We start from the raw sequence: 98342 nt of genomic DNA, 5'->3' as shown, positions 1-98342 counted from the left end.
TCGAGCGGCACGCCCTTGCGCTCCTTGAGCAGCAGCGTAGCGATCAGCGAGAGCACAACGGTCGGTAGCGTCGACATCTCGATCAGCAAGGCGTGGACGTCGCGCGCCTTCGACATCACCACGAAGGACCTCGGCGACAACGCGCAGCCGACGCAGCAGTTCTTCGGCATCCACACGACGAACGGCGGCAAGGTCGCGATCTTCGCCGGCGGCATCCCGCTCTCGCGGGACGGCGTCGTCGTCGGTGCGGTCGGCGTGAGCGGCGGATCCGGCGAGCAGGACCACTCGGTCGCCGAGGCGGGCGCCGAGGCCTTCTAGCGAGCGGCGGCAAAGAGGGAGGGAGGAGGAGCTCGCGCTCCCCCTCCCTCCCTTCACGTTGTCAGCGCTTCGCCGAAACCTCGACAGGTGCCGACACGTCGGCGCTGTAGTTCTCCCAGGCACCCGAGTGCTCGGACTCGATGTCGAGCGGCACGCCCTTGCGCTCCTTGAGCAGCAGCGTAGCGATCAGCGAGAGCACAACGGTCGCGAGAAGGTAGAAGACGATCGCCCACGTCGTGCCCGTGGACTGCAGGAGAGCCTGCGCGATCGTCGGCGCGAACGCACCGCCGATGATGGCGCCGATCGCGTAAGCGATCGAAACACCAGAGAACCGGACCGAAGCGGGGAACGACTCCGCGTACCACGTGGCCTGGCCACCGTACGTCAGTCCAAGACCCGCACCGAGGATGATCGTCCCGAGCGCCACGCCCCAAACGCCTTGCTCCACGAGCACGAAGAGCGGGACGATGCCGATCGCCAGGACGATCCAGCCCAGCACGAAGGTCCGCTTGCGCCCGAATCGGTCAGACAGCGCACCCGCTGCGAAGGTGAAGACCAGCCACGAGAGCGAACCTGCGAACGTAGCAAGCTGGACGCCGACGGGGTCGAAGCCGAGGCCAGGAGGCGTGCCATCGGTGGGCCGCGATGCGAGCCCTTGCACGTAACCACCGGTCGTCATGTAGCCGGTCGCGTTGTTGGCCATGAAGACGAATGCGCAGAGCACGACGACGAGGCCGTACTTCTTGAAGACCTGGACGATCGGCGCCGACTCCTGCTGCGCCGTCTGCTTGATCTCCTCGAAGACCGGCGACTCGTCGACGGAGCGGCGGACGACATAGCCGACCACGACGAGCAGGATGGAGACGAAGAAGGGGATGCGCCAGCCGACCTCGAGGAACGCGTCGCCGGGGAACGCCGCGCGGATGCCGGCGAGCACGCCGGTGGCGAGCAGCATGCCGAGGGGCACACCGGCCTGCACGAAGGAGCCGTAGAGGCCGCGACGGTGCACTGGCGCGTGCTCGACCGCCATAAGAACGGCGCCGCCCCACTCGCCACCCGCAGAGATGCCCTGCAGGATGCGAAGAGTGATGAGCAGGATCGGGGCGATCCAACCTGCCTGGTCGAAGGTCGGCAGCGCGCCGACGAGCGTCGTCGCGACTCCCATGAGGAGCAGCGTGAGCACGAGCATGGGACGACGGCCGACCTTGTCGCCGAAGTGGCCGGCCAGGAAGGCACCGAGCGGGCGGAAGAGGAACGAGATGCCGATCGTGATGAGCGACAGGATCTGCATCATGCCCTCGCCGGCGGGCTGGAAGAACAGCTGGGCGAAGACGAGGTTCGCCATGAAGGCGTAGATGAAGAAGTCGTACCACTCGATGGTGGTGCCGACGACGACGGCTCCGAGGACCTTGTTGCGCTCTCGGGCGGTTTGCGGGGCACGAGTCGTGCTGTGGGACACGCTGACTCCTTTGTCAGGGGCGGCCGGACCGGCGGTCGGGCTCGGGACTGAATGGAACATATACGATTTCGTGCACGACGGCAAGGGCATCGAGAACACCGTTCGTCGCGGATCTCCCCGGCGGCCTCACTCCTCCTTGCAGATCGGATTCGGAATCGTATACGATGCCCGCATGGATGCATCGTCGCACCGCATTGCGGGCACTCCCCCGGCCGCTGACTCCGCATGGCAGCTCATCGGCGCGAAGCCGGCCAAGGTCTTCGCGATGCACATCGGCTACGCCGCTCGCGCCGCGCAGAAGGGCCGCACGCCCGAGGCGCCCGGCTTCTTCCTCAAGCCCCCCACGTCGCTCTCGACCGGCGGCGAGGTGGAGCTGCCGGCTGGCACGGAGATCTTCGGCTTCGAGGGCGAGATCGCGATCATCATCGGCAGCCACGCGCGACGCGTCGACGAGGCGGATGCCTGGGCGCACGTCGCCGCCGTCACCGCCTCCAACGACCTCGGCGTCTTCGACCTCCGCTGGGTCGACAAGGGCGCCAACCTGCGCTCGAAGGGCGGCGACGGCATGACGCCGATCGGGCCGGCCCTGCTGCCCGCCGACCGCCTCGACCCCGCGGCGATCGAGGTGCGCACCTGGCTCGACGGCGAGCTCGTGCAGGCCGACTCCACCGCGACGCTGCTCTTCCCGCTCCCGCAGATCGTGAGCGACCTGTCGCAGCTCATCACGCTCGAGCCCGGCGACGTCATCCTCACCGGCACGCCCGCGAACGCCTCGACCTTCGCCCCCGGGCAGACCGTCGAGGTCGAGGTGACCGCGACCGCCATCGACGGCGAGCAGCTCTCGAGCGGCCGCCTCGCCACCACGCTGCGGGTCGGCGACCACGAGCTGCCCGCCTACTCGGCGCAGCCGAAGCCGACGCCCGACCAGTGGGCCGACGCATCCGGCCGCCCGCTCTCAGACTTCGAGCAGCCCGCGACGCCGGTGCTCGACGACGAGCTCCGCGCCAAGCTGTCGACCGTCGCGCTCGCGACCCTCTCATCGGGCTTGCGCAAGCGCGGCCTCAACAACGTCTCGATCGACGGCCTGCGCTCGACCCAGCCCGGCAAGCGCATCGTCGGCACCGCCCGCACGCTGCGGTACGTGCCCAACCGCGAGGACCTCTTCAAGCGCCACGCGGGCGGCTACAACGCTCAGAAGCAGCTGTTCGACTCGCTGCAGCCGGGTGAGGTCGTCGTCATCGAGGCCCGCGGCGACAACCGCTCTGGCACCCTCGGCGACATCCTCGCGCTGCGCGCGCGTCACCTCGGCGCCGCTGGCCTCGTCACCGACGGCGGCGTGCGCGACCTCGATGTCGTCACCGAGATCGGCGTGCCGACCTACCACGGCGGAGGCCACCCCGCCGTGCTCGGCCGTCTCCACGTGCCGTGGTCGCACGACGAGACGATCGCGTGCGGCGGCGCCACGGTGCAGCCCGGCGACATCATCGTCGGCGACGGCGACGGCGTGCTCGTCATCCCGCCCGCCATCGCGCTCGAGCTCGTCGACGAGGCGATCGTGCAGGAGCGCGAGGAGGAGTTCATCGCGGCCCAGGTCGACGCCGGGCACCCGGTCGAGGGGCTGTTCCCGATGAACGCCGAGTGGCGCGCGAAGTACGAGGCGACCCTCGAGGATGCGAGCCGCGCATGAGCGCCAGGCGCGCGCGGGCCGCGGCGGTCGCGGAGTCGGGCGGCACGGTCACGCCGTCGAAGTCGCAGCGCGCCTACGACCTGCTCCACGACCGGATCGTCGACGGCACCTACTCCCCCGGCTACCGGCTCGTGCTCGACGCGATCGGCCGTGAGCTCGACATGAGCGTCGTGCCGGTGCGCGAGGCGATCCGTCGGCTCGAGGCCGAGGGGATGGTCACGTTCGAGCGCAACATCGGCGCGCGCGTCGCCGAGATCGACGAGCTCGAGTACCACGACACGATGGAGACGCTCTCGTTCGTCGAGGGCGCCGCCGTCATGCTCGCCGCGGGGCTCTACTCGAAGTCGGACCTCGACGAGGCGCGCGCCATCAACGCGCAGATGCGCGAGACGCTCGCCGCCTTCGACCCCGTGCGGTTCACCGCGCTCAACGAGGCCTTCCACCGGCGGCTGACCGACGTGTGCCACAACGAGGTGCTCGGCGACGTCATCGACAACGGCTGGAAGCGGCTCTCGCGGCTGCGCCAGTCGACCTTCTCGTTCGTGCCCAGCCGCGCCGTCTCGTCGGTCGACGAGCACGAGGCGATCCTCGACCTCATCGAGGAGGGCGCCGACCCCCGCCGGATCGAGCTCGCCGTGCGCGCGCACCGGCTCGCGACCCCCGACGCGTACCTGCACCGCAACCGCCCGACCACTTCCTGAACCTCCTCGCACCGACCCGCCGTCGAGCGCGGGACGAACCGACAGAAACGGAGCCATCATGGCCACCCAGCCCGCAGGCATCCCCGACCTGATCCCCCACTACATCGACGGCGAGCGCGTCGCCTCCGTCGACGGCGACACCTTCGGCGTGCTGAACCCCGTCACGAACGAGGACTACACGCGCGCCGCCTCGGGCAAGCAGGCCGACATCGACCTCGCCGTCGCCGCGGCGACGCGCGCCTTCCACGAGGGCCCCTGGCCGCGCATGAAGAACCGCGAGCGCGCGCGCATCCTCAGCCGCATCGCCGACATCGTCGAGTCGCGCGACCAGGAGCTCGCGCAGTTCGAGTCGTGGGACTCGGGCCTCCCCATCACGCAGGCGAAGGGGCAGGCGCAGCGCGCCGCCGAGAACTTCCGCTTCTTCGCCGACCTCATCGTCGCGGGCCGCGACGACACCTACAAGGTGCCCGGCACGCAGGTGAACTACGTCAACCGCAAGCCCAAGGGCGTCGCGGGCCTCATCACGCCCTGGAACACGCCGTTCATGCTCGAGTCGTGGAAGCTGGGCCCCGCGCTCGCCTCCGGCTGCACCGTCGTGCTGAAGCCTGCCGAGTTCACCCCGCTGTCGGCGTCGCTCTGGGCCGGCATCTTCGAGGAGGCCGAGCTGCCGCGCGGCGTCTTCAACCTCGTCAACGGCTTCGGCGAGACCGCGGGCGACGCGCTCGTGAAGCACCCCGACGTGCCGCTCATCTCGTTCACGGGCGAGAGCAGCACCGGCAAGCTCATCTTCGGCAACTCGGCGCCGCACCTCAAGGCACTCTCGATGGAGCTGGGCGGCAAGAGCCCCGCCGTCGTCTTCGCCGACGCCGACCTCGACGCCGCGATCGACTCGACGCTCTTCGGCGTCTTCTCGCTCAACGGCGAGCGCTGCACCGCAGGCAGCCGCATCCTCGTCGAGCGCTCCGTCTACGACGAGTTCGTCGAGCGCTACGCCGAGCGCGCGCAGCGCATCGTGGTCGGCGACCCCGCCGACCCCAAGACCGAGGTGGGCGCGCTCGTGCACCCCGAGCACTTCGACAAGGTGATGTCGTACGTCCAGATCGGCAAGGGCGAGGGCCGCCTGCTCGCCGGCGGCGGCCGGCCGGAGGGGTTCCCCGAGGGCAACTACGTGGCGCCCACGGTCTTCGCCGACGTCGCCCCGGATGCCCGCATCTTCCAGGAGGAGATCTTCGGCCCGGTCGTCTCGATCACGCCGTTCGACTCCGACGAGGAGGCGCTCGAGCTCGCGAACAACACGAAGTACGGGCTCGCCGCCTACATCTGGACGAACAACCTCAAGCGCGCGCACCTGTTCTCGCAGAACGTCGAGGCGGGCATGGTGTGGCTCAACAGCCACAACGTGCGCGACCTTCGCAGCCCGTTCGGCGGCGTGAAGGCGTCGGGCCTCGGCCACGAGGGCGGCTACCGCTCGCTCGACTTCTACAGCGACCAGCAGGCCGTGCACATCACGCTCGGCGACGTCCACACCACCCGCTTCGGCGCATCCGCCGACCACTGAGCTTCGAAGGAGCAGCATCATCATGAACGAGATCCCCAAGCCCAGCGTGCCCGCCCCCGACATCATCCGCTGCGCGGCGATGGACCTGGTCGTCACCGACCTGGCGGCGAGCCGCGCGTTCTACGTCGACGTGCTCGGCCTGCACGTGACCGAGGAGGACGACGAGGCGATCTACCTTCGGTCGTTCGAGGAGTTCATCCACCACAACCTCGTGCTGCGCAAGGGCCCGGTCGCCGCCGTCGCCGCGTTCGCCTACCGCGTGCGCACCCCCGAGGACGTCGACCGCGCCGAGGCCTACTACCAGGAGCTCGGCTGCCGCACCGAGCGTCGCGCCGACGGCTTCCAGAAGGGCTTCGGCGACAGCGTGCGCGTCGAGGACCCGCTGGGCTTCCCGTACGAGTTCTTCTACGCGACCGAGCACGCCGAGCGCCTGCACCAGCGCTACGACCTCATCTCGGCCGGCGAGCTCGTGCGCCTCGACCACTTCAACCAGGTCACCCCTGACGTGCCTCGCGGCCGCAAGTACCTCGAGGACCTGGGCTTCCGCGTCACCGAGGACATCCAGGACGACCAGGGCGTCACCTACGCCGCGTGGATGCAGCGCAAGGGCACCGTGCACGACACGGCGCTCACGGGCGGCAACGGCCCGCGCATGCACCACATCGCCTTCTCGACGCACGAGAAGCACAACATCATCCAGATCTGCGACAAGCTCGGCGCGCTCCGGATGTCGGACCACATCGAGCGCGGCCCGGGCCGCCACGGCGTCTCGAACGCGTTCTACCTCTACATCACCGACCCCGACGGGCACCGCGTCGAGATCTACACGCAGGACTACTGGACCGGCGACCCCGACAACCCCGTCATCACCTGGGACGTGCACGACAACCAGCGTCGCGACTGGTGGGGCAACCCCGTCGTGCCCTCCTGGTACACCGAGGCATCCCCGGTGCTCGACCTCGACGGCAACCTCGTCGAGGTCGTCGAGCGCACCGACTCGAGCGAGATGGAGGTGACGATCGGCGCCGACGGCTTCTCGTACACCCGCCCGGGCGACGACGACGGCACCTACCGGGGCGAGGCGTCGAAGGGCTTCAAGATCGGCAACCAGCTGTGACGACGGGAGCCGTCGCGCTCGGGTCGGGCGGACCCGGGCGCGGCCTCGACGACGCGACGGTGATGGCGATCGCCGACGAGCTCGCCGAGGCGACCCGCAGCCGCGGCACGATCGAGCGGATCTCCACCCGCTACCCGGCGGCGACGATCGAGGACTCCTACGCGGTGCAGCGCATCTGGCGCACGCGCCGCGAGGAGGCCGGCGCGCGGCTCGTGGGCCGCAAGATCGGGCTCACGAGCAAGGCCATGCAGTTCGCGACCGGCATCAGCGAGCCCGACTACGGCGTGATCTTCGCCGACCAGGCGCACCCGTCGGGCGCGGTCGTCGAGCACGCGCAGTGGTCGAACGTGCGCGTCGAGGTCGAGCTCGCGTTCGTGCTGCGCTCCCCGCTCGAGGGCGAGGGCCTCACCGTCGAGCAGGTGCTCGAGGCGACCGAGGTCGTGGTTCCGGCGCTCGAGATCCTCGACTCGCACATCCAGCTCGAGGGCCGCACGATCGTCGACACGATCAGCGACAACGCCGCCCTCGGCGCGATCGTCGTCGGCGACGTCGAGGTCGGTCCGTTCGACCGCAACCTCGCGTGGGTCGGCGCGCACTGCCTCGTGAACGGCGAGATCATCGAGACGGGCGTCTCGGGCGGCGTGCTCGGCCACCCCGCGAACGGCGTCGCCTGGCTCGCCGGCAAGCTCGCGCAGCACGGCGACCGGCTCGAGGCGGGCGAGCTCATCCTCGCCGGCTCGTTCACGCGGCCCGTGTGGGTGCAGCCCGGCGACGTCGTCACGGCGCACTTCCAGGACATGGGCTCGGTCGAGGTGACCTTCCGATGAGCACCTTCCGCGACGTCCTCTCCTCCGCCGAGGCTCCGCTCGTGGGCCTGTGGAACGCATCCGGCAGCGCCCTCGCGGCCGAGATCATGGCGGGCTCCGGCGCCGACCTGCTGCTCGTCGACGGCGAGCACGGGCCGATCTCGATCTCGGAGATGCTGCCGATCCTGCAGGCCGCCGCCGCCTACCCGGTGACGACGATCGTGCGGGTGCCGTGGAACGATCCGGTGATCATCAAGCAGGCGCTCGACCTCGGCGCCGTCAACGTGCTCGTGCCCATGGTGTCGACGGCGGCGGATGCGGCGGCCGCCGTGCGCGCAGCCCGGTACCCGGGCGCGGCCGGCGAGCGCGAGGGCGCGCGCGGCATCGGCTCGGCGCTCGCTCGCTCGTCGCGCTGGGGCCGGATCGCGGGCTACGTGCCCGACGCGGATGCGCACGTGTCGGTCACCGTGCAGATCGAGACCGCCGAGGGGGTCGCGAACGCGGCCGAGATCGCGGCGGTCGACGGGGTCGACGCGGTCTTCATCGGCCCGGCCGACCTCGCGGGCTCGATGGGCTTCCCCGGTCGCGCCTCGGCGCCCGAGGTCGTCGCCGCCGTCGACGCGGCGATCGACGCGGTGCGCTCGGCCGGCACGCCCGTGGGCGTGAACACGTTCGTCGAGGCCGACGCCGACCGCTGCATCGCCCGCGGCGCGGCGTTCGTGTTCGTCGGGGCTGATGTGACGCTCATGGCTCGCGGCTCGGAGGCCGCAGTCGCGCGGCTCAAGCAGTCGAGCTCGGAGACCGACGAGTACTGACCCCGCGTCGAACGCCGAACTTCCCGAGACTCCGGGTTCGAGTCGAGAACCCGGAGTTCGGGGAAGTTCGGCTTCACGAGCGGTCATCCCTTGTGGTCGTTGGCTAATTTGATTAGCCTAAGCGCATGACCACCTCTATCCTCGAGCTCGACGGTGTCGCGCTCGCGTACGACCTCGCCGGCCCGGTCGACGGCCCGCTCGTCGTGCTCCTGCCCGGCATGGGCGACCTCCGCAGCGCCTACCGCCACGTCGTCCCGCTGCTCGTCGCGGCGGGCCTCCGCGTCGCGACGCTCGACCTGCCGGGCCACGGCGACTCCGGCATCTCCCCCGTCCCGGTCGGGCAGGCGCAGATCGCGCGGGCCGCGGTCGCGCTCGTCGAGCGGCTCGGCGGCCCGGCCGTCGTCGTCGGGCACTCGTTCACGCCCGACTCCGCGCTGCTCACGACGCAGCTGGCCCCTGACGCGATCGTCGGCGCGGTCGCGATCGCGCCGTGGGCGACGACGCCGACGCCGTCGCGCCTGATGGCGGCCATCACGCGCCTCGTGACGCGCACGCCGATGCTGTGGTCGCTCTTCTACCGGTCGCTGCACAAGGCGCCGCCCGTCGACCTCGCTGCACATCGACGGCGCATCGTCGCGTCGCTGCGCCGGCCGCACGGCACCGACGCCTTGGTCGCGATGGGGACGGGAAGGACGAAGGATGCGATCGGTGCGCGCGCCACGCAGGTCGCTCCCGTGGCGGTCGTCATGGGCGCTGCCGATCCCGACTTCACCGACCCTGCCGCCGAAGCCCGCGACTACGCCGACGCCACGCGAGGCGAGGTCGTCATGGTGCCGGGAGCCGGGCACTATCCGCACGCCGAGCGTCCGGGCGAGACGGCCGCCGCCATCCTCGCGCTGGCCCGCCGCGTCGGCTGGCAGGTCGGCGCGCGTGCCTAGGGCGGGCCTCTCCCCCGAGGCGCTCGTCGACATCGCGCTCGCCGAGCTCGACGCCACGGGCGGCGCGCCGCTGTCGATCGGCACGGTCGCCGCCCGGGCGGGCGTCAAGCCGCCGTCGATCTACAAGCACGTCGCCGGGCTCGCCGAGCTCGAGGCCCTCGTCGGCGCGCGCATCTACGACGACCTCGGGGAGGCCGTCGCCGCGGCGGTCGACGGGCGGCAGGGGGCGGATGCGGCGCGCGCGTTCCTGCACGCGTACCGGTCGTTCGCGGTGCGCCACCCCGGCCGCTACCGAGCGCTCCCCCCGCGGCCGGTCGGTCACCCCGCGCTCGCCGCGGCCGGCGCGCGCGTGATGGCGATCGCCGAGCGCGCCGTGGCGGACCGCGGCGGCGACGATGCGATCCACGCGCTGCGCGGGCTGCGCGCCGCCGCCCACGGCTTCGCGACGCTCGAGGCCGCCGGCGGCTTCGGCCTCCCGGCCGACGTCGACGCATCCTTCGACCGACTCGTGGAGCAGCTCGTCCGGCTCTGAGGTCTCGCCGCGCGCGAAGGGGCCGCCGCCCGACGGCGACGACCCCTCCTCGATGGCGATCAGCGCATGTAGGGATTGACGTCCTTGGGGTTGATCAGATCGGGCGAGGTGAACCCGGTGAGGTCGTACTCCGACATGAACGACTCCGCGAAGGCGCGGTTCTCGTCGAGCCTGCCGTCGTGCTTCGCCACGTCCAGGATGTCGAGATAGGACTTCTCCGGCTGGCCCCAGTAGTTGAGTTCGTAGAGCTCATGCCTCGAGCCGAACTCCGAGCCGACCGAGTCCCACAGCGCCTTCATGATCTTCGAGCGATCCTGCGCCGTGTTGCCGTTCGAACCTCGCATGAATCGGGCGAGGTGCGGCTCCACGTCCGGCGTGAGGAAGTCGACCGCGTTCGAGTTGAGGTAGATCAGCCCCGACGCCACGATCGTCTCGATGATCTGCTTCATGCGCGTGTAGTTGCCCGGCGACAGCGCCGCGAAGGCGAAAGCATAGTCCTGGTTGGGCTGCACGGAGTCGCCGAAACCGGGCTGCGCCGCCTCGATCATGCCGTCCCGGAGGCCCGCGACGGTGTGGCGGAAGGCGATGATCTCGCCCAGCTGGGCCTGCACGCCGCGGAACTCCCCCGAGCCCGTGACGTCGAGCGCGCGGGAGACCAGGCCGATGATGAAGTCGAGCTTCACGCTCAGGCGGGTCGACGACTGCAGTGCCGCTCGCGTCATCCAAGCAGCCTCGTTGTTGAAGTGCTGCACCTTCTGCGCGTCGTAGATGAGCACGTTCTCCCAGGGGATGAGCGCCTCGTCGAACACCAGGATGGCGTCGTTCTCGTCGAATCGGCTCGAGAGCGGGTAGTCGAACGGGCTCGCGGCGCGCGCTGCCGCCTCCTCGTAGGAGGCACGCGAGTACAGGCGCACGCCCGGTCCGCCGATGTCGGCCATGAACGTGAGCGCGAACTCCTTCTGGCCGAGCGCTGCGCCGAAGTGCGAGACGAAGACCTTCTGCGTCAGGGCGGCACCCGTCGCCACGACCTTCGCGCCCGACACGATGAGGCCGCTGTCGGTCTCGCGCTCGACGTGGACGAACACGTCGCGCACCTCCTCGACGCCCTTCGCGCGGTCGACGGGCGGGTGCACGATGGCGTGGCCGACGTGGGAGACGAGCTCCTGGGCGTCGTCGTAGATGCGCTGCGCGTTGCTGGAGAACTCGCCGAAGAATGCGGGGTCGGCGCCGACGGTCGACAGCAGCGAGGCCTTGTAGTCGGGCGTCCTGCCCATCCAGCCGAAGGTGAGGCGCTGCCAGGCCTCGATCGCCCGTGTGGCTGCGCGCAGATCGTCCTTCGACCGCTGCACGCGGAAGAACGCGTGCGTGGAGCCGCCCGAACCGGTGTCGGTCTCGACGACCGTGTCGCCGTTGCGCGCTGGGTCGTTGATCTGGTCGAACAGTCGCGCGATGCTCCGGGCGGAATTCCGGTAAGCCGGGTGCTCGGTCACGTCGGTGATCCGCTCGCCGTGGATCCATACCTCGCGGTCATCGCGGAGGCTGGCGAGGTACTCGTCGCCGGTCTGCGGTCGGGTACGGCGGGTGGTGTCGGTCATCGCGCGTCTTCCTGGTTGATGGCGGGCTGGTCGACCGACGCTCGGTCGACCGTGGTCACCGGGGAGGTGATGCTGGTCTGCTCGTGCATGTGCTCGTAGCGCTCGGGGTGGCGGCGTCGCGAGATGAGTGCGACGACGATGCCGATCACGAAGAGGAGGAACGGTACCGCTTGGAGCGCGATGTTGACGAGCGGGTCGCCGGAGGCGGACAGCGCTCCGAAGTTCATGAGCGCCGTCACGACGATGAAGAGGAAGGCGACCCCGGAGAGCAGTGGCGAGAGGGTCCCCGACCACCGGCCCTCGCGCAGCTCCGGGTGCTTGCGGAAGAAGGTGAAGATCGCGGCCGCGGTCAGCAGGAGCAGGAGCAGGATCGCGAACGTGCCGATCGCGATGCACCACTGCATGACGGTGAAGATGTCGGTGGGTGCGACGAGCACCGCGACGAACAGCAGGGCCGAGATGATGCTCGCTGTGAACGAGGCGACGAAGGGCGAGCGGTGCTTCGGGTGCACGGCGGAGAGCGGCTTCGGCAGCACCGTGTGGCCGAGCGAGTGCAGATACCGGGCGGCGATGTTGTGGTACGACAGCACGCACGCGAACATCGAGGTGACAGCGAGCACCGACACGATGTGCGTGAAGACCGGTCCGATGAAGGTGTCCGAAGCGATGAACAGCAGCGCGGTCGGGTCGTCGAGGCTCGCGATCGTATCCATGACGGCGGGTCCGCCGAAGCCCTGGAAGAGCGCCCAGGTGGCGAACACGTAGAAGACGAGGGCGCTGCCGATGGAGACGTAGATGGCGCGTGGGATCGTGCGGCGCGGGTCGCGCGCCTCGTCGCGGAAGATCGCCGTCGCCTCGAATCCGAGACCGACGCTGAGGCCGAACATGATCGCGAGCGGGAGCGAGCCGCCCGTCACAACTTCGGGGGCGAAGATCGACGTGAACGAGATGCCCTCGACGCCGCCGCCCTGGAGGAGGATCGCGAAGTCGATGACCAGCACCGCGAGCACCTCGAGGATGAGCGCCACCGCGAGCACCTTCGCACTCAGGTCGATGTTGAAGTACCCGAGGAAGGCGACGAGGGCGAGCGAGATGACGGTCCAACCCCACCACTCGAGATTGAACGGACTGTCGAAGCCGGCGAGCATGCCGTTCGTCGTGACGCCCAGCAGTGCGAACACGAAGGCCTGGAACAGGAGGTACCCGAAGAGCGCCATGAATCCCGCTCCGACGCCTGCCGGCCGGCCGAAGGCGGCCATCACATAGGAGTAGAAGGCGCCGGCCTTCTCGATGCGCATGCTCATCGAAGCGTACCCGGCGGCGAAGACCAGCAGGATCAGCGGCCCCACGAAGTACGCGAAGGAGATGCCCGCGCCGTTCGACGCGAGCATGTTCAGCGGCGTCGAGACGATGATCGTCAAGGGCGCTGCCGCGGCGACCACCATGAAGACGATGGACATGACGCCGAGCTTGCCTTCGAGGCGCTGCGGTGTCGGGCTGCTCGATGTCGCCATCGAGGGTGCAGTGGTGCTCATGGTGCTCCCGTGGTCTCGCCGCTCCGATGCGGCTGCCCCTGCGCCGGCGCAGGTGCGCACGGCGATGCTTTCATTATGCTGATACGAACGTAGTACTACAAGAGACGGCTCAAAGTTCGTCTCTTGAGAGCTGGAGCGCCTTGAACTCGCCGCCGGCCGGGTCGACGACGACGCCCCAGATGCCGAAGCTGAGCTCGTTGTCGCGCGTGTTGATCCGGCCGCCGCTCACCGCTGCGGCCTCCACTGCCGCACCCTGGTCGACGACGTTGAACCACGGCAGCCAGTGCGGCGGAAGGAACGCTCGCGCTTCCGGCGCCACCTCATAGGCTCCGCGCAGCACGTTGCCCGCGGCATCGCGCACGAAGTGGATCCCGTGGTCGAGTGCCTCCACGGCCGCCCCGGGGAAGAGCGCGAGCTGGAACTCGATCTGCGCTGCCAGGTCGTGGTTGGTCGGGTCGACCATCGAGAGGTGGCCCAGCGCACCAGAGGGGACGGTGCCGCTGCCGGCCGGCAGCTCAGCGATGCCGAAGACCGCACCGAAAGGATCGTGGAGCAAGACCGCATCGCCCGGCACTGCGAGGCGCACTCCCTCCTCCATGACGGTCGCACCCGCCTCCACCGCGCGCTGCACATCGGCGGCGAGGTCACCAGCGCCGAGGAAGGCGATCCATCCTGCCGCATCGGGTGCGAGGTCTTCGACGAGCTGGAGGCCCGCGACGACCTCACCATCGGCGGCCCTGAAGCGGCCACGATCGCCTTCGAGCTCGAGCTCCCAGTCGAGCACGGCGCGGTAGAACGCTGCCAGCCCGGAGTCGGAGGCGACGCGCAGCTCCTGCCATACGGTGGTGCCGATCGGATAGTGCTTGCTCATGGGATGCTCCTCAGTCCTTGGGTGCGAGGCGCTCGACCTCGTCGGGGTGGTCGGCCTCGAACATCGCGCGACCGGCGAGGTGGTACCCCGCGGTCGGTGCGGCGAAGAACTCGAGCTGGTCCGTCCTGGAGACGGTGGTCCAGATGTCGCGGAAGTAGCGCTGCAGGGCCTGCCCGTCCGCGGAGAAGCCAGTGCCCGCGGTGCGGATGAGCTGCTGGAGCATCTCCCACACCAGGTCCTCGGCGACGAGGTGCGCGTTGTTGATTCGCATCGCGCTCGCGTCGTCGAACGGCGTGCCGTCGACGACGAGCCTGCGCGCGTGCTCCTCGTAGAGGCGGCCCTGCTCGATGAGCACACCGAAGGCCGCATCGACCTTCGCGATCGCGAGGCCGAGGACGCGGCGCCAATCGTCGTTGTCGACGCGCTTCGAGCCGGCCGGGTCGTAGGGCGCTCGGCTGATCCGGATCGCTCGTTCGTACTCGTCGATCGCGGCGTATCCCAGACCGACCGCCACCGCCGCGACCTCGCCTTCGGCGAAGCCGAAGAAGACGCCCGAGTAGAGGGGGTTGCCGTGCAGCTCGTAGCCGATCGTGGGCTCGTCGACACGCGACGCCCAGGTCTCGGCGACGACGCGCTCGGCGGGCACGAAGACGTCCTGCATCGTGATGCCGTTCGAGCCCGACCCCCGCATGCCGATCACCCGACCCCAGTCGTCCAGCACCTCGAAGTCGGCGCGGTCGACCACGACCCACGCGCGGTGCTCCGGCTCGTCGTCCGTGGCCGGCACGACGACCGTCGGGAAGAAGTGCGTCGAGTACGGGGCCCCGGAGCAGTATCGCCAGGTGCCGGTGAGTCGATAGCCGCCCTCGACGGGCACGAGCTTCGAGCCCGCGATCTGGCCGGATGCCGGGGCGATCATGTAGCCGTTGGCGCCGAACACCTCGTTCTGCACGGCCTCCGGCCAGTAGGAGGCGAGCGTCAGGGAGTGCGCGGACGACAGCGACAGGCACCATGCGGTGGAGGGGCAACCGCGCGCGACCTCCGCGATCACCGCGAGAAAGCCGGGAATCCCGAGCTCGAGCCCGCCGTGCGTGAGCGGCAGCAGCATGCGGTAGAAGCCGTGCTCGATGAAGTGCTCGTGCACGTCCTCCGCGTACTGACCATCGGCCTCCGTCTTCCCCTGACGCTCGCGCAGCGTCGGTCGGATCTCGCGAGCGGCTTCGAGCAGGCGTTGGAGCTCACGGCGCACGCGCTCGTCCGACTGCGCGACGACACCCAGCGAATAGGGGCCCGCGAGTCCAGGCTCGATGCGGGTGGGCTCAGTCTCGTGCGTCATGCTCGGCCCGGTGGTCACGACGCTCGTGGGCGTCGCCTTGACCTTGACTCTCGACATCGTCGTCCTCTTCTTCTTCTCGTGCTCGGGTGCTGCTACTGCCAGATCGAGCGGAGGCTCTCGCGCTCGGCGTCGATGGTCTCCTGATCGAACCGGAAGTACGAGCGCGGAGGCAGCATTCCCCAGACGCTCGAGGAGTGGCGGTCGTCGGGGAACTCGCGAGGCTCGTGGAACTCGTCGAGCTGTTCCATGTCGCAGTACAGCTCGACGAAGCACTCGGCCTCAGGGATGCGCACATAGCCTGCCGTGTTGCCGCCGATCCCGTGACGCACCGGACCCCAGGGGAACCAGCGACCGTGCTGGGACAGGTGGTCGAACTTGTCGCGGATCTGACCCCACTCCCCCAGGTCGAAGGCGAGGTGGTGCGGATGTGCCGTGCCGGTGTTCACGAATGCGTTCACATGGTGGTCCGCACCGATGCGCATGAAGGCACCCGCATCGGTGCCGAGGCGGTCCGCGAGCTGCTGTCCCACGACGTTCGTGTAGAAGTCGACCATCGAGTCGACGTCCTCGACGAGGTAGTTGACGTGGCCGAGCCGACGCATCGCACCGGCCTTCACCTCGCTCGAGAGCCGCGACGAGATGGGGAAGGCATTCTGCCCAGTGCGCGGGCGGAACGGCACGAACTTCACACCGTTCCCCTCCGGGTCGACGAACGAGACCGACTCGTCGTCGCGAGAGAAGTCGACGCCGACGGCCTTCAGGTGCGTCGTCGCATCCTCGAGCGAGTACTCCGGGTGCAGCTGGTACGCGGCGTGGGTGAGCCCCGGCGCGTTCGCCTGCTGGAGCACGACGGAGTACTCCTCGTAGTTGCACGCGAGGTAGGCGCGACCGTCCTCGCGGCGCCGCTCGAGCATCGAGAACTCGACCTGCCAGCTGTCGGACGCCGTGTCGACGTCCTCGACCGCAAGGACGACGTGGTCGATGTCAACGATCCTGATCATGCGATGCCCCTCCCGCCGCCGGCTTCTTCACCGACGTTTCTTTTGCTGAACACTCATAGTACTATAGTTAACGGCAAGCGCAACTGCGCACACCAGGATCGCGAGCGCGGCCGGAAGGAGCTCCGATGACACGGGACCAGTCCAAGAGCAGGACGGATGCCGGAGCGAGGACGCGCGTCGTGCGCGTCGTGCACCCGGATCTGTTCGGTAGGCAGCGGGCGAAGCAGATCCCCGTCGCGCTCGCCGAGCGAGCCGACACGATCGCCTATTCCAAGATGAGCCTGGCCGAGGACCTCATGGGTGTGCCCGTGGACGAGACTGCGTTCCCCGCAGTCGCGGGGCACCCCGACCTCGACGCGCGACTCGAGCCGACGACCTCGGTGACGCCCCCGTGGGAGCCCGACGCGAGCTGGATGATGAGCTCGCTCGAGGAGCACGGGTCGCCGTCGCCGCTCTGCGTTCGGTCCGCGCTCCGGAACGCCCGCGACCGGCTCGCGCAGCGAGGGTGGCACGCAGTGGCGGCGGGCGAACCGGAGTTCTACCTGTTCGAGCGGGGCGAGCAGCCGCACCCCTACGGCGGCACGGGCGTGTCGTACACCATGGACCGGCTCGCCGATCCCGACGGAGCGGCTGGACGCATCCATCGCGCGCTCATCGACTTCGGCATCGGCGTCACGGCCATCAACCGCGAGTTCTCTCGCGGGCAGTTCGAGGTCAACTTGCACCACGCGGAGGTCCTCGACGCGGCCGATCGCGTGTTCCTGCTCAAGACCGGGCTCAAGGAGCTCGCCATCATCGAGGGCCTGCGGGCGAGCTTCATGCCGAAGCCCCTGGCCGGCGAGGAAGGCAGCAGCCTGCACGTGCACATGTCGTTCTGGGACGGCGACCGCAACATCTTCGCCGAGGGCGCCGACGGCGTCTCGGACCTCGCCATGTCGGCCATCGCCGGGATCCAGGACCACGCGCCTGCGATCCACGCCTTCGCGGCCCCGACGATCAACTCCTACAAGCGGCTGCGCGGCGAGGGCTTGTCCCCTCGCAGCTCGGGGTGGGCCGCCGACAATCGCTACTCCTATCTGCGGCTGCCGGCGGAGCGCGGTGACGCGACGAGGTTCGAGCTGCGAGCCGGCGACTCGTCCGCGAGCCCGCACCTGCTCATGGCCGCGATGATCCACGCGGCGCTCGATGGCATCGAGCGCGGCTTGACCCCGCACGCCCAGGGCCACCCGCTCCCGCAGTCGCTCACCGCATCGATCGCAGCGCTCGAGCAGGACGCCGTGCTGCGCAACGCGCTCGGCGACGAGCTCGTCGACGTCTATGCCGCCGTCAAGCGGGCCGAGTCAGCCGACTTCGACGCGGCGGTCACCGATTGGGAGTGGCGGCTCTACGCCGACAGCGTCTAGCGGCCAGCACCTGGCAGCGGGCACGACAGAGAGAGGCGAACGATGCGATTTACCATCTGCTTGCGCGTGCAGGGCGAACGGGCCGCGACGGTGCTTGAGGCCGCCCGAGCGGTAGAGGGTGAGGGCTTCGGCGGCATCGCGATGTCCGACGAGCTCATGGACATCGACCTCGGCGGCACCTGGAGCCACGACCCGTGGACGCTGCTCTCGTCGGTCGCGGCCGTGACGAGCGAGGTGCACCTGATGCCGTTCGTGCTCAACGTCGCGAACCGGGATGCCGGGACCACGGCCGTCGCCGCCGCGACGCTCCAGGATGTCTCCGGCGGACGCCTATGGCTCGGCCTCGGCTCCGGCACGAACGCCGGAGAGCAGTTCTCCCGCGACCAGGATGCCTTCGGCCGCACCCCGGCGCCCGCGAAGGAGCGTCGCATCGCCGCGCGCCGACACATCCGCGAGATGCGACGCATCTGGGCCGCCGAGCACTTCCTGCAGCCCGAGCCCGAGATCCCCATCGTATTCGGCGCCTTCGGCCCGATCGGCGCGAAGCTCGCGGGCCAGCATGCCGACGCGATCGCCGCGCCGCTCGACGGCTTCGGTGGCCCCGACGCACCGCGGCTGGAGGACGTCGCCCGGCTCGCGCAGGAGGCGAGGCGGGAGGCCGGTCGACCTGGCCGCGTGCGAGTGGTGGCCCACACCGGGCCCTTCGACGACGCGTCCGACCCGCTCTGGCGCCGCGGCAGCCCTGCGTACGACCGCCTGCTCGCCCTTGGCGTCGAGCACCTGGTGCTGTTCCTCGCGCCCGACGTCGCGCAGGTGCGGGCCGCAGCGCGGCACTTGCCGCTCGAGCTCGGGGCTTGACCGGCGCGATGGTCGCACGACGAAGGGGCGACGCCGCGGCGTCGCCCCTTCGTTGTGCTCAGAGCGCGATGTAGGTGGTCTTCAGCTCGGTGTACTTCTCGAGGGCGTGACGCGACTTGTCCCTGCCGTTGCCCGACTGCTTGAAGCCACCGAACGGCACCGTGAGATCGCCCTCCTCGTAGCAGTTCACCCAGACCGTGCCGGCGCGGATGCGCCGCGACAATCGGTGCGCCCGGGACACGTCCGCCGTCCAGAGACCTGCCGCGAGCCCGTACTTCGAGCGGTTGGCGACAGCGACCGCCTCATCCTCGTCCCCGACCTCGACGATCGCGAGCACCGGTCCGAAGACCTCCTCCTGGGCGAGCCTGGATGAGGGATCGACCCGGTCGAAGACGGTCGGCGCGAAATAGCTGCCAGCGGCGAGGTCGCCTCCGAGATCGACACGGTCGCCTCCCAGCAGCAGCGTCGCTCCGTCCTCGTGGGCATGCCGCACGTGCTGCGCCACCTCGGCGATCCTGCCGCGGCTGGCCAGCGGGCCCATGCGAGTCGCAGGATCGAGCGGATCACCTGGGGCATATGCGCTCGCGCGCTGCCGCAGGCCGTCGCGCACGGCCTCCGCGATCTCGCGATGCACGATGAGCCGCGAGGGCGCGGTGCACATCTGACCGGAGTTGAAGAAGATGCCCCACGCCGCCGTGTCGATGGCGGTCTCGAGGTCGGGGGCGTCGGGCAGGATGATGTTCGGCGACTTGCCGCCGAGCTCGAGCCAGACACGCTTGAGGTTGGACCGCGCGGCGTACTCAAGGTAGGCACGTCCGACGTCGGTCGAGCCGGTGAATGCGATGGAGTCCACGTCGGGATGCGTGCCGAGTCGGCGACCGAGCACGGAGCCGCGCCCTGGCACGACGTTGAGCACGCCGTCGGGAACGCCTGCTTCGCGCGCGAGCTCTGCGATGCGGATCGCAGAGAGCGGTGTCGGGTCTGCCGGGCGGTGCACGACCGTGCAGCCCACGGCGAGCGCCGGCGCGATCTTCCACGCGGCGAGCGTGAGAGGGAAGTTCCACGGCGTGACGACGCCGACGACGCCGACCGGCTCGCGCGTGATGAGCGCGAGCGCATCCTCGCCGACGTCGGACACCTCGTGGAGCTCCTTGTCGGCGAGCTCGGCGTACCAGGAGTAGGTGCTGATGACGGCGCGCAGCTCGATGCCCCAGGCGTCGGCGATGGGCTTGCCCATCTCGATGCTCAGCATGGCCGCGAGCTCGTCGCGGTTCGCCTCGATGAGCTCGACCCAGCGCAGCATGATCCGCTTGCGCTCGGCGGGGCGCATGCGCGGCCACGGCCCCTGGTCGAAGGCGCGACGCGCGGCCGCGACCGCGCGGTCGATGTCTGCCTCGCTCCCCCACGGCACGGCGGCGACGGTGCGGCCGTCGCGAGGAGCGACGAGGTCGACGGTCGCGCCGCCCTCCGCCGCCACATCGGCGCCGTCGATGAGGAGCTGATCCGGCCAGCGGATGGCGTCCGCGAGTGCGGTCCACTCGCTCGCGCTACGGTCAGCTGCGGTCGCCATGCTGGTTCCTCTCTGCATGCTGCCTCGCGGCGTCGACGAAGGCGAGCACGAGCGCATGGCCCTCATGATCGAGCTGCTCCTCCGGATGCCACTGCACGCCCACGCAGAATCCCGTCGGTGTCTCGACGGCCTCGATCACGCCGTCGTCGGCGAACGCCGTCGCGATGAGACCCTCGCCGAGCGCGTCGACGCCCTGGTGGTGGTGCGAGGCGATGTCGAGCTCGGCATGCGGCGCGATCGTCGCGAGCGCCGATCCCGCGACGATCTCGACGCGATGGCTCGTGAACTCTCCGACGCCATCCCGGTGCGGCTGCATGTCGACGCGATCGGCGAGATGCTGCTCGAGCGTGCCGCCGAACGCGACATTGATCACCTGCATGCCGCGGCAGGCGCCAAACACGGGGATGCCGCGTTCCGACGCCCGCTGCGTAAGCGCGATCTCGAGCCGGTCGCGCACGGTCAGCGACGGGTCGTTCGCTGGATGGGGGCGCTGGCCGTAGAGCTCGGCGTCGATGTCACGACCGCCGGCGAGGAAGAGGCCATCGACGCAGTCGAGCAGGCGATCGAGCTCGTCGAGGTGGGACTCCACTGCGGGGATCAGGACCGCTGCGCCCCCCGCCTGCTCGATCGCCCGCACATACGAGTGCGGCAGGCCGTCGGTAGGCACATCGACCCACGCGCCCGACGACTGCGGCTTCCGATCCGCGACGACCGCGATGAACGGCCTCATGAGACGGGCGATTCGTCGGTCCAGTCGGTCGTGCCATAGGTGATGGCGAGCCAGGTCGCTTCATGCCCATCCTCCGCCCCGTGCCAGTGCGCGGTGTCAGGCGGCGTCACGATGTACGTGCCGACGGGCAGCTCGCGATGATCACCATCGCGGTCGCCCGCCCGCCCCGTCCCGGCCACGAGCACGAGCACTTGACCGCCCGGGTGGCTGTGCCACTTCGTGCACGCGCCCGATTCGCTGTGGACGCGCGCGACGTCTGCCTCCCCCTCGCGCCCTGCCTCGCGAAGCATCTCGAGCAGCACGGTGCCGGTGAAGCGCCCGCCGTACGCGTAGTCCTTGTCGCCCTCGGCTGCCACGTGCATCATCGCTCGGCCTCGACGGGGTTCTCGATGGCGCCGACACCCTCGACCTCGACCCGCACGACGTCGCCGGGCACCAGGTAGCGCGGAGGCTTGCGCTCGTCTCCGACACCTCCCGGCGTGCCGGTAGCGATGAGGTCGCCCGGCTCCAGCGTGATGCCGCGCGAGAGGTACTCGATGATCTCCGGGATCGAGAAGATGAGGTGGTCGCTCGTCGACGACTGCATCTGCTCGCCGGAGACGACGGTCCGGACGGCGATCCGGTCGCGGTCGGTGATCGCATCGACGCTCGTGATCACGGGGCCCACGGGGGTGAACGTGTCGAAGGACTTCCCGACGGTGAACTGTCGCATCGGGGTCTCGAGCTGCGCGCGCCGGCCGGAGACGTCGTTCAGCGCGGTGATGCCGCCGACGTGGTCCCACGCGTCCTCGACGCTCACCCGGTACGCGCGCTTCGAGATGACGACCCCGATCTCACCCTCGTAGTCGGTCCGCGTCTCCTCGTGCGGGATGACGATCGGGTCGAAGGGCCCGGTGACCGAGCTCGACCACTTCGCGAAGACGACCGGGACCTCCGGCTTGGCCAGGTTCGTCTCCTCGACATGCCCCATGTAGTTGAGGCCGATCGCGAGGATCTTGCGCGGCAGCACGGGTGCATGCACGTGCACATCCGCGATCGCGAAGCGCTCGCCGTTGGCGTCTCGCACCGCCCGCCAGGCATCGTCAGCTGGGACGAAGCCCTCCGCGGGCGCGTCGAACGCCGCCACGACGCTCTCGCCCTCCACCCGCCCGACGAGGCGGCGACCGTCCGCGGTCGAGAAGTGCATTGCCTGGGTCACGATAGCCTCCAGTGGATCGCGTAGGGGTGTTCTCTTTGAGAGTACACTCGTACTCGTAAAGATGCCAGCCGGTGCGCCGAAGTGGAGACCCTGTGGACTTGAACGAGATCGACCACGTCGGGGCGCTCGCCGAGAACGTGCGGCGCTTGCGGGAAGCGCACGGACTGTCGCTCTCGCAGCTCTCCGAGCGCTCTGGGGTGGCGAAGGCGACGCTCTTCAAGATCGAGCGAGGACGGACGAATCCGACGCTCGAGACGATGGTGGCGGTCGCCGAGACCTTCGACGTGCCCGTCGCGACGCTCATCGCGAGGAAGCCGCGCGCGCTCGTGGAGGTCGTGCGGGCCGGCGAAGGAGAGGACATCTCCGACGCCGCCTCCGACGGACGCGTGCTGCGCAGCCAGGTGATCGGCGCCGGCTCGCTCGAGATCCACGCGCAGCGATTCCATGACGGCGCGTCGGAGACGTCGGCCTCACATGGCTCCGGGGCGCGCGAGCACGTCTTCGTGCGTGCCGGCCGCATCCGCCTCGGCCCGGTCGGCGAGGAGATCGAGGCTGGCCAGGGGGACTACGCCACCTACCCCGCTGATCGCGTGCACCGCTGGGAGGCGATCGGTGGCGACGCGGAGCTGTGGATCGTCCATACGTTCCCCCGCGCCTCCGCCTTCGTCGAGTAGTCAGTCGAGCAGATCGCGGGGATACGCGTCGGGCACCCGGCCACCGATCGCCTCCGAGAGCCCCGCGGCAGCAGCCACCGCTCGCCTGCGGATCTCGCCGAACCGCTCCGGCGTCATCGGCAGGTCGAAACCGGAGATGAAGAGCTCGAGCTCGGTCACGCCCTCGGCGTTGAACACCGGCACCTGGATCGCCTGCACGTGCTCGTGGAGCGTCGCCGGGTCGGCCAGCGAGCGGAAGTCCCGGTCGATCTCCGCCCATAGTCGCGAGTAGTCGGACGGCTTCGAATCGGGGTCGCCGACGATCGTGTCGAACGGGGCCCCGAGGCTGTCTCCCACCGACACGGCATAGCCTCGCTCGCGGACGCGTTCGAGCATCCCTTCCATGAACGGCCGGTCGACGACGCCTAGCAGGTGCCTCGAGCTCTCCTCCCAGACCTTGCGGCGCGCAGCAGAGGACCAGGCCGCGAAGACAGGTGCGATCGGTGCAGCGAACGGGAACGACTGCCCGACGAGCGCCGCCCCTTCCGCACCCCCGACATTCGCGGCCGCGAGCACGACGATGCTGTCCTTGACGACCGTGGCGACGAACGCGAGCACCCCGAGCTCCGCGGCGACCGAATCGACGGCCTGTCGCACCGACTCAGCCTGTCGCAGGCTGCCTGCTACCCCGCGCGGACTGAACTCGAGCGACGGGATGGTGAACGTCCCGTAGCCGCCCTTGAGGAAGATGAGCGGCATCCCCGCGTCACCTTGGCCGACCCCGAAGCCGCGCACGTCTCCGAGCGCGATGTCGTGGTCCCCAGCGCCGATCACGTCGCGGATGCCCGCGTCGAACCAGGCGAGCGCATCGGCCAGGCGCGGGTCGCCGGAAGCCGTCTCGATCCACTCCCCCGTCGTGAAGCGCTCCTCCGGCCCGCGCGCGAAGGCTCGGCAGAGTGCCTCGTGGCCGGCCCCGAGCACGTTGACGCAGAAGGATCCGGAGCGCTGCAGCAAGCCCCACGTGTACGACGACGAGGACGGCATGAAGCTGACGATGGCCGGGTCCTCAGAGACCGCGGCGAACGTGCCGACCACCATGCCGATCGCCTCGCCCGTGTCGGGGTGGCGACCCGTGACGAGCGCGACGCCCGTCGGGTACTCGCCGAGCACCGCACGCCACCACTGCGACTTCTTCGTCTTCGCCGCGAGCGTGTCCTGCTGCGCGGCGATGGCGCCGAGCGCGATCGCGCTGGTGTTCGGAGCGGTCTCATCCTGTGTCGTGGCCACGGTGCCTCCTTCAATCGGATGAAGTCACTATACGCGTACGTTCGTATCAGTATAGGACAACGGCTGCTCGTGTTACGCGCAGCGCAGCCTCCATAGTCGAGCATCCTCCGCGCATCACCGAACCGCGCCGCACGGACGGGACCACTGACGTACGGCGAACGACCGGCCCCCATTCAGCCTTTCCGGGGTACAGTTCTGCGCCAGCAGCACTACCGGCGAGAGGACACCCCGTGTCGAGCAGAGATCCCATCGACGCCACCCTCGACGCAGCGGATGCGCCGGCGCCGGACCATGATGCCAAGCCCGACGATCCGCCAAAGCTCGAGGGCTCGAGCTGGAAGTACGCGTTCAAGCGCGCGCTGAAGGAGTTCGGCACCGACGGCGGCACCGACCTCGCCGCGATGCTGACCTACTACACGGTCCTGTCGCTCGCGCCGGGCCTGCTGGCTGTCTTCTCGATCATCTCGCTCGTGCTGGCCAACAACGCCGAGACGGTGACGACGCTCGTCGACGACCTCGTCCAGAACGTGCCCGGCGACGCGCAGCCGATCGTGGCGAACCTCGTCGAGACCATGACGAGCTCGGCGACCGGCGGTGTCATCGCGCTCATCATCGGTATCGCGACGGCCGTGTGGTCGGCTTCCGCGTACGTCAAGGCGTTCTCGCGCTGCATGAACATCGTCTACGGCATCGAGGAGGGCCGCGGCTTCGTCAAGCAGACCGCGACGATGCTGCTCATCACGGTCGCGCTGCTCGTCGGCGTCGTGCTCATCCTCGTCTCGATCGCGGTCAACGACACGGTCGTGACGGGCGTCCTCGGCCCGATCGCCGAGCCGCTCGGCCTCGGGGGCTTCCTCGCGTTCATGTCACAGACGTTCCTGCCCATCTGGGCGTGGGTGAAGTGGCCGGTCATCCTCGCCATCGTCATCCTCATGGTCGCGCTGCTCTACTACCTCGCGCCGAACCTGCAGCAGCCGAAGTTCACCTGGGTGAGCATCGGCTCGATCGTCGCGATCGTCGGCATCGCGATCGCCGCGGTCGCCCTGTCGATCTACTTCGCCCTCTCCTCCGGCTACAGCGCCTACGGCGCGATCGGTGGCGTCATGGCGCTGCTGTTCGCGCTCTGGATCTTCAACATCGTGCTGCTGCTGGGCGCCGAGGTGGATGCCGAGGTCGAGCGCGCGCGGCAGCTGCAGACGGGCATCGAGGCCGAGTCGATGATCCAGCTGCCGCCGCGCGGCACGAAGAAGGTCGAGAAGAAGGCGGAGGCGCGCGACAAGCTCGAGGCCGAGGGCCGGGAGCTGCGCGAGCTGCACAATGGCCCTGACTCAGAGGGCGATGCCCCTGAGGCTGCCGACGCGGGGCGGGATGACGCGAATCGGGATGACGCGGGGCGAGACCGATCCGGGCGCGACGATGCGGATGCACGGGAGCGCGACCGGAAGCAGACGTCGCGGTCGGCGCGAGCGGTTCGCCAGGCGACCAATCGAGCGGTCGCCGCGCACGGTGCCTCGAGGCCGAAGTCGAAGCGCAAGTTCCTCGGGATCTTCCCGCTGAAGGGCCGCTGACCGCCTGCGCTCAGGGACGGCGCGGCCGCGTCGCCCAGAGAGCCCAGGCGATGAGCACGGGCTGGAAGAAGAGGCGGCCGAAGCGGCGCTCGTCGGTGTCGAGGCCGAAGGCGTCGCGGTGGTTGATCCACTGCGAGATGTTGCCGGGGAACACGGCGGCGAAGAACGCGGCGGCGACCTTCCCGACGAGCGGGCGGATGCCTCGGGGCGCGAGCGCGATCGCGCTGCCGAGCGCGATCTCGACGACGCCCGATGCGAGCACGACGCCGTCCTCGTCGAGCGGCGCGAGCTCGACGACGGTGTCGGGCACCTGTGCGCGGAAGTCCTTGCGGGCGAACGTGAGGTGGCTGACGCCGGCGAAGACGAGCGCGCCCCCGAGCGCGAGCCGGGCAGCGGTGCGCACGGCGCCCATCAGACGACCTGCCCGAGCGCGATGAGGCCGGTCACGACGGCGACGGCCGGGAAGAAGCCCTGCACCACGGCGGCGCGGCCCTTCGTGCGGTCGGAGACGACGAGGTAGAGCGCGGCGGCGAGCATGATGCCGGTCGCCGCCAGCAGCACGGCGATGCCGGCGACGCGGGCGCCCGCGAGGATCGCGAGCACGCCCGCGAGGGCTGCGATGCCGAGCAGCAGATTGTAGACGCCCTGGTTGGCCGCGAGCTGCTTCGACTGCGCGGCCTGCTCGGCGCTCGTGCCGAACACGCGGCGCGTGCCGGGCTCCTCCCATCGGAGCGTCTCGAGCACGAAGATGTAGCCATGCACGGCCGCGGCGAGCGCGGCGGCGATGCAGGCGATGACGGCGAGGTCCATGCGCCGCAGTCTAGGCGCGGGGCCCTGCCGTGCGGCCTAGTAGCGGCGGATGCCGAGCTCGCGCTCCAGCTGCGGCGTGCGGTCGCCCAGCAGCACGAAGGCGAGCAGGCCGACGACCGGGAACGTGAGGATCACGACGGCCCAGATGACCTTCGACACCAGCGCGACGTCCATGCTCATGAGCCTCGAGATCACCCACCAGCAGAAGGCCAGCCAGATCGCGACGGCGACGAGCCCCACCAGCCACCCCGCCATGCCCATGCTGACGTCGCTCATGTTCCGCCTCTCGCCGTGCTGCGCATCCTACGAGTGGGCAGCGTGCCCCGACAGAACCGGAGGGGCTCGGAACCGGAGCGCCGGCGGTCAGCCGTCCTCGCGCTCGGGGTTGTCGAGGCGGAGGACGTTCGACTCCGCGCCGTCCGAGCGGGTCTCCTGATGGATGAAGTCGAGCCTCGAGGGGCAGGTCGTGCACCGCGTCAGGAGTCGCTGAACCGGCGTGCCTACGATGCCCTCATGCACGACGAGCGCGCCTCCGCCACCGACCGCAACGGCTCGACGATCCTCCGGGCGCTCCGGAGCACCACGGGGCGCGAGAGCACCACGTTCGGCTTCTCCATCCTCGTGACCGTCGCCTTCGCCCTGGCGCAGACGGTCGAGGGCGCCCCTGGCGTGCCGGAGATCTTCCTGTACGCGGCCGGCGCGGTGATGTCGTTCACGGTGCTCACGGGGCTCCTGTCCGGCGGGTTCCGGAAGCCGATGCCGCAGCACCGCACCGAGACGCTCGCGCTCGCGACGAGCCTCAACATCGTCTCCGTCGGAGCGGGGCTCGCCTGCGCGCTGCCCGTGCTGCACCTCGCGGACGGCGGCTGGGCATGGGCGCTCGCGCCCTTCGTCGCCACGACGGTCTACCTGGTCATGGAGAGCGTCGAGACGGCGATCGCGGAGCGGCTGCTGCTCCGCCACGGCGAACCTTATGCGGACGAGGTCTCGGCGTGAGCGCGTCCCGCTCGGAAACGACGAAAGCCCCGCTTCCGCGGGGCTCTCACTGCTGGGGTACCTGGACTCGAACCAAGAACAAAGGTACCAGAAACCTCCGTGTTGCCAATTACACCATACCCCAATGGCCGCGCACCGAAGCACTGCGAGCCAAGAGTCGAGCATAACGGAAAGGGCGCCGGGGCGCCAATCGCGGCCTGGCTTGTGCCTCGCATCTGCGGTACGGATGTGCGGCTCGCGGGCAGCTGGACACGCACTTCGGTACCGGCAACCGAGGCGTGGCCTCGCGCGTCAACTTCGCACCATCGCGCGACGCCGCAGAGGGCTAGCGTCACCACCATGGACGTGGACGCTGCGACGCAGACGATGATCGACAACCTGCCGACGAAGACCGGCAGGACCCTGGACGAGTGGTTCGCGGTGCTCGACGCCGCGGGCCTCGAGAAGCACGGGCAGCAGATGGCGCTGCTCAAGGGCGAGCACGGCATGAGCCACGGATTCGCCAACCTCGTCGCGCTCCGGCACCGAGCGCGGGACGCCGGGCCCGTCACGGGCGACGACCTCGTCGACGCGCAGTACGCGGGCGCGAAGGCGGCGCTGCGGCCGATCCTCGACCGGCTCGTGGCCGCCGCGACGTCGTTCGGCGACGACGTGGAGGTGGCGCCGAAGAAGACGGGCGTCTCGTTGCGGCGGCGCAAGCAGTTCGGGCTCGTCGAGGCGGCGAGCGCGAAGCGCGTGCAGCTCGGCCTCAACCTCGCGGATGCGCCGGCGACCGACCGGCTGCGGGCCGCGGGCGGCATGTGCACGCACCGGGTCGACATCGCCTCGGTCGACGAGGTGGACGACGAGCTGCTCGGGTGGCTCCGCGGCGCCTACGAGATGGCCTAGCCGGGACGGTCTCGTCTCGATGCGCGCGGCGGCTTCGCCGCCGAGCTACTCGACGAGCAGATGGGTTCGGCGGCCGCGCCGAGTCGGCGCGCACACCGCGCGGGTCAGCGCTCGCGCGCGATGAGGTCGCGGTTGATCACCGAGGCCGCCACCGTGCCGGCGCCCGCGGCGACGGCGAGCTGCCGGAAGCCCGGTGTGATGTCGCCGGCCGCGTAGATGCCCTGGACGGACGCGCGCTGGCTGCGGTCCACGATCACGAGCCCATCCTCGTCGGTCTCGAGCGCGAGCGCCTCGGCGAAGCCGAGCTGCGGATGCCACCAGGGGCGCACGAACCCGCCCGTGCGCTCGCTCCGCTCACCGTCCTCGAGCACGATCGCGCGCATGCCGTCGCGGTCGCCCTCGATCGCGGCGATGGGCGTGCGCACGAGCGCGACGCCGTGATCGGCGAGCCGGGTCGCGCCCTCGTCGTCGACCGCATCCGAGCCGTTCGTGAAGACGGCGAGGTCGTCGGTGTGGCGGCGGATGACCATGGCGCGGTCGACGAGGTCGGCGGTCTCGCCGATGAGGGCGAGCGCCTGGCCGCGCTTGTCGTAGCCGTCGCAGTCCATGCACGAGTGCAGGCTCGTGCCGTACCAGGGCCGCACGTGCTGCGAGGCCGGCAGCGTCTCGGAGAGGCCCGTCGCGATCAGGACGGCCGCGGCGCGCGTCTCGCTCTCGGCGCGCGAGCCCGGCTGCTCCGCCTGCACCGCGAAGCCCCCGTCGACGACGACGACCTGCTGCACGAGCGCGCGCTCGTGCGTGACCGTCGGGTAGCGCAGCACCTCCTCGCGGCCGAGCGAGCGCATCTCGAGCGGAGAGATGCCGTCGCGCGTGATGTATCCGTGCGACTGCAGGGTCGCGGCGTGCCGGGGACGGTTCGAGTCGAGCAGCTTGACCGTGCGCTGCTGGCGAGCGAGGTTGAGCGAGGCGGCGAGGCCGGCGGGACCGGCGCCGATCACGACGACGTCGACGTCCATCAGACGCTCGCGGCCAGCCGCTCGATGCGGGCGAGCACCGCGTCGCGGCCGAGTAGCTCCATCGACTCGAACAGCGGCGGCGAGACGCGGCGGCCCGTCACGGCCACGCGCAGCGGCGTGAACGCGAAGCGCGGCTTGATGCCGAGCCCGTCGACGAGCACGTCCCGCAGCACCTGCTCGATCGCCGCGGTGTCGAAGGTCTCGAGCTCGGCGAGCGCGCGGCGCGAGGCCTCGAGCACCGCGTGCGCGTCGTCGGTGAGGCCGGCGACCGCATCCGGGTCGTGGCGGATGTCCTCGGTGTCGAGGAAGAGGAAGCCCAGCATGTCCTCGGCCTGGCCGAGCAGCTGCATGCGCTCCTGCACGAGCGGGGCGGCCTGCGCGAGCAGCGCCCGCTCCTCGTCGCTCGGCGCGCCGCCGAAGACCTGCCCGAGGTAGGGCTCGAGGCGGGCCGCGAAGTCGTCGGGCGCGAGCATCCGCACGTGGTCGCCGTTGATGGACTCGGCCTTCTTCGGGTCGAAGCGCGACGGGTTCGGGTTCACGTCGGCGACGTCGAACGCGGCGATGAGCTCGTCGCGCGTGAAGACGTCGCGGTCGTGCGCGATCGACCAGCCGAGCAGCGAGAGGTAGTTGAGCAGCCCCTCGGGGATGAAGCCCGCCTCGCGCAGCAGGAACAGGTTCGACTGCGGGTCGCGCTTCGAGAGCTTGCGGTTGCCCTCCCCCATCACGTACGGCATGTGGCCGAAGCGCGGGATCGCGGTCGCGACGCCGATGTCGGCGAGCGCGCGGTAGAGCGCGATCTGCCGCGGCGTGGACGAGAGCAGGTCCTCGCCGCGCAGCACGTGCGTGACGCCCATGAGCGCGTCGTCGACGGGGTTGACGAACGTGTACAGCGGCGCGCCGTTCGGCCGCACGACGACGAAGTCGGAGAACGAGCCGGCTGGGAAGGTGATCTCGCCGCGCACGAGGTCGTCGAACGAGAGGTCCTCGTCGGGCACGCGCAGCCGGAGGCTCGGCTGACGGCCCTCGGCGCGGAGCGCCTCGCGCTGCTCGGCCGAGAGCTCGCGCTCGAAGTTGTCGTAGCCCTGACGCGGGTCGCGGCCGGCCTCGAGGTTGCGGGCCTCGATCTCCTCGGCGGTCGCGAACGACTCGTAGAGGTGACCGGCCTCGAGCAGCCGCTCGATGAGCTCGGCGTAGATCTCGCCGCGCTGCGACTGCCGGTAGGGCTCGTGTGGACCGCCGGTCTCGACGCCCTCGTCCCAGTCGATGCCGAGCCAGCGCATCGCCTCGAGCAGCTGCTCGTACGACTCCTGGCTGTCGCGCGCGGTGTCGGTGTCCTCGATGCGGAACACCATCTTGCCGCCGTGGTGGCGCGCGAACGCCCAGTTGAACAGCGCCGTGCGGATGAGGCCGACGTGCGGGGTGCCGGTGGGCGACGGGCAGAAGCGGACGACGACGTCGCCGCCCGTGGCGGTCGAGAAGGGAACGCTCATGATGGCTCCATCCTAGGCGTGGGACAATGGGCGGCGATGCCCGCCTCCGATCCCGTCACCGACCTCGTCGCGCTCCTCGAGCGCTCCGTCGTCGCCCCGGGGCGCCCCCGGCGCGAGCTCGTGCGCGAGATCGAGGGCGATCTCCGCGACGCCGTCGCCGCACGCACCGCGACGGGCGAGCCCAGCCGGGCCGCCGCATCCGCCGTGGTCGCGGAGTTCGGCGATCCGGCGTCGATCGGCGCCGAGCTCTCGCGCGAGCTGCTCACCGACGTCGGCCGCCGCTACTCCCCCGTCTCGGCGGTGCTCGTCGGCCTGCTCGTCGTCGCCTGGGTCATCGGCATGACGACGCTCGCCGCGCTGCCGGGCTTCCGCGTGCCGGTCGACGCCGCGTGGATGCTGCCCGTCTCGCGCGCGCTCGACGTCGTCGCGCCGGCCGTGGCCGCCGCAGCCGCGGTGGGAGCGATCGCCATCCGGCGGGCGGGATCGATGCCTGCGCTCGTCGCGGTCGCGAGCATGCAGCTCGTCCTCGCGCTCGCGCTCGTCGGCGGTGCCGTCGCGCTCGCCGTCGCCCTGCCGGTGCCGCCCTCGGGCGCTGCGATCGCGATCGCGCTCGTGGCGAGCACCGTCGTGGTGGGCACGGCGGTCGGTGCGGGCGCTGCGCGGCTGCTGCTGCGCTTCGCCGCGGTGCGGCTCGCCGCTACGCCTGCGCGGGTCCCAGCACGCGCGAGATGACCGAGGCGGTCGCCGCCCAGTCGTCGCGCTCGGTCGCGAGCGCTGCCGTGCCGGCCGTCGTCAGGCGGTAGACGCGCTTCGAGCGCCCGTCGGACGCCCACTCGCCCTCGATGAGGCCTCGGCGCTCGAGCCGCTTGAGCGCCGGGTACACCGTGCCGCTCGGGAAGTCGAGCTCGCCGCCGGACCGCTCGCGGATGCGCTCGATCGCGCCGTACCCGTGCACCGGGCCCGCGGAGAGCACCGACAGCAGCATCGCGTCGACGTGGCCGCGGAGCGCATCGTTGGAAGCCATGCGCCCACTCTAACGGAGCCTGCCTGCATATGCAGGCAGGCTCCACACCGAGGTGCTGCGGTCGGTGGTCAGCGACGGCCCCCGCCGAGCAGGCCGCCGAGGATGTCGCCGAGCGGACCGAGCGGGCCGCTGCCGCCCTGCGTGCCGGCCTGCGTGCCGCCCTGCTGCGCGGAGCCGCCGCCGAGGATGCCGCCGAGCAGGTCGTCGAGGCCGAAGCCGCCCCGCTCGGGCGCCTGCGCCTGCGGCTGACCGCCCGGCTGCCCCTGCGGCACCGGGATCCGCTGCTCCGCGCCGGGCGAACCGGTGCCGAAGGGCGAGTCGCCGCCGGTCCACTGTCCGGCAGGCGTGGCCGGCGCCTGCGCGCCGCCCTGGCCGAGGAAGCGGTTCGCGATCCACGCGATCACGATGGGGGCGACGATCGGCAGGATCTTCTGGATGATGCCGCCGAGCGCCGAGCCGCCGCCGGCCGCGCGGGCGATCTGCTCGGTGTTGTCGCCGAAGACGTTGTGGACGATCTTCTCGCCGTCGGCGGGATCGATCGAGCCCGATAGCCGCTCGTCGAGGCGACCGGCGTGCGCGCCGAGCGCGCCGGCGAGCGATCGCGCGCCTGCCGGGTCGTGCGCGTTCGCCTGCATGCCGCCGACGAGCGCCGGCACGATCGCCTCGATCGCCTGCCTCGCCTCGTCCTCGCCGACACCGGCCTGCTGCGCGATCTGCTGGATCGGCATCTGGCCGAGCAGCTGCTGGATCTCCGACATGACTCCTCCTCGAGTCCCGCGGCGACCCGTGCCGCCGCCCCCGATGCTAAGCCCGCGAACGTCGAACTTCCCCGAACAGCGGGATTCCGAGGCGGAGACCCGAGCTCGGGGAAGCTCGACGGTGGGCGGGCTCGGTCAGACGGCGGTGGCCTGCGCGACGACGGGGTTGCGGAGCGTGCCGACCCCGGGCACCTCGACCTCGACCGTCTGGCCCGCGGCGAGCGGGCCCACGCCCTCGGGCGTGCCCATCAGCACGACGTCGCCGGGCAGCAGGGTCATGGATGCGGTGATCCACTCGAGCACGGTGGGCGCGTCGAAGATCCAGTCGCTCGAGACGCCGTCCTGCCGCACCTCGCCGTCGACGCGGGTGATGAGCCGCAGATCGCTCCAGTCGGGCTCGGTCTCGATCGCGGGGCCGAGCGGGCAGAACGTGTCGAACCCCTTCGCGCGCGCCCACTGGGGCTCGCGCTGCTGCAGGTCGCGGGCCGTCACGTCGTTGGCGACCGTCACGCCGAAGACCGCGTGCAGCGCGTTCGCCTTCGTGAGGCGGCGCGCGACGCGGCCGATGACGATCGCGATCTCGCCCTCGAAGTGCACGTCGCTCGACTCCGGCGGCAGCACGATCGCGTCGCCCGGGCCGATCACCGACGTGTTCGGCTTCAGGAACACGAGCGGCTCGGTCGGCACGTCGTTGCCCATCTCGGCGGCGTGCTTCGCGTAGTTGCGTCCGACGGCGACGACCTTCGACCGGGGGATGACGGGGGCGAGCAGTCGCGCCTCGCCGAGCGGGATGCGCTCCCCCGTCGTGTCGAAGCCGGTGATGATGGGGTCGCCGACCAGCACGACGAGCGCATCGGCGTCGACGACGCCGAAGCCGATCCGGTCACCGTGGGAGAAGCGAGCGACCCGCATCTCAGCGCCCTCCCGTCAGCTGCACCATCCAGCCGTGCGGATCGTCCGCCCGGCCGTACTGGATGTCGGTGAGGGCCGCGCGGAGCGCGAGCGAGACGGGTCCCGCGGGCGCCGCAGGGTCGCCGATGGTCTCCTCGGTGCTGCGCAGCGCCGCGATCGGGGTGATCACCGCAGCGGTGCCGCACGCGAACGCCTCGGTGATCGAGCCGTCGGCGATGCCGTCGCGCCACTCGGCGAGCGTGACCGTGCGGCGCTCGACGGTGTGGCCCGCGTCGGCGGCGAGCTGCAGCAGCGAGTTGCGCGTCACGCCGTCGAGGATCGAGTCCGACTCCGGGGTGACGAGCGTGCCGTCGGCCTTGACGAGCACGACGTTCATGCCGCCGAGCTCCTCGAGGTCGGTGCCCTCCTCGTTGAGGAAGAGCACCTGCGCGCAGCCGTTCGCGACCGCGATCTGGGTGGGCAGCAGGCTCGCGGCGTAGTTGCCGCCGCACTTCGCCGCGCCGGTGCCGCCCTTGCCCGCTCGGCTGTACTCGCGCGACAGCCAGATCGACACGGGCTTGACGCCGCCGGAGAAGTACGGGCCCGCGGGGCTCGCGATGACCATGAAGCGCACCGTCTGCGCCGCGCGGACGCCGAGGAACACCTCGTTCGCGATCATGAACGGGCGCAGGTACAGCGAGTCCTCCCCGCCCTCCGGCACCCAGGCCTCGTCGACCTCGACGAGCCGGCGGATCGCCTCGAGGAAGAGCTCCTCGGGGATCTGCGGCAGCGCGAGGCGCGCGGCGGAGCGCTGCATGCGCTTCGCGTTCTGGTCGGGCCGGAAGGTCCAGACCGAGCCGTCGGTGCGGCGGTAGGCCTTCATGCCCTCGAAGATCTCCTGGCCGTAGTGCAGCACCGCCGAGGCGGGGTCCATCTGCAGCGGGCCGTAGGGCTCGATCCGAGCATCGTGCCAGCCGCCATCGGCGGTCCAGTCGATCGAGACCATGTGGTCGGTGAAGTGCTTGCCGAAGCCGGGCTCGGCGAGCACGCCGGCGCGCACGGCGTCGTCGGCGGGCCGCTCGTTCCGCGTGAGGGTGAACTCGAGTGTCATGCCTGCTCCTTCGAAGTGCTGATGCGGTCGACGATGGCGTCGCCGACCTCGCTCGTGCTGCGCCCGGTGGCGGCGCCGCCGACGCGGGCGTCGAGGTCGGCATCGACGGCGTCGCGGATGCGACGGCCCGCGTCGGGGTGGCCCGAGTGCTCGAGCAGCAGCGCGGCCGACAGGATCGCCGCGGTGGGGTCGGCGATCCCGCGGCCCGCGATGTCGGGCGCGGAGCCGTGCACGGGCTCGAACATGCTGGGGAACTCGCCCGACGGGTTGAGGTTGCCGGAGGCGGCCGTGCCGATGCCGCCGCCGACCGCGCCGGCGAGGTCGGTGAGGATGTCGCCGAAGAGGTTGTCTGTGACGATCACGTCGAACCGGCTCGGCCGCTCGACGAGGAAGATCGTCGCGGCGTCGACGTGGAGGTAGTCGACCGCGACGTCCGGGTGCTCGGTCGCCACCGCATCCACGATCCGCTGCCACAGGCCGCCCGCGTGGACGAGCACGTTCTTCTTGTGCACGAGCGTGAGCCGCCGGTCGCGCCGCTCGGCGAGCTCGAAGGCGAAGCGCACGACGCGCTCGACGCCGAACGCCGTGTTGACGCTCGTCTCGTTCGCGACCTCGTGCGGCGTGCCCGTGCGGAGCGAGCCGCCGTTGCCCACGTAGGGACCCTCGGTGCCCTCGCGCACGACGACGAAGTCGATCGCGCCGGGATCGCGCAGCGGGCTCTCGACGTTGGAGTGCAGGCGCGTCGGCCGCAGGTTGACGTGGTGGTCGAAGGCGAAGCGCAGGCGCAGCAGCAGGCCGCGCTCGATGATGCCGCCCGCGAGCCGGGCGTCGGCCGGATCGCCGCCGACCGCGCCGAGCAGGATCGCGTCGTGCTGCGCGAGTCGCTCGAGGGTCGCGTCGTCGAGCACCTCGCCGGTGGCGAGGTAGTGCGCGGCACCGAGCTCGAACTCCGTCTCGACGAGCTCGACCCCGTCGAGCGCGGCGCGCATGGCCCGCCTCGCTTCGAGGGTGACCTCGGGGCCGATGCCGTCTCCTGCGATCACGGCGAGGCGCAGCTGCTGCACTCTTCCTCCTTGCGGCGCACGGGGTGCGCGTCGTGCGGCACCGCATCCGCGCGGGCCGCGCGCTCAAGCCTAGCCGCGCCGATGTTCGCATCCACGTCCCAGGCGGGACGCAGTACATTCGGGCCACAGGCAGCCTGCCCCCGGGCGGCCGCAACGAACGGAGAGCACCTTGAGCATCGGCTTCGGCATCTTCCTCATGGCCGTCGGCGCGATCATCGCCTGGGCGGTCCCCGCCCTGTGGGAGGTCGAGGGCGCCAACTGGGCGCTGATCGGCTACATCCTGCTCGGCGCCGGCGCGCTCGTCACCCTCATCGGCATCATCCTGGCCTCGCGCTCGGGCCGCACCTCGCAGGTCTCGCGGTCGAGCGTCGACCCGGCCTCGGGCACGCGCGTCGAGCGCACCGAGCGCCGCGACGACGTGCTCTGACGCCGACCCCGCAGCAGCGACGAGGGGGCGCCACCGACCGGTGGCGCCCCTTCGTGCGTCTCGCGCTCCCCCGGCGCGCTCCCTCGCCTCACGCGCGGCGCAGGGCTCGCAGCGCGACGACGACGGCGACGGCCATGAGGGCGGCGCCCGTGAGCGCCGTCGCGAGCGCGCCGGCATCGAAGGCCGCCTTGGCCGCCTCCGCGAGCGCCGCCCCCAGCCCCTCGGGGATGCGGTCGGCGACGTCGAGGGCGCCGGCGAGCGTCTCGCGCGCCGCAGCAGCGTCGGCAGCGCCGACCCCCGCCGGCACCGCGAGCGACGACCGGTAGACCGCGCTCACGACTCCGCCGAGCACCGCGGTGCCGAGCACCGCGCCGAGCTCGTAGGCCGTCTCGGACACCGCGCTCGCCGCGCCGGCGCGCTCGGGCGGTGCGGTGCTGACGACGATCTCGTTCGAGAGCGTCTCGGCTGCGCCGACGCCCGCGCCGAGGAGTCCGTAGGCGACGGCGACGAGCAGCGGCGACAGCTGGTCGCCGGCGAGCGCCACCACGAGGTAGCCCGCCATCGAGCTCGCGAGCCCGAGCGCGACGACGCGGTGCGCGGGCATGTGCCGCACGAGCGCGACGACGCCGAGACCGGTCGCGACCATCGCGATGGTGCCGGGCACGAGCAGCAGCGCCGCGTCGAGCGTCGAGAGCCCCTCGACGAGCTGCAGGTGCTGCGTGAGGAAGAAGAGCGCGCCGACGAGCGCCATCACGCTCAGCAGGTTGATGGCGATCGCACCCGAGAAGGCGGGGATGCGCAGCAGGTCGATGTCGAGCATCGGCGCGGCCGATGCGCGCATCCGCCGCACGAACGCCCAGCCCGCCGCGACTGCGGCGAGCGCGAGGGCGAGGGCGACGAGGTCGAGCCCGTCGACCGCGACGTGCTTGATGCCGGCCGCGAGCGCGCCGAGCGCCACGATCGACAGCACGACGCCGATCGGGTCGAGCCTGCCCGGGTTCGGGTCGCGGCTCTCGCGCACGAGCAGCGGCGCCAGCACGAGCAGCGGCAGCAGCACCGGCACCGCCATGAGGAACACCGAGCCCCACGCGAAGTGCTCGAGCAGCAGTCCACCGACGGTCGGGCCGACGGCGCTGCCGACCGAGAAGGCCGTCGCCCAGACGGCGATCGCGAGCCGCCGGTCGCCGCGGTGCGGGAACGTCGAGCGGATGAGCGACAGCGTCGACGGCATGAGCATCGCGCCGAAGAGGCCGAGCGCGGCGCGCGCGGCGATGAGGGCGGTCGCCGTCGGCGCGAACGCTGCCAGCACCGACACGAGCGCGAAGCCCGTCGCCCCGATGAGCAGCATCCGCCGCCGCCCGAAGCGGTCGCCGAGGCCACCCATCGCGACGAGCAGCCCGGCGAGCACGAGCGAGTAGGCGTCGACGATCCACAGCTGCTGCGCGGCGGTCGGCTCGAGGTCGAGCGCGATCTGCGGCAGCGCGAAGCCGAGCACCGTGTTGTCGATCGCGATGAGCAGCACGGGCAGCATGAGCACCGCGAGCGCGGCCCACTCGCGCCTGCCAGCTCGAGGCTCGCTCGCCTGATCGGCGATCGTCGGCTGCCGGATGTCCATGCCCGTCCTCATCTCGTCCGTCACCGCGCGTGCAGCGACCGGATTACTGTACCGTCTGGACGGTTTGCTGGCAACGGTATGCTCGATCCATGGTCCGCGACGCTCCAGGCACCGTCCGAGCGCAGCTCCTCGACGCGTACGAGACGCTGCTCATCGACGACGGCGAGCGCGCTGCCACCGTGCAGGCCGTCGCCGACCGCGCGGGCGTCTCGAAGGGCGGCCTGCTCTACCACTTCGGCTCGAAGGCCGATCTCGCGGCCGGCCTCATCGAGCGCTTGCGCGAGCTCGGCGCCGCCGACGTCGAGTCGCTGCGCTCTGCCGACGACATCGTCGAGACGTTCCTGCGCACCTCGGTCGCGTCGGGCTCGCCGCTCGACCGCACGATGGTGGCGGTCATCCGGCTCGCCCAGTCCCCCGCCGGCGCGGCGGCGCGCGCGGCGCTGCAGGGCCTCGACGACGACTACGTCGCCGCGATCGCCGAGCGGCTCGGCGACGCGGAGCTCGCCCTCACCGTCGTGCTGCTCGCCGACGGCGTCTACCTCCGCTCCGCGCTCGGCGCGCTCGAGCCCTCCCGCGCCGGCGCCGAGATCGAGCTGCTGGTCGGCGTCGCCCGTCGGCTCGGCGCCTGAGTCGCGTCGCGCATCCGCCGGTCTCGGGGCGGATAGCCTGGGCGAGGATGCAGCGGTGCAGGACCGATGCCGACGAGGGGGTCCGAGCGTGAGCACCGCTGACGACATCACGCGCCGCGAGGCGATCGCGGAGTACCAGGTGGTGGGCCAGCCTCCCGAGCCCGACCTCGAGGGCCTCGTGCACCTCGCCGCCGCCATCTGCGGCGTCGGGACCGCCGTCATCAACATCATCGACGACCGCAGCCAGCACCAGATCGCGGCGGTGGGCTTCGAGCCCTCCGTGTGCGCGCGAGAGGACTCGATGTGCGCCGTCGTCTTCCGCCACCCGGGCCACGTCGTGGTGCGGGACGCGCGCGAGGACGACCGGTTCCGCGACAACCCGTTCGTGACGGGCGAGGTCGCCGACGTGCGCTTCTACGCGTCGAGCCCGCTCATCACGCCGGCGGGCGTGCCGATCGGCACGCTGTGCGTGTTCGACGAGGAGGTCGGTGACCTGAGCGAGCAGGACAGCCGCGCGCTCGCGCTGCTCGCGCGACAGGTGATCGACGTGCTCGAGCTGCGGCGCATCACGCGCGAGCTCGGCCGCTCGAACGAGCAGCTCGCGCACTTCGCCGGCCAGGTGAGCCACGACCTGCGCAACCCGCTCACCGCGCTCGTCGGCTTCATCGAGCTCGCCTCCGACGGCGTCCAGCTCGGCGACGCGCCGCTCGCCTCGAGCGCCCTGGAGCGCGCGGATGCCGCTGCCGGTCGCATGACCTCCCTCGTGTCCGACCTGCTCGACTTCGCGCGGGTGGGCGGCCAGCCGAGCCGCGGCATGGTCGATCTGGATGCGATCGTGGGCGAGGTGCTCGACGACCTCGACACGCCCATCCGCGCCTCGGGCGCTCGCATCGCGGTGGGTGACCTGCCGAGGGTCAGCGGCGATGCGACCCAGCTGCGCGCCCTGCTGCAGAACCTGCTCGCCAACGCGATCAAGTTCAGCGCCGCGGCTGGCGGAGCGCCGACGATCGAGGTGCGCGCCCACGAGCTCACCGGCGGGTGGCGCCTGACGGTCGACGACGACGGACCCGGCGTGCCGGCCGAGCAGCGCGAGCGGGTCTTCGGGCTGCTCGAGCGCGGCGAGGCCGCGGACGTCGAGGGGCTCGGGATCGGGCTGTCGACCTGTCGACGCATCGTGGAGGCGCACGGCGGCCGGATCGGCATGGACGCATCCGCCCTCGGCGGCGCGAGCGCGTGGGTCGTGCTCCCGGCAGGCTGACGCCGGCGCTGCGACGCCTCGTCAGCGCCGGGCGGCGCGAGCGGCGACGTCGATGATCGCGGCGAGCTCGATGGGCTTCGACCACATCGGCCAGTGGCCCGTCGGCAGATCGACGAGCGTGAGCGCGCGGTGCTCGAGCAGGCCCGCGAGGAACGGCGCGCCGCCCTCCGCGTAGGAGCGGTAGTCGGCCGCCGAGAACGCGGTGCAGATGATCGTCGCGGGCACGTCGAGGCGACGGTCGTCTCGGAGCGACGCCGCATCGCGCACCGCCCCGGCGGGCTCGGGCACCGCGCGGCTGCGGAACTCGGCGAGCTGCGCTGGGGTGAGGTCGAGCATCGAGCCCTGCTCGAGCTCGTCGTCCCACTGCGCCTCGAGCGGCAGCGCGTCGCCCTCGAACGACGCATCCATCGCGTAGCCGTCGACCACCGGCGCGGTGTCGACCCACACCGACGCGGCGACGCGATCGACGTCGCGATCGATCGCGATCGTCGCGGGCACGGCCGCGCCGCTGTGCGCGACGAGCACCACCGGGCGATCGCCCTCGAGCGCCGCCTCGATCGCGGCGACGTGGTCCTCGAGCGAGACGTCGCCGGGCGACGCGTGGTCGCCCTCGAGCCCCGGCAGCGTGAGCGCGACGACGTCGTCGCCCTGCGCGCGCAGCAGCGCCGCGACCTCCTCCCACGCCCAGGCGCCGAGCCAGAAGCCGGGGACGAGCACGATGCGGGCCGATGTCGTGGGATCCATGCCCGCGACGCTAGTCGCGGGCTCGGCATCGCGCCAGGTCAGAGCGGGCGGATGCCGATCTGTCGGATCGTCGTCGCCTCGATCGCCGCGCCGACCTGCTCGACGAGCGCATCGGGCGCGACCTGGTCGATCGTGATGATCGACAGCGCGTCGCCGCCGGCGGAGGTGCGGGCGATCTGCATGCCGGCGATGTTGATCTCCGCCTCGCCGAACGCGGCGCCGTAGGCGGCCACGATGCCGGGTCGGTCGACGTACTCCATGACGACGAAGTGGTCGGCCATCGGCACCTCGACCGACTGGCCGTTGACGCCGACGATCTTCTCGACCTGCTTCGGCCCCGTGAGCGTGCCCTCGACGCTCACGCGGCGGCCGTCGCTCGTCGCCGCGACCACCTCGACGACGTTGCGGTACTCGTCGCTGCGCTCGTCGGCGGTGAGCGCGCTCGTCACGCCGCGCGACTCGGCGATCACCGGTGCGTTCACGAACGTCACCTGCTCGCTCACGATCGACGAGAAGAAGCCCTTGAGCGCTGCGAGCCGCAGCACCTTGACGTCGTAGCCGGCGAGCTCGCCGTGCACGGCGACGTCGACGGCCTCGACCGGCCCGGCCGCGAGACCCGCGACGAACTGACCCAGCCGCTCGGCGAGCGGGATGCCGGGGCGCACGTACTCGTCGATGATCCCGCCCGCGACGTTCACCGCATCCGGCACCAGGTCGCCCGAGAGCGCGAGGCGCACCGAGCGGGCGACGGCGACGCCGGCCTTCTCCTGCGCCTCGTCGGTGGAGGCGCCCAGGTGCGGCGTGACCTGGATGTTCGGGGCGGAGGTGAGCGCGTCGTCCTTGGGCGGCTCGGAGACGAAGACATCGATGCCGGCGCCGGCGATGCGGCCGTCGCGGAGCGCCTGCGCGAGCGCCGCCTCGTCGATGATGCCGCCGCGCGATGCGTTGACGATGCGCAGGCTCGGCTTCGCGAGCGCGAACTGGGCCTCGCCGATGAGGCCGACCGTCTCGGGCGTGCGCGGGATGTGGATCGTGATGAAGTCGCTCTCGGCCATGAGCTCGTCGAGCGAGCGGAGCTCGACGCCGAGCTGCGCGGCGCGAGCGGGGCTCACGAACGGGTCGAAGGCGATGAGCTTCGTGCCGAAGGCGGCGAGGCGCTCGGCGACGAGCACGCCGATGCGACCCAGGCCGACGATGCCGACCGTCTTCTCGTAGAGCTCGACGCCCGTGTAGGCGCTCCGCTTCCACTCGCCCCGCTTGAGCGACGCATCCGCCGCCGGGATGTGGCGGGCGAGGCCGAGCAGGTGCGCGATCGCGAGCTCGGCGGCCGAGACGATGTTCGAGGTCGGCGCGTTGACGACCATGACGCCGGCCGCGGTCGCCGCCGGGATCTCGACGTTGTCGAGGCCGACGCCCGCGCGGGCGATGACCTTGAGCTGCGGCGCGTGGCCGATCGCCTCGGCGTCGAGCTGCGTGGCGCTGCGCACGAGCACCGCGGATGCGTCGGCGAGGGCGGCGAAGAGCGCCGGACGGTCGGTGCCGTCGACGTGGCGGATGTCGAAGTCGGGCCCGAGGGCGTCGACGGTCGCGGCCGAGAGCTCCTCGGCGATCAGGACGACGGGCTTGGACATGCGGACTCCTTGCGCGGTGCGGTGGATGGCAGCACCTCGTCGTGCTGGACCCAGCGTACCGAGCGACGCGTGCCGGCCGATGCCCCAGCCGTCACGCGAGGCAGCACGGCAGGATGCAGCCATGCTGATCGTGACGACGAACGAGATCCCCGGCTTCCGCATCCTCGCCGTGCAGGGCGAGGTGATGGGGCTCACGGTGCGCAGCCGCGACGCCGCCTCGAGCTGGGTGGCCGGCTTCCGCGCGATCGGCGGCGGCGAGATCCCTGAGTTCACGCAGATGCTCTACGAGGCGCGCATGCAGGTGATGGGGCGGATGGTCGACGAGGCGCAGCGCCGCGGCGCGAACGCGATCATCGCGATGCGCTTCGACGCGAGCGAGATCGCCACCCAGTGGACGGAGATCTGCGCCTACGGCACGGCGGTCGTCGTCGAGGCGATCCCGGCCGGGCAGGAGGGCGCGACGCCGCAGTCGGCCGATCTGGCGCGGCAGGCCCAGCAGCACGACGGGCGGTTCGCGCCGCCCGCCGACGTGCCGCCCGTGCGGCCCGACGCGCCGATGCCGTTCGGCATGCCGCCCGAGCGCTGACCGCGCGGTCCGCGGGGCGGTGCCGGGTGCGGGAGGATGGAGGCGATGGACGCCTTCGCAATCGCGCAGCTCGTGCTGCGCATCATCCTCGCCGCTGTCTTCATCGGCATGGGCGCTGCCCACTTCGTGCCCCGCGTCAAGCGGACGATGGCCGCGATGATCCCGGCGCCGCTCGCCGGACCGGAGCGCCGCTGGGCGCCGAACCTCGTGGTCGTCTCGGGGATCGCGGAGATCCTCGGCGGGCTCGGGCTGCTCGCCCCCTGGTGGGGCGTGCGCTTCGCCGCCGGGCTCGCGCTCATCGCGCTGCTCATCGCGGTCTTCCCCGCGAACGCGCAGGCCGCGCGCCAGCCGGAGCGGTTCGGTCCGGTCGCGGTGCCGCTCGTGCCGCGCGCGATCGGGCAGGTCGCGCTCGGCGCGCTGCTGCTCGTGAGCGTGATCTAGCGACTTGCTCCCGCATCGCGACCGGACCCCGGTTCGGCAGCCGGACCCCCGATCTCGGGTCCGCGTGCCGAAGCTGGGTCCGCTTCGACGGAGCTCCCCTGCCGCGGGCGGATCAGCCGGCGGGCGCCCCGAAGTAGAGCAGGCTCGCGATCTGCTCGGCGAGCAGGCTCAGCTGCGCGCTCACGGCGAGCGCGGCGAGCAGCACGCCCGCCCTCGCGACCAGGCGCATCCGCCGCCCGACCCAGAGGGCAGCGGCGAAGAGCGCGGCCGGCAGCGCGACCTGCGCGATGAGGAGCCACCACGGGATCGACGCCTCGATGTCGGCACCGATGAAGAGCAGCGGCAGCTGCTGCAGGTTCGTCACGGCCTCGACGGTGTCGTAGCCGAACGCGAGGGCGAAGAGCGCGGCGACGATGAGCGCGTCACCTGGCCGCTCCTCGCGCGGCTGCTTCGCGGCGCTCAGGCCGGCGTCGGCGGTCATGCCACGGCTCCGGCGACGAGCGGCCACGGCGCCGTCACGGCGAGTCCGACGAGCCACAGGGGCGCACGACGACCACGGGGCGCGAGGCGGTCGACGAGCAGCCACCACAGCAGCGGCGCGATGACGGCGAGCAGCTCGCCGAGCTGGTACATCGCGAGCCCGAGCAGGCTGGGCTGCTGCACCGGGTTGGCCACGATCACGACGATCCAGCCGGCCGTCGACGCGAGGGCGAGCGCGAGCACGATCCAGGCGAGCGGCCCGCGTCGGCCTGCCGCTCGCGGTGCGACCTGGTCGGATGCGTCGGGCATCGTCCCGACGCGCCGGTCGTCGGGCGCGTCCCCGACGGCGAGCCCGTCGAGCTCGTCATCGCCCTCCCAGCGGAGGGCATCCTCGTCTCGGCTCACTCGATCGAGCCTAGCCGGGACGGCGATGCGGCGCCCTTGCCGCGCGTCTCAGCGCACGAGCAGCCGCAGGTCGGCCATGCACTCGCGCAGCACGTCCGCCGGCTCGACGACGACCCCCTGCAGCGCGCGCTCGCCCCAGTGCTGCCACGCCGCGCGCCAGGTGGCGACCACGATCTCGGCCACGAGGCGGATGCGTCGCACCGGCCAGTCGGGCAGGCCCGCTCCCAGCCGGTCGCGCAGCGCCGCGACGAGCTGCAGGTCCTGACCGGACGCCGAGGCCTGCAGGTCGGGCTCGGCGGCGAGCAGTCGCGTGATGCGCAGCTGGCCCTCGTGCTGCCCGTCCCCCACCTCGGCCATCGCCGCCATCGCGGCGCGCTCGATCGCCCGCAGCACGTCGCCCGGCTCGTCGCCGTCGAGCTCGAGCGACTCGAAGGCGTGCAGCAGCCGTCGCTGGCCTGGGATGGCGGCCTGCTCCTTGCTCGCGAAGTATCGGAAGAAGGTGCGGTGCGAGATGCCGGCGCGGTTGGAGATCTGCTGCACGGTCGTGGCGCGCAGCCCCTGCTCCTCGAAGAGCGCGAGCGCCGCCTCGTGGATCTCGAGCTGCGTCGTGCGTCGGCGCCGCTCGCGCAGGCCGTCCGGCATCGCGTCGTCCATGCGTCTCCCTCGTGCGCGTCGATTCGAGGCGCTCAGCCTCGAGTCGCACCTCGATGTCATCTTACGCCAACCTGACACTCTGTGCCAAGATAGGACGTTGCCCGAACGCGGAAGAGATGCAGATGACGAACACCCAGCAGCGCGAGCCGATCGCGCTGACCACCGAGCCCGAGCGCTCGACACCGCGACGTGCAGGCATCACGATCGCCATCCTTGCCGTCTCGGCCTTCGTGATGATCCTCAACGAGACCGTGCTCAGCGTGGCGCTGCCGCCGATCATGGCCGACTTCGGCATCGCCGCGGAGCAGGGCCAGTGGCTGACGACCGGCTTCCTGCTCACGATGGCGGTCGTCATCCCGACGACCGGCTTCCTCATCCAGCGCTGCACGACGCGCGCGCTGTTCATCGGGGCGCTCGCCCTCTTCGCGGCGGGCTCGCTGCTCGCCGCGCTCGCACCGGGCTTCGAGGCGCTGCTGCTCGGCCGCATCGTGCAGGCGGGCGGCACCGCCGTCATCCTGCCGCTCCTCATGACCACGACGCTCACCACCGTGCCGGCGCGGCACCGCGGGACGATGCTCGGCCTCACCTCGGTCGTCATCTCGGTCGCGCCTGCGATCGGCCCGACCGTCTCGGGCATCGTCGTCCAGACCTGGAGCTGGCACAGCCTGTTCTGGATGATGGCCGTCATCGCCGTCCTGGCGCTCATCCTCGGCGCCGCCGCAATCCGCACCGGCGGCGAGACGCGCGCCGTGCCGCTCGACGTGTGGTCGGTGCTGCTCTCGCTCCTCGCCTTCGGCGGCATCGTCTTCGCGCTCGCGACGGCGGGCGCGACGCTGCGCGGCGAGTGGAGCGGGCCGATCGCCCTCGGCGTCGGCATCCTCGCGCTCGTCGTGTTCGCGACGCGCCAGGTGCGGCTGCAGCGGCGCAGCGACGGCGCGCTGCTCGACCTGCGACCGTTCCGGAAGCGCGACTTCTCGGTGTCGGTCGTCATCGTGATGGTCGCGATGGCCACGATGCTCGGCACCGTGATCGTGCTGCCCATCCACCTGCAGGGCGCCATGGGCCTCAGCGTGCTCGCGACCGGCCTCGTCATGCTGCCCGGCGGGCTCGCGCAGGGCCTGCTCGCGCCCTTCATCGGCCGCATCAGCGACACGGTCGGGCCACGGCCGCTCGTCATGCCCGGCGCCGTCCTGCTCGCGGGCGGCCAGTGGTGGTCGAGCACCCTCACCGCGACGACCGAGATCGGCATCGTCATCGCGATGAACGTGGTCTTCTGCATCGGCCTCGCGCTGCTCATGACGCCGCTCATGTCGGCAGCGCTCGGCGGCCTCGACCCTCGCTTCTACGGCCACGGCAGCGCGATCATGAACACGCTCCAGCAGCTCGCGGGCGCCGCGGGCACTGCGGTACTCGTCGCCGCGATGGGCATCGGCGTCGCCGCGGCCGCCTCGAGCGGCCTCTCGGCCGCCGACGCGCAGTCGAGCGGCACCCAGCTCGCCTTCACCGTCGGCGGCGCGCTCGGCGTCGTCGCGATCGTCGCCGCGCCGTTCGTGCGGGGCGTCCGGCGCGCGGCCGCCGTGCGTTGACGCGACGCTACCTCGCGATGTCGTCGAGCCAGGTGATCGAGGCGCCGTGCGGGTCGGTGATCGCCACCGGCTCGGCATCGCGGCGCAGCACGAAGTCGCCCGGCTCGGCCCACGGCGCCGGCGGTCCGATCTCGAGCGTCGCGCCCTCGTTCGCGATCCACGTCACCGGCAGCTCGGCCATGAGGTCGGCGAACGTCGCGCGCTCGAACGCGGGCACGTAGGGCAGCACCGCCGAGTGCCACACGACGACGGTCGGCGCGTGCTCGGCGGCCTCCTCGACGAGCGCGCGCGTGTCGGTCGTGAGGTCGCCGTGGCGCACGCGCGCGGGCTCGCGGCGGGCGATCGCGAGCGCGGTGCGCAGCCGGTCGACGCGCGCCCCGTCGACGCCACCCGTCGCATCCGGCCACACGAGCGCCTCGAGCCACGCCCTCGTGTCGGGATCCCCGGGGTCGAGCGGCTGCAGGTCGAGGCCCGCTCGCCACGCGATCGTGGGCGTCCGCTCGGGCAGCGGCGTGGAGGGCGACGCCTGCGTCTCGAGCAGCGGCAGCGCTGCGTCGCCGACGTACTTGCCGGGCCCGAAGCGGTAGCGCCAGCGGTCCGGCGAGAGGCACAGCCCTGCGGATGCCCCCACCTCGACGAGCGCGATCGGCCCGCGCACGTGCGCGATCGCGGGCAGCATCGTGGCCATCCGCCGCGCCTCGTTCGTCTGCGTCATGCGGGCGAGCATCGTGGCGCGGATGCGCTCCCACGCGCCCGCGATCATGTCGCGCACCTCGGTCCACGGCGCGACGGGCACGCCCTCGAAGCGGGCGGCCGCGAACAGCAGGTTGGGCTGGCGCTTGACGGGCTCGAGCTCGGCGATCGCGGCGCACAGCGCCGGATCGCTCGCGACGCCGCGCGCCCACTCCGCGTATCGGGGCGAGCGGTCGTCAGCCTCCGCCGAGGCCCATCGCTCGTACGATCGGGCGACGGATCGGTCGTCGGTCACGTCCTGCACGCCACCAGCCTGCCAGGCCTGTCGGTCGGCCTGCCACGCCCGGTCGGGAGCGCGAGCGGCGCGATCAGCCCTGAGCGGCGAGCTGCTTGAGCGGGCAGGCGGTCGGCCCCTCGAGCCGCGTGCCGTCGGGCGCGAAGCGCGAGCCGTGCGCCGTGCAGTCCCAGCTGCGCTCCTGCGCGTTCCACTGCACGAGGAACCCCGCGTGCGGGCAGCGCGCCGAGACCCGCCGCGTCGTGCCGTCGACCGTCGAGGTCCCGACCGCCCGGAGCCCCGTGCGGCCGAGCGCCCCCTCGCCCTCGGCCGGCTCGGGCGCGGGGCGCAGCGTGCGGGCCAGCGCGACGGCATCGGCCTTCGAGGTCGCCGCGAGCATCCCGCCGAGGCGGCCGACGGCCACGGTCGTGGTCCCGCGGCGGCGGAGCGAGCGCGCCCAGTCGGGTTCGTCGCCACTGATGCGCCCGACCATCGCGACGGCGCTCATCGCGCCGCTCGACATGCCCCACTTGTCGAACCCGGTCGCGAGCAGCACGCGGCCGCGCGAGCCCGGCCGCGCTCCGATCCACGGGAGCCGGTCGGGCGTGCGATAGTCCTGCGCGCTCCACACGTGCGTGCGCTCCGCGTCCGGCCACAGCGCACGCACCCATTCGTCGAGCTCGGCGACGAGCCGGCGCGGGTCGTCGTGCCGGCCGACGGCGTGGCCGGGGCCGCCGGCGATGAGCAGCTCCTCCCCGCCGACGCTCGCGGTGCGCAGCGAGCGGCTCGGCGCGTCGACGCTGGGTGGATCGACGCTGAGCGCCATCACCTCGGGCAGCGGGCCCGCCGTGCGATACGCCGCGGCGTAGGAGCGGTGCGCCGACAGCAGCGCGGAGGTGCCGCGGGCGGGCACGGGCGAGCCGGTCGCGAGCACGACGACGCCCGCCGACCACGAGCCCGCATCCGTCTCGACCTCGACGCGGCGGCCGCGTACGCGCACGTGCTCGACGCTCGCGCGCACGACGGTGCCGCCCTGGGAGCGCAGCTGCGCGGCGAGCTCGGCGAGCATCGCCATCGGGTGCAGCTGCGCCTGGTCGGCGAGCTGGAGCGCCCCGGCCGTCTCGAACGGCAGCGACTCGGCGCCGCCCCGCTCGACCGGCAGGCCGAGCTGCGCCGCCGCGACGAGCTCGTGCTCGAGCGCCTCGGCGCCCTCCGGGCCGTTCGCGTACGAGACCGCGGTGCGCGACTGCAAGGCGTCGGTGCCGGTGAGCATCGCGCGCAGCTGGCGCATGCCCTCGAGCGAGCCCTCGACGTAGGCGCGGGCCGCGTCGCGGCGCGCGAGGCCGAGGATGCGGTGCAGGCGATCGCCCTGCAGCAGGCTGAGCTTCGCAGTCGAGCCGCCGGTCGCTGCCGCGCCGACCTCGCGCGCCTCGAGCACGACGACGCGCGCGCCGCGGCTCGCGAGCATCGCAGCGGTCGTGAGGCCCGTGACGCCCGCGCCGACGACGGCGACGTCGAAGCCGTCGCGCTCCCCGGGAGCGTCGAGGGCGATGGATGGGCCGGCCGCATGCCAGAGAGAGCTCATGTCCCCCACTCAATCCGTCGAGCGGTTCGCACACAAGAGCAGGGGGCCCGTTCGGACCCCCTGCTCAGCGTTCGTGCCGTCGGTCAGCGCTGGGCGCTGCCGTCGACGTAGTCGGCGTCGGGCTGCTCCCACGCGAAGAGGCTGCGCAGCTTCTGGCCGGTCGCCTCGATCGGGTGGCCCTCGGCCTTCGCACGCAGCTCCTTGAACTCGGGGCCGCCGGCGTCCTGGTCGCCGATGAAGCGCTCGGCGAAGGCACCGTTCTGGATGTCCTTCAGCACCGCCTGCATGTTCTCCTTGACGCTCGGGTCGATCACGCGCGGGCCCGAGACGTAGTCGCCGTACTCAGCCGTGTCGGAGACCGACCAGCGCTGCTTCGCGATGCCGCCCTCCCACATGAGGTCGACGATGAGCTTGAGCTCGTGGAGCACCTCGAAGTAGGCGATCTCGGGCTGGTAGCCGGCCTCGGTGAGGGTCTCAAAGCCGTACTGCACGAGCTGCGAGACGCCGCCGCACAGCACCGCCTGCTCGCCGAACAGGTCGGTCTCGGTCTCCTCGGTGAAGGTCGTGGTGATGCCGCCGGCGCGGAGGCCGCCGATCGCCTTCGAGTACGACCACGCCGTCTGCCACGCCGAGCCCGACGCATCCTTCTCGACGGCGACGATCACGGGCACGCCGCGGCCGGCCTGGAACTCGCGGCGCACGGTGTGGCCCGGGCCCTTCGGCGCGACGAGCACGACGTCGACGCCCTCGGGGGCGTCGATGTAGCCGAAGCGGATGTTGAAGCCGTGGCTGAACAGCAGCGTCTTGCCCTCGCCCATCGACGACGCGATCTCGTCGTTGTAGATGTGGCGCTGGTGCTGGTCGGGCGCGAGCAGGACGACGACGTCCGCCCACGCGGCGACCTCGGCGGGCGTGCCCACCTCGAAGCCGGCCTCGGTCGCCTTCGCGCGGCTCTTCGACTCCGGCTGCAGGCCGACGCGGACCTCGACGCCCGAGTCGCGCAGGTTCTGCGCGTGCGCGTGGCCCTGCGAGCCGTAGCCGATGACGGCGACCTTCTTGCCCTGGATGATGCCCAGGTCGGCACCGTCGTCGTAGATGACGTCAGTCATGGAGTCTCCTTGCTCGTGGATCGATGTGTGGGTCAGCGGGCGTCGGACTTGAGGACGCGCTCGCTGATGGACTTGCCGCCGCGCCCGATGGCCAGCAGGCCGGACTGCGCGATCTCCTTGATGCCGTAGGGCTCCAGCAGCCGCAGGAACGCCTGGCACTTCGCGGTGTCGCCGGTCACCTCGATCACGAGCGCGTCGGTCGTGACGTCGACGACGCGGGCGCGGAAGAGGGTCGCGGCCTCGAGGATCTGCGAGCGGGTCGAGTTGTCGACGCGCACCTTCACGAGCAGGTGCTCGCGCTGCACGGACTGGCTCGGCTCGAGCTCGACGATCTTCACGACGTTGATGAGCTTGTTGAGCTGCTTCGTGACCTGCTCGAGCGGCAGGTCCTCGACGTCGACGACGACGGTGATGCGGCTGAGGCCGGGCACCTCCGTCTTGCCGACCGCGAGCGAGTCGATGTTGAAGCCTCGGCGCGCGAAGAGCGCGGCGACGCGGGTCAGCAGGCCGGGCTTGTCCTCGACCAGGAGCGACAGGACGTGCGTGCTCATCACTCCTCCTCCCACACCGGGCTGTGCTCCTTGGCGTACTGCACGAAGGAGTTCGAGACGCCCTGCGGCACCATCGGCCACACCATGGCGTCCTTCGACACGATGAAGTCGATGACGACCGGGCGGTCGTTGGTCTCGAGCGCGAGCTTGATCGCCGGGTCGATCTCCTCGGGCTTCGTGACGCGGATCGCGAGGCAGCCGTACGCCTCGCCGAGCTTCACGAAGTCGGGGATCATCTTCGCGTCGTTGCCGGTCTCGAGGTCGGTGAACGAGTGCCGGCCCTCGTAGAACAGGCTCTGCCACTGCCGCACCATGCCGAGCGACGAGTTGTTGATGATCGCGACCTTGATCGGGATGTCGTTGAGCGTGCAGGTGGCGAGCTCCTGATTGGTCATCTGGAAGCAGCCGTCGCCGTCGATCGCCCACACGACGCGATCGGGCTCCGCGACCTTCGCGCCCATCGCCGCGGGCACGGCGTAGCCCATCGTGCCGGCGCCGCCGGAGTTGAGCCACGAGTTGGGGCGCTCGTACTTGATGAACTGCGCCGCCCACATCTGGTGCTGGCCGACGCCGGAGGCGTAGACGCCCTCCGGCCCGGTGAGCTCGCCGATGCGCTGGATGACGTGCTGGGGCGCGAGCTTGCCGTCGGTGGGCTCCGAGAAGCCGAGCGGGAAGCGCTCCTGCAGGCCGTGCAGCCGCTCCCACCAGTCGGTGAGGTCGGTGCGCTCGGAGGCCGCGAGCTCCTGGAAGGCGATCGAGAGGTCGGCGAGCACGTCGCGCACGTCGCCGACGATCGGCACGTCGGCCGTGCGGATCTTCGAGATCTCGGCGGGGTCGACGTCGACGTGGATGACCTTCGCGCCCGGGGCGAACTCGTTGACCTTGCCGGTCACGCGGTCGTCGAAGCGCGCGCCGAGCGCGAGGATCAGGTCGCACTCCTGGAACGCGAGCACCGCGGGCACCGCGCCGTGCATGCCCGGCATGCCGAGGTGCTGCGGGTGGGAGTCGGGGAAGGCGCCGCGAGCCATGAGCGTCGTGACGATCGGCGCGCCGGTCGCCTCGGCGAACTCGAGCAGCTCGGCAGACGCGTGCGCGCGGATCACGCCGCCGCCGACGTAGAGCAGCGGGCGCTTCGCCTCGGCGAGCATCGCGGCCGCGGCGGCGACCTGCTTGCCGTGCGCCTTCGTGACCGGCCGGTAGCCGGGCAGGTCGAGCGACTCGGGCCAGATGAACGGCGCAGACTCCTGCTGCGCGTCCTTCGTGATGTCGACGAGCACGGGGCCGGGACGTCCGGTGGAGGCGATGTGGAAGGCCGCGCGCAGCACGCCGGGCACGTCCGCGGCGCGGGAGACCTGGAACGAGTGCTTCGTGATCGGCATCACGATGCCGGTGATGTCGGCCTCCTGGAACGCATCCGTGCCGATCAGGTGGCTGAAGACCTGGCCGGTGATCGCGACCATCGGCACGGAGTCCATGTAGGCGTCGGCGATCGCCGTGACGAGGTTCGTCGCGCCCGGGCCGCTCGTGGCGATGCAGACGCCGACGCGATCGGTCGCGGCCGCGTATCCCTCGGCGGCGTGGCCGCCGCCCTGCTCGTGGCGCACGAGGATGTGGCGGATGGCCGACTGCTGCATGAGCTCGTCGTAGAACGGGATGATCGCGCCGCCCGGGATGCCGAAGACGTCCTCGACGCCGAGCATCTCGAGCGACTTCAGAACGGCACCGGAACCCGTCAGGGTCAGCGGTTCGGCGCTGCGCGGAGCGGCAGGCCTGGCGGCGATGGACATGGGTCTCCTGGCTGGTCTCTCGATCGGGCGTGCGTCAGCCCGTGACCGCGCCGGTGGCGGCGGATCGCACGAGGCGTGCGTACTTGGCGAGGACTCCGCGCGTGTAGCGCGGGGGCAGCGGCTCCCAGCCCTCACGCCGGGAGGCGAGCTCTGCCTCGTCGACGATCAGGTCGAGCGAGCGAGCGGCGATGTCGACCCTGATGCGGTCTCCGTCGCGCACGAAGGCGATCGGACCGGAGTCGACCGCTTCAGGAGCGATGTGGCCGATGCACAGGCCGGTTGTGCCGCCTGAGAATCTGCCGTCTGTCAGCAAGAGTACATCCTTGCCGAGGCCCGCTCCCTTGATGGCGGCGGTGATGGCGAGCATCTCGCGCATCCCGGGGCCGCCCTTGGGGCCCTCGTAGCGGATGACGACGACGTCGCCGGCCCGCACCTCGCCGTTCGTGAGCGCGTCCATCGCGGCGCGCTCGCGGTCGAACACGCGGGCGGGGCCCTCGAAGACCTCGGCGTCGAAGCCCGCGGTCTTCACGACCGCACCCTCGGGCGCGAGCGAGCCCTCGAGGATCGTCAGCCCGCCGGTGGCGTGGATGGGGTCGTCGAGCGAGCGCACCACGGTGCCGTCGATCGGGGCCGGGTCGAGCTCGGCGAGGTTCTCGGCGAGGGTGCGACCGGTCACGGTGAGCACGTCGCCGTGCAGCAGGCCCGCGTCGAGCAGCGCCTTCATGACCACGGGCATGCCGCCGACGCGGTCGAAGTCCTGCGCGACGTAGGCGCCGAAGGGCTTGACGTCGGCGAGGTGCGGCGAGCGCTGCCCGATGCGGCGGAAGTCCTCGAGCGTGAGCTCGACCTCGGCCTCGTGCGCGATCGCGAGCAGGTGGAGCACGGCGTTCGTCGAGCCGCCGAGCACCATCGCGACGGTGATGGCGTTCTCGAACGCCTCCTTGGTGAGGATGTCGCGGGCGGTGATGCCCTTCCGCAGCAGCTCGACGACGGCCTCGCCCGAGCGGCGGGCGTAGAAGTCGCGGCGACGGTCGGCCGACAGCGGCGTCGACGAGCCGGGCAGGCTCATCCCGAGCGCCTCCGCGACGCACGCCATGGTGTTGGCGGTGTACATGCCGCCGCACGCGCCCTCGCCGGGCGCGAAGCCGCACTCGATGCGGTGCAGGTCCTCGGCCGAGATCTTGCCCGCCTTGAAGGCGCCGACGGCCTCGAAGGAGTCGATGATCGTCATCGACTGCGGGATCGTGCCGTCCTCGAGCTTGGCGAAGCCGGGGGCGATCGAGCCGGCGTAGACGAACACGCTCGCGAGGTCGAGCCGCGCGGCTGCCATGAGCATGCCGGGCAGCGACTTGTCGCAGCCCGCGAGCAGCACCGTGCCGTCGAGGCGCTCGGCCATGACGACGGTCTCGACGCTGTCGGCGATGACCTCGCGGCTCACGAGCGAGAAGTGCATGCCCTCGTGACCCATCGAGATGCCGTCGGAGACCGAGATGGTGCCGAACTGCAGCGGGTAGCCGCCGCCGGCGTGCACACCCTCCTTCGACGAGCGCGCGAGGCGGTCGAGCGAGAGGTTGCACGGGGTGATCTCGTTCCACGAGCTCGCGATGCCGATCTGCGGCTTCTCCCAGTCGCCGTCGCCCATGCCGACGGCGCGGAGCATGCCCCGGCTCGTGGTGGCCTCGACGCCGTCGGTGACGGCGCGCGAGCGCGGCTTGATGTCGATCTCAGGCATGCTGCGATCCTACGCCGCCGGGACATGTCAGATCGGCTCGCGGTGCCGGAGCGGTGCTCGCGGATGCGCGCCGTCCAGCCCCGAGGGTCTACCGTCGTTCGCATGATCAAGGTCGGCCTGAGCACGATCTCCGTCTTCCCCAAGGGGGTCGAGGACGGCTTCCGGCTCGCCCACGAGGCGGGCTACGACGGCGTGGAGGTGATGGTCACCACCGACTCGAAGACGCGCAGCCCGGAGCGGCTGCTCGAGCTCTCTGAGCGGTACCAGCAGCCGATCATGGCGATCCACGCGCCCGTCGTGCTGCTGACCACCTTCGTCTGGGGCAGGGACCCGTTCGTGAAGCTCGACCGCTCGGCCGCCCTCGCGGTCGCGGTCGGCGCGCCCGCCGTCGTCGTGCATCCGCCCTTCCGCTGGCAGGGCAAGTATGCGCTCGCCTTCGTCGACGCCGTGCGCGAGACCGAGCAGAAGCACGGCGTCGAGGTCGCGGTCGAGAACATGTTCCCGTGGTCGATGGGAGGTACCGACCGGCAGGCGTACCTGCCCGGCATCGACCCGAGCGAGATGGACGTCGATCACGCGACGCTCGACTTCTCGCACTGCGCGCTCGCGAAGCGCGACTCGATGGAGCTCGCGCTCGACCTGGGGCCGCGCCTGCGGCACCTCCACCTCACCGACGGCGTCGCGGGCGACGAGGACAAGGTGTTCGACGAGCACCTCGTGCCCGGCCACGGCAACGAGCCGGTCGCCGAGGTGCTGCAGATGCTCGCCGCGCAGCAGTGGACCGGCCAGGTGGTCGCCGAGATCAAGACGCGGCAGGCGCGCTCCGAGCGCGACCGCCTGCGGCTGCTCGTCGAGACGCTCGAGTTCGCGCGCGAGCACCTGGGCCAGACGGCGCAGGTCGAGTCCGCGCCCGAGCAGCCCCGCTGAAGCGCGGCAGACTCACGTCGTCGCGCGACGCACGACCTGGCTCGGCGGCCGCTGCCACGCGCCGGTGTCGAGCCCGAGCGCGCGGCGAGCGGCCCGACGGCCGAACTCGGCCGCATCGATCCGCAGGCTCGACAGCGGCGGGTTCCAGAGCGCGGCGTGCTCACCCTCGTCGAACCCGACGACGGCGAGATCGTCGGGTGCGCTCAGGCCTGCAGCGTGCATCGCCGCCAGGACGACGAACGCCACGTCGTCGTTGAACGCGGCGATCGCGGTCGCGCGGGGATGCTCGGCGCGCAGCCGAGCGAGCGCGAGCGCGGCTCCGCTCGGCTCGCGCGGGATGATGATCGGGATCGCGGTCGCGCCTGCCCGAGCCGCCGCGGCCTCGAGCTGGCGGCGGCGCAGCGACGAGAGCGGCTCGAAGCTGGGATCGGCGGGCAGCGCGACGGCGATCGAACGGTGCCCGAGCTCGAGGAGGTGGCCCAGTTGCACGGCGGCGTGCGCTTCGAGCCCGTCGACATCGCCGCCGTCGCCCTGCGGCGAGTCGCCCGAGCCGTAGATGCGCACGAGGTCGAGCACGGTCCGAGGCGCGACCGCCTCGAGGAGCTCTCGCTCCGCCTCGACCGTCCCGTAGGTGACGATGAGCGCGTGCCCGTGGCGGCGCAGCTCCTCGTCCATCCCTGCGATGAGGCTCGCCATGCTCGCGGAGCCTCGGAGCGGGCCGGCGCGCAGCAGCACGAGCCTGCTCGAGCCCTCACGCAGCGCCCGCGCGATCCGGTGCGGCGTGTAGCCCAGCTGCGCGACCGCTGACCGGACGCGATGCCGCGTCGCCTCGGGGATGGCCTGACCGGGTGTGTCGTTCAGCACGAAGCTCACCGTGGTCGGCGACACCCCGGCCGCAGCGGCGACATCGCGGATGGTCGCGCGGGAGGAGGTCACGCCTCGAGCGTAGACGCACTAAACGGATTCAGTGACTAGCGTGAGCGGTACGCGTCGACGTCGATGCGCAACTGACGAAGGGAACCCTCCATGAAGTCCGTCACCGTCACCGGTCCCGACCGCATCGAGTGGGTCGAGGTCGACGAGCCCGAGGTGGGCCCCCGCGACGTGCTGCTGCAGATCAAGGCCTGCGGCATCTGCGGCTCCGACGCGATGTACGCGCACATGGGCGGCATCCCGCCGCGGCAGGGAGCGACGCCGCTCGGGCATGAGCCCGCCGCCGAGGTCGTGGCGATGGGTGAGGATGCGGTGGGCGTGGCCATCGGCGACCACGTCGTGATCGACACGATGCGCTTCACGGACGGCCTGCTGGGATCGGGCGGTGCGCAGGGCGCGCTCACGCCGTTCGTCGTCGTCAAGGACAACGAGCCCGGCGTGCAGCTGCGGGTGATCCCCAAGGAGCTGCCGTGGCACGTCGCCGCGCTCAACGAACCGATGGCCGTCGCGCACCACGCCGTCAACCGCTCCGACGCGAAGGCCGGCGACCGTGCCGTCGTCTTCGGCGCCGGCCCCATCGGCCTCGGCGCCACCATCAGCCTGAAGGCGGCCGGCGTCGCGCACGTCGTCGTCGTCGACGTGCAGCCGTCGCGGCTCGAGATCGCGCTCGAGGTGGGAGCCGACGCCGTCATCGACTCCTCGAGCGAGGACGTCTCCGCACGCCTCATCGAGCTGCACGGCAACGCTCCCGAGGCGTTCGGCAACGAGGGCAGGCCCGCCACCGACGTCTTCATCGACGCGGCGGGCGTCGCATCGGTGATCGAGACCGTGCTCGCGACCGCGAAGCATGGCGCCGTCCTGACGATCCCGGCCGTGCACAAGCGGCCCGTCGAGGTCGACTTCGGCGCGATCCTCATGCAGGAGCTCGACATCCGGATGTCGATGGGCTATCCGACCGAGATCTTCGAGGTCACCGACGCGATCATCGCGAACGCCGACAAGTACGCCAAGATCGTCAGCCACACGCTCCCGTTCGATCAGGCGCTCGAGGCGCTCGAGCTCGCCTCGACGCCCGGCGCGGCGAACAAGGTGGTCGTCGTCTTCGAGTGAGCCGCTCGTCGCGTCGCTCAGTCGATGAGCGGCGCGACGAGCGCGACGAGCGCCGGCCGGTCGGGCTTGCGCATCCGGCCGCGGCGGGGCAGGGCGCCGATCGCGACCACGAGGTCGGGCAGCGCGCCGTGGTCGATGAGGCCTGGCAGTGCCGCCGCGACGCGGCGGGCGAGCGGATGCGCGGCGTCGGGCGCGAGGCCCTCCGGCGCCCCGTCGGGCACGACGGCGACCACGAGCCGGTCGTCGCCGATGGCATCCGGCACGCCGACCATCGCGGCGTCGGCCACGCCGGGCAGCGAGGCGATGATCGGCTCGTACAGGCCGACGTAGACGTTCTGCGTGCCGCGCAGCAGCATGTCCTTCTTCCGCCCCAGCAGCGTGAGCCGGTCGCCGCCGTGGTCGCCCGGCGGCGCGGGGTCGATGCGCGCGAGATCGCCCGTGCGCACCTCGGCGAGCTCGGCCGGCAGCTCGTGCAGGTAGGCGCGCGCGAGGCCGTGGCCCGCGAGCACGAGCTCGCCGTCGTCGATGCGCGCGCGCACGCTCGGCACGATGCGGCCGACGACGTCGCCCTCCGACCGGCGCCCGAGCTTCTCCGCGCCGTCGGCGATCGCGACCGGCAGGATCTCGCTCATGCCGTAGACGCAGCGGATGCGCGCGTCGGGGAAGCGCCGCAGCGCGCGCTCGATGAGCGGCGGCAGCACCGGCGCTCCCCCGAGCGCGATGAGCGACAGGCCGCCCGCCGGTGCACCCCGCTCGTCGAGCAGCCGCAGCATCGCGTCGAGCCCCGCCGGCGAGCAGAAGACCGCCTCGGCGCGGTCGAGCAGCGGGAGGTACCGCTCCGGCGCCGCGCCCGGGTCGAGGCCCGCGGGCGGGAGCGTCCAGTGCGCGCCGGCGATGAGCGCGGGGATGCCGATCATGAGCTGGTCGGTGAGCACGGCGAGGCCCGGCTCGAGCCCGAGACCGTCGCGCACGTCGGTGAGCCCTGCCCCGAGCGACGCGAGCGAGTGGACGACCGCCTTCGGCGTGCCCGTCGTGCCCGAGGTGAAGATGAGCAGCGCGTCGGCGGACGGATCGGGCATCGGCAGCGGGCGCGCCGGCGTGCGCGCGAGCCGGTCGAGGCGCAGCGCGCCGCGGGGCGCGCCGGGCAGTCGGCGTCCGGCGACGATGTGCCGCGCATCCGGCAGCAGCGTCGCGTAGGCGGGCAGGTCGATGCCGCGCGAGCGCGCGATGCGGCGCAGCCCCGGCGCCGAGACGAGGTGCAGCACCGACTCGGCCGCCGTCCACTGCGGCGCCGCGAGCGCGAGCCGCGCCGCGAGCAGCTCGGGACCGGCGCCGAGGTCGACGAACGCGATCGATCCGCCGGCCCGGCAGACGGCGAGCGCGAGCAGCACGGCGTCGAGGCTCGGTCGCACCGAGAACGCGACGCGGTCGCCCGGCTGCATGCCGGCATCCGCGAGCCCGGTCGCCACGCGCGCGATGCGCTCGCCGAGCTGCCCGAAGGTGAGCGTGCGGGTGCCGGCGGTGATGGCCGGGCGATCGGCGTGGTCGCGGGTCGCCTCGAGCACCGCCGCGAGCATGCTCACGCGCGGGCCTCGAGCACGCACTCGGCGAGCGCCGGCAGCAGCTGCCCGCGGGCGTCGCGCCGCTCGACGATGCGGATGCGGCGCCCGTCGGCCTCGACGCGGCGGAGCGCCCCGAGCGCGAGTCGCAGCTGCGCCATCGCGAGCGGCGCGCCGATGCAAAAGTGCTCCCCCGCGCCGAACCAGAGCTGCTTGAGGCCCGTCGCGGCCGAGCCCGCGGGGTCGAAGCCGCCGGCCGCGCGATTCGCGGCATAGGTCGCGATGACGATCCGGTCGCCCGCGCGCACCCGCAGCGGGCCGAGCTCGCGGGGCGCGAGGGTCGCACGCAGCATCACCGGCGTCGGCGTCGTCCACCGGAGGCCCTCGGCGATCGCGCGCTCGCACCGCTCGTCGTCGACGAGCTCGCCGAGCGTGCCGCTGTCGACGAGCAGCGCCACGAGCCGCGGCAGCGCCGACACGATCGTCTCGGTGCCGGTGAGCACGAAGGCCCCGACCGCGCCGAGCGCCTCGCGCTCGTCGAGGCCGAGCCCGCGCAGCCTGCCGGGCACGGTCGACTCGTCGCCGCGGTAGGCGGCGGCGGAGTGCTCGGCGAGCTCGTCGAGCGCGGCCCTCGCGCGCCGCACCTGCGGGGGCGTGAAGCGGGGCCGGGAGAGCCGCACCATGCCCGTGATCGCCGTCACCTCGCGGAAGAGCCGGTCGTCGATCGCGCCGCGGTCGAGGCCGACGAGCAGCGCGATCGCCGCACCCGCCGCCTGCCGGACGTGCGCCGCCAGGTCGACCCGCTCCCCTGCGAGCAGCCGGCGCTCGAGCTCGGCGGCGCCATCCCCGAGCGCGGCCTGCACGAGCGGGTCGACGAAGGCCGGCGCGAAGATGGGCGCGAGCCGCCGCCGCAGCGCGCGGTGGTCGTCGCCGTGCATGTTCACGAGCACGCTCTCGCCCAGCACGGGCGTCCAGAGGTCGCTCGACGCGCCGCGCCCTCGCTTCGAGAACGCCTCGCCGTCGAGCAGCACCTGCCGCGCGAGCCCCGCGTCCTTCACGACGACGCCGATGCCCGGCACTCGCCGCACCGGTCCCGGCACCGCTTCGAGCAGCGGGTAGCCGATCGGGTGCACGGCGCGCATGAGCCGCTCGTCGGCGCGCATGGCCAGCGCGAGGCGGCGCCCGCGATCCCGCTCGACGACCGCGGTCACCGGATGTCCACGTGCTCGGGCCGGTAGGCGTGGTCCTTGTACCAGAGCAGCGTGTTGCGCAGCCCCCACGCCTGCACCCGCCGCGACGAGCCGCGCACGACGACGTCGCGGCGGCTCGCGTAGCTGCCGGTGAGGCGCCGCACCGCGTTGACGAGCGCGCGATCCTCGTGCAGCTCCTCGATCGCGGTGCGCGGGAAGCCGCCGCTCGCGACGTACATCGAGGCCGTGATGGCGACGTTGCAGCCGGCCGTCATGACGTAGGGCCCGTGGAACTCGGGGCCGTTGTTCGACGGCCGCACGACGCCGAACGCGGTCGCGAGCGCCACCGCGCCGCGCAGGGCGGCCCGCGTCGCGAGCCCGAGCCCCTCGTCATGCCGCGGCACGAGCAGCCCCGCGACGAGCTCGAGACCGAGGCCGCCGTCGCTGCGCGGCGTGAGGGCGTGGCGGATGCGCGCCGTCCAGTCGAGCCGCGGCAAGCAGTCGGCGTCGGTGCGCGCGAGCATCGTGGCGCCGTCGGCGATTGCGGCGCGCATGCCCGTGTCGGCCGCTGCGCCCGTGCCCTTCTGCGGCTCGTCGACGACCCGCCAGCGCGAGAGCCCCCGCTCGGCCGCGAACCGCTCGATCACCGCGCGGGAGCCGTCCGTCGAGCCGTTGTCGACGAACCAGACGTCGACGTCGCCGTCGCGCTGCGCGGCGAGGTGCTCGAGCGTGGGCCGGATGCCGGTCGCCTCCTGGAAGACGGGCACGATGACGGCGAGTCGCTGCGGCGACGTCGGGCGGCGCGCCTGCTCCGCGCTCACAGCCGGACCACCGCGGCGCCGAGGCTGATGCCGCCCGCGAGGCCGACGAGCAGCACGAGGCTCCCCGGCCCGACGAGACCGGCGTCGAGCGCGTGCCGCAGCTGCACCGGGAGGGTCGCGGAGGCGAGGTTGCCGTGCTGGGCGACGGTCGGCAGGATGCGGTCGACCGCGAGCCCGAGCCGCTCGGCGATGGGCGCGAGGTGCGGTTCGGCGACCTGGTGCATGAGCACGAGGTCGAGGTCGTCGAGCGCGACGCCGCTGCGCGCGAGCAGGTCGGTGATGAGCTCCGGGCCGAGGGCGAGGAACGCCCGCTGCAGCGCGCGGCCGTCGATGTCGAAGTAGGTGGCGTCGAGGTCGCGCGGTCGCATCGAGCCGCCCATCGGCAGCGTGCCGATGCGCCAGTGCCGCGAGGCGGCCGAGAACGCGAGCCCGACGATGCCGCGCGAGCCCGCGCGCTCGGGCACCGCCTCGAGCACGAGCGCGGCCCCCGCGTCGCTCATCGAGTAGCCCGGGAAGGAGCGCACGAACTGGTGCCGATCCGCGACCTTCCAGCGCACCGCGCTCGTCGGCGTCTCCCCGCTCGCGATGAGGACGCGCCGCGCCTGCCCGCTCACGATCAGGCCGTGCGCGACCTGCATGGCGTTGAGCACCGAGTTGCACGCGTTCTTGACGTCGAAGACGGGCACGTCGAGGCCGAGCGCATCCGCGACGATGTGCGAGGTCGCGGGCTCGAGCAGATCCTGGCTCGCGCTCGCGAACAGCAGCAGGTCGACCGGCTCGGGCGAGGCGTCGAGCGCCTGCCGCGCCGCGTGCGCGGCGAGGTCGGATGCCTGCTCGCCCGGCTCGCGCTCGTGCACGCCCTGCACCCCGGTCATCCGCCGGATCAGCCCGAGCGGCAGCGCGACGCCCGGGTTCTCGTCGCGCAGCCGCGCCTCGGTCTCGTCGGTGGTGCGGATCCTCGCCGGCAGGTGCGCGCCGACAGCGGCGATGGCAGAGGTGAGGAGCACGTCGCGAGCGTATCGACGGCGGCGGCCTCTCGTGCTGTGCGCGGCGGGAGGGCCTGCAGGAGCAGGGCCGAGCCCCGCCGTCAGGCGGTCGCGGGAGCGAGCGCCTCGAGCGCGCGGACGCGCTCCCCCGTCGCTCGTCGGCGCGCTCCGCGAAGCGAGAGGAACGCCGCGACCAGGCCGCCGCCGAGCCACAGCACGAGCATGACCGCCGCGCCGCCCGCGCCGCCGGTGCCCGCCGCGATCGCCTGCAGCGCGTCGACCGCGGGCGTCATCGGCAGCACCGGGGCGATCGCATCGAAGCCCGGGCCGAGCACGTCGCGCGGCACGATGCCCCCGGCGGCGACGGCCTGCAGGCCGAGCAGCACGACCGAGACGATCGCGCCGGCGGCGCCCCACCACGAGACGAACGCGACGTGCAGCAGGGTCGCGACGCCGCCGAACAGCAGCGCGATCGCGAGCGTCGCCGGCGCCGAGGCCCACGAGACCCCGCCGATGCCGTGCACGACGAGCGTCGCGAGCGCCGCTTGCGCGATGACGACCCACGACGAGCGGATGAGCATGGTCATGAGCACGCGACCGTCCGACTCCGCCGACGCCGCGATGCGACGAGCGGAGCGGGCGAGCACGAGCACGAGGGCGAGCGCCCCGAGCCACAGGCCGATCGGCACCGCGAGCGCCGCGATGCGCGCCTCGCCGCTCGGGAGCGCGTTCCGCTCCTCGAGGTCGAAGCCGACCGGGTTCGTCGCGACGTCCGAGAGGTTCTCGAGCTCGGCGTCGCTCAGCTGCGGCATCGCCGCGATGCCCTCGCGCAGCCCGTCGCCGAGCTCGCCGCCGCCGTCGCCAAGCTGCGTCGCGCCCGACTGCGCCGATCGCGCACCGGCCGCGAGCTGGACCGCGCCCGACTCGAGCTCGCCGAGACCGTCGCCGAGCGCCGCGGTGCCGTCGGCGAGCTGGCGCGCTCCGGTGACCGAGGCGCCGAAGCCCGCGTCGAGCTGCGCGGCGCCATCGGCGAGCTGCGACGCTCCGCTGCGGATCCCGGGCCCGGCCGCGACGATCTGCGACGCCGCGCCCGAGAGCTGCGAGAGCGGCGCGGTCGCCTGGCCGAGCCCGGCGGTGAGCTGGCCGCCGATGTCCTGCTGCCCGAGCTGGCCGAGCCCGCCCGCGAGCTGGCGCGCCGTCGCGAGCGCGGCCGGATCGTTCGGGTCGGCCTCGAGCAGCTGCACGAGCTGCGCCGCTGCCCCCGCCGATGCGTCGATCGACTGCTCGAGCTGGCCGATGCCGCCCGCGTCGGCCGCGCCCGCGAGCCCCGCATCGAGCTGGGCGACGGCCTGCTGCACGCCGCCGGCGAAGCTGTCGACGCCGCGCGAGTACTGGTCGACACCGTCGCTGAGCGCGCCGGCACCGTCGGCGATCCCGCCGATGCCGGTCGCCGCGGCGCCGAGTCCGTCGGCGAGCTGGTCGGCGCCGGCCGCGAGCTGCGCCGCGCCGTCCTGCGCGCCGCCCGCGCCGTCGGCGAGCTGGTCCACGCCATCGGCGAGCTCGCCGAGGCCGGTCGCGAGCTCCGTACCGCCCGAGCCGAGCGCATCCGCGCCGTCGGCCGCGCTGCCCAGCTGCTCGGCGAGCGTGCCGAACCCGCCGTAGAGCCCCGAGATGAAGCCCGAGGTGACGAGGTCGCCGAAGGACGCGACGATCGACTCCCCGGTCTCGGTCGCGAGACCCGTCGCGAGCCCATCGCTCGACGCGTCGGTGACGATCTCGATGCCCGCCTGCTGGGGGTCGTCGCCCTGCAGGCTCGTGACGCGCCGCGAGAAGTCCTCCGGGATCGTGACCACCGCGTGCACCGTGCCGTCGGCGAGCGCCGCAGCGGCGTCGTCGGCGTTCAGGATGCGGAAGTCGAAGCCGTCGGCATCGTCGGCGACGAGGTCGGTGACGACCTGGCGGCCGGCGAACATCGTCGACTCGGTGCCGTCCTCCGCGGTCGTCGTGAGCAGCTCGTCGAGGTTCACGACCGCTGCGGGCACGTCGCGCTCGCCGTCGGCGGCCGGTCCCATCGACCAGGCGGCGAACGCCGCGATCGCGAAGGGTGTGGCGGCCGCGGCCGTCAGGGCGACGGCCTTCTTGAGGCCCGTAGCGGTGGTCATCGGTCTGCTCCCGTGGTCGCGAGCGCCTCGGTGGGCGCCGCGTCGGTGTCGGTCTGATCGGAGTCGGATGCGGTGGCGCGGTCCTCGACGGCCGCGTCGGCGGGCGCGAGGTCGATCGCCGCGCGCCCGTGGGCCTCGGGCGAGCGCTCGCTCGTGACGATCGTGACGTCGTCGCCCGCGAGCCTCGCCGCGACGCGAGCGACGCCGGCGGGGGCGCCCGCGGCTCCGTCGATCCACAGCAGGCTCGGGCCGCGCTCCATCGCGATCGCGAGCAGCACCGCGGCACGCTCGAGCGGCGCGAGGCGAGCGAGCGGCGCCGAGGCGTCGATCGGCGTGCCGGCCGCGGCGGCCGCCCGCTCGACGAGCGCGGTCGCGCGCCGGTCGAGCACGGGGCCGATCGCGAAGGGCGAGCGGAGCGCGAGGGCGCCGCGCGCGGCGTCGTGCGCCGACTCGCCGTGCCCGCCGACGCCGAGCAGGTCGAGGTCGGCGAGCCCGATGCGCGTGCGCAGCGTGCTGACGTCGCCGGGCAGCGCGGCACCTCCCACGTGCGCGCCCCCGCGAGCGGGGATGTCCCCCAGCAGCGCGTGCACGAGCCGCTGGCGGTCGACGAACGGTGCGTCGAGCCGCACGACCGCGCCGCGCGGCGCGATGACGGTCCACGAGGCGCTGCCGGGCAGGTCGTGATCGATCTCGGGCCGCAAGCGGTCGAGCGCGAGGTGACCGCCGGCATCCGCCGCCCACGCGAGAGCAGCGCGGTGGCGGCCGAGGCTCTCGCCCTCGACGTCCATGTCGGGCAGCGCGCGGTCGAGCCAGCGCGGCAGCCACCACGCCCGCTCCCCCAGCAGCGTCATGACCGCCGGGATGAGCGTCATGCGCACGAGGAACGCGTCGACCGCGACGCCCACGGCCAGGCCGAGCGCGATCGCCTTGATCATCGCCATGCCCTCGGGCACGAAGGCGAAGAAGACGAAGAACATGATGAGCGCCGCCGCGGTGACGACGCGGGCGTTGGCGGCGAAGCCGTGCCGCACCGCGCTCACGGCGCTGTGGCCGTGCGCGTGGGCCTCGCGCATCCCCGAGACGAGGAACACCTGGTAGTCCATCGCAAGGCCGAACAGCACCGCCATGAGCAGCACGGGCATGAACGACAGGATCGGGCCTGCCTCCGCGTGCAGCAGCTCGGCACCCCAGCCCCACTGCATGACGGCGACGACGGTGCCGAAGGCGGCGAGCACCGAGAGCACGAAGCCGATCGCCGCGGTGATGGGCACGAGGATCGAGCGGAAGACGAGCAGCAGCAGCACGATCGCGAGCGTCACGACCACGAGCCCGAACGGGAGCAGCGCATCCTGCAGCCGCTGCGACACGTCGATCTGCACGGCGGTCGCGCCGGTGACCGAGATGGGCGTGTCGTGCGCCGCCTCGATGTCGGGCGCCGCGTCGCGGATGGCGCGCACGAGCTCCGCGGTCGCGTGATCGGTCGGGCCGGTCTCGGCGATCACCTGGATGATCGCGGTGTCCGCGGTCTCGTCGGGGAAGGCGCTGCCGATGCGGTCGACGCCGGGGATCTCCTCGAGGTCGGCCGAGATGTCGTCCAGCACGCCGAGGATGTCGGTCACCTGCGTGATGTCGGCCATCACCACGAGCGGGCCGGTCGTGCCGTCGCCGAAGCCCTCCTGCAGCAGGTCGTAGGCGATGCGCTGCGTCGAACCGCGCGCCTCGCGGCCGTTGTCGGGCAGCGCGAGCTCGAGGCTCGCGGCCGGCACGGCAGCGATGCCGACGACGGCGAGCACGCCGACGATCGCGAGCACGGGCCGCTTCGTGATGCCCGTCACCCACCGCATCCCGAGCGTGGGCGACGCGTCGACGTCGCGCTCCGCGAGCCGGGCGGCGCGGCTGCCGGCCTTGGGCCGCAGCCGCTCGCCGAGCAGCGCCATGATCGCCGGCAGCAGCGTGGCGGCGGCCGCGACGGCGATCGCGACCGACGCGGCGGCGCCGATGCCCATGACGGAGAGGAACGGGATGCCCACGATGAGCAGGCCGACGAGCGCGATGACGACCGTGAGGCCCGCGAAGAGCACAGCCGTGCCCGCGGTGCCGACGGCGAGCGAGCCCGACTCGACGATGCCCATGCCGCGCGCGAGCTGCGTGCGGTGCTTGTGGAGGATGAAGAGCGCGTAGTCGATCCCGACGGCGAGGCCGATCATGAGCGCCATGAGCGGCGCGGAGTTCGACACCGTCATGAGCGCCGATGCGCCGAGCACCCCGCCCATCGTGATGCCGACGCCGATGAGCGCGGTGAGCAGCGGCAGCCCCGCGGCGAGGAACGACCAAAACGTCACGAACAGCACGACGCCGGCGAACAGCACGCCGAGCCCCTCCACCCACGAGATGGGCACGCTCGTGGCCTGGAACACCTGGCCGCCGAACTCGACGGTCAGGCCGTCGGCCCGAGGGGAATCCGCCGTCGCCACGAGGTCGGCGAGCCCAGCGGGCTTCGCGCCGGAGCCCTGCGGCTCGAACTGCACCTGCGTGTAGGCGAAGCGCCCGTCGTCGGAGATCTGCGCGGAGGCGTACTCGCTCCACGGCTCGACGACGCTCGCGACGTCGTCGACGCCAGCGATCTCGGTCGCCTGCTGCTGGATCGCGTCGCGGTGGTCCTCGACGAGCTCGCCCTCGGGCGCCTGGAAGACGATCTGCACCGACGAGCCGGCGACCTGGGGGAAGACGCTCGCGAGGTGGTCGAGCGCCTCCTGCGACTCGGTGCCGGGGATGGCGAACGACTCCTGCATGTTGGGGCCGAGCGCGAAGGCGCCACCGAGCACGCCGCCCAGCAGCGCGGCCCAGGCGACGATGACGAGCCAGGCGCGGCGCATGGATGCGGCGCCGACGCGGGAGAGCCAGGTGGCCATCAGGCGTCCCGACCGGTCGTGGCTGCGGCGGGGACGATGGCGGGCATGCAGAGCTCCAGGAGGGTGTCGATGAGGATCTCGCGCATCTCGGCGGGATCGGGGTGCTCGTGCGAGTCGTCGAGCGCATCGCCGAGGATGAAGGCGACGCCGGCGAGGCCGATCGAGAGGCGCGTGAGCACTCGGGTGGAGGGGGCCTCGAGCACGAGGGTGCGGGCGATCGCGTCGACGATCTCGTTGCCGCGCTGGATGACCGGCACCTGCTGGAGGGCGCCGCGCTGGCTGATGAAGATCGAGACGGCGGCGCTGTGCTGCATGAGCGTGTCGACGAACCCCGTGACGAGCGCCGGGGCGGCCGAGACCTTGTCGTCGCGCAGCTGCGGGAGCGCATCGATGAGGGTCGCGAGCGCGTCGAGGGCGGGCGCCATCGCCGCCTCGAGCAGCGCCTCCTTCGAGTCGAAGTGGTACAGCACCGACGACTTCGAGGTGCCGACGTCGTCGGCGATCTGCTGGATCGATGAGCCCAGGTAGCCGAAGCGGGCGAAGCGCTCGAGCGCCGCCTGGACGAGGGTGTCGCGAGTGGTCACGATCCACCAGCATACTGACCGATCGGTCAGAAGTCGACCGATCGGTCAGGAGGCTGCTCTTCAGCACTCGCCGGTAGGTTGTTCGCGACGAGGAGGCATCATGCGCAAGTACCTGTTCAACCCCGGCGTGCTGGGCTCGATCGCCGGCGCCATCGGCGTGGCGAAGGCGACGAAGCAGGGCCCGAGGGACTGGCGCCTCGGACTGCTCTGGGCCAGCTGGGCGATCGGCGTCGCCCTCGCACTCGGCGCCGTGAACCAGCGCGAGGACGCCATCCGCCAGGACGAGCTCGAGCGCGAGCTGAAGAAGGCGGCGAAGCGCAAGTGACCGACCGCGTCGTCGTCGTCGGCGACGCCCTGGTCGACGAGGTCGACGGCGCGTCGATCGTCGGCGGCGCAGCGCTCAACGTCGCGGTGGGGCTGTCGCGGCTCGGTGTGCCGGCGCAGCTCATCGCGATGGTCGGCGACGACGAGGCCGGCCGGCTCGTGCGCGAGCACTGCGCGGCGCACGGCGTCGAGCTCGTCGCGACCGCAGCACCGCGCGGCACCGCCGTCGCCACCGCCGTTCGCGACGGCGGCACGATGCGCTACGAGTTCAACGCCGCGGGCACGTCGCGCTTCGTCGAGCTGCGCGACCAGCGCGCGGCGCTCGAGTCGGCGCCGCTCGTGCTCGTCTCGTGCCTCGCGCTCGAGCACGAGGCACAGGTCGCGCCGCTCGCGGCCCTCCCCGGCGCTCGCGAGCGCCTCATGCTCGACCCGAACGCCCGACCGGCGTACCTGCGCGAGCCCGGCGCCGTCGCACGCTTCGCGGCGGGGCTCGACCTGCTCGCGTCGAGATCGCTGCTCGTGAAGCTGAGCGACGAGGACGCCGAGCTCGTCTACGGCGAGGACGCGAGTGCGACCGCATCGAGGTGGCTCGGCTCGGGCGCCGGTGCAGTCGCGATCACGCGCGGACCGGACGGCGCGACGCTCGCCACCGCCCAGGGCTGGATCGACGCGTTCGTGCCTGAGCTGCACGAGCCGATCGTCGACACCATCGGCGCGGGCGACAGCGTGCTCGCGTCGCTCGCCGCATCGGTGCTCGCGGGCGAGCACACGGGCGGATGGGCCGCCCCGCTCGAGCGCGCGATGGCCGTCGCTGCCGCCACGACGCGCGTCGCCGGCGGGCTGCTGCAGCTGCCCCGCTGAGGCACTCCCGGGCCGCTCGCGCCACCCGCGGCGGAGTGGCCCGCGGCCGCCCGCCTACCATGGTGCAATGGCACTCAAGTCCCTCGATCAGTCGTCGAAGCTGAAGCACGTCCTCTACGAGATCCGGGGGCCCGTGGCCGCCGAGGCGGCGCGGCTCGAGGCGGAGGGGCACCGCATCCTCAAGCTCAACATCGGCAATCCCGCGCCCTTCGGGTTCGAGACGCCCGACACGATCCTGCAGGACATCATCGCCAACCTGCCGCTCGCGGAGGGGTACTCCGACTCGAAGGGCATCCTCTCCGCCCGGCGCGCGGTGGTCACGCGCTACGAGGACGTCGAGGGCTTCCCGCGGCTCTCGGTCGACGACGTGTACCTCGGCAACGGCGTGTCCGAGCTCATCACCATGACGATGCAGGCGCTGCTCGACGCCGGCGACGAGGTGCTGATCCCCGCGCCCGACTACCCCCTGTGGACGGCCATGACGTCGCTCGGCGGTGGCACGCCCATCCACTACCTGTGCGACGAGGGGCTCGACTGGGCGCCGGATCTCGCCGACATCGAGGCGAAGATCACGCCGCGCACGAAGGCGATCGTCGTCATCAACCCCAACAACCCCACCGGCGCGGTCTACTCGCGCGAGGTGCTGCAGGGCATCGTCGACCTCGCCCGCAAGCACTCGCTGCTGATCCTCGCCGACGAGATCTACGACCGCATCCTCTACGACGACGCCGAGCACGTCTCGATCGCGACGCTCGCGCCCGACCTGCTCGTGCTCACCTACAACGGCCTGTCGAAGACGTACCGCGCAGCCGGGTTCCGCGCCGCGTGGCTCGCGATCACAGGCCCCAAGGAGCACGCGAAGGGCTTCCTCGAGGGCCTGACGCTGCTCGCCTCCACGCGACTGTGCCCGAACGTGCCGGCCCAGTACGGCATCCAGGTCGCGCTCGGCGGCCACCAGTCGATCGAGGATCTCATCCTCCCCGGCGGCCGGCTGCTCGAGCAGCGCGACGCCGCCGTGCAGGGCCTGAACCGCATCCCTGGCGTGAGCGTCGTGACACCCAAGGGCGCGCTGTACGCGTTCCCGCGGCTCGATCCTGAGGTGCACGAGATCCACGACGACGCGCAGTTCGCGCTCGACCTGCTGCGGCAGGAGAAGATCCTCATCACGCACGGCACGGGCTTCAACTGGCCGACGAACGACCACTTCCGCATCGTCACGCTGCCCTGGAAGCGCGACCTCGTCGACGCCGTCGACCGCATCGGGAGCTTCCTCAGCGCGTACCGGCAGTAGCGGCGCGCGCGCCGATTGTGCGGAGCGGTTTGTACCCCACTACTGTTCGACGGTGGAAACATCCCGGCCCTCGCGAACGGTCCACTCCGAAGAGGAGATCGCTCGCATCCTGCTCCAGCTCGCCACCCTCGCCACCGATCACGAGAGCCTGCGATCGTGGGGCGAGACGCCCGACGTCCCGCTCGAGCGACTCGTCGCGATCGAGACGCTCACCTACGTGCGGCTCGCGGGACGCGATGCCGACGGTGAGCCGATCGTGCTGATGCTGCTGGACGGCGCATGGGAGCGCATCTTCTGATCGACGGTCGCGGGGTGTCCCCCACCTGGGTTACATTTGGGACATAGCCGAACATCAAGTTCCGAACGTCGTCAACGCGGTCTCCGGGGCCGACGAGATCCTCGCCCTCCCCCACGCCACCGTCACAGGTCTCACCGACCTTCACTCCTCCGCACCCCTCGCCACGCTGCTCGACCCGGCGATCCTGCTCGTCCCCGCCGCAGTCGTCGCCTTCGCACTCATCGTCGCGGTCGGCGTCTTCGTCCTGCGATGGGCGATCCTCCGCCGCAATCCCGAGCTGGTCGAAGAGCCCGTCTCGGCGGCTCCCCCGGCACCCGGACCGTAGCCGCCCGAGGCGGCGGCCCGACGACGAATGCCCGGCAGGCTCGTCGGGTGCGTCGCCTCCGTGCCGTCGCGGTCGTCGATGGACGAGCTGCTGGACGCCGAGAACGACGAAGGCCCGGTCAGGATCGCTCCTGACCGGGCCTTGCTGGTACACCCCCCGGGACTCGAACCCGGAACCAATTGATTAAGAGTCAACTGCTCTGCCAATTGAGCTAGAGGTGCATGGCCGCTCCACCGCAGTGTCGCTACCGAGGATCAAGCGTAGCACGACCTCGGCGCCTGCGCCCAGCGGCGCCCGACGCTGGTTGGATGGAGGGGATGACGCACCTCGCTCCCGGCATGCCCGCGCCCGACTTCACCCTGCCCGACCAGCACGGCGAGCAGGTCTCGCTCGCGTCGCTACGCGGGAGTCGGGTGATCGTCTACTTCTACCCTGAGGCGCTCACCTCCGCCTGCAAGCAGCAGGCGTGCGACTTCCGCGACGCCCTGCCCGACCTCAGCCGGCACGGCTACACGGTGCTCGGCATCTCGCGCGACAGCGTCGAGAAGCTCGCGCGCGCGAGCGAGCTCGACGCGCTCCCGTTCCCGCTGCTGAGCGACGCCGACCTCGCTGTGCACCTCGCGTGGGGCACGTTCGGCGAGAAGAACAGCTACGGCCGGATCGTGCAGGGTGTGCGCCGGTCGACGTTCGTCATCGACGAGGCGGGGATCATCACCCACGCCTTCTACAGCACGCGCGCCAAGGGCCACCTCGAGATGCTCGACAAGCGGCTCGCGTTCAGCGGCTGACGGCGATCACTGCTCGCGGCGCAGCCAACCCGTGACGCTGCGCCGCAGCACGAGCACGAATCCCGCGGCCGAGAGGCCGACGAGCACGAGCGCGAGCGGGACCGGGCCCTCGCCGCCGTCGAAGGTGCCGAACCCGACGCCGAGCTGCAGCACCTGCCAGACGACGGTCGCGCTGCGCGACCATGCTCGGCCGTCGAGCATCGCGCGCCCCGCCGCGAGCAGGAAGGCCGCGGCAGCCGCGCAGAGCACCGCCAGGAACAAGCCGCCGGCGATGTGCTCGACCGGATCGCCGAGGGCGCCGATGGTCAGCCAGACCGCGACCGCGAGCATGCCGAGCGCCTCCACGAGGAGGATCGCGGCCGTCCATGTCGCCGTCCGCGGACGTGCTTCAGAACCTTCGCTCACGGAAGTGACCCTTGCCTCTCTGGGGGCGCTGTGAAACCATAGGACGTCGGGCAGCAGCGCTGCAGCGCCCGAAGACTTCCGCGCCGCGACTCTCTCGCGAAGCGCGACCTCCCCCCTCCAATGTACAAGGAGCACATGTATGGATTGGCGTGATGACGCTGCCTGCCTCACGGTGGACCCCGAGCTGTTCTTCCCGGTGGGCAACACCGGACCGGCGCTCGAGCAGATCGAGAAGGCGAAGGCTGTCTGTGCGACGTGCCCGGTGACCGAGATGTGCCTGCAGTACGCACTCGAGACGAGCCAGGACTCCGGCGTGTGGGGCGGCCTCTCCGAGGACGAGCGCCGCGCGCTCAAGCGTCGCGCCGCACGCGCCCGCCGCGCGGGCTGACGCAGCACGGATGCAAGCGGGGTCGCCGGAAGGCGGCCCCGCTTCTGTGTGCGGCGAGCGGTTCGCTCAGGCCTCGTCGTCCTCGCGGATGTACGAGATCGGCACCTTCACGGTGACCTCGGTGCCCTCCACAGCACGGGCACCCCAGTCGATGGTGCCCGACAGCTCACCGGTGACGAGGGTCTTCACGATCTGCGTGCCGAGCCCGGCGCCGACCCTGCCCGGCGGCAGCCCGGCGCCGTTGTCGCACACCTGCACCGTCAGCCAGCCGTCGGCCCGCTTCGCGGTGATCCGGACGAGTCCGTCCTGGCGCCCGACGAGGCCGTGCTCGACGGCGTTGGTGACGAGCTCGGTGAGGGCGAGGGCGAGCGGCGTGGCATAGCCGCTCGGCAGCACGCCGAACGAGCCGATCCGCTCGGTGCGCACCCGTGCCCCGTGGATCGAGGCGAGCTCGCTCGTGAGCTTCATCGATCGGTCGAAGACCGCGTCGAAGTCGACCGACTGGCTCAGCCCCTCCGAGAGGGTGTCGTGGACGACCGCGATCGACGACACCCGTCGCTCCGCATCCTGCAGCGCCGTGCGCGCCTCGACGCTCTTCGTGCGTCGCGACTGGATGCGCAGCAGCGCCGCCACCGTCTGGAGGTTGTTCTTGACGCGATGGTGGATCTCGCGGATCGTCGCGTCCTTCGTGATGAGCGTCTGCTCCTGCATGCGCAGGTCGGTCACGTCGCGCACGAGCACGATCGCGCCGAGCCGAGCCGCGCCGCTCCGCAGCGGCACGGCGCGCAGCGACAGCGTCACCGATCGGGTCTCGATGTCGGTGCGCCACGGCGCCCGGCCGGTGACGACGAGCGGCAGCGCCTCGTCGACCTCGTGCGAGTCGTCGATGAGCTCGGTGGTGATCTCGGCGAGCGACTCCCCCTCGAGCTCGCCCGGGAAGCCGAGGCGGGTGAAGGCCGAGAGCGCGTTGGGGCTCGCGAAGGTCACCGTGCCGGCCTGGTCGAGCCGGATGAGTCCGTCGGACGCGCGGGCAGCCCCGCGCCGCGGGCCGCTCGGCGCCGCCTGGTCGGGGAAGTCGCCGTCGGCGATCATGCGGAAGAGCTCGGATGCGCACTCACGGAACGTGCGCTCCTGCCGGCCCGCGCTGCGGGTGTCGGCGTGGTTGGCGTGCCGCGTGACGACCGCGATGGGCTGCTCCACGAGGGCCGTCGACGGCTCCGCCTCCCGGCGCCGGACGGGGAAGGCCTTCACCTTCGCGTCGGTCTCGACACCCCACTCGGGCGAGTCGGCGTCGAGCGTCACACCCTCCTCGAAGGCGCGACCGACCTGCTCGCGCCACGAGTTGCGCACCGGCTGCCCGACGATGTCGCGGTAGAAGAGGGTCGCCGCTCCCGCGGGGCGCGCGTGCTGGACGGCGATGTAGCCGTCGTCGTCGCCGGTGGGCAGCCACAGCACGATGTCGCCGATCGCGAGGTCGGCCAGCAGCTGGAAGTCCGCCACCAGGCGGTGCAGCCATCGCAGGTCCTGCTCGCTCATTCTGCCGTAGCGCTCGGCGATCGACGTCAGGCTCGTCACCGGGTCAGCCTAGCGCCGGTGCGCTCGGTGCCGGATCAGCGTCCCTCCCGCATCAGCGCAGCGCCGCCCGCCATGAGCGCCGCGGCCGCTCGGCGGCCCGCAGCGATGCGCGGCTGACGGGCACCGGCTGGGGCGAGAGCGTCGCGGCGAGCTCCTGCACCCGCCGCCGCAGCCTCGAGCGACCGGCGACGTCGACGAGCGGCCTCCCCTCGAGGAGCGCCGCGTCGGCGGCGCGGCCGTCGAACGGCCAGCACGCCTCGGGCGTCACCTGCGCGAGCCGCCGCAGCGTCTCGTGCACCGCGCGCTCCGGCGCGACGCCGATGGCACCCGGCCGCACCTTGTTCACCACGACGCGCACCCGCGCTTGCGGCGCGACCTCCCGCAGCTCGGGCAGCGCGCGCACGAGGCGCGCGACCGCGACCGGATCCCCGCCCGCCATCACGACGACGTCGTCGGCCGCCTCGAGCGTCGCGATCGTCGCAGCATGGCGCCTCGGCGCGAAGAGGTCGCTCGAGATCTCCTCGTCGCGCTCGAGGCTCGCCGCGACATCGACGACGGTCGCGTCGACCCAGTCGCGGCAGCGCGCGAGCACCTCGGCCACCCGCTCGCCGCCGAGCTCGGGCCACCGGCTCGCCCGCCCGATGCCCGTGAGCACCTGCACGACACCGCCCATGGTCGGCACCGCCTGCGCGATCCGGTCGAGCTCATCGACGGTCAGGCTGCCCGCGCGGGCGAGCCGCGCCGCGGCCGCGAAGCCGGGCGACTCGTCGAGCAGGCCGAGCGACGGCGCGACGGCCGCGCTCGTGGTGTCGGCGTCGACGAGCGCGACCCGCCTGCCCAGCAGCGCGAGCTCGGCCGCGAGCGCGATCGCGGCAGTCGTGCGTCCCGGCGCTCCGGACGGCCCCCACACCGCGATGACCCGACCGCGCGGCCGATCAGGCCCTGGATCGGCCGCGCCCGGCGCGATGGCGGCCTCGATCGCGCCGAAGCCATCGGACCACGAGACCGCGTCGAGGCCGAGCGTGGCCGCGCGCACCCGTTCGCCCTCGTCGTCGGCGAATGCGACGAGCCGGAGGCCGCGCTCGTCGCACGCGTCGACGAGCTGCCGGCTCGCGTGCCGGGCGTCGGCCACGACGAGCACGAGGTCGATCCGCGGCTCTGCCTCGGGGCTCCGCGCTGCGACGCGCTCCACGAGATCGGTCGCGGTCGCCGCGCGGATCACCACCCGGTGGCCATGGCGCGCCGCCTCGCGCACGATCGCGTCCTCGCGCTCGAGCGGCGCGGAGACCGCGATCCCGATCACGGCGACGCCTCGACCGGCTGCGCGAGCGGCACGACGCTCATCGCGTGCTCGTTCGATGCCGCTTCGAGCAGCAGAGCTGTCTGGTCGCGCGGCACGAGCAGCTCGAGCTGCACGGCCGCGGTCGCGAGGATGCCCTCGTCCTCGACGACCCCGGCGACGATCGCGTCGTGCACGAGCACGGCCGGCGCCGCGAATCCGTCGTCGGTCGGCGTCGCCGTCCAGACGTCGACGAGCGCGCCGGCGCGCACCGCCCGCGGCAAGGCGCTCTCGAGGTCGATCACGACAGCCGCGCGGTCGACGCTCGAGGCACTGCCGACCGCGCGCAGCGGCAGCACCTCCCCCTCGCCGACCGTCGCCGCCACGATGAGTCCCACCGGGTCGGCGGAGCCCTCGAGGTACCGGTCCTGCGACTGCGGCATCCGCACGGCGACCGGCTGCACGTCGCCCTCCGCGATCGTCTCGCCCGGCAGCAGCGTGCGCGTCGCGGACCACCCCGCCTCGGTCCGCGCGGACTGCTGCACGACGAGCCAGACGCCGAGGAGAGATGCGAGCACGAGCACGACGCCGATCACGAGCCTCGGATCCAGCCAGGTGCGGCGCGCTGCCATGGGTCCTCCCTCGTCGGAGCACCACGGTGGCAGGTCGCGCACGTCGGTCGCTGAAGTTCTCCACAGGCTCGCGCCGCCTTCTCCGCGGCTGGCCCACAATGGGCCCATGGAGTTCGAAGCACGCCGATTCCTGGCCGTCGCCGACGTCGCCGACGTGCTCGGCATCACGCCGGCCGCGGTCGCCGAGCTGCTCGAGTCCGGCGAGCTGCGGGGGCTGCGCGTGCGGGGCGCGTGGCGGATCGCCGACGACGAGGTGCAGGCGTGGATCGACCGCGAGCTCGAGCTCGAGCGGCGACGGGGATTGTGGCGCCAGGCGCAGGCGGCGAGCATCACCGACCTCTTCGGAGGACGCTGACAGCCACGGCCGAGCGCGTCAGGGCAACCGCACCCAGTCGAACGCTCGGAAGGGCACGATGCGCCACGAGCGCACCGTGCCCAGCCGAGGCGGCTGACCCGGCTCGTGCTCGGCCAGATCGAGGTGGTCGCGGCCGACGCGGTCGATCGTGCCGGCGAGCGGCATCGACCCCTCGAGGATCACCGGCACCCGTCGGCGGGCGAGGTCGCGCAGCGCGAAGGCGAAGCTCAGCCTCGCCTGGAGGTCGCTCCCGCCGGCGGCACGGAGCGAGCCGGCCGCGCCGTCGGCGTCGAGCGCGACGGTCGCGATGGCGTGGAGCGGCACGAGCGCGCCCGTCTCGGCCGGCGCGTCCTCGATCACGAGGCCGTTGAGCCAGTCGCGGCCGAGTGCCATCCGCCGCAGCCGGAGTCGGGCGCCGCCGCGCAGCGTCAGGTCGAGCTGGCGGGGCGCGGCGGCGATGCGGTCCCGCAGCTCGAGCCTGCCGACGCGGAAGCGCTCCTCCTCGGCCTCCAGGTCGCGACGCTCGGCGCCGAGCTCGGCCTCGAGCTGGCTCTCGAGGTCGTCGAACAGGTCGTCGAAGCGCACGCGAGCGAATCTAATCGCGCCGCGATGGCGCGGGTGCGGGGTTCTCCACAGGACAGAAGTGCCCCATCCCCTCACCTTCGCGGTTGGGTCTATCTTCTCCCGCACACGGAGGGGGCCGGCAGTGACGCGACGACGCATGACGACCGTGGACGCGGAGGAGTTCTTCGACTTCCAACCGTGCTCGTCCGAGGGCCTGCCCGACCCGATCGGGCTGCTCGAGAACCTCGCGACGAGCGTGATCGAGATCCTGCTCGGCGTGCGCGACGTGCAGCAGATCGCGCGGTTCGTGACCGAGCCGACCTACGACATGCTCGCGGGGCGCGCGCTCACCGCGCGGCGCGCTCGCGCCGCCCAGCGCGACCGATCGGTGCCCGGCTTCACCATCTGCAGCGTCCGCGCCTGCCATGCGGCCGACGGGGTCGTCGAGGGCGCGGTCGTCGTGCGCACGGCCGTCCGCTCGAGAGCCGTCGCGATCCGGCTCGAGGGCCTCGACGACCACTGGCGCGCGACCGCGATCGCGGTCCTGTGATGCTGGCCGCTGCGCCTCCTGCCGCTACGGGCTCGGGCTCGGGCGCTCCACGTCGTCGGGAGCGGCGGCGGCACCGTCTGCCGCACCGTCGGGAGCCGGCTCGGTCCCCGCCTGCTGGGCCGCGAGCTCAGCGTCGATGCGCGCCTTGACGTCGGCGCGGTCGTTGATGCGGCGCACGCGGCGGTTGAAGTCGTACATCAGCAGCATGATGGCGATGGCGACGAGCGCAGTGACGGCGAAGCCGATCACGCCCGGCGTGACCTGGTTCGGGTCGAACGGCAGCGGCTCGGCGCCCAGGATGTGCATCAGTCCTCCTCGACGCCCGCGAACAGGTCGTCCTCCATCGCGGCGTGCGCGGCTCGCGGTCGCACGAGCTCGTAGTCGTCGGTCGGCCAGGTGCCGAGCAGCAGCTCGTGCGGCCAGAAGAAGAAGCGCGAGTCGGGCTCCACCTGGCTCGCGTGGGCGCGCAGCGCGCTGTCGCGGGCGCCGAGGTGGGCGCCCACGTCGATGCGCGTCGTCATCGTCTCGCCGCGCTCGCCCAGCCGCTGCGCCCACTCGCGCATGAACGGCAGCCGGTCGTCGTCCGGCGTCTGCGCCTCGACGGCCGCGAGCAGCGCGCGCAGCCGCGCCCCGCTCATGCTGCGGTCGAAGTAGACCTTGGGCACGTCCCAGGGCTCGCCGAGCTCAGGCAGGCCCGCGGCCGCGTGCTCGACCGCCCACATCGTCACCTCGTGGCAGCGGATGTGGTCGGGATGCGGGTAGCCACCGGTCTCGTCGTACGTGACGACGACGTGCGGGCGCAGTCGGCGGATGAGCCGCACGAGCGGGCGCCCCGAGATCTCGAGCGGGATCGTCGCGAACGACAGCTCGCGGAGCGGCTCGCCCTCGTCGGGCAGCCCGGAGTCGACGTAGCCGAGCCAGACATGGTCGATGCCGAGCGCGGCCCGAGCCTCCTCCATCTCGACGCGGCGGAGGCCGGTCATGTCGCGCGCGGCGCGATGCTTCGACTCGAAGCCCTCGTTCAGCACGCTGCCGCTCTCGCCCCCGGTGCAGGAGACGACGGTCACCTCGGCACCGTCGGCCGCATATCGGGCAAGGGTCCCGGCGCCCTTGCTCGACTCGTCGTCCGGATGCGCATGCACGGCGAGCAGGCGTCGCACGGCTTCTCCTCCCCTGCCCGCCGGGCCGCACCGGACGGCGCGACGACTAGACTGGGCAGGCTCCCATCCTCCCACGACAGGCTCCGATGACCGACCTCGCAGCACGCTACGGACGCACGCGCGCACGCACGCAGCGCGAGAGGACGCTCGGCTGGAGCGTCGGCCTCGGGATCCTGCTGATCGCGGTCGCGTGGGTGTGGTGGGTCGGCACCGATCCCGCCTCGACGCAGCTCCAGTCGCGCACGATCGGCTACGTGATCGAGGACGACTCCACCGTCGCCGTCACCTTCGAGGTCTCGGTCGACGCCGGCACCCCGGTGCGCTGCGCGGTCGAGGCGCTCAACACCGCGTACGGCGTCGTCGGCTGGGTCGAGCTCGACCTCCCGCCCGCCGACGCGCACACCTCCAGCCATCGCGTGGACGTGCGCACGAGCGAGCTGGCCACGACAGGATTGGTCTCGGACTGCTGGGTGCCATAAGATGGCACGCGAGCCGGCCCGCACGGGGCCGGTTCTTCGCATATCGGGAGACCACATGAACGGCACCACGGAGAGCTGGCTGTCCCAGGAGGCCTACGACCGCCTGCAGGGCGAGCTGGAGCACCTGCAGGGGCCAGTGCGAGCCGAGATCGCCAAGCGCATCGAAGAGGCTCGGGACGAGGGCGACCTCAAGGAGAACGGCGGCTACCACGCCGCCAAGGACGACCAGGCGCAGATCGAGGCCCGCATCTCGCAGATCACGCAGCTGCTGCGCACCGCCAAGGTCGGCGACGCACCCCAGGCATCCGGCGTCGTCGAGCCGGGCACCGTCGTCACGGCCACGATCGCGGGCGACGAGACCACCTTCCTCGTGGGCAACCGCGAGATCCACGAGGCCGGCGACGACCTCGACGTCTACAGCGAGGCGAGCCCGCTCGGCGCGGCGATCGTCGGCCTGAAGATCGGCGCGAAGACGTCGTACCAGACGCCCAACGGCGCCACGATCGACGTCGAGATCAAGGACGTCCAGACCTACGCGGGCTAGGCGCGCGACGACGAAGGGCCCCGCGGCGTCGGCTGCGGGGCCCTTCGTCGTCGTCGGTGCGGCTATCGCACCTGCGGCTCGTAGCCCGCCCGGCGGAGCGCCGCGAGCACGCGCTGCGCGTGCTCGGGACCGCGGGTCGTGACGGAGATGTCGAGCGCGACGTCGGCGATCGAGGTCCACGTGTCGTGCTGCGTGTGCAGCACCTCGACGACGTTGGCCTGCTCGTCCGAGACGATCTGGGCGATGATCGCGAGCTGACCGGGCCGGTCGGGCAGCGCGAGCCGCACGTTGAGATAGCGCTCCGAGGCGGCGAGGCCGCGCGCGATCACGCGCTCCATGAACAGCGGGTCGATGTTGCCGCCCGAGAGCACGGCGACGGTCGGACCGTCGGATGTGACGAGCCCCGTCATGATCGCGGCCGTCGTGACCGCGCCCGACGGCTCGACCACCAGCTTGGCGCGCTCGAGCAGCACGATCATCGCGCGCGCGATGTCGTCGTCGGAGACCGTGACGATCTCGTCGACCGCGGCCTGCACGATCGAGAACGGCAGGGTGCCCGGGCGCGAGACGGCGATGCCGTCGGCGATGGTCGGACGGGTGACGATCGTCGTCGGCTCCCCCGCCGCGAGCGAGTCGACGAACGACGCGGCGCGCTCCGCCTGCACGCCCACGATCCGCACGGTGCGGCCCGTCAGGGCGGCGCGCTGCCGCACCGCGGATGCCACGCCGGCGGCGAGCCCGCCGCCGCCGAGCGGCACGACGATCGTCGCGACATCCGGCACCTGGTCGAGGATCTCGAGGCCGACGGTGCCCTGGCCGGCGATGATCTGGGCATGGTCGTAGGGCGGCACGAACGTGGCGCCCGTGCGCTCGACGTGATCGATCGCAGCGGCCAGCGCCGACTGGAAGTCCATGCCGCGCAGCTCGACGTCGGCGCCGTAGTCGCGGGTCGCCTGCAGCTTCGGCAGCGCGACGCCGAGCGGCATGAAGATGGTCGAGCGGATGCCGAGCTCGGTGGCCGAGAACGCGACGCCCTGCGCGTGGTTGCCGGCCGACGCCGCGACGACGCCGCGCTCGCGCTGCTCGGCGTCGAGCTGGGAGAGCATGTTGTACGCGCCGCGGATCTTGTAGGCGCCGGTGCGCTGCAGGTTCTCGCACTTGAGCAGCACATCGGCGCCGAGGATGCCGCTCAAGTACCGCGAGCGCTCCATCGGCGTCTCCTGCACGATCCCGCGGAGCCGCTCGCGCGCCTCCTCGAAGTCGGACAGGCTCGGGCCCGGCAGCGCTGCGCCGCGCGCCTCGACGGTCGGTTCGGGCGTCGTTCGATCGATCATCGGATCGTGTCCTCCACGGTCGGTCGGGGCGTCGTGCGCCACGAGCCCGAGGCGACCGTCGTGATGAAGCTGTTGACGAAGGCGACCACGGGCACGGCGAAGAAGGCGCCCGCAATGCCGGCGATCGTCGAGCCCGCGCCCACCGCGAGCACGACGGCGAGCGGGTGCACCTTCACGGCGGTGCCCATGATGAGCGGCTGCAGCACGTGGCTCTCGATCTGCTGCACGAGGAGCACGATGCCGAGCATGATGACCGCGGGCCAGAGGCCGAACGACACCATCACGACGAGCACGGCGATGGCGCCCGTCACGACGGCGCCGATGATGGGGATGAAGGAGCCGAGGAAGACGAGGATGGCGATCGGGAGCACGAGCGGCGTGCCGCCCTCGAAGAAGAGGCCCAGGATGAAGGCGCCGAGGCCGATGCCGACGGCGTCGATGAAGGCGACGAGCACCTGCACGCGGACGAAGTTGCCGAGCGTCACCCAGCCGGTCCGGCCCGCCCCGTCGGTCGCGGCACGCGCGCGCTCCGGCAGCACGCCGAGGATCCAGCGCCAGATGCGGCGGCCGTCCGCGAGCGTGAAGATGAGCGCGAAGAGCGTGAGCACCGCGCCCGCGAGGAAGTGGCCGACCGAGGACCCCACTGAGAGCGCGCTCGAGACGATCGAGGAGAGGTCGTCGCGCACGGTCTCGAGCACCCCCTCGACCGATGACTGGAGATCGGCCTGGTCGATGCCGAAGGGCAGCGAGACGACCCACGCCTGCGTCTCGGACCAGAAGTCGACGGCGCGCTCCTGCAGCACCGGGTACTCGCCGCGGATCTGCGCGATCGCGAGCCAGCCGAGGCCCGAGACCGCGACGAGCAGCGACAGGATCGCGAGGGCGACGGCGAGCCCGCGCGGCCACCGAGCGCGCACGAGCGCGTCGACCGCGGGCAGGAGCAGGGCCGTCAGCAGCGCCGCGACGAGCACCGGGATGACGACGATGCGGAACTGCACGACGAGCCACAGGGCGATCGCGGCGGCGGCGGCGATCGCGACGAAGCGCCACGCCCACGCTCCGGCGACCTGCATGCCGCGAGGCACCAGCGCGTCCGCGGCGCGCGCGGACGCGGGTGGCACCTCGATGCGAGGCCGTCGGAGCATCATCCTGCGATCCTACGGCGCACCGCTGTGACGCCCGGCGCATGCGTCGGTGGCCGTTGATAGCCTGCGGCGCGTGACAGCTCCTGCCAGGATGTCCGCCGCCCAGGCCCGCCGCGTCGCGATCGCCGCCGGCTTCCTCGACGGCTCCGTGCCGGGCGAGCGCGGCCGCACGGGCACGCGCACGCTCGAGCGCGCGGTCGAGCGGCTCGGGCTGCTGCAGCTCGACTCCGTCAACGTCTTCGAGCGCAGCCACTACCTGCCGCTGCTGTCGCGGCTCGGACCCTACGACCGGACGGCGCTCGACCGCCTGCTGCACCACGACCACCCGCGCCGTCCGCGCCTAAGCGGCTACACCGAGTACGTCGCGCACGAGGCGGCCGTCATCGCCGTCGACGACTGGCCGCTGTGGGCGTGGAAGCGCCGGCAGCCGATGCGCGCGAGCGACGAGCGATGGGCAGCCGAGCACGCCTCGCTCATCGACGGCGTGCTCGCGGAGTTCGCCGAGCGCGGGCCGATGCGCCCGAGCGACATGGAGCATCCGGCGCACGAGCGGCTGCCGGGCGGCTGGTGGAACAAGTCGGATGCGTACTGGGCGACCGCGGTGCTGTTCCGGCGCGGTGCGCTCGTGACCGCCGGGCGCAGGAGGTTCGAGCGCCAGTACGCGGTCGCCGACCGGGTGCTGCCGGCAGCGGCGCAGGTCGAGCTCGAGCGCGAGGACGCGCAGCGCATCCTCGTCGCGCGCGCCGCCGAGGCGCACGGCGTCGCGACCCTCGACGACCTCGCCGACTACCACCGGCTGCCCGTCAAGGACGCGAAGGCGGCGGTCGACGACCTCGTCGACGACGGCACGCTCGAGCCGGTCGACGTCGAGGGCTGGGGCCGGCCCGCCTGGCTCTGGGCGGGCGCGCGACGGCCGCGGCGCGTGCGCGCGACGGCACTGCTCTCGCCCTTCGACCCGCTCGTCTGGCACCGGCCGCGCGCCGAGCGGCTCTTCGGCTTCGCCTACCGCATCAGCATCTACACGCCAGCGGCGGAGCGCCGCCACGGGTACTACGTGCTGCCGGTGCTCGTCGACGACGAGCTCGTCGGCCGCGTCGACCTCAAGAGCGACCGGCGGGCGGGCGTGCTGCGCGTGCAGCACGCGACGATCGAGCCGCACCAGGCGCACCGAGCCGACGAGCTCGCCGCGCGACTCGCGCCCGTCCTCGAGGAGGCGGCCGGGTGGCAGGGGCTCGAGCGCGTCGAGGTCGCGGGGCCGGGGACGTGGGCGCGGGAGGTGGCGGGGGCCTTGCCGAGGGTCTAGCTCAGAACTGGATGCGGGGCGGCTCGGCGACCGCGCCGGTCTGGTCGACCTCGAAGAACTGCCGCGGCACGGCGGCGGCGTTGGCCCACAGCGACGTCGGGAAGCGACGCCCCTTGGCGTTGAGCTCGCGCGCACCGGTGTTGTAGTCGCGGCGACGCGCCTGCGCCTCGTCGTCGAGCGCGGCGAGCGCGGTGCGGGCGTCCGCGGCCTGCGACCCGAGCGGCTGCGACGCCGCGGCGTGCACGAGCGGCCGGAGCACGCGCTGCACCTCGGCCTCCGCCTCGGCCTTCGAGCCGGGCAGCAGCGCTCCCTCGAGCGCGGAGAACGCCCGGTCGGCCTGCTCGCGCTGCGGCTCCGCCGCGGTCGCGAGCAGCGGCGCGGCGACCGCTCGGCGCCGCTCGAGAGTGGAGGCGAGGGCGCGCCAGCGCTCGTCCACCGAGGCGCTCAGGCGCCGCATCGAGGCGAGCGCGCTGCCCACCCAGATCGCGCCGATGATCGCGACGACGACGAGGGCACCGACGACGATCCAGATGACGGTCAGCGTGTCCATGCATCCACTGTAAGCGGCTCAGTCGCCGAGCACTCGCCGCGTCCAGCTGCTCGCGAACGTGCGGTCGGGGTCGAGCTCGTCGCGAGCCCGGAGGAAGTCCGAGAACCCGGGGAACCGCTCGGCGAGCTCGGGCGCGCGCAGCGAGTGGAGCTTGCCCCAGTGGGGTCGACCGTCGTGGGCGAGCAGGATCGGCTCGACGATGTCGAACAGCGGGCGCGGGTCCTCCCGCCACCAGCGGTGGGCCGCGATGTAGCCGGTGTCGCGCCCGTGCGCGGTCGACAGGTGCGCGTCGTCGCCGGCACTCGCGCGCGCCTCGAACGGGAAGGTGAGCACGAGGTCGGCGCGCCGCAGTGCGCGGTCGATCTCGCGCAGCGCCTCGGGCACCGCCGCGATGGGCAGGCCGTACTCCAGCTCGCGGAACCGCACGGCCCGCGGCGCGGTGAACACGTCGTGGCTCGGCTCGGTGAACGAGCCGCGCGGCATCGCGCGCGCCGCGAGCGTGTTCACCGACGGCGCGAGCGCCGGCACGAGCGCCGCGGCGCCGAGCAGCGCCCGATGGCCGACGTCGGTGAGCACCCGCTCGTCGAGGAACCTCCCCACGGTGGATCGCGGCCGCAGCGGACCCTCGACCCGCGTGTTCGACTTCGTGGCGGCGAGCCGGGTGGCGGCGAACCAGTAGAGCTCGAAGTGGTCGGTGCGCTCGTTGAGGCCCATCCAGTCGTCGAGCACCGCGTCGAGGCCGAGCGTCGTCTCGACCGCCTGCAGCGCGAACGCGGGCACGCACTGCAGCGTGACGTCGACGAGCACGCCCAGTACGCCGAGCCCGAGCCGCACCGCCGGCAGCAGCTCTGGCCGCTCGGTCTCGCTCACGCGCACGATCTCGCCCGTGCCCGACACGAGCGTCGCCGCGACCACAGTCGCTCCGATCGACGGATGCCGCAGTCCCGTGCCGTGCGTGCCGGTCGAGATCGCGCCGGCGATGGTCTGCGAGTCGATGTCGCCGAGGCAGTCCATCGCGAGCCCGCTCGGCGCGAGCAGCGCGGGCACCTCGCGCAGCTTCGTGCCCGCGAGCAGCGTCGCGCGGCGGCGCTCCGGGTCGACGCCGAGCAGCCCGGCGAGGCCGTCGACCGAGAGCTGCGCGTCGTCGGGACGCGCGGCGCCAGAGAAGGAGTGTCCGCTGCCGACCGGCCGAAGGGTGCCGCCGCGCGCCCGCACGCGCTCGACGACGTGCTGCACGTCCTCGGCGGTGACGGGTGCGTGCACCTCGCGGGGCTCAGCCGACTGGGACCTGGCCCAGTTCCTCCACGTCACGCGTCGCCTCCCGAGCTCACAGCAGCTTCCTGCCCTCACCACGATACGTGGGCACGCTCTCGACGACCTGATCGCCGGCGACGACGTGCAGCACGTCGGTGCGCTCGCACAGCTCGCCCGACTTCGCGTGGCGCATCCACACGCGGTCCCCGAGCGCGAGCCGGTCGGCCGCCGCTCCGAGCACGGGCGTCTGCACCTCGCCGGCGCCCTCCTGCGGGTCGATCCGCAGCCCTTCGGGCCACGCGACGATGGGCTCGCGGTCGGGTCCGGGCGGTCCGGAGGCGATCCATCCCCCGCCGAGCAGCGTCACGCAGCCGCGACCGGGTCTGCGCACCACCGGCAGGGCGAAGGCGAGCGCCGGCGCCGGTGAGAACCGCCGGTACCCGTCGAACAGGTGCGGCCCGAAGAGCCCGCTGCCGGCGCCGATCTCGGTCACCGAGGGGTCGGCAGCGGTGAGCTCGATCGACCCGGTGCCGCCGCCGTTCACGAACTCGAGCGCTGCCACCTCGCGCACCGCGCCGACGGCGGCGCCGCGCCGCTCGCGCAGCTCGGCGACCGACAGCCGCTGCATCGTCCGCAGCACCACGGGCGGGGCGAGGCCGCGTCGACGGGCGTCCTGCACGCCCGCGACCTGCGCCTCGTAGGCCATGAGCCCGACGAGCGTGAAGCCCGGTCGGGCGACGACGGCCTCGGCGAGCGCTCGCAGCCGTTCGGGCTCGCGCAGCGGCGAGCGCCGCACGCCCGCGCGGACCGGCCACAGCCGGAACGACGCGTCGAGCTCGAGCGCGACGCGGATGGGCGGATGGCCGGGCGCGGCGTCATCGACGACGTCGAGGTGCTCGAGACTGTCGACCATGAGCGTCACGCGCGAGAGCGCCCGCTCGTCGCCCGCGAGCGCGCGGAGGGCGGCCCGGTCGACGGTCGGGTAGCCGACGAGCACGTCGTCGACGGTCTCCGAGAGCCAGAGGCCCTCCGGCAGCGTCGCGGCGAGCGCGCCGGCGAAGCCGGGGAGCCGCAGCACCGCGTCGAGCACCGCGCGGCTGCGCACCGACTTCGTGGCGACCCGCAGCGTCGTGCCCGCCGATCGCGCCACCATGCTGCGCGCGTTGTGCGCGAGTGCCTCGAGCGAGAGCGCGGCGAACGGCCCGTCGATCGCGGCGGTCGCGGCATCCATCCGCTGCCAGTGGCCGTCGGCGTGCCAGGGCGCGGCCTCGTCGAGCAGCAGCATCAGCCGCGTCCCATCACGGCGGCGGTGAGCGCGGGGACGGCGGCGTCGATCATGCGCCGCGACGCGTCGGAGTCGCGCGTCCGGAGCCAGGAGTAGGTGATGCCGTCGGTGACGTGGATGAGGAGCGTCGCGACGTCGCGCGCCCCGGGGGCGGCGCTGACCTCGAAGCGCTCGCGCAGCAGCTCGATCGCAGCGACCACGAGCTCGAGGTAGCCCTCCTGCACCTGCGCGGGCAGATGGGCGAGCGCCGGCGTGCGGGTGCAGAACGCCATGATCTCCATGATCGCGAGCTCGTACTCGGGGTGCTGCAGGAAGCGCTCGAGCCAGTGCATGAGCAGCGCCCGGACCGCGTCCTCGGGCGCGGCGCCGTCGGGGACGAGCCCCGCGAGGCTGTCGTCGGGCTGCACCGCGATGTACGCGTAGGCCTCGCCGATCATCTCCTCGCGGGAGGCGAACACGTAGTGGAAGGTCGCGAGCGGCACGTCGGCCTCGGCGACGATCGCCCGCACGGTCGCGCCGTGCATCCCCTCGCGCGCGATGACGCGCAGGCCGGCCTCGATGAGCTGCCCGCGGCGCTCGATCGCCGATGTCCGTGCCACGCTGCCTCCGACCTCGACCTGACTTGGACAAGCGTCCGGGTCAAGCGTACGCCTTCCGGGCGAGCCCTCGAACGACGACAGCGCCGCCCCTCCCGGAGGAAGGGCGGCGCTGTCGAGGGCTCGGAGCCGGGTCGGCCTAGGCGTCGACCTTGGGCTTCGGGCGCGAGGCGAACGTCTCGAAGGCGACCCGCGGGTGCTCGCGCTCCGAGAGCTCGACGATGTCGCGGCCGAGCCAGAAGTTGTTCCACCAGCCGCCGAAGACGCGCAGCTTGCGCTCCCACATCGGCATGGCCATGCCGTGGTAGCCGCGGTGCGCGAGCCACGCGAGCGGGCCCTTGATCGCGATCTTGCCGCTCTGGAACACGCCGTTGCCGATGCCGAGGCCTGCGACCGCGCCGAGGTTGTCGTGGATGTACTCGCGCGGCGCCTCGTCGCGGAGCACCGCGACGATGTTCTTCGCGAGCAGCTTCGCCTGGCGCACCGCGTGCTGCGCGTTGGGCACGCAGAAGCCGCCGGGGCCGGGGGTCTTCGACTTGTCGGGCACCGCGGAGACGTCGCCGGCCGTCCACGCGTCGGGGACCACGACGCCGTCCTTCGCGACCTGCAGGGTCGCGAGGGCGGTGATGCGGCCGCGCTCGTCGAGCGGCAGGTCGGTCTGGCGCACGACGGGGTTCGCCATCACGCCGGCCGTCCAGATGATGAGGTCGGAGGCGAAGCGCTCGCCGGTCGACAGCTCGCACACGCCGCCGACGGCGCTCTGCAGCTGCGTCTCGAGGTGCACGTCGACGCCGCGCCCGCGCATGTCGGCGACGACCCAGTCGGCCGTCTTGGCGCTGACCTCGGGCATGATGCGGCCCATCGCCTCGACGAGGTGGAAGCGCACCTCCTCGAAGCCGATCTCGGGGAAGCGCGAGAGCAGGTGGGTCGCGAAGTCGCGCAGCTCGGCGATCGTCTCGATGCCGGCGAAGCCGCCGCCGACGACGACGACCGTCAGCAGGCGGTCGCGCTCGGGGCCGACGGGCAGTGCCGCGGCGCGGGCGAAGTTGCCGATGAGGCGGTCGCGCACGGCGGTGGCCTCCTCGATCGTCTTCATGCCGATCGCCTCGTCGGCGACGCCGCCGATGGGGAACGTGCGCGAGACCGAGCCGGCGGTCATGACGATGACGTCGTACTCGAGCGTCGACGGCTCACCGAGCTCGGGCTGGATCGTCGCGACCTTGGCCGCGTGGTCGACGTAGGTGACCTTCGCCTGCACGACGCGCGTGCGCGCGAGGTGGCGGCGCAGCGACACCACGGCGTGCCGCGGCTCGATCGACCCTGCGGCGACCTCGGGGAGGAACGGCAGGTACGTCATGTACGGCAGCGGGTCGACGATGGTGATCTCGGCCTCCGCGGCACCGAGCTGGCGCTCGAGACCGCGAGCGGTGTAGAGGCCGGCATAGCCGCCGCCGACGATGAGGATCTTGGTCACAGCACGCTTCTTCCGCGGTATCAGATGTGGATGTGCATCGAGTCTATCGCGGCTCCGGATGCGCCTCTGGGCCCGCGGCGCCGCGAGCGTCCGGTGCGCACGCGCAGACCTCGGGAGACCAGTCCGCGAGCGCGAGCGCCTCGTCGCCGATGACGTTGACCCCCGGGCCGGCCGAGAGGGCGTGCGCGATGACCGCGTGCAGGCACTTCACGCGGCTCGGCATGCCGCCGGCGCTGATGCCGGCGATCTCGTCGACGCGGCCGTGCCGCTCGCGGTCCGCGAGGTACGCCGCGTGGGCCGCGGCATACGCATCCGCGACCGCCGGGTCGTCGAGCCGGAGCTGCAGCCGCGCCATCGTGCCGTCGGCCTCGAGGCGCGACGCGGCCGCCGTCGCCGCGGGGTGCGTGAGGTAGTAGAAGGTCGGGAAGGGCGTGCCGTCGGGCAGCCGAGGGCTCGTCACGACGACCGTCGGCGCACCGCACGCACAGCGCGCGCCGATGCCGAGCACGCCGCGCATCGAGCGGCCGAGCTGCAGCGCCATGATCTCGAGGTCGCGCTCGGTCGCGGGGTCGATCGCCGCGGGGCTCATTGCGGCTCCGGCGCGACGCCGACGAACGAGCTCGGGCCTTCGTCGGTGAGGCCTGCGAGCAGGAACGACGTCGCGGCGGCCGCCGCCCAGTCGCTCGACGGCTCCTCGAGCGTCGCGGAGGGCACCTCGGCGGAGGCGGCGTCGAGCGGCGAGCGGTCGTCGAGCACGACGAAGCTCGTCTCGCCCGGGTAGACGAAGAACAGCCGGTCGCGTGCTTGCGCCTCGATGTAGGCGGGGTCGTCCCAGCGGGCCTGCTCGGTCTGCAGCGCCTCGACGTTCGCCTGCTGGCCCGCGACCTGGGCCTCCATCGCGGCGATGTCGCGGCGCTGCTCGAGCAGCAGGCCGACGGTCGGCGCGAGCACGACGAAGCCCGCCGCCACGAGGCCGACGACCACGAGCAGCAGCCACGACACGCGCAGCTGGCCGGTGGCGGCTTCACGGGAGGAGGGCACCGACCGAGGATATCGGCGGGTGCCCTCCTTCGACGACAGGACCGCGGTCAGCCCTCGAATCGGGGGAACGCGGCGGCGCCCGCGTACTCGGCGGCCTCGCCGAGGTCCTCCTCGATGCGCAGGAGCTGGTTGTACTTCGCGACGCGCTCGCTGCGGGCGGGGGCGCCGGTCTTGATCTGGCCCGCGTTCACGGCGACCGCGATGTCGGCGATGGTGGTGTCCTCGGTCTCGCCGGAGCGGTGCGAGAGCACCGAGGCGTAGCCGGCCTGCGTCGCGATGCGGATCGCGTCGAAGGTCTCGGAGAGGGTGCCGATCTGGTTGACCTTGACGAGCAGCGCGTTCGCCGCGCCGCGCTCGATGCCCTCGATGAGCCGCTCGGGGTTGGTGACGAAGAGGTCGTCGCCGACGATCTGCACCTTGTCGTCGAGGCGCTCGGTGAGCGTGGCCCAGCCCTCCCAGTCCTCCTCGTTCATCGGGTCCTCGATCGACACGAGCGGGTACGCGTCGACGAGGTCGGCGAAGTAGTCGGTCATGTCGGCGCTCGAGCGGTCCTGGCCCTCGAAGCGGTAGACGCCGTTCGCGAAGAACTCGGAGGCGGCGACGTCGAGGCCGAGCGCGATGTCGCTGCCGGGCGTGAAGCCGGCCTTCTCGATCGCCTGCACGAGCAGGTCGAGCGCGAGGCGGTTGTTGGCGAGGTCGGGTGCGAAGCCGCCCTCGTCGCCGAGCCCGGTGGACAGGCCCTGCTCCTTGAGGATGCTCTTGAGCGCGTGGTAGGTCTCGGCGCCCCAGCGCAGCCCCTCGCGGAAGGTCTCGGCGCCGATCGGCAGCACCATGAACTCCTGGATGTCGACGCCCGTGTCGGCGTGCGCGCCGCCGTTGATGACGTTCATCATCGGCACGGGCAGCAGGAAGGCGTTCGGTCCGCCGAGGTAGCGGAACAGCGGCAGCTTCGCGGAGTCGGCCGCGGCCTTCGCGACGGCGAGCGAGACGCCGAGGATCGCGTTCGCGCCGAGGTTCTTCTTGTTGTCGCTGCCGTCGAGCTCGATGAGCGTCGAGTCGACGATGCGCTGGTCGTCGGCCGAGAGGCCCTCGATGGCCTCGGCGATCTCCTCGTTCACGGCGTCGACGGCCTGCTCGACGCCCTTGCCCAGGTAGCGGGCACTGTCGCCGTCGCGCAGCTCGAAGGCCTCGAACGCGCCGGTGGACGCGCCGCTCGGCACGGCGGCGCGGCCGACGGTGCCGTCGGAGAGCAACACCTCGACCTCGACGGTCGGGTTGCCGCGCGAGTCGAGGATCTCGCGAGCCTGCAGGGTGTCGATGAGTGCCACGGGTGCTCCTTGGATCGCAGTGGATGGCCGCTGTCGAGCCTAGTCGGGCGCGCGGCCGCGTCAGGCGATGGGCTTGACCTCGAGCGTCGCGGCCGCGTCGCCGGGGCGCACGAAGGCGAAGTGCGTCGCGCCGGATGCCGCGAGCTGCTCGAGCAGGCCCGTCACGTTCTTCGTTCGGCGCTGCATCCGAACCGTCTGCCCCGCCGCGACGAGGTCGCGCTTGATCGAGAGCGCGTCGGCGGGAGCGACGGCCTTGTCGACGAGCAGCGCGATCGCCTCGCGGCCACCCGTCTCGGGCAGGGCGACGAGGTCGACGAGCCGCTCGAAGCCGAGCGAGATGCCCACGGCCGGCAGCTCCTGGCCGAGGAAGCGCCCCACCATGCCGTCGTAGCGACCGCCGCCGCCGATCGAGTACGGCAGCTCCGGGTGCGCGATCTCGAAGATCGGCCCCGTGTAGTAGCCCATGCCGCGCACGAGCGTGGGGTCGAAGTCGAGCCGGATGCCGACGCTCGCGCCGAGCAGCTCGCGCACGCCGCCGAGCACGCCCTCGTCGAAGCCGTCGAGCGCCTCGGCCTCGCCGCCGTCGACGAGCCCGCGGATCGCGTCGAGCGTCGCGAGCAGCCGCGCACCGTCGATGCCGCGACCGTCGAGCTCCTCCGTCACGCCCTCGCGGCCGATCTTGTCGAGCTTGTCGATCGTGATGAGCGCGCCCTCGCGCAGCTCCTCGGCGACCCGCGCGTGCTCGAGCGCGGCCGCGAGGATGCGCCGGTCGTTGATGCGGATAAACGCGTCGGGGATGCCGAGCCGCGTGAGCGCATCGGCGGTCGCTGCGAGCAGCTCGAGCTCGGCGGCGATGCCGGGCTCCCCCGCGATGTCGATGTCGCACTGCATGAACTGGCGGAAGCGGCCGCGCTGCGGGCGCTCGGCGCGCCAGACCGGGGCGATCTGGATCGCGCGGAAGACGGGCGGCAGCGCCGCGCGGTTCGACGCGATGAAGCGCGCGAGCGGCACGGTGAGGTCGAAGCGCAGGCCGAGGTCGGCGAGCGCGAGCGGCGCCTCCGCGGCGCGCAGGTCGTCGACCGTGAGCCCGCGGCGCATGACCGCGAACGCGAGCTTCTCGTTGTCGCCGCCGAGCCCCGCGTGCAGGCGGTTCGCGTCCTCGACGACGGGCGTCTCGATCTCCTCGAAGCCATGGTCCTCGTAGGCATCCCGGATCACGCGGAGCACGCGCTCGCGGCGCCGCTTCTCGACGGGCAGGAAGTCGCGCATGCCGCGCGCCGGGTGCACCTGGTTTGCCATGCCGACCATTCTCCCGCACGCGCTCCACACCCTGCGCCGCGGCCCCGTCCGCACCGGCCGCCGCGTGCCATCATGACGGCATGCGACAGCGCTGGCCCCTCCACGATCGCGCCGTCCCCGTCGTCGCATGGCGCATCGTCATCGTGCTCGCGGCGGTGCTCGCCGAGGCCTGGAACATCGTCAACATGGTGCGCGACGGCGAGCCGCCGACCGAGCACTTCGCCTACTTCACCGTCCAGGCGAACATCCTCGTGATCATCCTCATGCTGTGGATGCTGCGCTCGCGCGAGGAGCACCGGCCGCGCTGGTTCGACCACGTGCGCGGCGCGATCACGGCGTACATCGTGCTCACGGGCCTCGTCTACGCCGTGCTGCTCGCGCAGCCCGACGAGGTGTGGTCGTGGTCGATCGAGTACACGAACGCCGCGCAGCACCGCTTCATCCCGTGGATGGTCGGGCTCGACTGGCTGCTCGTGCCGACCGCCCGGCGCATCCGCGTCTCGCGCGCCGCGTGGTGGATGGCCTATCCGATCGGGTACCTCGTCGCGTCCTGGCTGCGCGGCGGGCTCATCGACGGCTGGTTCCCCTACCCCTTCCTCGACCCCGGCGAGCACGGCGGCTGGGCGGGCCTCGTCGGGCCGACGGGGCAGGTGCTGCTCGCCTTCCTCATCGGCATCCTGCTCGTGGCGACCGTCGGCCGGCTGCGCTACCGCGCGCCGGGACCGGCCGCGGCGAGCCTCGACTCCAGCCCGTCGAGCACGAGCTCGAGGCCGTACTCGAACTCGTCGCCGTAGTCGTACGAGCGGCCGACGATCGCCTGCTCGATGAGGGCGGCCATGCGCGGGAAATCGTCGGCCGGCAGCGCGAGCTCGTCGGCGAGCTCGTCGACGCCGCCGCCCGGCTCGAACGGCAGGCTCTGCTCGGTGAGCACGAAGCCGTAGACGTAGGCGTCGAGCACCGAGAAGGCGTGCGCGGCGAGCTGCACCGGGAACCCGCCCCGGTGCAGGCACTCGAGCACAGCCTCGAGGTGTCCGAGCAGCGCCATGCCGGGTGCTCGGCGGGACTCGACGATCGCGGGACCCCAGGGGTGCTCGCGCATGACCTCGCGGAGCGAGGCGCAGCGGGCGCGCATGCCCGCCCGCCAGCCGGCATCGACGGGCGGCCGCTCGACCCGCTGCATGAGCCAGTCGCCGAGGGCGTCGAGGAGCGCGTCCTTGCCCGCGACGTGGTGGTAGAGCGACATCGCCTCCACGCCGAGCTCGCGCCCGACGCGGCGCATGCTCACGCCGTGGAGCCCCTCGCGGTCGGCGACCGCCGCGGCCGCCTCGACGATCCGCTCGGTCGTGAGGCCGGGCCGCCCGACCCCCGGCCTCGCTCCTGCGCCGCTCGTCATGATGCATCCCCTCCTTGCGCTCTTACGAGTGTAAGGATACGGTCGTCGCGAACCTGGCTTACACCTGTAAGGAGCACCGGATGCGTGCAGTCGTCGTCGATCGATACGGACCGCCGAGCGTCGCTCGGGTCGCGGAGGTCGCCGACCCCGTGCCCAGGCGCGACGAGGTCGTGGTGCGCGTCGCCGCTGCCGCGGTCACCTCGGGCGACGCGCGGATGCGCGCCGCCAGCTTCCCGCGCGGCATGGCGCTGCCGGCTCGGCTCGCGATCGGCCTGCACGGCCCACGCCAGCGCATCCTCGGCGTGGCGCTCTCGGGCACCGTGGCGGCCATCGGCGAGGGCGTCACGAGCCTCGCCGTCGGCGACGAGGTGGCGGGCATGGCGAGCCGGGCGCACGCCGAGCTCGTCGCGGTGCGCGCCGACCGGCTCGTGCGCAAGCCGGCGGACGTCTCGCACGACGCCGCCGCGGCCGTGCTCTTCGGCGGCACGACCGCGATGCACTACCTGCTCGACGTGGCGGGCCTCGAGCCGGGCAGGTCGGTGCTCGTCATCGGCGCCTCCGGGGCCGTCGGCTCGAGCGCCGTGCAGATCGCTCGGATCGCCGGCGCCCGGGTGACGGGCGTCTCGAGCGGCCGCAACGCCCAGCGCGTGCGGCAGCTGGGCGCCGAGGCCGTCATCGACTACACCTCGACGCCCATCGACCGGATCGCGGAGCGATTCGACGTCGTCGTCGACACCGTCGGCGCACGCAGCACCGCCGCTGGTCGTGGCCTGCTCGCGGACGGCGGCACGCTGCTGCTGATCGTCGCGACGCTCGGGCAGACGATCACCGCGCGCCGGCCGGTCAGGGCCGGCGTCGCACGCGTGCGGCCCGCGCACATGACCCGCCTGCTCTCGCTCGTCGCGAGCGGCGAGCTCGATCCCGTGATCCAGGAGTCGATGCCCATGGACGACATCGCTCGCGCCCACGGGATCGTCGACTCGGGCCGCAAGGTCGGCAACGTGGTCGTCCGCCCCTAGCTGCCCTCCCCGCCACCTGCCGGGCGAGCCGCGGCCCGACCCGGCAGGGATCGGGCCGCGGCGGCTTGCGCTGTGCGATCGAGGGGTGCGCGTCAGTCGGTCGCTCGGCGTCGGAGGACCGAGAACGCGCCGAGCGCCGCCGCGATGACGGCGACGACGAGCGCCGCGATCGCGATGGGCATCGCGGCGGACGCCTCGCCCTCCTCCGCGGTGACCGAGGCGGTGGCATCCGCGCTGTCCGCGCCATCCGCGCTGTCCGCGCTGCCGGCGGTGTCCGCGCCGTCCGCGGCACCGTGCCCGTGCTCGGACGACGCACCGATCGTCAGGATCGGTGCGGGCGTGTCGGCCTCCTGATCGAGGCTGCTCCAGTCGGTCTCGCCGACCTCGCACGACTGCAGCGTCGGGAACGCGAGGACCGTGCCATCGGCGGCTCCCTCCGGCAGGGTCACCTCGACCTCGAGGGTCTCGCGGATGCCGTCGGGCACGGGCTCGTCGGCGGTCAGCTGCACGACGCGCTGGCCGCCCGCGGTGTCGACCGCGACGTCCCAGCCGGCGTTCGCGATGAGGCTCACCGCCGCGACCTCGTCGGGGATGGTGATGGCGACGCCCGTCGTCGGCGAGCCGTCGCAGCCGTGGCTGAACGAGAAGGCGAGCTCGCTCGTAGCGCCCGCCTCGGTGCTCGAGGGCGAGACGTGCACGTGGGCGCTCGCCGCGGTGGGGGCGAGCAGCACGAGCGCTGCGGCGGCGATGGTGGCGCCGACGCCGGCGGCGACGGTGCGGGGGCGGGTGGTGGACGTGTGCATGGGTGCTCCAATGGCTCCTCGCGCTCGGTGGCGCGGTCGACGGATCGGCGCCGCACGCGCGGTCGCCGAAGTGGTTCGCGGGCACAGGGCCTCGCGGATGGGATCAGCCGACGAGCAGCGGCGGTCCGCGCCGCGCGAGCGCGTCGCGCAGCACGTCGAGGGCGGCCCGAGGAGCCGGCCTCGAGGCCGAGACGGATGCGCGTCGCCGCGCCAGCGGCGGCGTCCAGTCGAGCGTCGCGGCGGCGAGGCGCAGCGACATGGCGCCCTGCACCGCGGCGACCGCGCGCGGCGCGGCTCCGAGGAGCCAGAGCGTGATGAGTCCCGCGCCGAGGTGCGCGAGCGGCATCGAGGCGTGGGCGTGCCCGACCGCGAACGATCCGAGCGCGGCGGAGGCGTCGTGGACGTGCCCCTCCGCCACGGACGTGTCCGGCAGCGAGTACAGGCCGTGCTGCAGCAGCTGCGCGATCGCGACGGCCGACACCCGGCGGGCGACCGACCCGCGGCTGCCGAGCACGGGGGCGAGGACGAGCATCGTCGCGACGAGCGCGGCCGCGAGCAGCAGCGGGTCGGGGGCGGTGCCACCGCCGAGCGCGTGCGCGCAGCCCGTCACGACCGTCGTCGCTGCCGCAACCACGACCGAGGCCGCGAGCGCGCGACGACGACGCTCGATGCGGGCCTCGATCGTCGCGATGCCGGTCACGGCTGCGTCGACTCCCGCTGCGCCGACTCCTGGGCGCGCAGCTCGTGCTCGAGGGCCCGCGTCGCGGTGCGGAGCGCGCGCTCGGCATCGAGCCCCTGCTCGCTCGCGCTCTGCACGAGCGCGAGCAGCGCGGCGCCGAGCGCCTGCTCGTCGGCCGGGCCGCCGTCGGCCGGGCCCCCGTCGGCCGGGCCAGCGTCGGCGAGCGCCTGCGGCAGCGCGAGGCCGGCGCGCCGGGCACGGCTCATCGTCTTCTCGGCGCGCGCGAGCGCCGGCAGCGTCACCGGGATGCCGTCGAGCGCGCTCGACCGCTCCGGCTTCTCGGCCCGCTTGATCGCGTCCCAGTTCGCGACGACGTCGGCCACGCCGTCGACCGCGAGGTCGTCGAAGACGTGCGGGTGCCGGCGGCGCAGCTTCTCGATCAGCGTGCGCGCGACGTCGTCGACATCGAAGCGGCCCTCGGCTCGCGCGATGTCGGCGTGGAAGACGACCTGCAGCAGCACGTCGCCGAGCTCCTCGCGGAGGTGCGCGTCGTCGCCGAGCCCCGCCTCCCTGGCCTCCACTGCCTCGGCGAGCTCGTGCGCCTCCTCGATCGCGTACGGCACGAGCGACGCGTGCGTCTGCTCCGCATCCCACGGGCATCCGCCCGGTCCGCGCAGCCGCGCCATCACGGCGACGAGGTCGTCGAGCGCGCTCACCCCGCGGCCTCCGTCGACGCGGCCTCGGTCGACCCTGCAGCGGGCTCCTTCGGCGGCGGGAAGATGGCCGTGAGCAGCGCGTCGACCCACGCGATCAGCTCGGCGTCGGGCAGCGGCTCGGCCTGCGTGCCCGCGAGCCGGCCGCCACCGGCGGTCGGGATGGGCACGATGACCGTCTTCGCCTGCGCGTTGACCTTCGAGTCCGGGTACATGCGCCGCAGCCGCAGCTGCACCGAGTCGGCGAGCTCCGCCGGGCCCACGCGCAGGTTCGGTCCGACCGTGATGACCTCGGACAGCTGTGCCTTCTGCGCCTTGCGTCGCAGCCGCGCCATGGCGACGAGCGCCGTCACCTGCGCGGGCGGCTCGCCGTAGCGATCGCGGAGCTCCTCGAGCACGTGGTCGATCGCCTCGTCGTCGCGCGACGACGCCGCGGCCGACAGCTTCTGGTAGGCCTCGAGGCGCAGCCGCTCGGCGTCGACGTACTCCTCGGGGATGACCGCGTCGACCGGCAGCTCGAGCCGCAGCTCGCGCGGTCCCTCGTCCTCCTCGCCGCGGAAGACCGAGACGGCCTCCCCCACCATCCGGAGGTACAGGTCGAAGCCGACGCCCGCGATGTGCCCGGACTGCTCGCCGCCGAGCATGTTGCCGGCGCCGCGGATCTCGAGGTCCTTGAGCGCCACCTGCATGCCCGCGCCGAGCTCGTTGTGCACCGCGATCGTCTCGAGCCGGTCGTGCGCGAGCTCCGAGAGCGGCGTCTCGGCGTCGTAGAGGAAGTACGCGTACGCGCGCTCGCGCCCGCGGCCGACGCGCCCGCGCAGCTGGTGCAGCTGGCTGAGGCCGTAGCGCTCGGCGTGGTCGAGGATGAGCGTGTTCGCGTTGGGGATGTCGAGGCCCGTCTCGACGATGGTCGTCGACACGAGCACGTCGTACTGCTTCTCCCAGAAGTCGACGATCACGCGCTCGAGCGAGGTCTCGGCCATCTTGCCGTGGGCGACGCCGATGCGCGCCTCGGGCACGAGCTCGGCGAGGTGCGCGGCGACCCGGTTGATCGACGCGACGCGGTTGTGCACGAAGAACACCTGCCCCTCGCGCAGCAGCTCCCGGCGGATCGCGGCCGCGACCTGCTGGTCGTTGTAGGCCCCGACGAACGTCAGCACCGGGTGCCGCGCCTCGGGCGGCGTCGCGAGCGTCGACATCTCGCGGATGCCGGTGACCGCCATCTCGAGCGTGCGCGGGATGGGCGTCGCCGACATCGACAGCACGTCGACGTTCGCCTTCATCGCCTTGAGCTTCTCCTTGTGCTCGACGCCGAAGCGCTGCTCCTCGTCGACGATGACGAGGCCGAGCTCCTTGAACTGCACGCTCTCCGAGAGGATGCGGTGCGTGCCGATGACGACGTCGACGGTGCCGTCGGCGATCCCGGCGATCGTCTCGCGGACCTCCTTGTCGGGCTGGAACCGGCTGAGCGCCCGCACCTGCACCGGGAAGCCCGCGAAGCGCGACGCGAAGGTCTCGAAGTGCTGGCGCACGAGCAGCGTCGTGGGCACGAGCACCGCGACCTGCGTGCCGTCCTGCACTGCCTTGAAGGCGGCGCGCACCGCGACCTCGGTCTTGCCGTAGCCGACGTCGCCCGACAGCAGCCGGTCCATCGGGACCGGGCGCTCCATGTCGCGCTTGACCTCCTCGATGGTCGTGAGCTGGTCGGGCGTCTCGGCGTAGGGGAACGCGTCCTCGAGCTCGCGCTGCCATGGCGTGTCCGGACCGAACGCGCGGCCCTTCGACGCCATCCGCTTCGAGTACAGCTGCACGAGCTCGATCGCGATCTCGCGCACGGCCTTGCGCGCCTTCGCCTTCGACTGCTGCCAGTCGCTGCCGCCCATCTTCGACAGCTGGGGCGCCTCGCCGCCGACGTAGCGGTTGAGCTGGTCGAGCTGGTCGGTCGGCACCGAGAGCCGGTCGCCCGGATGCCCGCGCTTCGAGGCCGCGTACTCGATCACGAGGTACTCGCGGGTGGTCTTCACCGGGTTCCGGCCGCCGGTCGACACGGTGCGCTGCGTGAGCTCGACGAACCGCCCCACGCCGTGCGTCTCGTGCACGACGTAGTCGCCCGCCTTGAGCTGCAGCGGATCGACGACGGATCGGCGGCGGCCCGCGAGCTTGTGCGGCTGCCGCGCGTCGACGCCGACGGCGCGGCCGAAGAACTCCGCCTCGCTCACGAGCTCGATGCGATCCTCGGTGAGCGAGAAGCCGTGCTCGATCGACGCCTGCGTGACGTGCACGACGCCCGGCTCGAGCGCCGCCGGCAGCGCCTCGACGACCCGCGCCGCGACCTCGTGCTCGCCGAGCACCT

101 protein-coding genes and 2 tRNA genes are annotated in these 98342 nt (G+C 72.4%); 37 read left to right on the top strand and 66 right to left on the bottom strand.

The features are described 5' to 3' along the window. On the top strand, positions 1-318 hold a 318-nt coding region (locus tag ABD106_RS13115), incomplete at its 5' end, for a GlcG/HbpS family heme-binding protein (protein ID WP_343921026.1). 61 nt (positions 319-379) lie between these two features. Here the strand turns inward: ABD106_RS13115 and ABD106_RS13110 are convergent. Further along, positions 380-1777: an MFS transporter gene (locus tag ABD106_RS13110; RefSeq protein ID WP_343921024.1), complete on the bottom strand. Its 1398-nt coding sequence runs from the start codon at positions 1775-1777 to the stop codon at positions 380-382. 172 nt (positions 1778-1949) lie between these two features. Between ABD106_RS13110 and ABD106_RS13105 the strand changes: the two genes are divergently transcribed. The 8 genes from ABD106_RS13105 (at position 1950) to ABD106_RS13070 (ending at position 9931) form a co-directional block, all read left to right on the top strand. After that, positions 1950-3464, top strand: a complete 1515-nt coding sequence (locus ABD106_RS13105; protein WP_343921022.1) for a fumarylacetoacetate hydrolase family protein — start codon at positions 1950-1952, stop codon at positions 3462-3464. Then, the gene (locus ABD106_RS13100) at positions 3461-4165 is read left to right on the top strand and encodes a GntR family transcriptional regulator (RefSeq protein WP_343921020.1); all 705 of its coding nucleotides are present in this window, start codon (positions 3461-3463) and stop codon (positions 4163-4165) included. The genes ABD106_RS13105 and ABD106_RS13100 overlap by 4 nt, the downstream gene beginning before the upstream one ends. 58 nt (positions 4166-4223) lie before the next feature. Beyond that, a complete protein-coding gene (gene hpaE, locus ABD106_RS13095) occupies positions 4224-5723 on the top strand; it encodes a 5-carboxymethyl-2-hydroxymuconate semialdehyde dehydrogenase (protein ID WP_343921019.1) in 1500 nt (499 codons plus the stop codon). A gap of 22 nt (positions 5724-5745) precedes the next feature. After that, positions 5746-6840: a 3,4-dihydroxyphenylacetate 2,3-dioxygenase gene (gene hpaD, locus ABD106_RS13090; RefSeq protein WP_425545750.1), complete on the top strand. Its 1095-nt coding sequence runs from the start codon at positions 5746-5748 to the stop codon at positions 6838-6840. Between the two features lie 62 nt (positions 6841-6902). After that, the gene (locus ABD106_RS13085; protein ID WP_343921089.1) at positions 6903-7667 is read left to right on the top strand and encodes a 2-keto-4-pentenoate hydratase; all 765 of its coding nucleotides are present in this window, start codon (positions 6903-6905) and stop codon (positions 7665-7667) included. After that, entirely contained in the window at positions 7664-8461 is a 798-nt protein-coding gene (locus ABD106_RS13080) for an HpcH/HpaI aldolase family protein (protein ID WP_343921017.1), read from the top strand. The genes ABD106_RS13085 and ABD106_RS13080 overlap by 4 nt, the downstream gene beginning before the upstream one ends. Before the next feature lie 125 nt (positions 8462-8586). After that, on the top strand, positions 8587-9399 hold the full coding sequence (locus ABD106_RS13075; RefSeq protein ID WP_343921015.1) for an alpha/beta fold hydrolase: 813 nt from the start codon (positions 8587-8589) through the stop codon (positions 9397-9399). Beyond that, complete coding sequence (locus tag ABD106_RS13070) at positions 9392-9931, top strand: TetR/AcrR family transcriptional regulator (RefSeq protein WP_343921013.1); 540 nt, start codon at positions 9392-9394, stop codon at positions 9929-9931. The genes ABD106_RS13075 and ABD106_RS13070 overlap by 8 nt, the downstream gene beginning before the upstream one ends. A 59-nt stretch (positions 9932-9990) precedes the next feature. On the opposite strand, the gene ABD106_RS13065 is transcribed toward ABD106_RS13070, so the two are convergent. The 5 genes from ABD106_RS13065 to ABD106_RS13045 form a co-directional block, all read right to left on the bottom strand. Continuing rightward, a complete protein-coding gene (locus tag ABD106_RS13065; RefSeq protein ID WP_343921011.1) occupies positions 9991-11526 on the bottom strand; it encodes a 4-hydroxyphenylacetate 3-hydroxylase N-terminal domain-containing protein in 1536 nt (511 codons plus the stop codon). After that, on the bottom strand, positions 11523-13061 hold the full coding sequence (locus tag ABD106_RS13060; protein WP_343921009.1) for an APC family permease: 1539 nt from the start codon (positions 13059-13061) through the stop codon (positions 11523-11525). Before ABD106_RS13060 ends, ABD106_RS13065 begins: the two co-directional genes overlap by 4 nt. A gap of 109 nt (positions 13062-13170) precedes the next feature. Beyond that, positions 13171-13932, bottom strand: a complete 762-nt coding sequence (locus tag ABD106_RS13055) for a VOC family protein (RefSeq protein ID WP_343921008.1) — start codon at positions 13930-13932, stop codon at positions 13171-13173. Positions 13933-13942: 10 nt separating this feature from the next. Next, entirely contained in the window at positions 13943-15325 is a 1383-nt protein-coding gene (locus ABD106_RS13050) for an acyl-CoA dehydrogenase family protein (protein ID WP_343921006.1), read from the bottom strand. Positions 15326-15360: 35 nt separating this feature from the next. After that, entirely contained in the window at positions 15361-16269 is a 909-nt protein-coding gene (locus tag ABD106_RS13045) for a VOC family protein (protein WP_343921005.1), read from the bottom strand. Positions 16270-16394: 125 nt separating this feature from the next. On the opposite strand from ABD106_RS13045, the gene ABD106_RS13040 reads away from it, so the two are divergent. After that, complete coding sequence (locus ABD106_RS13040) at positions 16395-17672, top strand: glutamine synthetase family protein (protein WP_343921004.1); 1278 nt, start codon at positions 16395-16397, stop codon at positions 17670-17672. 42 nt (positions 17673-17714) lie between these two features. Next, positions 17715-18530 (top strand): LLM class flavin-dependent oxidoreductase, encoded by an 816-nt coding sequence (locus ABD106_RS13035; protein ID WP_343921003.1) that lies wholly within the window; start codon positions 17715-17717, stop codon positions 18528-18530. A gap of 58 nt (positions 18531-18588) precedes the next feature. On the opposite strand, the gene ABD106_RS13030 is transcribed toward ABD106_RS13035, so the two are convergent. From ABD106_RS13030 to ABD106_RS13015, 4 genes are read right to left on the bottom strand one after another with little or no spacing between them, the layout of a single operon-like run. Then, positions 18589-20100 (bottom strand): aldehyde dehydrogenase family protein, encoded by a 1512-nt coding sequence (locus ABD106_RS13030; protein ID WP_343921002.1) that lies wholly within the window; start codon positions 20098-20100, stop codon positions 18589-18591. After that, the gene (locus tag ABD106_RS13025) at positions 20084-20830 is read right to left on the bottom strand and encodes a gamma-glutamyl-gamma-aminobutyrate hydrolase family protein (RefSeq protein WP_343921001.1); all 747 of its coding nucleotides are present in this window, start codon (positions 20828-20830) and stop codon (positions 20084-20086) included. The genes ABD106_RS13030 and ABD106_RS13025 overlap by 17 nt, the downstream gene beginning before the upstream one ends. Beyond that, positions 20827-21186, bottom strand: a complete 360-nt coding sequence (locus tag ABD106_RS13020) for a cupin domain-containing protein (protein ID WP_343921000.1) — start codon at positions 21184-21186, stop codon at positions 20827-20829. Before ABD106_RS13020 ends, ABD106_RS13025 begins: the two co-directional genes overlap by 4 nt. 5 nt (positions 21187-21191) lie before the next feature. Next, the gene (locus tag ABD106_RS13015; protein WP_343920999.1) at positions 21192-22028 is read right to left on the bottom strand and encodes a fumarylacetoacetate hydrolase family protein; all 837 of its coding nucleotides are present in this window, start codon (positions 22026-22028) and stop codon (positions 21192-21194) included. 98 nt (positions 22029-22126) lie between these two features. Here ABD106_RS13015 and ABD106_RS13010 point away from each other — a divergent pair, with 98 nt between their 5' ends. Next, positions 22127-22702, top strand: a complete 576-nt coding sequence (locus tag ABD106_RS13010; RefSeq protein WP_343920998.1) for a helix-turn-helix domain-containing protein — start codon at positions 22127-22129, stop codon at positions 22700-22702. On the opposite strand, the gene ABD106_RS13005 is transcribed toward ABD106_RS13010, so the two are convergent. Continuing rightward, on the bottom strand, positions 22703-23968 hold the full coding sequence (locus ABD106_RS13005; RefSeq protein ID WP_343920997.1) for a flavin reductase: 1266 nt from the start codon (positions 23966-23968) through the stop codon (positions 22703-22705). It abuts the gene before it with no gap. Positions 23969-24198: 230 nt separating this feature from the next. On the opposite strand from ABD106_RS13005, the gene ABD106_RS13000 reads away from it, so the two are divergent. Next, positions 24199-25536: a YihY/virulence factor BrkB family protein gene (locus tag ABD106_RS13000; RefSeq protein ID WP_343920996.1), complete on the top strand. Its 1338-nt coding sequence runs from the start codon at positions 24199-24201 to the stop codon at positions 25534-25536. Positions 25537-25546: 10 nt separating this feature from the next. Here ABD106_RS13000 and ABD106_RS12995 read toward each other — a convergent pair whose 3' ends face one another. The 3 genes from ABD106_RS12995 to ABD106_RS12985 are packed head-to-tail and all read right to left on the bottom strand — an operon-like array spanning position 25547 to position 26622. Then, complete coding sequence (locus tag ABD106_RS12995; RefSeq protein ID WP_425545749.1) at positions 25547-25948, bottom strand: DoxX family protein; 402 nt, start codon at positions 25946-25948, stop codon at positions 25547-25549. Beyond that, positions 25948-26346, bottom strand: coding sequence for a DUF1304 domain-containing protein (locus ABD106_RS12990; protein WP_343920994.1), 399 nt, complete (start codon positions 26344-26346; stop codon positions 25948-25950). The genes ABD106_RS12995 and ABD106_RS12990 overlap by 1 nt, the downstream gene beginning before the upstream one ends. 36 nt (positions 26347-26382) lie before the next feature. Then, a complete protein-coding gene (locus ABD106_RS12985) occupies positions 26383-26622 on the bottom strand; it encodes a hypothetical protein (RefSeq protein ID WP_343920993.1) in 240 nt (79 codons plus the stop codon). A 237-nt stretch (positions 26623-26859) separates the two neighbouring features. Here ABD106_RS12985 and ABD106_RS12980 point away from each other — a divergent pair, with 237 nt between their 5' ends. Then, on the top strand, positions 26860-27342 hold the full coding sequence (locus tag ABD106_RS12980; protein ID WP_343920992.1) for a hypothetical protein: 483 nt from the start codon (positions 26860-26862) through the stop codon (positions 27340-27342). A 52-nt stretch (positions 27343-27394) separates the two neighbouring features. Here ABD106_RS12980 and ABD106_RS12975 read toward each other — a convergent pair. Then, positions 27395-27466: transfer RNA gene (locus ABD106_RS12975), tRNA-Gln, on the bottom strand. Between the two features lie 215 nt (positions 27467-27681). Between ABD106_RS12975 and ABD106_RS12970 the strand changes: the two genes are divergently transcribed. Further along, on the top strand, positions 27682-28230 hold the full coding sequence (locus tag ABD106_RS12970) for a DUF4287 domain-containing protein (RefSeq protein WP_343920991.1): 549 nt from the start codon (positions 27682-27684) through the stop codon (positions 28228-28230). A gap of 104 nt (positions 28231-28334) precedes the next feature. Here the strand turns inward: ABD106_RS12970 and ABD106_RS12965 are convergent, their stop codons facing one another. Then, positions 28335-29246 carry an NAD(P)/FAD-dependent oxidoreductase gene (locus ABD106_RS12965; protein WP_343920990.1) on the bottom strand — a complete coding sequence of 304 codons (912 nt, stop codon included), beginning with the start codon at positions 29244-29246 and terminating at the stop codon, positions 28335-28337. Continuing rightward, on the bottom strand, positions 29246-30736 hold the full coding sequence (gene gltX, locus ABD106_RS12960; protein ID WP_343920989.1) for a glutamate--tRNA ligase: 1491 nt from the start codon (positions 30734-30736) through the stop codon (positions 29246-29248). The genes ABD106_RS12965 and gltX overlap by 1 nt, the downstream gene beginning before the upstream one ends. Positions 30737-30772: 36 nt before the next feature. On the opposite strand from gltX, the gene ABD106_RS12955 reads away from it, so the two are divergent. Then, a complete protein-coding gene (locus ABD106_RS12955) occupies positions 30773-31468 on the top strand; it encodes a permease prefix domain 1-containing protein (protein WP_343920988.1) in 696 nt (231 codons plus the stop codon). On the opposite strand, the gene ABD106_RS12950 is transcribed toward ABD106_RS12955, so the two are convergent. The 5 genes from ABD106_RS12950 to ABD106_RS12930 form a co-directional block, all read right to left on the bottom strand. Further along, a complete protein-coding gene (locus tag ABD106_RS12950; protein ID WP_343920987.1) occupies positions 31434-31760 on the bottom strand; it encodes a helix-turn-helix transcriptional regulator in 327 nt (108 codons plus the stop codon). The genes ABD106_RS12955 and ABD106_RS12950 overlap by 35 nt on opposite strands. 68 nt (positions 31761-31828) lie before the next feature. Next, entirely contained in the window at positions 31829-32518 is a 690-nt protein-coding gene (locus ABD106_RS12945) for a DUF937 domain-containing protein (RefSeq protein ID WP_343920986.1), read from the bottom strand. A gap of 135 nt (positions 32519-32653) precedes the next feature. Continuing rightward, positions 32654-33430: a fumarylacetoacetate hydrolase family protein gene (locus ABD106_RS12940; protein ID WP_343920985.1), complete on the bottom strand. Its 777-nt coding sequence runs from the start codon at positions 33428-33430 to the stop codon at positions 32654-32656. Position 33431: 1 nt separating this feature from the next. Continuing rightward, on the bottom strand, positions 33432-34520 hold the full coding sequence (locus ABD106_RS12935; protein WP_343920984.1) for a branched-chain amino acid aminotransferase: 1089 nt from the start codon (positions 34518-34520) through the stop codon (positions 33432-33434). Then, entirely contained in the window at positions 34517-35584 is a 1068-nt protein-coding gene (locus ABD106_RS12930; protein WP_343920983.1) for a 3-isopropylmalate dehydrogenase, read from the bottom strand. The genes ABD106_RS12935 and ABD106_RS12930 overlap by 4 nt, the downstream gene beginning before the upstream one ends. A gap of 169 nt (positions 35585-35753) precedes the next feature. On the opposite strand from ABD106_RS12930, the gene ABD106_RS12925 reads away from it, so the two are divergent. Then, positions 35754-36011, top strand: coding sequence for a DUF6458 family protein (locus ABD106_RS12925; RefSeq protein ID WP_343920982.1), 258 nt, complete (start codon positions 35754-35756; stop codon positions 36009-36011). An 88-nt stretch (positions 36012-36099) separates the two neighbouring features. On the opposite strand, the gene ABD106_RS12920 is transcribed toward ABD106_RS12925, so the two are convergent. Then, positions 36100-37626 (bottom strand): MFS transporter, encoded by a 1527-nt coding sequence (locus ABD106_RS12920; protein WP_343920981.1) that lies wholly within the window; start codon positions 37624-37626, stop codon positions 36100-36102. Between the two features lie 89 nt (positions 37627-37715). On the opposite strand from ABD106_RS12920, the gene ABD106_RS12915 reads away from it, so the two are divergent. Beyond that, a complete protein-coding gene (locus tag ABD106_RS12915; RefSeq protein ID WP_343920980.1) occupies positions 37716-38255 on the top strand; it encodes a TetR/AcrR family transcriptional regulator in 540 nt (179 codons plus the stop codon). Positions 38256-38343: 88 nt separating this feature from the next. Further along, on the top strand, positions 38344-39513 hold the full coding sequence (locus ABD106_RS12910) for a sensor histidine kinase (protein ID WP_343920979.1): 1170 nt from the start codon (positions 38344-38346) through the stop codon (positions 39511-39513). 21 nt (positions 39514-39534) lie between these two features. On the opposite strand, the gene ABD106_RS12905 is transcribed toward ABD106_RS12910, so the two are convergent. Then, positions 39535-40257 (bottom strand): alpha/beta fold hydrolase, encoded by a 723-nt coding sequence (locus ABD106_RS12905; protein ID WP_343920978.1) that lies wholly within the window; start codon positions 40255-40257, stop codon positions 39535-39537. A 38-nt stretch (positions 40258-40295) separates the two neighbouring features. Beyond that, on the bottom strand, positions 40296-41888 hold the full coding sequence (gene serA, locus ABD106_RS12900; RefSeq protein ID WP_343920977.1) for a phosphoglycerate dehydrogenase: 1593 nt from the start codon (positions 41886-41888) through the stop codon (positions 40296-40298). A 121-nt stretch (positions 41889-42009) separates the two neighbouring features. Between serA and ABD106_RS12895 the strand changes: the two genes are divergently transcribed. Then, the gene (locus ABD106_RS12895; protein ID WP_343920976.1) at positions 42010-42474 is read left to right on the top strand and encodes a YbjQ family protein; all 465 of its coding nucleotides are present in this window, start codon (positions 42010-42012) and stop codon (positions 42472-42474) included. 45 nt (positions 42475-42519) lie between these two features. Next, positions 42520-42915, top strand: a complete 396-nt coding sequence (locus ABD106_RS12890) for a DoxX family membrane protein (RefSeq protein WP_343920975.1) — start codon at positions 42520-42522, stop codon at positions 42913-42915. Positions 42916-43027: 112 nt separating this feature from the next. Here ABD106_RS12890 and ABD106_RS12885 read toward each other — a convergent pair whose 3' ends face one another. From ABD106_RS12885 to ABD106_RS12875, 3 genes are read right to left on the bottom strand one after another with little or no spacing between them, the layout of a single operon-like run. Further along, a complete protein-coding gene (locus ABD106_RS12885; RefSeq protein WP_343920974.1) occupies positions 43028-43396 on the bottom strand; it encodes a hypothetical protein in 369 nt (122 codons plus the stop codon). Continuing rightward, positions 43393-43800: a hypothetical protein gene (locus ABD106_RS12880; RefSeq protein WP_343920973.1), complete on the bottom strand. Its 408-nt coding sequence runs from the start codon at positions 43798-43800 to the stop codon at positions 43393-43395. The genes ABD106_RS12885 and ABD106_RS12880 overlap by 4 nt, the downstream gene beginning before the upstream one ends. Before the next feature lie 48 nt (positions 43801-43848). Continuing rightward, positions 43849-44454 carry a TetR/AcrR family transcriptional regulator gene (locus ABD106_RS12875; protein ID WP_343920971.1) on the bottom strand — a complete coding sequence of 202 codons (606 nt, stop codon included), beginning with the start codon at positions 44452-44454 and terminating at the stop codon, positions 43849-43851. 122 nt (positions 44455-44576) lie between these two features. On the opposite strand from ABD106_RS12875, the gene ABD106_RS12870 reads away from it, so the two are divergent. After that, positions 44577-46040, top strand: a complete 1464-nt coding sequence (locus tag ABD106_RS12870; RefSeq protein WP_343920969.1) for a DHA2 family efflux MFS transporter permease subunit — start codon at positions 44577-44579, stop codon at positions 46038-46040. A gap of 7 nt (positions 46041-46047) precedes the next feature. Here ABD106_RS12870 and ABD106_RS12865 read toward each other — a convergent pair whose 3' ends face one another. From ABD106_RS12865 to ilvD, 6 genes are all read right to left on the bottom strand, one after another. Beyond that, positions 46048-47037, bottom strand: a complete 990-nt coding sequence (locus ABD106_RS12865) for a DUF2332 domain-containing protein (protein ID WP_343920967.1) — start codon at positions 47035-47037, stop codon at positions 46048-46050. 64 nt (positions 47038-47101) lie between these two features. Continuing rightward, complete coding sequence (locus tag ABD106_RS12860; protein WP_343920965.1) at positions 47102-48592, bottom strand: FAD-dependent oxidoreductase; 1491 nt, start codon at positions 48590-48592, stop codon at positions 47102-47104. Positions 48593-48675: 83 nt separating this feature from the next. Beyond that, positions 48676-49701 (bottom strand): ketol-acid reductoisomerase, encoded by a 1026-nt coding sequence (gene ilvC / locus ABD106_RS12855; RefSeq protein ID WP_343920963.1) that lies wholly within the window; start codon positions 49699-49701, stop codon positions 48676-48678. 32 nt (positions 49702-49733) lie between these two features. Then, positions 49734-50252 carry an acetolactate synthase small subunit gene (gene ilvN / locus ABD106_RS12850; protein WP_343920961.1) on the bottom strand — a complete coding sequence of 173 codons (519 nt, stop codon included), beginning with the start codon at positions 50250-50252 and terminating at the stop codon, positions 49734-49736. Further along, positions 50252-52039: an acetolactate synthase large subunit gene (locus ABD106_RS12845; protein WP_343920959.1), complete on the bottom strand. Its 1788-nt coding sequence runs from the start codon at positions 52037-52039 to the stop codon at positions 50252-50254. Before ABD106_RS12845 ends, ilvN begins: the two co-directional genes overlap by 1 nt. Positions 52040-52073: 34 nt before the next feature. After that, on the bottom strand, positions 52074-53771 hold the full coding sequence (gene ilvD / locus ABD106_RS12840; RefSeq protein WP_343920957.1) for a dihydroxy-acid dehydratase: 1698 nt from the start codon (positions 53769-53771) through the stop codon (positions 52074-52076). A gap of 102 nt (positions 53772-53873) precedes the next feature. On the opposite strand from ilvD, the gene ABD106_RS12835 reads away from it, so the two are divergent. After that, positions 53874-54698 (top strand): sugar phosphate isomerase/epimerase family protein, encoded by an 825-nt coding sequence (locus ABD106_RS12835; RefSeq protein WP_343920955.1) that lies wholly within the window; start codon positions 53874-53876, stop codon positions 54696-54698. A 12-nt stretch (positions 54699-54710) separates the two neighbouring features. Here ABD106_RS12835 and ABD106_RS12830 read toward each other — a convergent pair whose 3' ends face one another. Continuing rightward, positions 54711-55634 carry a LacI family DNA-binding transcriptional regulator gene (locus ABD106_RS12830; protein WP_343920953.1) on the bottom strand — a complete coding sequence of 308 codons (924 nt, stop codon included), beginning with the start codon at positions 55632-55634 and terminating at the stop codon, positions 54711-54713. A gap of 90 nt (positions 55635-55724) precedes the next feature. On the opposite strand from ABD106_RS12830, the gene ABD106_RS12825 reads away from it, so the two are divergent. Further along, positions 55725-56741 carry a zinc-dependent alcohol dehydrogenase gene (locus ABD106_RS12825; protein ID WP_343920951.1) on the top strand — a complete coding sequence of 339 codons (1017 nt, stop codon included), beginning with the start codon at positions 55725-55727 and terminating at the stop codon, positions 56739-56741. Positions 56742-56758: 17 nt separating this feature from the next. Here ABD106_RS12825 and ABD106_RS12820 read toward each other — a convergent pair whose 3' ends face one another. The 7 genes from ABD106_RS12820 to ABD106_RS12790 all read right to left on the bottom strand — a co-directional run bounded on the left by ABD106_RS12820 (position 56759) and on the right by ABD106_RS12790 (position 66955). Next, on the bottom strand, positions 56759-58318 hold the full coding sequence (locus tag ABD106_RS12820; protein ID WP_343921087.1) for a class I adenylate-forming enzyme family protein: 1560 nt from the start codon (positions 58316-58318) through the stop codon (positions 56759-56761). A gap of 2 nt (positions 58319-58320) precedes the next feature. Beyond that, positions 58321-59511 carry a cytochrome P450 gene (locus ABD106_RS12815; RefSeq protein ID WP_343920949.1) on the bottom strand — a complete coding sequence of 397 codons (1191 nt, stop codon included), beginning with the start codon at positions 59509-59511 and terminating at the stop codon, positions 58321-58323. Further along, positions 59508-60311 (bottom strand): glycosyltransferase family A protein, encoded by an 804-nt coding sequence (locus ABD106_RS12810; protein ID WP_343920947.1) that lies wholly within the window; start codon positions 60309-60311, stop codon positions 59508-59510. The genes ABD106_RS12815 and ABD106_RS12810 overlap by 4 nt, the downstream gene beginning before the upstream one ends. After that, the gene (locus ABD106_RS12805; RefSeq protein ID WP_343920945.1) at positions 60308-61318 is read right to left on the bottom strand and encodes a 3-oxoacyl-ACP synthase III family protein; all 1011 of its coding nucleotides are present in this window, start codon (positions 61316-61318) and stop codon (positions 60308-60310) included. Before ABD106_RS12805 ends, ABD106_RS12810 begins: the two co-directional genes overlap by 4 nt. Positions 61319-61398: 80 nt before the next feature. Further along, positions 61399-63459 carry a hypothetical protein gene (locus ABD106_RS12800; protein WP_343920943.1) on the bottom strand — a complete coding sequence of 687 codons (2061 nt, stop codon included), beginning with the start codon at positions 63457-63459 and terminating at the stop codon, positions 61399-61401. Next, positions 63456-66371: an MMPL family transporter gene (locus ABD106_RS12795; protein WP_343920941.1), complete on the bottom strand. Its 2916-nt coding sequence runs from the start codon at positions 66369-66371 to the stop codon at positions 63456-63458. The genes ABD106_RS12800 and ABD106_RS12795 overlap by 4 nt, the downstream gene beginning before the upstream one ends. Next, entirely contained in the window at positions 66371-66955 is a 585-nt protein-coding gene (locus ABD106_RS12790; protein ID WP_343920939.1) for a TetR/AcrR family transcriptional regulator, read from the bottom strand. The genes ABD106_RS12795 and ABD106_RS12790 overlap by 1 nt, the downstream gene beginning before the upstream one ends. A 100-nt stretch (positions 66956-67055) precedes the next feature. On the opposite strand from ABD106_RS12790, the gene ABD106_RS12785 reads away from it, so the two are divergent. The 4 genes from ABD106_RS12785 (at position 67056) to ABD106_RS12770 (ending at position 69729) form a co-directional block, all read left to right on the top strand. Further along, a complete protein-coding gene (locus ABD106_RS12785; RefSeq protein ID WP_343920937.1) occupies positions 67056-67280 on the top strand; it encodes a hypothetical protein in 225 nt (74 codons plus the stop codon). Then, positions 67277-68140, top strand: a complete 864-nt coding sequence (locus tag ABD106_RS12780; protein ID WP_343920935.1) for a carbohydrate kinase family protein — start codon at positions 67277-67279, stop codon at positions 68138-68140. The genes ABD106_RS12785 and ABD106_RS12780 overlap by 4 nt, the downstream gene beginning before the upstream one ends. A gap of 67 nt (positions 68141-68207) precedes the next feature. Continuing rightward, a complete protein-coding gene (locus ABD106_RS12775) occupies positions 68208-69431 on the top strand; it encodes a pyridoxal phosphate-dependent aminotransferase (protein ID WP_343920933.1) in 1224 nt (407 codons plus the stop codon). Positions 69432-69483: 52 nt separating this feature from the next. After that, the gene (locus ABD106_RS12770; protein ID WP_343920931.1) at positions 69484-69729 is read left to right on the top strand and encodes a hypothetical protein; all 246 of its coding nucleotides are present in this window, start codon (positions 69484-69486) and stop codon (positions 69727-69729) included. Positions 69730-70199: 470 nt separating this feature from the next. Here the strand turns inward: ABD106_RS12770 and ABD106_RS12765 are convergent. Further along, positions 70200-70275, bottom strand: a tRNA-Lys gene (locus ABD106_RS12765). Positions 70276-70371: 96 nt separating this feature from the next. On the opposite strand from ABD106_RS12765, the gene bcp reads away from it, so the two are divergent. After that, on the top strand, positions 70372-70842 hold the full coding sequence (bcp, locus tag ABD106_RS12760; protein WP_343920929.1) for a thioredoxin-dependent thiol peroxidase: 471 nt from the start codon (positions 70372-70374) through the stop codon (positions 70840-70842). 6 nt (positions 70843-70848) lie between these two features. Here bcp and ABD106_RS12755 read toward each other — a convergent pair whose 3' ends face one another. Beyond that, complete coding sequence (locus ABD106_RS12755) at positions 70849-71247, bottom strand: hypothetical protein (protein WP_343920927.1); 399 nt, start codon at positions 71245-71247, stop codon at positions 70849-70851. A gap of 139 nt (positions 71248-71386) precedes the next feature. Between ABD106_RS12755 and ABD106_RS12750 the strand changes: the two genes are divergently transcribed. Continuing rightward, a complete protein-coding gene (locus tag ABD106_RS12750) occupies positions 71387-71635 on the top strand; it encodes a WhiB family transcriptional regulator (RefSeq protein ID WP_021010012.1) in 249 nt (82 codons plus the stop codon). A gap of 66 nt (positions 71636-71701) precedes the next feature. On the opposite strand, the gene ABD106_RS12745 is transcribed toward ABD106_RS12750, so the two are convergent. Genes ABD106_RS12745 through ABD106_RS12735 form a run of 3 tightly spaced genes read right to left on the bottom strand, consistent with a single transcriptional unit; the run spans position 71702 to position 75121 of the window. Continuing rightward, positions 71702-73210, bottom strand: a complete 1509-nt coding sequence (locus ABD106_RS12745; protein WP_343920919.1) for a sensor histidine kinase — start codon at positions 73208-73210, stop codon at positions 71702-71704. A 52-nt stretch (positions 73211-73262) separates the two neighbouring features. After that, positions 73263-74513 (bottom strand): CpaE/TadZ family protein, encoded by a 1251-nt coding sequence (locus ABD106_RS12740; protein WP_343920917.1) that lies wholly within the window; start codon positions 74511-74513, stop codon positions 73263-73265. Next, a complete protein-coding gene (locus ABD106_RS12735; RefSeq protein WP_343920915.1) occupies positions 74510-75121 on the bottom strand; it encodes a hypothetical protein in 612 nt (203 codons plus the stop codon). The genes ABD106_RS12740 and ABD106_RS12735 overlap by 4 nt, the downstream gene beginning before the upstream one ends. A gap of 106 nt (positions 75122-75227) precedes the next feature. Between ABD106_RS12735 and ABD106_RS12730 the strand changes: the two genes are divergently transcribed. After that, complete coding sequence (locus ABD106_RS12730) at positions 75228-75476, top strand: helix-turn-helix domain-containing protein (RefSeq protein ID WP_343920913.1); 249 nt, start codon at positions 75228-75230, stop codon at positions 75474-75476. A gap of 18 nt (positions 75477-75494) precedes the next feature. Here the strand turns inward: ABD106_RS12730 and ABD106_RS12725 are convergent, their stop codons facing one another. Then, positions 75495-76061, bottom strand: a complete 567-nt coding sequence (locus tag ABD106_RS12725; RefSeq protein ID WP_343920911.1) for a hypothetical protein — start codon at positions 76059-76061, stop codon at positions 75495-75497. Positions 76062-76197: 136 nt separating this feature from the next. On the opposite strand from ABD106_RS12725, the gene ABD106_RS12720 reads away from it, so the two are divergent. Further along, positions 76198-76590, top strand: coding sequence for an Rv3235 family protein (locus ABD106_RS12720; protein WP_343920909.1), 393 nt, complete (start codon positions 76198-76200; stop codon positions 76588-76590). Between the two features lie 24 nt (positions 76591-76614). Here ABD106_RS12720 and ABD106_RS12715 read toward each other — a convergent pair whose 3' ends face one another. Next, positions 76615-76896, bottom strand: a complete 282-nt coding sequence (locus tag ABD106_RS12715) for a hypothetical protein (RefSeq protein ID WP_343920907.1) — start codon at positions 76894-76896, stop codon at positions 76615-76617. Next, complete coding sequence (gene mca / locus ABD106_RS12710; RefSeq protein ID WP_343920905.1) at positions 76896-77750, bottom strand: mycothiol conjugate amidase Mca; 855 nt, start codon at positions 77748-77750, stop codon at positions 76896-76898. Before mca ends, ABD106_RS12715 begins: the two co-directional genes overlap by 1 nt. A gap of 86 nt (positions 77751-77836) precedes the next feature. On the opposite strand from mca, the gene ABD106_RS12705 reads away from it, so the two are divergent. Both ABD106_RS12705 and greA read left to right on the top strand, forming a co-directional pair. After that, positions 77837-78229 carry a DUF4307 domain-containing protein gene (locus ABD106_RS12705; protein ID WP_343920903.1) on the top strand — a complete coding sequence of 131 codons (393 nt, stop codon included), beginning with the start codon at positions 77837-77839 and terminating at the stop codon, positions 78227-78229. A 55-nt stretch (positions 78230-78284) separates the two neighbouring features. Beyond that, complete coding sequence (gene greA / locus ABD106_RS12700) at positions 78285-78773, top strand: transcription elongation factor GreA (protein WP_343920901.1); 489 nt, start codon at positions 78285-78287, stop codon at positions 78771-78773. A 62-nt stretch (positions 78774-78835) separates the two neighbouring features. Here the strand turns inward: greA and ilvA are convergent, their stop codons facing one another. Next, complete coding sequence (gene ilvA, locus ABD106_RS12695) at positions 78836-80107, bottom strand: threonine ammonia-lyase (RefSeq protein ID WP_343920899.1); 1272 nt, start codon at positions 80105-80107, stop codon at positions 78836-78838. After that, a complete protein-coding gene (locus ABD106_RS12690) occupies positions 80104-81180 on the bottom strand; it encodes an AI-2E family transporter (protein ID WP_343920897.1) in 1077 nt (358 codons plus the stop codon). Before ABD106_RS12690 ends, ilvA begins: the two co-directional genes overlap by 4 nt. A gap of 145 nt (positions 81181-81325) precedes the next feature. Here ABD106_RS12690 and ABD106_RS12685 point away from each other — a divergent pair, with 145 nt between their 5' ends. Continuing rightward, positions 81326-82555: a winged helix-turn-helix domain-containing protein gene (locus ABD106_RS12685; RefSeq protein ID WP_343920895.1), complete on the top strand. Its 1230-nt coding sequence runs from the start codon at positions 81326-81328 to the stop codon at positions 82553-82555. Position 82556: 1 nt separating this feature from the next. Here the strand turns inward: ABD106_RS12685 and ABD106_RS12680 are convergent, their stop codons facing one another. The 9 genes from ABD106_RS12680 to ABD106_RS12640 all read right to left on the bottom strand — a co-directional run bounded on the left by ABD106_RS12680 (position 82557) and on the right by ABD106_RS12640 (position 91382). After that, positions 82557-83105, bottom strand: a complete 549-nt coding sequence (locus ABD106_RS12680) for a LemA family protein (protein WP_343920893.1) — start codon at positions 83103-83105, stop codon at positions 82557-82559. Between the two features lie 18 nt (positions 83106-83123). Then, on the bottom strand, positions 83124-84416 hold the full coding sequence (locus tag ABD106_RS12675) for a D-arabinono-1,4-lactone oxidase (protein ID WP_343920891.1): 1293 nt from the start codon (positions 84414-84416) through the stop codon (positions 83124-83126). Between the two features lie 16 nt (positions 84417-84432). Continuing rightward, positions 84433-85644 carry an alanine racemase gene (locus tag ABD106_RS12670; protein ID WP_343920889.1) on the bottom strand — a complete coding sequence of 404 codons (1212 nt, stop codon included), beginning with the start codon at positions 85642-85644 and terminating at the stop codon, positions 84433-84435. Beyond that, positions 85644-86243 (bottom strand): TetR/AcrR family transcriptional regulator, encoded by a 600-nt coding sequence (locus tag ABD106_RS12665; RefSeq protein ID WP_343920888.1) that lies wholly within the window; start codon positions 86241-86243, stop codon positions 85644-85646. Before ABD106_RS12665 ends, ABD106_RS12670 begins: the two co-directional genes overlap by 1 nt. 136 nt (positions 86244-86379) lie before the next feature. Further along, positions 86380-87714 (bottom strand): NAD(P)/FAD-dependent oxidoreductase, encoded by a 1335-nt coding sequence (locus ABD106_RS12660; protein ID WP_343920886.1) that lies wholly within the window; start codon positions 87712-87714, stop codon positions 86380-86382. A gap of 43 nt (positions 87715-87757) precedes the next feature. After that, on the bottom strand, positions 87758-88303 hold the full coding sequence (locus ABD106_RS12655) for a DUF501 domain-containing protein (protein WP_343920884.1): 546 nt from the start codon (positions 88301-88303) through the stop codon (positions 87758-87760). Continuing rightward, positions 88300-88755 carry a septum formation initiator family protein gene (locus ABD106_RS12650; RefSeq protein ID WP_343920882.1) on the bottom strand — a complete coding sequence of 152 codons (456 nt, stop codon included), beginning with the start codon at positions 88753-88755 and terminating at the stop codon, positions 88300-88302. Before ABD106_RS12650 ends, ABD106_RS12655 begins: the two co-directional genes overlap by 4 nt. 47 nt (positions 88756-88802) lie before the next feature. Further along, entirely contained in the window at positions 88803-90083 is a 1281-nt protein-coding gene (gene eno, locus ABD106_RS12645) for a phosphopyruvate hydratase (protein WP_343920880.1), read from the bottom strand. A gap of 60 nt (positions 90084-90143) precedes the next feature. Further along, complete coding sequence (locus ABD106_RS12640; protein ID WP_343920878.1) at positions 90144-91382, bottom strand: histidine--tRNA ligase; 1239 nt, start codon at positions 91380-91382, stop codon at positions 90144-90146. An 80-nt stretch (positions 91383-91462) separates the two neighbouring features. On the opposite strand from ABD106_RS12640, the gene ABD106_RS12635 reads away from it, so the two are divergent. Next, complete coding sequence (locus tag ABD106_RS12635; protein ID WP_343920876.1) at positions 91463-92176, top strand: Pr6Pr family membrane protein; 714 nt, start codon at positions 91463-91465, stop codon at positions 92174-92176. Here ABD106_RS12635 and ABD106_RS12630 read toward each other — a convergent pair. Continuing rightward, positions 92089-92775, bottom strand: coding sequence for a TetR/AcrR family transcriptional regulator (locus ABD106_RS12630; RefSeq protein WP_343920874.1), 687 nt, complete (start codon positions 92773-92775; stop codon positions 92089-92091). The two genes, ABD106_RS12635 and ABD106_RS12630, sit on opposite strands and share 88 nt — an antisense overlap. A gap of 80 nt (positions 92776-92855) precedes the next feature. Here ABD106_RS12630 and ABD106_RS12625 point away from each other — a divergent pair, with 80 nt between their 5' ends. Beyond that, on the top strand, positions 92856-93794 hold the full coding sequence (locus tag ABD106_RS12625; RefSeq protein ID WP_343920872.1) for an NAD(P)-dependent alcohol dehydrogenase: 939 nt from the start codon (positions 92856-92858) through the stop codon (positions 93792-93794). A gap of 92 nt (positions 93795-93886) precedes the next feature. Here the strand turns inward: ABD106_RS12625 and ABD106_RS12620 are convergent, their stop codons facing one another. The 4 genes from ABD106_RS12620 to mfd all read right to left on the bottom strand — a co-directional run. After that, positions 93887-94597 (bottom strand): DUF1775 domain-containing protein, encoded by a 711-nt coding sequence (locus tag ABD106_RS12620; protein WP_343920870.1) that lies wholly within the window; start codon positions 94595-94597, stop codon positions 93887-93889. Between the two features lie 103 nt (positions 94598-94700). Continuing rightward, on the bottom strand, positions 94701-95297 hold the full coding sequence (locus ABD106_RS12615) for a hypothetical protein (RefSeq protein WP_343920868.1): 597 nt from the start codon (positions 95295-95297) through the stop codon (positions 94701-94703). Further along, entirely contained in the window at positions 95294-95992 is a 699-nt protein-coding gene (locus tag ABD106_RS12610) for a MazG family protein (RefSeq protein WP_343920866.1), read from the bottom strand. The genes ABD106_RS12615 and ABD106_RS12610 overlap by 4 nt, the downstream gene beginning before the upstream one ends. After that, on the bottom strand, positions 95989-98342 hold a 2354-nt coding region (mfd, locus tag ABD106_RS12605), incomplete at its 5' end, for a transcription-repair coupling factor (RefSeq protein ID WP_343920864.1). The genes ABD106_RS12610 and mfd, both read right to left, overlap by 4 nt.

Origin of the sequence: Agrococcus citreus, assembly GCF_039527715.1 — a bacterium.
GTDB lineage: Bacteria > Actinomycetota > Actinomycetes > Actinomycetales > Microbacteriaceae > Agrococcus > Agrococcus citreus.
This window is presented reverse-complemented; position numbering and strand designations above follow the sequence as displayed.

Coding starts and splice junctions, on each gene's coding strand:
- ilvD (WP_343920957.1), bottom strand. CDS start 53,771: ATGCCTGAGATCGACATCAAGCCGCGCTCGCGCGCCGTCACCGACGGC.
- ABD106_RS12870 (WP_343920969.1), top strand. CDS start 44,577: ATGACGAACACCCAGCAGCGCGAGCCGATCGCGCTGACCACCGAGCCC.
- hpaE (WP_343921019.1), top strand. CDS start 4,224: ATGGCCACCCAGCCCGCAGGCATCCCCGACCTGATCCCCCACTACATC.
- ABD106_RS12995 (WP_425545749.1), bottom strand. CDS start 25,948: ATGGGCGCCGTGCGCACCGCTGCCCGGCTCGCGCTCGGGGGCGCGCTC.
- ABD106_RS13040 (WP_343921004.1), top strand. CDS start 16,395: ATGACACGGGACCAGTCCAAGAGCAGGACGGATGCCGGAGCGAGGACG.
- ABD106_RS12670 (WP_343920889.1), bottom strand. CDS start 85,644: ATGCTGCTGCTCGACGAGGCCGCGCCCTGGCACGCCGACGGCCACTGG.
- ABD106_RS12920 (WP_343920981.1), bottom strand. CDS start 37,626: ATGGACATCCGGCAGCCGACGATCGCCGATCAGGCGAGCGAGCCTCGA.
- ABD106_RS12935 (WP_343920984.1), bottom strand. CDS start 34,520: ATGACACTCGAGTTCACCCTCACGCGGAACGAGCGGCCCGCCGACGAC.
- ABD106_RS12985 (WP_343920993.1), bottom strand. CDS start 26,622: ATGAGCGACGTCAGCATGGGCATGGCGGGGTGGCTGGTGGGGCTCGTC.
- ABD106_RS12965 (WP_343920990.1), bottom strand. CDS start 29,246: ATGGACGTCGACGTCGTCGTGATCGGCGCCGGTCCCGCCGGCCTCGCC.
- ABD106_RS12905 (WP_343920978.1), bottom strand. CDS start 40,257: ATGGATCCCACGACATCGGCCCGCATCGTGCTCGTCCCCGGCTTCTGG.
- ABD106_RS13055 (WP_343921008.1), bottom strand. CDS start 13,932: ATGAGCAAGCACTATCCGATCGGCACCACCGTATGGCAGGAGCTGCGC.
- ABD106_RS12705 (WP_343920903.1), top strand. CDS start 77,837: ATGACCGACCTCGCAGCACGCTACGGACGCACGCGCGCACGCACGCAG.
- ABD106_RS12655 (WP_343920884.1), bottom strand. CDS start 88,303: ATGAGCCCCGCGGCGATCGACCCCGCGACCGAGCGCGACCTCGAGATC.
- ABD106_RS12625 (WP_343920872.1), top strand. CDS start 92,856: ATGCGTGCAGTCGTCGTCGATCGATACGGACCGCCGAGCGTCGCTCGG.
- ABD106_RS13050 (WP_343921006.1), bottom strand. CDS start 15,325: ATGTCGAGAGTCAAGGTCAAGGCGACGCCCACGAGCGTCGTGACCACC.
- ABD106_RS13065 (WP_343921011.1), bottom strand. CDS start 11,526: ATGACCGACACCACCCGCCGTACCCGACCGCAGACCGGCGACGAGTAC.
- ABD106_RS13035 (WP_343921003.1), top strand. CDS start 17,715: ATGCGATTTACCATCTGCTTGCGCGTGCAGGGCGAACGGGCCGCGACG.
- ABD106_RS12875 (WP_343920971.1), bottom strand. CDS start 44,454: ATGGACGACGCGATGCCGGACGGCCTGCGCGAGCGGCGCCGACGCACG.
- ABD106_RS12690 (WP_343920897.1), bottom strand. CDS start 81,180: ATGCAGGTCGCCGGAGCGTGGGCGTGGCGCTTCGTCGCGATCGCCGCC.
- ABD106_RS12630 (WP_343920874.1), bottom strand. CDS start 92,775: ATGACGAGCGGCGCAGGAGCGAGGCCGGGGGTCGGGCGGCCCGGCCTC.
- ABD106_RS12680 (WP_343920893.1), bottom strand. CDS start 83,105: ATGGACACGCTGACCGTCATCTGGATCGTCGTCGGTGCCCTCGTCGTC.
- ABD106_RS12955 (WP_343920988.1), top strand. CDS start 30,773: ATGCCCGCCTCCGATCCCGTCACCGACCTCGTCGCGCTCCTCGAGCGC.
- ABD106_RS12640 (WP_343920878.1), bottom strand. CDS start 91,382: ATGGCAAACCAGGTGCACCCGGCGCGCGGCATGCGCGACTTCCTGCCC.
- ABD106_RS12980 (WP_343920992.1), top strand. CDS start 26,860: ATGCACGACGAGCGCGCCTCCGCCACCGACCGCAACGGCTCGACGATC.
- ABD106_RS12735 (WP_343920915.1), bottom strand. CDS start 75,121: ATGGCAGCGCGCCGCACCTGGCTGGATCCGAGGCTCGTGATCGGCGTC.
- ABD106_RS12720 (WP_343920909.1), top strand. CDS start 76,198: ATGACGACCGTGGACGCGGAGGAGTTCTTCGACTTCCAACCGTGCTCG.
- ABD106_RS12635 (WP_343920876.1), top strand. CDS start 91,463: ATGCGACAGCGCTGGCCCCTCCACGATCGCGCCGTCCCCGTCGTCGCA.
- ABD106_RS13080 (WP_343921017.1), top strand. CDS start 7,664: ATGAGCACCTTCCGCGACGTCCTCTCCTCCGCCGAGGCTCCGCTCGTG.
- greA (WP_343920901.1), top strand. CDS start 78,285: ATGAACGGCACCACGGAGAGCTGGCTGTCCCAGGAGGCCTACGACCGC.
- ABD106_RS13075 (WP_343921015.1), top strand. CDS start 8,587: ATGACCACCTCTATCCTCGAGCTCGACGGTGTCGCGCTCGCGTACGAC.
- ABD106_RS12950 (WP_343920987.1), bottom strand. CDS start 31,760: ATGGCTTCCAACGATGCGCTCCGCGGCCACGTCGACGCGATGCTGCTG.
- ABD106_RS13100 (WP_343921020.1), top strand. CDS start 3,461: ATGAGCGCCAGGCGCGCGCGGGCCGCGGCGGTCGCGGAGTCGGGCGGC.
- ABD106_RS12825 (WP_343920951.1), top strand. CDS start 55,725: ATGAAGTCCGTCACCGTCACCGGTCCCGACCGCATCGAGTGGGTCGAG.
- ABD106_RS12750 (WP_021010012.1), top strand. CDS start 71,387: ATGGATTGGCGTGATGACGCTGCCTGCCTCACGGTGGACCCCGAGCTG.
- ABD106_RS13025 (WP_343921001.1), bottom strand. CDS start 20,830: ATGAGGCCGTTCATCGCGGTCGTCGCGGATCGGAAGCCGCAGTCGTCG.
- hpaD (WP_425545750.1), top strand. CDS start 5,746: ATGAACGAGATCCCCAAGCCCAGCGTGCCCGCCCCCGACATCATCCGC.
- ABD106_RS12945 (WP_343920986.1), bottom strand. CDS start 32,518: ATGTCGGAGATCCAGCAGCTGCTCGGCCAGATGCCGATCCAGCAGATC.
- ABD106_RS12895 (WP_343920976.1), top strand. CDS start 42,010: ATGCTGATCGTGACGACGAACGAGATCCCCGGCTTCCGCATCCTCGCC.
- ABD106_RS12800 (WP_343920943.1), bottom strand. CDS start 63,459: ATGACCACCGCTACGGGCCTCAAGAAGGCCGTCGCCCTGACGGCCGCG.
- ilvA (WP_343920899.1), bottom strand. CDS start 80,107: ATGATCGATCGAACGACGCCCGAACCGACCGTCGAGGCGCGCGGCGCA.
- ABD106_RS12620 (WP_343920870.1), bottom strand. CDS start 94,597: ATGCACACGTCCACCACCCGCCCCCGCACCGTCGCCGCCGGCGTCGGC.
- ABD106_RS12890 (WP_343920975.1), top strand. CDS start 42,520: ATGGACGCCTTCGCAATCGCGCAGCTCGTGCTGCGCATCATCCTCGCC.
- ABD106_RS12835 (WP_343920955.1), top strand. CDS start 53,874: ATGATCAAGGTCGGCCTGAGCACGATCTCCGTCTTCCCCAAGGGGGTC.
- ABD106_RS12990 (WP_343920994.1), bottom strand. CDS start 26,346: ATGGACCTCGCCGTCATCGCCTGCATCGCCGCCGCGCTCGCCGCGGCC.
- ABD106_RS12970 (WP_343920991.1), top strand. CDS start 27,682: ATGGACGTGGACGCTGCGACGCAGACGATGATCGACAACCTGCCGACG.
- ABD106_RS12915 (WP_343920980.1), top strand. CDS start 37,716: ATGGTCCGCGACGCTCCAGGCACCGTCCGAGCGCAGCTCCTCGACGCG.
- ABD106_RS13045 (WP_343921005.1), bottom strand. CDS start 16,269: ATGATCAGGATCGTTGACATCGACCACGTCGTCCTTGCGGTCGAGGAC.
- ABD106_RS12775 (WP_343920933.1), top strand. CDS start 68,208: ATGGCACTCAAGTCCCTCGATCAGTCGTCGAAGCTGAAGCACGTCCTC.
- ABD106_RS12860 (WP_343920965.1), bottom strand. CDS start 48,592: ATGAGCTCTCTCTGGCATGCGGCCGGCCCATCCATCGCCCTCGACGCT.
- ABD106_RS12885 (WP_343920974.1), bottom strand. CDS start 43,396: ATGACCGCCGACGCCGGCCTGAGCGCCGCGAAGCAGCCGCGCGAGGAG.
- ABD106_RS13105 (WP_343921022.1), top strand. CDS start 1,950: ATGGATGCATCGTCGCACCGCATTGCGGGCACTCCCCCGGCCGCTGAC.
- ABD106_RS12820 (WP_343921087.1), bottom strand. CDS start 58,318: ATGCTCGCGGCGGTGCTCGAGGCGACCCGCGACCACGCCGATCGCCCG.
- ABD106_RS12715 (WP_343920907.1), bottom strand. CDS start 76,896: ATGCACATCCTGGGCGCCGAGCCGCTGCCGTTCGACCCGAACCAGGTC.
- ABD106_RS13085 (WP_343921089.1), top strand. CDS start 6,903: ATGGCGATCGCCGACGAGCTCGCCGAGGCGACCCGCAGCCGCGGCACG.
- ABD106_RS13030 (WP_343921002.1), bottom strand. CDS start 20,100: ATGGCGACCGCAGCTGACCGTAGCGCGAGCGAGTGGACCGCACTCGCG.
- ABD106_RS12845 (WP_343920959.1), bottom strand. CDS start 52,039: ATGTCCATCGCCGCCAGGCCTGCCGCTCCGCGCAGCGCCGAACCGCTG.
- ABD106_RS12785 (WP_343920937.1), top strand. CDS start 67,056: ATGCGCAAGTACCTGTTCAACCCCGGCGTGCTGGGCTCGATCGCCGGC.
- serA (WP_343920977.1), bottom strand. CDS start 41,888: ATGTCCAAGCCCGTCGTCCTGATCGCCGAGGAGCTCTCGGCCGCGACC.
- gltX (WP_343920989.1), bottom strand. CDS start 30,736: ATGAGCGTTCCCTTCTCGACCGCCACGGGCGGCGACGTCGTCGTCCGC.
- ilvN (WP_343920961.1), bottom strand. CDS start 50,252: ATGAGCACGCACGTCCTGTCGCTCCTGGTCGAGGACAAGCCCGGCCTG.
- ilvC (WP_343920963.1), bottom strand. CDS start 49,701: ATGACTGACGTCATCTACGACGACGGTGCCGACCTGGGCATCATCCAG.
- ABD106_RS12795 (WP_343920941.1), bottom strand. CDS start 66,371: ATGGCCACCTGGCTCTCCCGCGTCGGCGCCGCATCCATGCGCCGCGCC.
- bcp (WP_343920929.1), top strand. CDS start 70,372: ATGACGCACCTCGCTCCCGGCATGCCCGCGCCCGACTTCACCCTGCCC.
- ABD106_RS12940 (WP_343920985.1), bottom strand. CDS start 33,430: ATGCGGGTCGCTCGCTTCTCCCACGGTGACCGGATCGGCTTCGGCGTC.
- ABD106_RS13060 (WP_343921009.1), bottom strand. CDS start 13,061: ATGAGCACCACTGCACCCTCGATGGCGACATCGAGCAGCCCGACACCG.
- ABD106_RS12730 (WP_343920913.1), top strand. CDS start 75,228: ATGGAGTTCGAAGCACGCCGATTCCTGGCCGTCGCCGACGTCGCCGAC.